110 protein-coding genes and 4 pseudogenes (2 of these 114 only partly in view) are annotated in these 114,742 nt (G+C 56.6%); 43 read left to right on the forward strand and 71 right to left on the reverse strand.

What is annotated here, in order from left to right; translation table 11 throughout:
• Positions 1-156: the beginning of a transporter substrate-binding domain-containing protein gene (locus PSES9_RS0116500; protein WP_010488789.1), read on the reverse strand. The gene continues 615 nt to the left of window position 1, outside the view; only the first 156 of its 771 coding nucleotides appear in the window; it begins with the start codon at positions 154-156; the stop codon falls past the left edge of the window.
• A gap of 155 nt (positions 157-311) precedes the next feature.
• Positions 312-932 carry a TetR/AcrR family transcriptional regulator gene (locus PSES9_RS0116505; RefSeq protein ID WP_010488791.1) on the reverse strand — a complete coding sequence of 207 codons (621 nt, stop codon included), beginning with the start codon at positions 930-932 and terminating at the stop codon, positions 312-314.
• 230 nt (positions 933-1,162) lie between these two features.
• Here PSES9_RS0116505 and PSES9_RS0116510 point away from each other — a divergent pair, with 230 nt between their 5' ends.
• The 9 genes and pseudogenes from PSES9_RS0116510 (at position 1,163) to PSES9_RS0116545 (ending at position 12,368) form a co-directional block, all read left to right on the forward strand.
• Positions 1,163-2,947 carry an acyclic terpene utilization AtuA family protein gene (locus PSES9_RS0116510; protein WP_010488794.1) on the forward strand — a complete coding sequence of 595 codons (1,785 nt, stop codon included), beginning with the start codon at positions 1,163-1,165 and terminating at the stop codon, positions 2,945-2,947.
• A gap of 43 nt (positions 2,948-2,990) precedes the next feature.
• Positions 2,991-3,863, forward strand: a complete 873-nt coding sequence (locus PSES9_RS0116515; protein WP_010488795.1) for an SDR family oxidoreductase — start codon at positions 2,991-2,993, stop codon at positions 3,861-3,863.
• Positions 3,864-3,866: 3 nt separating this feature from the next.
• Positions 3,867-5,483 carry a geranyl-CoA carboxylase subunit beta gene (atuC, locus tag PSES9_RS0116520; protein WP_010488797.1) on the forward strand — a complete coding sequence of 539 codons (1,617 nt, stop codon included), beginning with the start codon at positions 3,867-3,869 and terminating at the stop codon, positions 5,481-5,483.
• A gap of 42 nt (positions 5,484-5,525) precedes the next feature.
• Complete coding sequence (gene atuD / locus PSES9_RS0116525; RefSeq protein WP_010488799.1) at positions 5,526-6,686, forward strand: citronellyl-CoA dehydrogenase; 1,161 nt, start codon at positions 5,526-5,528, stop codon at positions 6,684-6,686.
• A gap of 39 nt (positions 6,687-6,725) precedes the next feature.
• Positions 6,726-7,520, forward strand: a complete 795-nt coding sequence (locus tag PSES9_RS0116530) for an enoyl-CoA hydratase/isomerase family protein (protein ID WP_010488801.1) — start codon at positions 6,726-6,728, stop codon at positions 7,518-7,520.
• 46 nt (positions 7,521-7,566) lie between these two features.
• Positions 7,567-8,989, forward strand: a pseudogene (locus PSES9_RS0116535) (acetyl-CoA carboxylase biotin carboxylase subunit); the annotation flags it as partial.
• Positions 8,990-9,330: 341 nt separating this feature from the next.
• A pseudogene (locus PSES9_RS25745) lies at positions 9,331-9,570 on the forward strand (acetyl-CoA carboxylase biotin carboxyl carrier protein subunit); the annotation flags it as partial.
• Between the two features lie 14 nt (positions 9,571-9,584).
• On the forward strand, positions 9,585-10,409 hold the full coding sequence (locus PSES9_RS0116540; protein WP_010488806.1) for an SDR family oxidoreductase: 825 nt from the start codon (positions 9,585-9,587) through the stop codon (positions 10,407-10,409).
• Between the two features lie 132 nt (positions 10,410-10,541).
• Positions 10,542-12,368 (forward strand): long-chain-acyl-CoA synthetase, encoded by a 1,827-nt coding sequence (locus PSES9_RS0116545; RefSeq protein ID WP_010488808.1) that lies wholly within the window; start codon positions 10,542-10,544, stop codon positions 12,366-12,368.
• Between the two features lie 67 nt (positions 12,369-12,435).
• On the opposite strand, the gene PSES9_RS24350 is transcribed toward PSES9_RS0116545, so the two are convergent.
• From PSES9_RS24350 to PSES9_RS0116570, 5 genes are all read right to left on the reverse strand, one after another.
• Entirely contained in the window at positions 12,436-13,014 is a 579-nt protein-coding gene (locus tag PSES9_RS24350; protein WP_010488810.1) for a hypothetical protein, read from the reverse strand.
• 117 nt (positions 13,015-13,131) lie between these two features.
• A complete protein-coding gene (locus PSES9_RS0116555) occupies positions 13,132-13,758 on the reverse strand; it encodes a hypothetical protein (RefSeq protein ID WP_010488812.1) in 627 nt (208 codons plus the stop codon).
• Positions 13,755-14,333: an RNA polymerase sigma factor gene (locus PSES9_RS0116560; protein ID WP_010488814.1), complete on the reverse strand. Its 579-nt coding sequence runs from the start codon at positions 14,331-14,333 to the stop codon at positions 13,755-13,757. Before PSES9_RS0116560 ends, PSES9_RS0116555 begins: the two co-directional genes overlap by 4 nt.
• Positions 14,334-14,344: 11 nt before the next feature.
• Complete coding sequence (locus tag PSES9_RS0116565) at positions 14,345-16,042, reverse strand: vWA domain-containing protein (RefSeq protein WP_010488816.1); 1,698 nt, start codon at positions 16,040-16,042, stop codon at positions 14,345-14,347.
• 66 nt (positions 16,043-16,108) lie between these two features.
• Positions 16,109-17,554 carry an aminotransferase-like domain-containing protein gene (locus PSES9_RS0116570; RefSeq protein ID WP_010488818.1) on the reverse strand — a complete coding sequence of 482 codons (1,446 nt, stop codon included), beginning with the start codon at positions 17,552-17,554 and terminating at the stop codon, positions 16,109-16,111.
• Positions 17,555-17,788: 234 nt separating this feature from the next.
• Here PSES9_RS0116570 and PSES9_RS0116575 point away from each other — a divergent pair, with 234 nt between their 5' ends.
• Positions 17,789-19,033: an HD-GYP domain-containing protein gene (locus PSES9_RS0116575; RefSeq protein WP_029529607.1), complete on the forward strand. Its 1,245-nt coding sequence runs from the start codon at positions 17,789-17,791 to the stop codon at positions 19,031-19,033.
• Between the two features lie 30 nt (positions 19,034-19,063).
• Here PSES9_RS0116575 and PSES9_RS0116580 read toward each other — a convergent pair whose 3' ends face one another.
• From PSES9_RS0116580 to PSES9_RS0116590, 3 genes are read right to left on the reverse strand one after another with little or no spacing between them, the layout of a single operon-like run.
• Positions 19,064-19,876 carry an OmpA family protein gene (locus PSES9_RS0116580; RefSeq protein WP_010488822.1) on the reverse strand — a complete coding sequence of 271 codons (813 nt, stop codon included), beginning with the start codon at positions 19,874-19,876 and terminating at the stop codon, positions 19,064-19,066.
• Positions 19,873-20,199: a DUF4398 domain-containing protein gene (locus PSES9_RS0116585; RefSeq protein ID WP_036988307.1), complete on the reverse strand. Its 327-nt coding sequence runs from the start codon at positions 20,197-20,199 to the stop codon at positions 19,873-19,875. The genes PSES9_RS0116580 and PSES9_RS0116585 overlap by 4 nt, the downstream gene beginning before the upstream one ends.
• 23 nt (positions 20,200-20,222) lie before the next feature.
• Positions 20,223-21,053, reverse strand: a complete 831-nt coding sequence (locus PSES9_RS0116590) for a substrate-binding periplasmic protein (protein ID WP_010488824.1) — start codon at positions 21,051-21,053, stop codon at positions 20,223-20,225.
• Positions 21,054-21,164: 111 nt separating this feature from the next.
• Between PSES9_RS0116590 and PSES9_RS0116595 the strand changes: the two genes are divergently transcribed.
• Complete coding sequence (locus PSES9_RS0116595; protein WP_010488825.1) at positions 21,165-22,118, forward strand: alpha/beta fold hydrolase; 954 nt, start codon at positions 21,165-21,167, stop codon at positions 22,116-22,118.
• Positions 22,119-22,181: 63 nt separating this feature from the next.
• Here the strand turns inward: PSES9_RS0116595 and PSES9_RS0116600 are convergent, their stop codons facing one another.
• Genes PSES9_RS0116600 through PSES9_RS0116610 form a run of 3 tightly spaced genes read right to left on the reverse strand, consistent with a single transcriptional unit; the run spans position 22,182 to position 24,145 of the window.
• Complete coding sequence (locus tag PSES9_RS0116600) at positions 22,182-23,111, reverse strand: electron transfer flavoprotein subunit alpha/FixB family protein (protein WP_010488826.1); 930 nt, start codon at positions 23,109-23,111, stop codon at positions 22,182-22,184.
• Positions 23,112-23,861, reverse strand: a complete 750-nt coding sequence (locus PSES9_RS0116605; RefSeq protein ID WP_010488827.1) for an electron transfer flavoprotein subunit beta/FixA family protein — start codon at positions 23,859-23,861, stop codon at positions 23,112-23,114. It lies immediately after the preceding gene.
• Positions 23,858-24,145: a hypothetical protein gene (locus tag PSES9_RS0116610; RefSeq protein WP_010488828.1), complete on the reverse strand. Its 288-nt coding sequence runs from the start codon at positions 24,143-24,145 to the stop codon at positions 23,858-23,860. Before PSES9_RS0116610 ends, PSES9_RS0116605 begins: the two co-directional genes overlap by 4 nt.
• Positions 24,146-24,208: 63 nt before the next feature.
• Here PSES9_RS0116610 and PSES9_RS0116615 point away from each other — a divergent pair, with 63 nt between their 5' ends.
• Positions 24,209-25,864 (forward strand): electron transfer flavoprotein-ubiquinone oxidoreductase, encoded by a 1,656-nt coding sequence (locus PSES9_RS0116615; protein ID WP_010488829.1) that lies wholly within the window; start codon positions 24,209-24,211, stop codon positions 25,862-25,864.
• Between the two features lie 148 nt (positions 25,865-26,012).
• Here PSES9_RS0116615 and PSES9_RS0116620 read toward each other — a convergent pair whose 3' ends face one another.
• Positions 26,013-26,582: a DUF1285 domain-containing protein gene (locus PSES9_RS0116620; protein WP_010488830.1), complete on the reverse strand. Its 570-nt coding sequence runs from the start codon at positions 26,580-26,582 to the stop codon at positions 26,013-26,015.
• Positions 26,583-26,636: 54 nt separating this feature from the next.
• Complete coding sequence (locus tag PSES9_RS0116625; protein WP_036988301.1) at positions 26,637-27,248, reverse strand: DUF4823 domain-containing protein; 612 nt, start codon at positions 27,246-27,248, stop codon at positions 26,637-26,639.
• Between the two features lie 516 nt (positions 27,249-27,764).
• On the opposite strand from PSES9_RS0116625, the gene PSES9_RS0116630 reads away from it, so the two are divergent.
• The 3 genes from PSES9_RS0116630 to PSES9_RS0116640 all read left to right on the forward strand — a co-directional run bounded on the left by PSES9_RS0116630 (position 27,765) and on the right by PSES9_RS0116640 (position 30,371).
• A complete protein-coding gene (locus PSES9_RS0116630) occupies positions 27,765-28,832 on the forward strand; it encodes a DUF4331 family protein (RefSeq protein WP_010488834.1) in 1,068 nt (355 codons plus the stop codon).
• Between the two features lie 87 nt (positions 28,833-28,919).
• Positions 28,920-29,741, forward strand: coding sequence for a DUF4198 domain-containing protein (locus PSES9_RS0116635; protein ID WP_010488836.1), 822 nt, complete (start codon positions 28,920-28,922; stop codon positions 29,739-29,741).
• A gap of 48 nt (positions 29,742-29,789) precedes the next feature.
• Positions 29,790-30,371, forward strand: coding sequence for a HupE/UreJ family protein (locus tag PSES9_RS0116640; protein ID WP_010488837.1), 582 nt, complete (start codon positions 29,790-29,792; stop codon positions 30,369-30,371).
• 48 nt (positions 30,372-30,419) lie between these two features.
• On the opposite strand, the gene nirD is transcribed toward PSES9_RS0116640, so the two are convergent.
• The 7 genes from nirD to PSES9_RS0116675 form a co-directional block, all read right to left on the reverse strand.
• Entirely contained in the window at positions 30,420-30,788 is a 369-nt protein-coding gene (gene nirD / locus PSES9_RS0116645; protein WP_010488840.1) for a nitrite reductase small subunit NirD, read from the reverse strand.
• A complete protein-coding gene (nirB, locus tag PSES9_RS0116650; RefSeq protein WP_010488842.1) occupies positions 30,788-33,349 on the reverse strand; it encodes a nitrite reductase large subunit NirB in 2,562 nt (853 codons plus the stop codon). Before nirB ends, nirD begins: the two co-directional genes overlap by 1 nt.
• A 429-nt stretch (positions 33,350-33,778) precedes the next feature.
• Complete coding sequence (locus PSES9_RS0116655; protein ID WP_010488844.1) at positions 33,779-35,503, reverse strand: bifunctional protein-serine/threonine kinase/phosphatase; 1,725 nt, start codon at positions 35,501-35,503, stop codon at positions 33,779-33,781.
• Positions 35,504-35,554: 51 nt separating this feature from the next.
• Positions 35,555-36,367, reverse strand: a complete 813-nt coding sequence (locus tag PSES9_RS0116660; protein ID WP_010488846.1) for a formate/nitrite transporter family protein — start codon at positions 36,365-36,367, stop codon at positions 35,555-35,557.
• Between the two features lie 416 nt (positions 36,368-36,783).
• Positions 36,784-38,010, reverse strand: a complete 1,227-nt coding sequence (locus tag PSES9_RS0116665; protein WP_010488847.1) for a c-type cytochrome — start codon at positions 38,008-38,010, stop codon at positions 36,784-36,786.
• A gap of 2 nt (positions 38,011-38,012) precedes the next feature.
• Positions 38,013-38,552 carry a (2Fe-2S)-binding protein gene (locus PSES9_RS0116670; RefSeq protein ID WP_010488848.1) on the reverse strand — a complete coding sequence of 180 codons (540 nt, stop codon included), beginning with the start codon at positions 38,550-38,552 and terminating at the stop codon, positions 38,013-38,015.
• On the reverse strand, positions 38,545-41,376 hold the full coding sequence (locus tag PSES9_RS0116675) for a xanthine dehydrogenase family protein molybdopterin-binding subunit (RefSeq protein ID WP_010488849.1): 2,832 nt from the start codon (positions 41,374-41,376) through the stop codon (positions 38,545-38,547). The genes PSES9_RS0116670 and PSES9_RS0116675 overlap by 8 nt, the downstream gene beginning before the upstream one ends.
• A gap of 331 nt (positions 41,377-41,707) precedes the next feature.
• Between PSES9_RS0116675 and PSES9_RS0116680 the strand changes: the two genes are divergently transcribed.
• Positions 41,708-42,964 carry a cation:proton antiporter gene (locus tag PSES9_RS0116680; protein WP_010488850.1) on the forward strand — a complete coding sequence of 419 codons (1,257 nt, stop codon included), beginning with the start codon at positions 41,708-41,710 and terminating at the stop codon, positions 42,962-42,964.
• Between the two features lie 18 nt (positions 42,965-42,982).
• On the opposite strand, the gene PSES9_RS0116685 is transcribed toward PSES9_RS0116680, so the two are convergent.
• From PSES9_RS0116685 to tam, 3 genes are all read right to left on the reverse strand, one after another.
• A complete protein-coding gene (locus PSES9_RS0116685) occupies positions 42,983-43,675 on the reverse strand; it encodes an RES family NAD+ phosphorylase (RefSeq protein ID WP_010488851.1) in 693 nt (230 codons plus the stop codon).
• Positions 43,669-44,073 (reverse strand): antitoxin Xre-like helix-turn-helix domain-containing protein, encoded by a 405-nt coding sequence (locus tag PSES9_RS0116690; protein WP_010488852.1) that lies wholly within the window; start codon positions 44,071-44,073, stop codon positions 43,669-43,671. Before PSES9_RS0116690 ends, PSES9_RS0116685 begins: the two co-directional genes overlap by 7 nt.
• Before the next feature lie 123 nt (positions 44,074-44,196).
• Positions 44,197-44,958 (reverse strand): trans-aconitate 2-methyltransferase, encoded by a 762-nt coding sequence (tam, locus tag PSES9_RS0116695; protein WP_010488854.1) that lies wholly within the window; start codon positions 44,956-44,958, stop codon positions 44,197-44,199.
• Positions 44,959-45,164: 206 nt separating this feature from the next.
• On the opposite strand from tam, the gene PSES9_RS0116700 reads away from it, so the two are divergent.
• From PSES9_RS0116700 to arsH, 3 genes are read left to right on the forward strand one after another with little or no spacing between them, the layout of a single operon-like run.
• Positions 45,165-45,512: a metalloregulator ArsR/SmtB family transcription factor gene (locus tag PSES9_RS0116700; protein WP_010488856.1), complete on the forward strand. Its 348-nt coding sequence runs from the start codon at positions 45,165-45,167 to the stop codon at positions 45,510-45,512.
• Between the two features lie 47 nt (positions 45,513-45,559).
• A complete protein-coding gene (locus tag PSES9_RS0116705; RefSeq protein ID WP_010488858.1) occupies positions 45,560-46,030 on the forward strand; it encodes an arsenate reductase ArsC in 471 nt (156 codons plus the stop codon).
• A 9-nt stretch (positions 46,031-46,039) separates the two neighbouring features.
• A complete protein-coding gene (arsH, locus tag PSES9_RS0116710) occupies positions 46,040-46,738 on the forward strand; it encodes an arsenical resistance protein ArsH (RefSeq protein WP_010488860.1) in 699 nt (232 codons plus the stop codon).
• Positions 46,739-46,793: 55 nt separating this feature from the next.
• On the opposite strand, the gene PSES9_RS23810 is transcribed toward arsH, so the two are convergent.
• From PSES9_RS23810 to PSES9_RS24670, 4 genes are all read right to left on the reverse strand, one after another.
• Entirely contained in the window at positions 46,794-47,183 is a 390-nt protein-coding gene (locus PSES9_RS23810) for an aminoglycoside phosphotransferase family protein (RefSeq protein WP_010488861.1), read from the reverse strand.
• Between the two features lie 175 nt (positions 47,184-47,358).
• A complete protein-coding gene (locus PSES9_RS0116720) occupies positions 47,359-49,476 on the reverse strand; it encodes a TonB-dependent copper receptor (RefSeq protein ID WP_010488863.1) in 2,118 nt (705 codons plus the stop codon).
• A gap of 59 nt (positions 49,477-49,535) precedes the next feature.
• A complete protein-coding gene (locus PSES9_RS0116725) occupies positions 49,536-51,611 on the reverse strand; it encodes a TonB-dependent receptor family protein (protein ID WP_010488865.1) in 2,076 nt (691 codons plus the stop codon).
• A 66-nt stretch (positions 51,612-51,677) separates the two neighbouring features.
• Entirely contained in the window at positions 51,678-52,085 is a 408-nt protein-coding gene (locus tag PSES9_RS24670) for a DUF2946 family protein (RefSeq protein WP_010488867.1), read from the reverse strand.
• A gap of 340 nt (positions 52,086-52,425) precedes the next feature.
• Here PSES9_RS24670 and PSES9_RS25380 point away from each other — a divergent pair.
• The 6 genes and pseudogenes from PSES9_RS25380 to PSES9_RS0116755 form a co-directional block, all read left to right on the forward strand.
• Positions 52,426-52,608, forward strand: a pseudogene (locus PSES9_RS25380) (isochorismate-pyruvate lyase); the annotation flags it as partial.
• Positions 52,609-52,847: 239 nt separating this feature from the next.
• Positions 52,848-53,831, forward strand: a complete 984-nt coding sequence (locus tag PSES9_RS0116735) for a DUF1852 domain-containing protein (RefSeq protein ID WP_010488869.1) — start codon at positions 52,848-52,850, stop codon at positions 53,829-53,831.
• Positions 53,832-53,858: 27 nt separating this feature from the next.
• Positions 53,859-54,893 (forward strand): methionine synthase, encoded by a 1,035-nt coding sequence (locus PSES9_RS0116740; RefSeq protein ID WP_010488871.1) that lies wholly within the window; start codon positions 53,859-53,861, stop codon positions 54,891-54,893.
• A gap of 52 nt (positions 54,894-54,945) precedes the next feature.
• Positions 54,946-55,455, forward strand: coding sequence for a flavin reductase family protein (locus tag PSES9_RS0116745; protein WP_010488873.1), 510 nt, complete (start codon positions 54,946-54,948; stop codon positions 55,453-55,455).
• 136 nt (positions 55,456-55,591) lie between these two features.
• On the forward strand, positions 55,592-56,245 hold the full coding sequence (locus PSES9_RS0116750) for an epoxyqueuosine reductase QueH (protein WP_010488874.1): 654 nt from the start codon (positions 55,592-55,594) through the stop codon (positions 56,243-56,245).
• A 73-nt stretch (positions 56,246-56,318) separates the two neighbouring features.
• Positions 56,319-56,501 (forward strand): hypothetical protein, encoded by a 183-nt coding sequence (locus PSES9_RS0116755; protein WP_010488876.1) that lies wholly within the window; start codon positions 56,319-56,321, stop codon positions 56,499-56,501.
• 596 nt (positions 56,502-57,097) lie between these two features.
• Here the strand turns inward: PSES9_RS0116755 and PSES9_RS0116760 are convergent.
• Positions 57,098-57,829 carry an LEM-3-like GIY-YIG domain-containing protein gene (locus tag PSES9_RS0116760; RefSeq protein WP_010488879.1) on the reverse strand — a complete coding sequence of 244 codons (732 nt, stop codon included), beginning with the start codon at positions 57,827-57,829 and terminating at the stop codon, positions 57,098-57,100.
• A 71-nt stretch (positions 57,830-57,900) separates the two neighbouring features.
• Here PSES9_RS0116760 and PSES9_RS25540 point away from each other — a divergent pair, with 71 nt between their 5' ends.
• The gene (locus PSES9_RS25540) at positions 57,901-58,476 is read left to right on the forward strand and encodes a tyrosine-type recombinase/integrase (RefSeq protein ID WP_274377989.1); all 576 of its coding nucleotides are present in this window, start codon (positions 57,901-57,903) and stop codon (positions 58,474-58,476) included.
• Positions 58,477-58,956: 480 nt separating this feature from the next.
• Positions 58,957-59,637, forward strand: coding sequence for a tetratricopeptide repeat protein (locus tag PSES9_RS23820; RefSeq protein ID WP_010488883.1), 681 nt, complete (start codon positions 58,957-58,959; stop codon positions 59,635-59,637).
• A gap of 68 nt (positions 59,638-59,705) precedes the next feature.
• Here the strand turns inward: PSES9_RS23820 and PSES9_RS0116775 are convergent, their stop codons facing one another.
• The 4 genes from PSES9_RS0116775 to PSES9_RS0116790 form a co-directional block, all read right to left on the reverse strand.
• Positions 59,706-60,395, reverse strand: coding sequence for a GNAT family N-acetyltransferase (locus PSES9_RS0116775; protein WP_010488884.1), 690 nt, complete (start codon positions 60,393-60,395; stop codon positions 59,706-59,708).
• Positions 60,396-60,543: 148 nt separating this feature from the next.
• Positions 60,544-60,975, reverse strand: a complete 432-nt coding sequence (locus PSES9_RS0116780) for a carboxymuconolactone decarboxylase family protein (RefSeq protein ID WP_010488886.1) — start codon at positions 60,973-60,975, stop codon at positions 60,544-60,546.
• A gap of 23 nt (positions 60,976-60,998) precedes the next feature.
• Positions 60,999-61,619 carry an FMN-dependent NADH-azoreductase gene (locus tag PSES9_RS0116785; RefSeq protein WP_010488887.1) on the reverse strand — a complete coding sequence of 207 codons (621 nt, stop codon included), beginning with the start codon at positions 61,617-61,619 and terminating at the stop codon, positions 60,999-61,001.
• Positions 61,616-62,062, reverse strand: a complete 447-nt coding sequence (locus tag PSES9_RS0116790; RefSeq protein ID WP_010488890.1) for a GNAT family N-acetyltransferase — start codon at positions 62,060-62,062, stop codon at positions 61,616-61,618. Before PSES9_RS0116790 ends, PSES9_RS0116785 begins: the two co-directional genes overlap by 4 nt.
• Positions 62,063-62,150: 88 nt before the next feature.
• Here PSES9_RS0116790 and pdxR point away from each other — a divergent pair, with 88 nt between their 5' ends.
• Positions 62,151-63,554 carry a MocR-like pyridoxine biosynthesis transcription factor PdxR gene (gene pdxR / locus PSES9_RS0116795; protein WP_010488894.1) on the forward strand — a complete coding sequence of 468 codons (1,404 nt, stop codon included), beginning with the start codon at positions 62,151-62,153 and terminating at the stop codon, positions 63,552-63,554.
• A gap of 36 nt (positions 63,555-63,590) precedes the next feature.
• Here pdxR and PSES9_RS0116800 read toward each other — a convergent pair whose 3' ends face one another.
• Positions 63,591-64,484, reverse strand: coding sequence for a radical SAM protein (locus PSES9_RS0116800; RefSeq protein ID WP_010488896.1), 894 nt, complete (start codon positions 64,482-64,484; stop codon positions 63,591-63,593).
• Between the two features lie 153 nt (positions 64,485-64,637).
• On the reverse strand, positions 64,638-65,276 hold the full coding sequence (locus PSES9_RS0116805; RefSeq protein ID WP_010488898.1) for a TetR/AcrR family transcriptional regulator: 639 nt from the start codon (positions 65,274-65,276) through the stop codon (positions 64,638-64,640).
• A 74-nt stretch (positions 65,277-65,350) separates the two neighbouring features.
• On the opposite strand from PSES9_RS0116805, the gene PSES9_RS0116810 reads away from it, so the two are divergent.
• Positions 65,351-66,484, forward strand: coding sequence for an aminotransferase class V-fold PLP-dependent enzyme (locus PSES9_RS0116810; protein WP_010488900.1), 1,134 nt, complete (start codon positions 65,351-65,353; stop codon positions 66,482-66,484).
• 231 nt (positions 66,485-66,715) lie between these two features.
• Here PSES9_RS0116810 and PSES9_RS0116815 read toward each other — a convergent pair whose 3' ends face one another.
• The 13 genes from PSES9_RS0116815 to PSES9_RS0116875 form a co-directional block, all read right to left on the reverse strand.
• Complete coding sequence (locus PSES9_RS0116815; RefSeq protein WP_010488902.1) at positions 66,716-67,501, reverse strand: TatD family hydrolase; 786 nt, start codon at positions 67,499-67,501, stop codon at positions 66,716-66,718.
• Positions 67,502-67,591: 90 nt separating this feature from the next.
• A complete protein-coding gene (locus PSES9_RS0116820) occupies positions 67,592-67,948 on the reverse strand; it encodes a PilZ domain-containing protein (RefSeq protein WP_003245164.1) in 357 nt (118 codons plus the stop codon).
• 37 nt (positions 67,949-67,985) lie between these two features.
• Positions 67,986-68,972, reverse strand: a complete 987-nt coding sequence (locus PSES9_RS0116825) for a DNA polymerase III subunit delta' (protein ID WP_010488911.1) — start codon at positions 68,970-68,972, stop codon at positions 67,986-67,988.
• Positions 68,965-69,597, reverse strand: coding sequence for a dTMP kinase (gene tmk, locus PSES9_RS0116830; protein ID WP_010488913.1), 633 nt, complete (start codon positions 69,595-69,597; stop codon positions 68,965-68,967). The genes PSES9_RS0116825 and tmk overlap by 8 nt, the downstream gene beginning before the upstream one ends.
• A complete protein-coding gene (gene mltG / locus PSES9_RS0116835) occupies positions 69,594-70,658 on the reverse strand; it encodes an endolytic transglycosylase MltG (protein ID WP_010488915.1) in 1,065 nt (354 codons plus the stop codon). Before mltG ends, tmk begins: the two co-directional genes overlap by 4 nt.
• 3 nt (positions 70,659-70,661) lie before the next feature.
• On the reverse strand, positions 70,662-71,477 hold the full coding sequence (gene pabC / locus PSES9_RS0116840) for an aminodeoxychorismate lyase (protein WP_010488918.1): 816 nt from the start codon (positions 71,475-71,477) through the stop codon (positions 70,662-70,664).
• Entirely contained in the window at positions 71,477-72,721 is a 1,245-nt protein-coding gene (gene fabF / locus PSES9_RS0116845) for a beta-ketoacyl-ACP synthase II (RefSeq protein WP_010488919.1), read from the reverse strand. Before fabF ends, pabC begins: the two co-directional genes overlap by 1 nt.
• A gap of 466 nt (positions 72,722-73,187) precedes the next feature.
• Complete coding sequence (gene acpP / locus PSES9_RS0116850) at positions 73,188-73,421, reverse strand: acyl carrier protein (RefSeq protein WP_010488922.1); 234 nt, start codon at positions 73,419-73,421, stop codon at positions 73,188-73,190.
• Between the two features lie 195 nt (positions 73,422-73,616).
• Positions 73,617-74,360, reverse strand: coding sequence for a 3-oxoacyl-ACP reductase FabG (gene fabG / locus PSES9_RS0116855; protein WP_010488924.1), 744 nt, complete (start codon positions 74,358-74,360; stop codon positions 73,617-73,619).
• 14 nt (positions 74,361-74,374) lie between these two features.
• Positions 74,375-75,313, reverse strand: coding sequence for an ACP S-malonyltransferase (gene fabD, locus PSES9_RS0116860; protein WP_010488925.1), 939 nt, complete (start codon positions 75,311-75,313; stop codon positions 74,375-74,377).
• Between the two features lie 107 nt (positions 75,314-75,420).
• Positions 75,421-76,431, reverse strand: a complete 1,011-nt coding sequence (plsX, locus tag PSES9_RS0116865; protein WP_029529613.1) for a phosphate acyltransferase PlsX — start codon at positions 76,429-76,431, stop codon at positions 75,421-75,423.
• Between the two features lie 2 nt (positions 76,432-76,433).
• The gene (gene rpmF / locus PSES9_RS0116870) at positions 76,434-76,616 is read right to left on the reverse strand and encodes a 50S ribosomal protein L32 (RefSeq protein WP_010488930.1); all 183 of its coding nucleotides are present in this window, start codon (positions 76,614-76,616) and stop codon (positions 76,434-76,436) included.
• Positions 76,617-76,628: 12 nt separating this feature from the next.
• Positions 76,629-77,156, reverse strand: coding sequence for a YceD family protein (locus PSES9_RS0116875; RefSeq protein WP_010488932.1), 528 nt, complete (start codon positions 77,154-77,156; stop codon positions 76,629-76,631).
• 241 nt (positions 77,157-77,397) lie between these two features.
• On the opposite strand from PSES9_RS0116875, the gene PSES9_RS0116880 reads away from it, so the two are divergent.
• On the forward strand, positions 77,398-77,976 hold the full coding sequence (locus tag PSES9_RS0116880; RefSeq protein ID WP_010488934.1) for a Maf family protein: 579 nt from the start codon (positions 77,398-77,400) through the stop codon (positions 77,974-77,976).
• A 181-nt stretch (positions 77,977-78,157) separates the two neighbouring features.
• On the opposite strand, the gene sppA is transcribed toward PSES9_RS0116880, so the two are convergent.
• From sppA to rluC, 3 genes are read right to left on the reverse strand one after another with little or no spacing between them, the layout of a single operon-like run.
• Positions 78,158-79,153, reverse strand: a complete 996-nt coding sequence (gene sppA / locus PSES9_RS0116885) for a signal peptide peptidase SppA (RefSeq protein ID WP_010488936.1) — start codon at positions 79,151-79,153, stop codon at positions 78,158-78,160.
• Positions 79,143-79,835 (reverse strand): HAD-IA family hydrolase, encoded by a 693-nt coding sequence (locus tag PSES9_RS0116890; RefSeq protein ID WP_010488938.1) that lies wholly within the window; start codon positions 79,833-79,835, stop codon positions 79,143-79,145. The genes sppA and PSES9_RS0116890 overlap by 11 nt, the downstream gene beginning before the upstream one ends.
• On the reverse strand, positions 79,828-80,781 hold the full coding sequence (gene rluC / locus PSES9_RS0116895; RefSeq protein WP_010488940.1) for a 23S rRNA pseudouridine(955/2504/2580) synthase RluC: 954 nt from the start codon (positions 80,779-80,781) through the stop codon (positions 79,828-79,830). Before rluC ends, PSES9_RS0116890 begins: the two co-directional genes overlap by 8 nt.
• 847 nt (positions 80,782-81,628) lie before the next feature.
• Here rluC and rne point away from each other — a divergent pair.
• Positions 81,629-84,673 carry a ribonuclease E gene (gene rne / locus PSES9_RS0116900; protein ID WP_029529614.1) on the forward strand — a complete coding sequence of 1,015 codons (3,045 nt, stop codon included), beginning with the start codon at positions 81,629-81,631 and terminating at the stop codon, positions 84,671-84,673.
• A gap of 431 nt (positions 84,674-85,104) precedes the next feature.
• Here rne and PSES9_RS0116910 read toward each other — a convergent pair whose 3' ends face one another.
• The 4 genes from PSES9_RS0116910 to PSES9_RS0116925 all read right to left on the reverse strand — a co-directional run bounded on the left by PSES9_RS0116910 (position 85,105) and on the right by PSES9_RS0116925 (position 90,204).
• Entirely contained in the window at positions 85,105-86,070 is a 966-nt protein-coding gene (locus PSES9_RS0116910) for a CobW family GTP-binding protein (RefSeq protein ID WP_010488943.1), read from the reverse strand.
• A gap of 52 nt (positions 86,071-86,122) precedes the next feature.
• On the reverse strand, positions 86,123-87,859 hold the full coding sequence (locus tag PSES9_RS0116915; RefSeq protein WP_010488945.1) for an amidohydrolase: 1,737 nt from the start codon (positions 87,857-87,859) through the stop codon (positions 86,123-86,125).
• 132 nt (positions 87,860-87,991) lie between these two features.
• A complete protein-coding gene (locus tag PSES9_RS0116920) occupies positions 87,992-89,380 on the reverse strand; it encodes a YjiH family protein (protein ID WP_029529615.1) in 1,389 nt (462 codons plus the stop codon).
• An 80-nt stretch (positions 89,381-89,460) separates the two neighbouring features.
• Positions 89,461-90,204 (reverse strand): class II aldolase/adducin family protein, encoded by a 744-nt coding sequence (locus PSES9_RS0116925; protein ID WP_010488948.1) that lies wholly within the window; start codon positions 90,202-90,204, stop codon positions 89,461-89,463.
• 173 nt (positions 90,205-90,377) lie between these two features.
• Here PSES9_RS0116925 and PSES9_RS0116930 point away from each other — a divergent pair, with 173 nt between their 5' ends.
• The 4 genes from PSES9_RS0116930 to PSES9_RS0116945 all read left to right on the forward strand — a co-directional run bounded on the left by PSES9_RS0116930 (position 90,378) and on the right by PSES9_RS0116945 (position 94,232).
• A complete protein-coding gene (locus PSES9_RS0116930; RefSeq protein WP_029529616.1) occupies positions 90,378-91,277 on the forward strand; it encodes a LysR substrate-binding domain-containing protein in 900 nt (299 codons plus the stop codon).
• Positions 91,278-91,396: 119 nt separating this feature from the next.
• A complete protein-coding gene (locus PSES9_RS0116935; protein WP_010488952.1) occupies positions 91,397-92,173 on the forward strand; it encodes a (Fe-S)-binding protein in 777 nt (258 codons plus the stop codon).
• Complete coding sequence (locus PSES9_RS0116940) at positions 92,173-93,606, forward strand: lactate utilization protein B (RefSeq protein ID WP_010488955.1); 1,434 nt, start codon at positions 92,173-92,175, stop codon at positions 93,604-93,606. Before PSES9_RS0116935 ends, PSES9_RS0116940 begins: the two co-directional genes overlap by 1 nt.
• Positions 93,603-94,232: a LutC/YkgG family protein gene (locus PSES9_RS0116945; protein WP_010488957.1), complete on the forward strand. Its 630-nt coding sequence runs from the start codon at positions 93,603-93,605 to the stop codon at positions 94,230-94,232. Before PSES9_RS0116940 ends, PSES9_RS0116945 begins: the two co-directional genes overlap by 4 nt.
• Here the strand turns inward: PSES9_RS0116945 and PSES9_RS0116950 are convergent.
• The 10 genes and pseudogenes from PSES9_RS0116950 to PSES9_RS0116995 form a co-directional block, all read right to left on the reverse strand.
• Positions 94,229-95,245 (reverse strand): LacI family DNA-binding transcriptional regulator, encoded by a 1,017-nt coding sequence (locus tag PSES9_RS0116950; protein WP_029529617.1) that lies wholly within the window; start codon positions 95,243-95,245, stop codon positions 94,229-94,231. The two genes, PSES9_RS0116945 and PSES9_RS0116950, sit on opposite strands and share 4 nt — an antisense overlap.
• Positions 95,246-95,357: 112 nt before the next feature.
• Positions 95,358-96,971 carry a 5-guanidino-2-oxopentanoate decarboxylase gene (locus tag PSES9_RS0116955; RefSeq protein WP_010488963.1) on the reverse strand — a complete coding sequence of 538 codons (1,614 nt, stop codon included), beginning with the start codon at positions 96,969-96,971 and terminating at the stop codon, positions 95,358-95,360.
• Positions 96,972-97,126: 155 nt separating this feature from the next.
• Positions 97,127-98,146 carry a UDP-N-acetylmuramate dehydrogenase gene (gene murB / locus PSES9_RS0116960; RefSeq protein WP_010488965.1) on the reverse strand — a complete coding sequence of 340 codons (1,020 nt, stop codon included), beginning with the start codon at positions 98,144-98,146 and terminating at the stop codon, positions 97,127-97,129.
• A complete protein-coding gene (locus PSES9_RS0116965; protein WP_010488966.1) occupies positions 98,143-98,607 on the reverse strand; it encodes a low molecular weight protein-tyrosine-phosphatase in 465 nt (154 codons plus the stop codon). Before PSES9_RS0116965 ends, murB begins: the two co-directional genes overlap by 4 nt.
• Positions 98,607-99,371, reverse strand: a complete 765-nt coding sequence (gene kdsB, locus PSES9_RS0116970) for a 3-deoxy-manno-octulosonate cytidylyltransferase (RefSeq protein WP_010488968.1) — start codon at positions 99,369-99,371, stop codon at positions 98,607-98,609. Before kdsB ends, PSES9_RS0116965 begins: the two co-directional genes overlap by 1 nt.
• Positions 99,368-99,553, reverse strand: a complete 186-nt coding sequence (locus PSES9_RS0116975) for a Trm112 family protein (RefSeq protein ID WP_010488970.1) — start codon at positions 99,551-99,553, stop codon at positions 99,368-99,370. The genes kdsB and PSES9_RS0116975 overlap by 4 nt, the downstream gene beginning before the upstream one ends.
• A gap of 49 nt (positions 99,554-99,602) precedes the next feature.
• A pseudogene (lpxK, locus tag PSES9_RS23825) lies at positions 99,603-100,654 on the reverse strand (tetraacyldisaccharide 4'-kinase).
• Between the two features lie 13 nt (positions 100,655-100,667).
• The gene (locus PSES9_RS0116985) at positions 100,668-101,096 is read right to left on the reverse strand and encodes an ExbD/TolR family protein (RefSeq protein WP_010488973.1); all 429 of its coding nucleotides are present in this window, start codon (positions 101,094-101,096) and stop codon (positions 100,668-100,670) included.
• Complete coding sequence (locus tag PSES9_RS0116990; protein WP_010488974.1) at positions 101,093-101,725, reverse strand: MotA/TolQ/ExbB proton channel family protein; 633 nt, start codon at positions 101,723-101,725, stop codon at positions 101,093-101,095. The genes PSES9_RS0116985 and PSES9_RS0116990 overlap by 4 nt, the downstream gene beginning before the upstream one ends.
• Before the next feature lie 72 nt (positions 101,726-101,797).
• On the reverse strand, positions 101,798-104,020 hold the full coding sequence (locus PSES9_RS0116995) for a DNA internalization-related competence protein ComEC/Rec2 (protein WP_443216059.1): 2,223 nt from the start codon (positions 104,018-104,020) through the stop codon (positions 101,798-101,800).
• A gap of 136 nt (positions 104,021-104,156) precedes the next feature.
• Here PSES9_RS0116995 and PSES9_RS0117000 point away from each other — a divergent pair, with 136 nt between their 5' ends.
• Positions 104,157-104,687 carry a DUF2062 domain-containing protein gene (locus PSES9_RS0117000; RefSeq protein ID WP_010488976.1) on the forward strand — a complete coding sequence of 177 codons (531 nt, stop codon included), beginning with the start codon at positions 104,157-104,159 and terminating at the stop codon, positions 104,685-104,687.
• Between the two features lie 53 nt (positions 104,688-104,740).
• On the opposite strand, the gene PSES9_RS0117005 is transcribed toward PSES9_RS0117000, so the two are convergent.
• From PSES9_RS0117005 to PSES9_RS0117015, 3 genes are read right to left on the reverse strand one after another with little or no spacing between them, the layout of a single operon-like run.
• Positions 104,741-105,985, reverse strand: a complete 1,245-nt coding sequence (locus tag PSES9_RS0117005) for a lipoprotein-releasing ABC transporter permease subunit (RefSeq protein ID WP_010488977.1) — start codon at positions 105,983-105,985, stop codon at positions 104,741-104,743.
• A complete protein-coding gene (lolD, locus tag PSES9_RS0117010; RefSeq protein ID WP_010488978.1) occupies positions 105,985-106,668 on the reverse strand; it encodes a lipoprotein-releasing ABC transporter ATP-binding protein LolD in 684 nt (227 codons plus the stop codon). Before lolD ends, PSES9_RS0117005 begins: the two co-directional genes overlap by 1 nt.
• Positions 106,669-106,690: 22 nt before the next feature.
• The gene (locus PSES9_RS0117015) at positions 106,691-107,941 is read right to left on the reverse strand and encodes a lipoprotein-releasing ABC transporter permease subunit (protein ID WP_010488979.1); all 1,251 of its coding nucleotides are present in this window, start codon (positions 107,939-107,941) and stop codon (positions 106,691-106,693) included.
• A 96-nt stretch (positions 107,942-108,037) separates the two neighbouring features.
• On the opposite strand from PSES9_RS0117015, the gene PSES9_RS0117020 reads away from it, so the two are divergent.
• The 7 genes from PSES9_RS0117020 to PSES9_RS0117050 all read left to right on the forward strand — a co-directional run bounded on the left by PSES9_RS0117020 (position 108,038) and on the right by PSES9_RS0117050 (position 113,430).
• Complete coding sequence (locus PSES9_RS0117020; protein WP_010488980.1) at positions 108,038-108,619, forward strand: PilZ domain-containing protein; 582 nt, start codon at positions 108,038-108,040, stop codon at positions 108,617-108,619.
• A 23-nt stretch (positions 108,620-108,642) separates the two neighbouring features.
• Entirely contained in the window at positions 108,643-108,945 is a 303-nt protein-coding gene (locus PSES9_RS0117025; RefSeq protein ID WP_010488981.1) for a hypothetical protein, read from the forward strand.
• A gap of 87 nt (positions 108,946-109,032) precedes the next feature.
• Entirely contained in the window at positions 109,033-109,770 is a 738-nt protein-coding gene (locus tag PSES9_RS0117030) for a glycerophosphodiester phosphodiesterase (RefSeq protein ID WP_010488982.1), read from the forward strand.
• 203 nt (positions 109,771-109,973) lie between these two features.
• Complete coding sequence (dksA, locus tag PSES9_RS0117035) at positions 109,974-110,378, forward strand: RNA polymerase-binding protein DksA (protein ID WP_010488983.1); 405 nt, start codon at positions 109,974-109,976, stop codon at positions 110,376-110,378.
• 55 nt (positions 110,379-110,433) lie between these two features.
• Positions 110,434-111,339, forward strand: coding sequence for a GTP cyclohydrolase FolE2 (gene folE2, locus PSES9_RS0117040; RefSeq protein WP_010488984.1), 906 nt, complete (start codon positions 110,434-110,436; stop codon positions 111,337-111,339).
• 174 nt (positions 111,340-111,513) lie between these two features.
• Entirely contained in the window at positions 111,514-111,894 is a 381-nt protein-coding gene (locus PSES9_RS0117045; protein WP_010488985.1) for a tautomerase family protein, read from the forward strand.
• Between the two features lie 444 nt (positions 111,895-112,338).
• On the forward strand, positions 112,339-113,430 hold the full coding sequence (locus PSES9_RS0117050) for an SMP-30/gluconolactonase/LRE family protein (RefSeq protein WP_010488986.1): 1,092 nt from the start codon (positions 112,339-112,341) through the stop codon (positions 113,428-113,430).
• Positions 113,431-113,461: 31 nt separating this feature from the next.
• Here PSES9_RS0117050 and PSES9_RS0117055 read toward each other — a convergent pair whose 3' ends face one another.
• Together PSES9_RS0117055 and PSES9_RS0117060 are read right to left on the reverse strand one after the other, a co-directional pair.
• Positions 113,462-114,067: a LysE family translocator gene (locus PSES9_RS0117055; protein ID WP_010488987.1), complete on the reverse strand. Its 606-nt coding sequence runs from the start codon at positions 114,065-114,067 to the stop codon at positions 113,462-113,464.
• 108 nt (positions 114,068-114,175) lie between these two features.
• A protein-coding gene (locus tag PSES9_RS0117060; protein WP_010488988.1) for an AraC family transcriptional regulator crosses the window boundary here: on the reverse strand, positions 114,176-114,742 show its 3' portion. 270 nt of this gene lie beyond the right edge of the window; 567 of the gene's 837 nt are visible here — the last part of the coding sequence; its start codon lies beyond the right edge, outside the window; it ends in the stop codon at positions 114,176-114,178.

Consider the following 114,742-nt stretch of genomic DNA (forward strand, 5'->3'; position numbering starts at 1 on the left):
TGCAGCGATCAACTCCGGCAGCAAGCCACGGCTCGTCACCGCGCTGGCTCCGAATGCATAGGGCGGAAAGTACACGCCACTGACGTTGACAACCTGCCTGGCCAGCGAAGTACTCGAAAAGATTATCAACAAAGCAGCTATCAACGGCTTGAACATAGGCTTGCCTATTACCCGAACATCCATATTTGCAAATAGCCACTAATTGCAAACTCTACCCTAGTTAATGGAGCTGCAAAATGCGCAAAGTGACCACTTGGCTGAAAGTGTCGGTTTTGCGCCAGGTTTTGTCCGTTCCCTGGAAGGCTCGTCTATCAGTCTTTCAACACCAGCGATAATGCCTCTTCGGCGAGTTGATCAAGGCTCATTGGCCCCTCGGAGCGAAACCAGGTTGTGGTCCAGCTCAAAGCCCCGGTCAGGAAGCGCCGGATAATGAATGGATCGGCCTTGAAGTAGCCCTCTGCCTTGGCTTGCGCCAAAACCTCCAGCCAGATCTGCTCATAGGTCTCACGCAGCGCCAGGATGTGGGCACGGCCTTCATCTGACAACGACCTCCACTCATAGACCAGCACTGCCATCGCCTCCCCTGTGCCCCCCATGATCGACTGCAATTCACAACGAATAAGAGCCAGCACTCGTTCGCGCAAGGTGGTTGCCTCATCCAGCGCGGCTTGCATCATGGCGGTGTTGTAGCGAACCGTTTCCTCCATCACCGAGCGCAGAATTTCATCCTTGCTCTTGAAGTGGTGAAAGATGCTGCCTGACTGGATACCAACTGCGCTGGCGAGGTCACGCACCGTGGTGCGCTCATAGCCTTTGCTGCGAAACAGGTGCGCGGCCGTTTGCAGTAATTTTCCACGGGCGCTGTCCGGGTCCGTCACCAAGCCATTGGCAACCAGTTCCTGCATGACAGCCTGGGCCTTCAAATCATCCAAACTTTTTACTCCTGGAATACTTGCCAGCAACTTACCGGAAAACCATCGAACCGCTGCCAAAGAGGCCGACAAGTGCTTGTTGGAATTAACGAAATCTATGCCTACACGGTAAACCAAGCAAGCGCTTGGCACTAGCTCAGCATAGAAATATCACAGCAAAGGCTTTTCAACCAAGCGCTTGCTTGGTAGTGTTGATCGCACCCTATCTGCATGTTGCGGGCCTGACTCTAATGACTAAAACCGTACGTATCGGCTGCGCCAGCGCATTCTGGGGCGACACCTCCACTGCCGCCGCCCAGCTTGTCAACGGGACCCGGCTGGACTACCTGGTATTTGACTACCTGGCCGAAATCACCATGTCGATCATGGCCGGGGCCAAAATGAAAAACCCGGATGCCGGCTATGCCAGCGATTTCGTCGAGACACTGCAGCCACTGCTGAACACCATTGCCACACGCAATATCCGTGTTATCAGCAATGCTGGCGGGGTCAATCCCCAAGCCTGCGCGGCGGCGCTTGCTGCGGCCTGCGAAAAAGCCGGAGTCGAATTGAAAATCGCCGTGGTGCATGGCGACAACCTGCAAGCCAAAGCCAGCGAACTGGCCAAAGCCGGCACACTGGAAATGTTCAGCGGTGCAGCAATGCCGCCCTTCTGCGTATCGGTCAACGCCTACCTGGGTGCCCCGGGGATTGCGGCTGCACTCGAACTGGGTGCGGACATAGTCATTACCGGCCGGGTCGTCGACAGCGCGGTGGTCAGCGGTGCCTTGGTCCATGAATTCGGCTGGTCCTGGAGTGACTACGACAAGCTCGCCCAGGCGGCGCTTGCCGGCCATCTCATCGAGTGCGGCGCGCAATGCACCGGCGGCAACTTCACCGACTGGCAAGAGGTTCCGGATTACGAGCACATTGGCTTTCCAGTGATAGAGGTTGGGGCTGACGCTGGTTTCACTGTCAGCAAGCCAGAAAACACTGGCGGCCTGGTAAGCCGGCTGACCGTCGGCGAACAGCTGCTCTACGAAATTGGTGATCCGCACGCCTACCTGCTGCCTGATGTGACCTGCGATTTCAGCCAGGTCGAACTGCAGCAGTCTGGCCCCAACCGTGTTGCAGTCAGCGGTGCCAAAGGCTCGGCGCCAACCGAGACTTATAAAGTCAGTGCAACCCACCCAGATGGTTTTCGCTGCACAGCCAGTTGCTTGATCAGCGGTATGGATGCAGTGAAAAAGGCGCAACGGGTCAGCCAGGCGATTATTGCCAAGACCGAGGAGATATTCGCTGAACGCGGCTGGGACAAGTATCGCGAGGTGAATATCGAATTGCTTGGCAGCGAAGCCACCTATGGTCCACATGGCCAGCGCCAGGATACCCGTGAAGTGGTGATCAAGCTCGCAGTGCGCCACGCCAGAAAAGAAGCCTTGATAGTCTTCTCGCGGGAGATTGCCCAGGCTGCAACCGGCATGGCGCCGGGCTTGACCGGGATTGTCGGTGGACGGCCAACGGTCTACCCGGTTATCCGCCTGTTCTCCTTCCTGGTCGACAAGTCCGCCTGCGCAGTTGAGGTCGAGATCGACGGCCAGCGCCACGGCGTGGCCCTCCCCTCCCTGGAGCCCGGTCAGCAACATTCCCTGATCACCGCTGCACCGACAGCAAGCGGTCCTACGCCAGCCTGCGTGCCGCTGGTCAAGCTGGCAGTTGCACGCTCCGGCGACAAGGGCAATCACAGCAATATCGGGGTCATGGCCAGAAAGCCCGAATACATGGCATGGATCGCGGCTGCTTTGTCCGAGGCAGCCGTGGCCGAATGGATGGCCCATGTCCTTGAACCAAGGCAGGGCAAGGTCAGCCGCTGGTATTTACCCGGCACCCATAGCTTGAACTTCCTGCTGGAAAACGCCTTGGGCGGTGGCGGTGTCGCCAGCCTGCGCATTGACCCACAAGGCAAGGCCTTTGCCCAACAACTGCTGGAATTTCCGGTGCCAGTCCCTGCTGCCCTGGCGAGCAGCCTGGAGTAGACGATAGACACGCGCCCTGGCCCTCTACAAGACGAGAATAACAATGAGCTATAACTCGATTTTCCGCACTGACCTCTTCGCCGGGCAAACCATCATGGTGACCGGTGGCGGCAGTGGTATTGGCCGCTGCACCGCACATGAGCTGGCAGCGCTTGGCGCACACGTCGTACTGGTTGGCCGTACGATTGAAAAGCTGGAAAAGACCGCAGCAGAAATCAGCCAGGATAACGGCAGCGTCAGTTATTACAGTTGCGATATCCGTGACGAGGCCTCGGTCAAGGCCATGGTCGAAAGCGTCATTGCAGCGCGCGGGCAAATCCATCACCTGGTCAACAACGCCGGCGGACAATACCCGGCGCCACTCGCTTCGATCACCCTTAAAGGTTTCGAGGCGGTGGTCAAAACCAATCTAGTCGGTGGCTTTCTGGTCGCCCGCGAAGTATTCAACCAATCGATGAAGAACAGCGGCGGCAGCATCGTCAATATGCTGGCCGATATGTGGGGCGGCATGCCGGGCATGGGGCACTCAGGCGCGGCGCGGGCCGGGATGGAAAACTTCACCAAGACCGCCGCTGTCGAATGGGGCTATGCGGGGGTACGGGTCAACGCCGTGGCACCCGGCTGGATTGCCTCCAGCGGCATGGATACTTATGAAGGCGCCTTCAAGGCAATAATTCCCGTCCTGCGTGAACATGTACCGTTAAAACGCATCGGCACGGAATCGGAAGTCTCTGCCGCCATTGTTTTCTTGCTCAGCCCAGGTGCCGCATTTATCAGTGGCACCACGCTACGCATTGACGGCGCATCCAGCCAAGGCACTCGCGCCTTTCCCCTGGCCAAGGCCAAAGCTGGGGCGGACCAGGCATTCAACGGCTTCCACCGCGCCTACTTGCCAGACGTGCTTAAAGGGGAATAACCAATGCCGGTGATTCAATCCGAGATTGACGTAAACAGCAGTGAGTTTGCCGATAACCGCCAAGCCATGCTTGAAGCCATTGCCAGCTTTCGCGAGGCCGAACAGAAGGTGCTCGACAAGGCTGCAGCGGCCAAGGCCAAGTTCGACAAACGTGGCCAATTGCTGCCCCGTGAACGCCTTAGTGCCCTGCTCGACCCGGGCGCGCCATTTCTGGAGTTGTCATCTTTGGCGGGCTACAAGCTACACGACGACAAGGATGGCACCCAAGCAGGCGGAGGCATCATCTCGGGCATCGGTTATATCGCCGGTGTGCGCTGCCTGATCAGCGCAAGCAACAGTGCAATCAAGGGCGGCACCATTTCACCGACCGGCCTGAAGAAGACCCTGCGCCTGCAGCAGATTGCAGTCAAAAACAAACTGCCGGTCGTAACCCTCGCGGAAAGCGGCGGCCCCAACCTCAATTATGCCGCTGATATTTTCATTGAGGGCGCGCGTGGCTTTGCCAACCAAGCGCGCATGTCCGCCATGGGGTTGCCGCAAATCACCGTGGTGCATGGTTCCAGTACCGCAGGCGGGGCCTACCAGCCAGGGCTTTCCGATTATGTGGTAGTGGTGCGCGGCAAGGCCAAGATGTTTCTCGCTGGCCCTCCCCTGCTAAAAGCTGCCACTGGCGAAGTGGCAACCGATGAAGAACTTGGCGGCGCAGAAATGCACGCGCAAACCGCAGGCACCGCTGAATACCTGGCCGAGAATGATGCCGATGCCCTGCGCATCGCCCGGGAGATTGTCAGCGTGCTGCCCTGGAACGCGCAATTACCCGCCCGCCAGGCGCCAAGTTATCGCCAACCGCTGTATGAGGCGCAAGAGCTGCTTGGAGTAGTACCTGCAGACCCGAAAAAGCCTTACGACGTGCGTGAAATAATTGCGCGAATCGCTGATGGCTCGGAGTTTCTCGACTTCAAGAGTGAGTTCGACCAGCAAACCGTCTGCGGCCACTTGAGCATTGAAGGCCACCGCTGCGGCTTGATCGGCAACAACGGCCCAATCACTCCGCAAGGGGCGGCCAAGGCTGCGCAATTCATTCAACTGTGCGAACAAAGCAATACGCCGATTCTGTTCCTGCACAACACCACAGGCTTCATGGTCGGTACCGAGTCAGAGCAACTTGGGGTGATCAAGCACGGCTCGAAAATGATTCAGGCAGTGGCCAATGCCAGCGTGCCCAAGCTGACCATAGTGGTCGGCGGTTCCTATGGCGCAGGTAATTACGCCATGTGTGGACGCGGCCTGGACCCGCGCTTCATCTTTGCCTGGCCCAACAGCAGGACGGCAGTCATGGGCGGAGCCCAGGCCGGCAAGGTGTTGCGCATCGTCACCGAAGCCAAGCATGCAAAAGAAGGCCTTGAAGCCGACCCGAAAATGCTCGACATGCTCGAACAGGTCACCGCGCAGAAACTCGACAGCCAGTCGACCGCTCTTTACGGCACGGCCAGCCTTTGGGATGACGGCCTGATCGACCCACGCGATACCCGCAAGCTGCTCGGCTATTTGCTGGATATCTGCACCGAAGCAGCCCTGCGCCCCCTGAAAAACAATCGCTTTGGCGTGGCGCGCTTCTAGCCCTGGCGCCCGACTTAACCTTTCGCTCTGGAGAATAACAAGATGATCTTCACTCAAGAACACCAAGAGCTGCGTCGTACGGTCAAGAACTTCGTCGATAAGGAGATAAACCCCTATGTCGACCAATGGGAAAAGGATGGCCGTTTTCCTATTCACGATGTATTCAAAAAAGCCGGCAATCTGGGTCTGCTGGGCATATCCAAGCCCGAAAAATTCGGCGGCATGGGCCTCGACTACAGCTACTCGATAGTTGCGGCGGAAGAGTTCGGCACCATTCATTGCGGTGGCGTCCCCATGTCACTTGGGGTGCAAACCGACATGTGCACCCCAGCCCTGGCCCGTTTTGGTTCTGATGAACTGCGTGATGAGTTTCTGCGCCCGGCCATCAGCGGCGAAATGGTTGGCTGCATCGGGGTTTCCGAAGTGGGTGCCGGCTCGGACGTCGCAGGCCTCAAGACAACGGCTCGCAAGGACGGCGACGACTATATTATCGACGGCAGCAAGATGTGGATCACCAACTCGCCGAGCGCTGACTTCATCTGCCTGCTGGCAAACACCTCGGACGAAAAACCCCACGTCAACAAGTCCCTGATCATGGTGCCGATGAACACCCCGGGCATCACACTCAGTCCACACCTCGACAAACTCGGGATGCGCAGTTCCGAAACCGCGCAAGTGTTTTTCGATAATGTCCGTGTGCCGCAGCGTAACCGCATCGGCCAGGAAGGCGCCGGGTTCATGATGCAGATGCTGCAGTTCCAGGAAGAACGCCTATTCGGCTCGGCCAACATGATCAAGGGGCTGGAGCATTGCGTCGAGGCCACCATCGAATACTGCAAGGAGCGCAAGACCTTCGGCAACGCGCTGATCGACAATCAGGTGATTCATTTCCGCATGGCCGAGTTGGCGTGTGAAATCGAGGCCTTGCGTGCGCTGGTCTACCAGGCAACCGAAATGTATGTCGCTGGCAAGGATGTCACCAAGCTAGCCTCTATGGCCAAGCTCAAGGCCGGCCGACTGGGCCGCGAAGTGAGCGACAGTTGCCTGCAGTACTGGGGCGGCATGGGCTTTATGTGGGACAACCCGGTGTCCCGGGCCTACCGCGACGTGCGCCTGGTTTCGATTGGTGCCGGCGCCGATGAAATCATGCTCGGCATCATCTGCAAGCTGATGGGCATTCTACCCGGCAAGAAAAAAGCCTGAAGCAGAACGCTACCCAAGCCCTGAGCCAGAGAGAACCCCATGCAACTGCCAGACCTGAAAACACTGCTTGTAAACCTCGAACAGGGTGTCCTGACAGTAACGCTCAACCGCCCCGAATCGCGCAACGCCATGAGCCTGAGCATGGTCGAAGAACTGACCCAGGTTTTCAGCCAGCTCAACCAGGACCGACAGGTCAGGGCTGTTGTCTTGCGCGGCGCGGGCGGGCACTTTTGTGCGGGTGGCGATATCAAGGACATGGCCAATGCACGCGCCGTTGGGATAGACGCCTACCGCGAGTTGAACCGAGCCTTTGGCAGCATGCTTGAGCAAGCCCAGCGCTTGCCGCAAGTGGTGATTGCCCTGCTCGAAGGCGCTGTCCTCGGTGGTGGCTTTGGCCTTGCCTGTGTGTCGGATGTTGCCATCGCCGCCGACGACGCCAAGTTTGGCTTGCCGGAAACAACCCTCGGTATTTTGCCAGCACAAATCGCCCCATTCGTAGCCAAGCGCATTGGCTTGACCCAAGCCCGTCGCCTGGCCTTGACCGCCGCTCGCTTCAGCGGCCAGGAGGCCGCGCGCCTGGGCCTGGTGCACTTCAGTGAAGCCAGTGCAGCGGCAATCGAGCAGCGCCTCGACGAAACCCTGGCGCAGATAAAGCGTTGTGCGCCCCAAGCCAATGCAGCGACCAAGGCTTTGCTACTGGACACCGAACTGCAACCCCTTGGACAGCTGTTGGATGACGCCGCTCAATCCTTTGCCAACGCAGTGCTTAGCCCCGAAGGCATCGAAGGCACCATGGCCTTTGTCCAGAAACGCACGCCAGGCTGGGCCGAATGAACCCGGGCCCAGTGCAACCCCCAGTCACCTGCCAGGAGTAGCCAGCATGCCGGGCTTCAACAAGATACTGATCGCCAATCGTGGTGAAATTGCCTGTCGCATCATAAACACGGCTCACGCCCTGGGTTATCGCACCGTCGCGGTGTACAGCCAGGCCGATGCCCAGGCGCGGCACGTGCAAATGGCGGATGAAGCCATATGCATCGGGCCAGCCCAGGTTGGCCAGTCATACCTGAAGATCGACAACATCATCGCCGCAGCACAAAAGACAGCGGCAGAAGCGATCCACCCCGGCTACGGCTTTCTTTCCGAGAACGCCGACTTTGCCCGCGCCTGCTCCAACGCCGGGATCATCTTCATTGGCCCCAGTATCGAGGCGATTCACCTGATGGGCAGCAAGCGCCTGTCGAAAATCGCCATGCTCGAGGCTGGTGTGCCCTGTATTCCCGGCTACGAAGGCGCGGCGCAGGATCAGGCGACACTGCATGAACAAGCCCAGCGTATCGGCTACCCGCTGATGATCAAGGCCAGCGCTGGCGGTGGTGGGCGTGGCATGCGTCTGGTCCAGGCCCATTCGGAACTTGATGAACAGCTCAATACCGCGCGCTCTGAAGCACTCAACGCCTTTGGTTCCGGCGAGCTGATACTCGAACGCGCGGTGCTAAAGCCTCGCCACGTCGAGATCCAGGTGTTCGGTGACCAGCATGGCAACCTTGTCTACCTCGGCGAGCGCGACTGCTCGGTCCAGCGCAGGCATCAAAAGGTCGTTGAGGAAGCGCCCTGCCCGCTGATGACGGATGCCTTGCGCCAGGCCATGGGTGAAGCGGCGGTGAAGGCCGCGGCATCGGTTAACTATGTCGGGGCAGGCACCGTCGAGTTTCTCCTCGATCAAAACGGCGACTTCTACTTTCTGGAAATGAACACGCGCCTGCAGGTCGAACATCCCGTCACCGAACTGGTCACCGGACAGGACCTGGTCGCTTGGCAAATCAGCGTGGCCCAAGGCGAGCCATTACCGCTGAAACAAGAACAGATACGCCTGAGCGGCCACGCGATAGAAGTACGGTTGTACGCAGAAGACCCGGCCAAGGATTTTCTACCGCAAACCGGCACTATCATGCGCTGGCGCCCGGCCCTGCTCGACGGCATTCGCATTGATCATGGCGTGCTCGAGGGTCAAGCAATCAGCCCCTTTTATGATCCTATGCTGGCAAAAATCATCGCTTACGGGGCTACCCGCGACGAAGCCCGGCGCAAACTCGCCCGCGCGGTTGAAGACTGCGTATTGCTTGGGGTCAAGACCAACCAGAGGTTTCTCGCCAACCTGCTCAGGCATCCGCAATTTGCCTCAGGCGATGCAACCACGGCCTTTATCGGCGAGCACTTCAGCCAAGACCCAAGCCTGGCAGCAGCAACCATTTCCAATAAGGAACTGGCATTGGCAAGCGCACTGTTCTATCACGCCTCGACCATGCACAGCGCCCAGCAGGCAGAACGCAGCGGTTGGAGCAACTCGGCAACTGCCGGACTTGACTATGTGCTTGAGCTGGCTGAAAGCACGGTCAAGGCGACCCTGACCCTGGTGCACGCCGGGCAACAACCCAAACTGCGTATCAGCATTGAACAGCAAAGCTTCGAGTTGCACCTGCTCGATGCAGACGGCGAGAACTGCACAGTCGAAATCGACGGCGTGCGCCAGCGTGTGCCTTATCAGTTGCAACACCAGGGGCTGCACCTGTTTACCCACAGCGGCTCAGTGTGCATCCAGAACGCGACGCACAAGGCCACAGGCAGCGCCGAAGCAACGGGTAGCGGTTTGGTCAAGGCGCCCATGGATGGCGCGATAGTCGAGGTGCTGGTTGAACCGGGCAGCCATGTCAGCAAGGGTCAATTACTGCTCGTGCTGGAAGCCATGAAAATGGAACATCCGCTAAAGGCGAGTATTGATGGAGTGGTCAACCGTATACAGGCAACCCCTGGCGAGCAGGTAAAAAACCGACAACTGCTGGTCGAAATCCAAGCACATGAAGCCGCAGTGTCGGCCAGTTAAACCGGAGAAGATCGATGTCATTGTCAGGCAAAACCCTATTTATTACTGGCGCCAGCCGTGGCATCGGTCGCGAGATCGCACTGTGCGCTGCCCGCGAAGGTGCCAACATCGTAATTGCCGCCAAGAGTGCCGAGCCCCATGCCAAGCTGCCGGGTACCATCCATAGTGTCGCCGAGGAAGTGCTGGCTGTGGGCGGCAAGGCCCTCGCTCTGCAAGTGGATGTGCGCGACGAGAGCGCCGTCAAGCTGGCCATGGAGCAAGCAGCCACGCATTTTTCTGGAATCGATGCGCTGGTAAACAACGCCGGGGCCATCAAGCTGCTCGGTGTTGAACATTTGCCGGCCAAGCGCTTCGACCTGATGTACCAGATCAACACCCGAGCGGTGATGGTTTGCAGCCAGGCTGCGCTGCCCTACCTGAAGAAAAGCAGCAATGGCCACATACTCAACCTGTCGCCGCCGCTCAACCTCGACAGCAAATGGTTTGCCCAGCACGGCCCCTACACTGTGACCAAATATGGCATGAGTATGTTGACCCTGGGCATGAGCGAGGAATTCAAGAAATACGCCATCAGCGTCAATTCACTATGGCCACAAACGATGATCGCAACGGCTGCGATTGAGTTCGAACTGGGCAGTCGCGATGTGTTCAAGCGCGCACGCACCCCGTTGATCATGGCAGAAGCCGCCTGCGCAATCCTGCGTAGCGAGCAGCGCAGCATCAGCGGCCGCTTATTGATCGATGAACAAATCCTCCGCGAACAAGGCCAGACCGAATTCGAACACTACCGCTACGATCCACAGGGCGGGGCTTTGATAGCCGATTTATTCCTCGATTAAAGGCACAAGCAACAAGTTGCACCGGCAATTTGCCAATCTGCCCGACTTAACCGCCCCAAGGCCATAGTCGGGCTAGATCGGGCCCGCATAGAGTGGCTTACAGCCATCTCAACACTGTGGGCCTAGAACCTCATGCGCAATCCAGACCTGATCTCGCCGTTAGATTTCCTCAGTCGTCTGCCCAAGCAACTGCCGAATCTTCCACGCAGGCTCCTAGGGCTTTACTACGCCCGGATAGGTAATCGTGACAAAACCCTGTCGCTGGCCTGGGCGCTACAACGAGCGGCAGATAAATACCCGCAGCGCCCTGCCCTGATCGATGAGCAACGCTCGCTTTCCTACGCAGGATTGAACAGATGGTCCAATCGCATTGCAGCTGCACTGAAAGTCGATGGCGTGCACGCTGGAACAGTAGTCGCGGTGATGCTTGAAAACCGTATTGAGTTACTTGCGGTCCTTGCTGCGGTGAGCAAGCTGGGCGCCATTTCAGCACTGATCAATACCACCCAGCGCGGCAAGGTCCTGGCGCACAGCATAAACCTGGTCAAGCCCGGCTACATGGTTGTTGGCGAAGAACTGGTTTCCAGCATCACGGACGCGGAGCCACTTCTGGAGAAGTCATCCCTCGTGCGTTACTGGATTGCCGACCAAGACTGCTTGCAAGATACTGGCACCGCCCCCCATGGCTGGCTCAACCTATTGCAGCAAGCACAGGGCCAGCCTGAGCACAACCCGCTTGAAAGCTATGGCGTGAAGATGAAAGACCCATGCTTTTTCATCTATACCTCCGGCACCACCGGCATGCCCAAGGCATCGATCATGAGCCACGGCAAATGGATCAAGGCCTACGGCGGCTTCGGCCATTCAGGCCTGGCCCTTAACAGCAGGGATGTGCTGTACCTGACCCTGCCCTGCTACCACAACAATGCCGTGACCGTTTGCTGGGGAGCAGCTATTGCAGGCGGTGCGGCTATTGCACTACGCCGCGGGTTCTCGGCCAGCGCATTCTGGTCCGATGTGCAGCGTTACCAGGCGACCTGCTTTGCTTACATCGGCGAGCTGTGCCGCTACCTGCTCAACCAGCCGGAATGCCCCGAGGAAAAGAACAACAGCCTGCGCAGCATGATCGGCAACGGGTTGCGTCCCGCAATCTGGCAGGCATTCAAGAACCGCTTCGAGATCGAGCAGGTTACCGAGTTCTATGCCTCGAGCGAGGGCAACATTGGCTTCACCAATGTGTTCAACTTTGACAATACCGTAGGCTTTTCACCGGCAACTTTCGCCATCGTCAAATACGACCTGGAAAACGACAGGGTTGTCCGCAATGCCAAGGGTTTTCTGCAAAAAACCAAAAAGGATGTACCCGGCCTGTTGATCAGCGAGATCTCGGACAAGTGGCCATTCGACGGCTACACCGACGCCCCGAAGAGTGAAACGGCCATTTTGCGCAACGTCTTCAAAAAGGGCGACGCCTGGTACAACAGCGGAGACTTGATGCGCGACATCGGCTGCAAGCATGCCCAATTTGTCGACCGTCTCGGCGATACATTCCGCTGGAAAGGTGAAAACGTTTCCACCACCGAAGTTGAGAGCACACTGAGCACATTTCCCGGCATTGAAGATGCGGTGGTCTACGGCGTCGAAATCAATGGCACCAATGGCCGTTGCGGAATGGCGGCTCTGCGGCTCGCCCCCGAGTCGGATTTTGACGGAGAAGCCTTGGCCCGCTACCTGGATGCCGAACTGCCAAGCTATGCAGCTCCCCTGTTCATTCGCTTGCTCGACCAGGTTGAAACAACGGGCACCTTCAAATACAAGAAAACCGACCTGAAGAACGCCGGCTATGACCCCAGGCACGTGCAAGACCCACTATTTGCCCGCTTGCCCGGCAGCAACAGCTTCACCCCTGTTACCCCTGAGCTGTATCAAGCGCTCACTAGCGAGCAATACCGGTTCTAACCGCAGCAGCAAGCCTGCGAAAGCCCCAGCCTGGCCCGCGCCCGACTCCGCCTGAAGCAACAGCAGACTATTGCTTGAATTCGAACTGTAGCTGCGCACCATCAATGGATTCGAATGTCCCCTTGCCATTGGTGTCATCGGTGAGCAGCTTGCCACTTAACTCAAATGGTCTCGGCTGGGTCTCCTTGGGTGCAAACATAGGCGGCAACGGCTTTACCGCATTGTATTCATGGGTATCGGCATCATTAAGCTGCTTAACCAAGTCCTTGGGTAGACTCAGATCAAGCTTGACCTCGGGCACTTTGACCACCGACTTGGCGGCAGGCGCAACTGGCTTTTTAACCTCAGGCTCGGTTTCGATTTCGGGCTCAAACTCTGTCTCAAGCTTGGGCGCTGGCGCCAGATCCAAATCAAGGTCCAGCTTTACGGCTGTCTTAGACACCTCAGCCTTGTTCTCAGGCTTGGGCTTGGTTGTCGTTTCGACTTTTTCAGCGTCAGCGCCTACCCGCGCCTCTGGCACAGCAGCTTCCTTGGGCTGGCTTGCAGCCTCGCTGCTGGCGGGCGACTTGGCAGGCTCTTGATCCGGGCCGCAAGCAGCCAGCAAGGCCAGCAAAACCGATATAACTAAATAACGCGTCAGGCTCATCTTGGCTCTACACAAAACATTGTGTCCGTACAGTTGGATCATCTCTGCGGCCTCCTGCATCATCCTTAATCCGGCAGGCTCAGGCGCTGGCTTGCATCACTGGTTTTTTAGCACCCGCTATTTATCCTGCGCGCGCAGTTCCTGCAATCGCTGTTCAATATCAATCGTCGGATATTGCTCTTGCAGCGCCTTGCCCAGTGCTTCAGCTTGCTGTGTCTGGCCGTCATTGCGCAATTGAATTATCTGTTGCAATTGTGCTTCCAGATCATCGGTATCGGCTAGTGCGCCTGGCGCCATTTTAGCCTGGGACTTGTTCGCTTCATGCGTCTCGACAACAGGCGCCGAGGGCATGGCCGATTCAGCCGATATCGCATCGGCCGACTCATCATGCTGCATGCGCGGCGCGCTTTGCGGCGCAGCCATACGCTCGCGCTTGAGCGCAGGCGCGGCGTATCCCTGCATGGCTGGGGCCGCTGCCGGTTGAGGGTTATCGTAAATGGACGATGACGACTGATAACCATTGAATACCAGGCCAACTGCAAGGCCTACGACCGCAAGGCTACCGAACGCAACCGACCAACGCTTGTGACTTGCCCAGTTATACAAGCGCATCCATACCGACTGCGAGCCTGTCTTTCGAGCCTGGGCATTGGCTGCAGCCAAAATGCTTGCATCCAACGCAGCTGGAGGTTCCTGGCGTTGATTTTGACGATAATGCTCAACTAATTGTTCATCGTTATTCATACATACACCTCTTCCAGCAACCGACGTAACTTTTGCATCGCATAGCGCAGACGACTTTTGACCGTTTCAGCCGGTGTGCGTGTCAGTTCGGCGATTTCGTGCACCTCCAGTTGGCCATGCGCGCGCAATACAAACACCTCCCGCTGCTCGGCCGGCAAGTCATCCAGCGCCAGTTGCAGGCGACGCTGGTCCTGAATCAAGTCGAGCTGTTGCTCAGGCCCCGGTTGTGAGTCCACCTGGGCATGTTGCTGTTCATCGTACTCATCGCATGACGCATCGGCCTTGCCATGCTTGCGCCAGTAATCGATCAGCCGGTTACGGGCTATTTGATAGAGCCAGGTCTTGAATAGAACCGCCTCGCGCTGTAGCGACTCACTGCGTACGATACTCAACCAGGTTTCCTGAAAGATCTCTTCAGCAAGCGTTTGGTCACCGCATAGGCCGCATAAAAATCGAAACAAGCCAAGGCGATGGCGCTGGTACAGCTGCGCAAACGCCTCGGCATCACCTTGTCGATAACGCCGCAATAGGCTGGCGTCATCGACTTCCTTGGATTCAGAAACAGCTGATTTCACTATCACTCAACTCAATGGGTAGCCAGGTCGGGAGTTGAAGTTTGCAAGCTCTGGGCTAATTCCACCAGCTGAATAAATTCAGCGCGTAGTCCAAAGCGGTCATCACCCTTTGCCTTGCGCGCCAGTTCAGCGCTGTCCTTGAAGGTAAATTGCCCGGTGTACTGGCCGCCCTGGAGCTGCTGGGCAAAGGCTGCCACGGCGGTTGCAAAGCGCATGTCTTGTGAAGCGGTGGCGATAGCTGCAACCTGCGCCGGCTTGGCGATGGGCACTTGCAGCAAGCGACTCGTATTTTGCCCGGGTGCCTTGTAACGCAGGCGCAACATGGCCAACTCGTCACTAACAGCCTGCTTGGCGGGTCCTGTTGCCCTCGGCTGATAGCGCAGCGGCTCTAGCCAGCCACGCTTACCTACTGGAACAACCTCATACAAAGCGGTCACGCTGTGACCAGCTCCGACTTCACCGGCATCGACCTTGTCGTTATTGAAGTCTTCGCGCTGCAGCGCCCGGTTTTCATAACCCAGCAGGCGATATTCGCTGACTTGCGCCGGGTTGAACTCTAGCTGGATCTTTACATCCTTGGCGACCACGGCCAGGGTTGAGCTGAGTTGATCAACCAATACTTTCCGCGCCTCACGCAAGTTGTCGATATAGGCATAGTTGCCATCACCGGCATCTGCCAACTGCTCCATCAGGCGTTCGTTGTAATTGCCGGTGCCAAACCCAAGGGTTGTCAGGGATATTCCGGTTTTACGCTTGCTGGCAGCAAGACGCTTGAGCGCATCAAAGTCGCTGATACCCACGTTGAAGTCACCATCGGTCGCCAACAATATGCGATTGATGCCCTGCTTGATAAAGCCTTTCTGCGCTTGTTGATAGGCCAATACAATGCCCGACTCTCCCGCGGTTGATCCACCCGCCCGCAGCCCATCGATGGCAGCTCGGATTGTGGCTTTATCACTGCCTGAAGTCGGTGCCAGGACAACACTTGAGTTACCGGCATAGACCACCAGCGAAACGCGATCTTGCGCCCGTAACTGCTCGACCAGAAGCTTGAGCGTGCTCTGCACCAGGGGTAAGCCTTCGCGCCGGTCCATTGAGCCGGAGACATCGACCAGAAATACCAGGTTTGCAGGTGGCAACTCTGCAACCGAACGGTCTTGTGCCTTGATCGCCACACGTAACAACAGGCTCTGCGGATTCCAGGGTGTTTGCGCCACTTCGGTACTCAGGGCAAAAGGTGACTCCCGGTTTTGGCCAACTATGTCGTAGGGAAAATAATTGACCATTTCCTCCAGGCGCACCGCATCCGGTTGCGGCAGTTGCCCCTGATTGAGCAGGCGTCGAACGTTGGCATAAGCACCGGTATCGACATCAATACTGAAGGTGGACACCGGGTTCTGCGCAGCGGCCATGACCGGATTTGCCGGATAATGCTGATATTGCTCCCTGCCTGTATCGGCATTGAATTGCCCATCGATGGGGGCGGACAAAGCTCTAGCGTGGCTGACCGCATCAGCGTACTCGGCACTGATGTGTTTATTCATCGCAGGTGCTGACGCAAGCCTTGCCCGTTCGTAGGTAACAGGCGGCTTGACTGAAGCAGGTTTAACGGGCTCTGGCACATCGTAGCTGCACGCACTCAACGCGATGAGCAACGAGCTGGCAAAACCGTATAACAGGACATTGGGGCAACGAGTTGGGGTGGGCATGGCTACGCCTCCTTGAATGATTCATTCAAGTAGACGCAGCCGGTTGTGCAGCGGGGTTAAGATGGATCAATTTATCTGTGCGGGCTGGACCTCCTGGCACAACTGGGTCGCAAGCATGCCCAAGGTCATTACCGCACGCTCGGCCTCGCGATTCCACGGCACGCCGCAGTTAATCCGCACACAATGATTGAACTGCTCGGTGTTACTGAAGATCAATCCCGGCGCAATACTGATGCCTTGCTGCAACGCACGGGTATGCAAGTCCTTGGTATTGACCCGGGCAGGCAAACTCACCCACAAGATGAAGCCTCCTTTGGGCCGGGTCATTTGCGTGCCCTCGGGAAAATACTGCTGCACCGCCAGCTGGAAGGCGCTGAGGTTTTTGCGGTACTCCTGACGGATATAGCGCAAGTGCCGGTCATAACCGCCATTCTCAAGGTAGGCAGCTACTGTCATCTGCGTGACACTGCAAGCCGAGTGAGTCGAGAATGTCTGCAGTCGCTGGATTTCATCCTGGTATTTGCCGGCGATAATCCAACCAATGCGCACGCCGGGAGACAGCGTCTTCGAGAAGCTTGAGCAATACACCACCCGCCCCTCACGGTCATTGGACTTCAAGGCCTTGGTCGGACCTTGCTCGAACATCAACTCGCCGTAGATATCATCTTCGATAATCTGGATATCAAAATTCTCGGCCAGTCTGAGCAACTGCTTTTGCCGGTCTTCAGGAATGGTGCCACCCAGCGGATTGCTCAAGCGTGGCGTCAGCACCAAGGCTTTGATCGGCCACTGGCTGGCAGCCAGTTGCAATGCCTCAAGACTCATGCCGGTGGTTGGGTCGCTGGGAATTTCAATCACTTTCAAACCGAGCAGGTCGGCTAACTGCAGCAATCCATAATAGGTTGGCGACTCAGCCGCAATCAGGTCACCTGGCTTTGTCAGGACACGCAAAGACATCTGCAGCGCGTCCACACAACCGTGGGTGATGACCACCTCGGACGGATCAACCACCACGCCAGCGTCGCGCATGCGAATCGCAACCTGGCGGCGCAGCGGTTCATACCCAGGACTGAACATGTAGTTGAAGGCACGCGCACTCTGAAAGCGAGTGACCTTGGCCAATTGTTGATGCAATGCCCGAGCCGGTAGATAGTCGATATGCGGAACAGCAGCGCCCAGCGGAAACACGCCCTCACGACGCGACTCATCCAACACTTGATTAATGATGCTACTGCGAGTCACCAGGCTTGGACGCTCGACCTTCGCCACATCAGGCGTTGGTGCCGTCAGCGCAGGCGTTTGGTGGACGTAATAACCCGACTGCGGACGTGCCCGGATAAGCCCCTGATCCTCAAGATTGGCATAGGCCTGCAGCACAGTGGCGTGACTAACGCTCAGTTGAGTGCTCATCTTGCGCACCGACGGCACGCGCTCTCCAGGCTGGTAAACACCACGCCGAATATCCTCAGCCAGTTGCTGGGCAATGCGTTGATAGAGCAACAGATTAGTCATATGCGCGTTCTCGCCTTACTGAACCGTAACAGTAACCCGAACCTTGAAAATTGCACCGGTACAGATTCTTTTATACTGGACGATACAGTTGAGTTCTGCCAATTCTGTTACGGTCTAAAAAACAATATCAGCAACTGTTTTACACCTATGCCCAAAGCACACACCAATTCTTGGACGCTAGAGACAATCCACACCTAAACTTGAACGCATAACAACATGGAGCGCCAACTTCCAGTGCTCAAAAAAATCGAAATCAGCCAACTGCGGTTGGGAATGTACATCCATGAGTTCGCGGGCTCCTGGATGGATCATCCATTCTGGAAAGGCCGTTTTCTACTTACCCGCCCTGAAGACTTGCGCGCGATACGTAACTCGAACCTGCGTGAACTGTGGATTGACGCCAGCAAGGGCGAAGATCTTGCCCAGACTGAAAACAGCAAAACCGAACAGCAGGTTGCCGCGCAAACCGATGCATTGCTCTGTGCCGCGCTGCAAACCGAGCGGGTTGCCAAGGTTGAGCTCAATGATGAAATCAACCGTGCACTAAAGATCTGTGCCAAATCCAAGGCTGCCGTGGTTGAAATGTTCACCGATGCACGCATGGGCAAGGCTGTCGCAGTTGATCAGGTGTCATCGCTGATCGATGAAATAGCCGTATCGGTACAGCGCCACCCTGGCGCCTTGATCAGCCTTGCACGCCTGAAAACCGCCGACGAGTACACCTACATGCACTCGGTTGCCGTTAGTGCCCTGATGATTGCCTTGGCTCAAGAGCTCGAGCTGCCGGCTGAACTGGTCAAAGAGGCCGGCATCGCTGGCCTGCTGCATGACATCGGGAAAATGGCCATTCCCGATTCGATTCTGAACAAGCCCGGGAGCCTTAGCGAGGCTGAATTCAACAGGGTACGCAGCCATCCCGCTGCAGGGCATGCAATGCTTTTGCATAACCCGCTGATCAGCCCACAGGTGCTGGATGTTTGCCTCAGCCACCACGAGAAAATGGATGGAAGTGGCTACCCGAACAAAACACAAGGGCAAGACATCAGCTTGTTTGCACGCATGGGCGCTGTCTGCGATGTGTATGACGCCATTACCTCGGACCGCCCCTACAAAAAGGGTTGGGACCCTGCCGAATCGATTCGAAAAATGGCTGAATGGCAGGGGCATTTCGATGCGCAAGTATTCCAGGCCTTCGTTAAATGCGTGGGTATTTACCCCTGCGGAGCGCTGGTTCGCCTGGAAAGCGGTCGGCTTGCCGTGGTGATGGAACAAAGCACAAAGTCGTTACTGACACCGGTGGTCAAGGTGTTCTTTTCCGCCCGCTCGAAAGTGCCCATCAAGCAAGAAATTATTGACCTTAGCAAAGTTGCCGGGCGCGACAAAATCATTAGCCGCGAAGACCCGGACAACTGGAATTTCAAGCACCTCGAGGCACTCTGGTCGGGTTTGCAATCGAGCAAGAAATCCTTGTTTGATTAGCCCATGGCGGAAAGCCCCCGACCGCAGGGTTTAGCGGCTTTCGCCCAGGCCGCCCAGCTCATCGGAGAACACAATCTCAACCCGACGGTTCTGCGCACGGCCCTTGAACGAAGCGTTTTCAGCAACAGGAAAACTCTCGCCCAAGCCTTTGACACTGATGCGCTTGCTGTCGACACCCAAGTCCGTCAAGACATCGGCCACCGCTTGTGCCCGAGCGCGTGACAACTCGAGATTCTGTGCATCATCGCCGCTGCTGTCGGTATAGCCTTCAATGCGCACGATACGCCGCGGGTTGAGCTGCAAAAACTGCACAACCTTGAGCACCGTGCGGTTGGCAGAAGCCTTCAAATCGGCATGACCGGCGTCAAACAGCACATCGCCTAGGGTTATGATCAAGCCGCGATCGGTTTGGGTGGTTGCCAGGCTGATCATTTGGTCGCCGAGCATGCTGCCCTGCTCTTGCAGGCTTAACATTTTCGCCTCACGCAGGGCCAGTTGCAGGCGCTGACGCTCAAGCTCCAACTTGGCCTCGCGCTCTTGATTAAGCATCAACTCGCTCTTCTGCACGGCGATAGCACTGTAGCGCTGGCTTAAATAGGCATAATGCTCAACGTCTGCTTCACTGCCCCAGTAGTTCGACAGGCGATCCGCTCGCGCCAGCGACTCCCCGGCCCGAATCACATCCTTGGGCGCACTGCGCAAGACGTTGGAATTCTCCTTAACCGACTGAAAGCTCGCACGAGCGGCCTCCAGCGCAGCATTACTCGCTTGCTGCGAACCTGCGCAACCGCCCAGTCCAAGGCTCAATACGACACTAAGCGCAACCTGATAGCCTTTACTCATAGCTGAGATCCCAACTGCTGGCGCATCCGGTTGATCCGTTTGTTGATTTCCAGCAGTTGCGCTGAACTTTTACTCGCCAATACCCGGGCCTCGGCTTCACGTGCGTCGAGTTCTGCCTGTTCTGCCAGAACGCGCGCCTCTTTGTATTGCTCATCAAGCAGTGCAGCCTGGGCCAGTTGTTGTTTGCTCAGCGCCAGTTGCATGGAAGCATCCGTAGATACGGCACCCACCGCGGTGGCCTGCTCAATAGCCTGATCGGCAAGGCGCATTTGCTCGGTGGGTACCGGGTCGTTGGCACAGCCAGCCAACAGCAGCAAAACCATGCCTGCCGGATAAATTCGATTGATCACTGAGCCACCTTTGGCGCGCTAGCGGGTTCTGATTGTTGCTGTTTCCAAAGCTGCAAGTTCTTCTGGATCAATGATTCAGGCAGCTCGGAGGCAGCTATTTCTGTCATTTTCTTGGCCAACTGCCCACGCAGCCAGGCGTCATTGCACGCCGAATTATGCGACAGCGCCAAGTACATGGGCCGCCCCTCGATTGGCGGCGACAAGGGCAGCAGGTCATCCTGCAAACCCATGGTGGTTGCCCGAGCAAGGCTTGACTCGCGCTCGGCCAACACATAATCGACCTCACCGAGCATCAGCTTCTGAAAGACCTGACTCAAATTTGCGCCCTGCTCGATATCAAGATTGGCCTTGGCGTAGTCAGTGAACGCCGGGCTCAAGGCATCGGCCGCCTTTGCCCCTTTGCGGTCACGCAAGTCAGCCCATTCGATATAGGGAAAGCTCAGTATGTTGCGCACCCAAACCACGGTGTCGTGGCTGTATACCGAGGGGTAGATATAATCCAGGTCATCAAGCGAGGCAGGGGTAAGCTCAACCCCAGACAGCAGGTCAATACGCCCACTGCGCACTTCCTCCTCGGCTTTTTCCCATGAGCGGCTGTACAGCACGTCCAGGCGCACACCAAGGTCCTTGGCGACCTTCTTCAGCATATCGGCCTGGGCACCCATTAACTGCTTGGGGTTTTGCGGGTCTCGCCACATGAACGGCGGGTTATTCGGATTGCCCGTCGCCACCAGGCGCTCGCATGAACCTGCGGCGAACGACAGGCTGGAAACGCTCAAGCAAGAGATGGCCAATACGCAGGACTTTAGCAAGTGACGATCAAGCATTCATAACTCTCAGATTAACCATTGAAGAGGCGCGTACAGCACCTCAACGCCCGGATTGAACTTCGTGCTAGTTTAACGTCAGCGCAGAATAACGGGTTATAAGGACATGCAATGAAAAAACTTTTACTCGCCCTGATCCTGACCATTGCCGCGGCCAGCGCAGTGCTCTATGTATTCCCGGCGACGCTCATGGCCAGCATTCAACTGATCGGCCAGACAGTTGCCGGTCTCTCGAGCAAGCAACTTGAGGTCGCCGATCTTAGCATTCATTACTACGAAGGCGGCCCCAAGGATGGCGAAACCATTTTAATGGTCCATGGTTTTGGCGCAGACAAGGACAACTGGCTGCAATTCGCCCGCTATTTCACCAAGCGCTACCACGTCATAGCGCTTGATCTACCCGGTTTTGGTGAAAGCAGCAAACCGCCAGCCAGCTACGATGTCGGCACCCAGGCCGAACGCGTTGCCGCATTCAGCCAAGCTCTGGGCATCAAGCGCCTGCACATTATCGGCAATTCGATGGGCGGGCACATCGCCGCGCTCTATGGGGCGCGTTACCCGCAGCAAGTCGCCAGTGTTGCCTTGCTGGATAACGCCGGTATCGACGCGCCGCAAAAAAGCGAGTTGTACCAACGAATAGAGCAAGGCAAGCCCAACCCATTGGTGGTCAATAATGCTCAGCAGTTCGAGCAGCTTATCGATTTTGTGTTTTACAAGGCGCCTGTACTGCCGGAACGCCTGAAGCATTACATGGCAGAGCAAGCCATTGCCAACAGCACGCTGAATAAACAGATATTCAGCCAGCTGCGTGAACGCTACATCCCGCTTGAGCCGGAACTGCCCAAGATCGAAGCGCCAACCCTGTTGCTCTGGGGCGATCACGACCGGGTTCTCGATGTGTCGAGCATCAAAGTCATGCAACCGCTACTCAAGCAGCCAAGCGTGGTGGTAATGAAAGACTGCGGTCATGTACCTATGATCGAGCGTCCCGAAGAAACAGCCAGGCACTACCAGGCATTTCTAGACAAGGTTGCCAGGCTTGAGGCTACCAAACCCAGTTCCTGAGGATTGCCAGAGGTACAAAAAACCCGCTCGGTGAGCGGGTTTTTATTGAGCTTGTAAACCGGATTAAACCAGCTTCTCCAGCTCAGGCACTGCTTCAAACAGGTCAGCAACCAGACCGTAGTCTGCAACCTGGAAGATCGGTGCTTCTTCGTCCTTGTTGATAGCGACGATAACCTTCGAGTCTTTCATACCGGCCAGGTGCTGAATCGCACCGCTGATACCTACAGCGATGTACAGCTGTGGCGCAACAATTTTACCGGTCTGACCAACCTGCATGTCGTTCGGTACAAAGCCTGCGTCAACTGCAGCGCGCGAAGCGCCTACGGCAGCGCCCAGCTTGTCGGCAACGGCGTACAGGTGCTTGAAGTTGTCGCCGTTCTGCATGCCACGGCCGCCAGAGATGACGATCTTGGCAGCGGTCAGCTCAGGACGGTCAGACTTGGCCAACTCTTCGCCCACGAATGCCGAAGTACCCGAGTCAGCGCCAGCCGATACGGCCTCAACAGCAGCAGAGCCACCTTCGGCAGCAACTGGGTCAAACCCGGTGGCACGCACGGTGATGACCTTGATCGCAGCAGACGACTGCACGGTGGCAATGGCGTTACCGGCGTAGATCGGACGCTTGAAGGTATCCGGGCTTTCAACCGAGATGATTTCAGAAATCTGATCAACGTCCAGCTGCGCGGCAACGCGTGGCAGGAAGTTTTTGCCGTTGGTGGTCGCGGCAGCCAGGATGTGGCTGTAGCCAGCGCCCAGCTCAGCGATCAGCGGAGCAACGTTTTCAGGCAGCTGGTGGGCAAAGGCTGCGTTATCGGCAACCAGTACTTTGGTGACGCCTGCGATTTTGGCAGCGGCTTCAGCAGCTGCGCTGCAGCCCGAACCGGCAACCAGCACATGAATATCGCCGCCAATGGCTTGCGCCGCAGCAACAGTGTTCAGCGTGGCAGCAGCCAGAGCAGCGTTAGTGTGTTCTGCAACAACTAAGATAGCCATTTAGATTACCTTCGCTTCGTTCTTCAGTTTCTCGACCAATTCAGCAACCGACTTAACCTTGATGCCAGCACTGCGAGTCGCAGGGGCTTCGACCTTGATGGTTTTGACGGTAGAAGCGGTGGAAACACCCAATGCGTCAGGGGTGAGGCTTTCCAGTGGCTTCTTCTTGGCCTTCATGATGTTCGGCAGCGACGCATAGCGAGGCTCGTTAAGGCGCAGGTCGGTGGTCACGATGGCAGGCAGATTCAGTGCAACAGTCTGCAGGCCGCCGTCGATTTCACGGGTGACATTGACCTTGTCGCCAGCCACTTCGACCTTGGAAGCGAAAGTACCTTGCGCGTAACCTGTCAGAGCGCCCAGCATCTGGCCAGTCTGGTTGTTATCGCTATCGATCGCCTGCTTGCCGAGGATAACCAGTTGTGGCTGTTCTTTCTCGACCACTGCCTTGAGCAGCTTGGCCACAGCCAATGAATTCAACTCTTCGCTGGACTCAACCAGGATTGCACGATCAGCGCCCAGAGCCAACGCAGTACGCAGTTGCTCTTGAGCGGTTGTCGGGCCAATAGTCACGACGACGATTTCGCTCGCAACGCCTTTCTCTTTCAAGCGCACCGCTTCTTCAACAGCGATTTCGCAGAAAGGGTTCATCGACATCTTGACGTTCGCAAGATCAACGCCGCTGTTGTCCGCCTTGACGCGAACCTTGACGTTGTAGTCGACCACTCGTTTGACAGCTACAAGAACCTTCATGGATTCCCCGTTACTCTCTGGTGAATAGGAATGTCGCCAAGATGGACCTGGCTAGTGATGCCAATCGGCTTTAACCGACCTTCAGCCCAGACGGCGAGCGCAAAACCGCCCGTATCTTGACTGCAGAGCAGGCCGCCCGTATCTTGACTGCAGAGCAGGGTGTGGTCAATACACCGAACCGGCCAGTCATCTTTCTTGTAGTAATTTTCCAACAGTCCTACAGAAAATTCAAACAAACGTTTGTATTGGCCCGGACGGCGTGTGTAGATATAATGCGCCAGCATGGCTTTGGGCGCGAGCCAGCCACCATTATAAAATATTAAGAGTGCCTGAGTAGGAGATAACCTGTGGAACGCGAATTTATGGAGTTCGACGTCGTCATCGTTGGAGCTGGCCCTGCAGGCCTGTCCGCCGCATGCCGACTGAAACAAAAAGCTGCCGACGCAGGTAAAGAAATTAGCGTCTGCGTGGTCGAGAAAGGTTCCGAAGTCGGCGCCCACATTCTATCCGGTGCGGTATTCGAGCCGCGCGCGCTGAACGAGCTGTTCCCCAACTGGAAAGAGCTTGAAGCCCCGCTCAACACCCCGGTAAAGCGTGACGACATATATATGTTGAAGAGCGCCGAGAGCGCAACCAAAATCCCGGGCATGTTCGTGCCAAAGACCATGCACAACGAAGGCAACTACATCATCTCGTTGGGCAACCTCTGCCGCTGGCTGGCCCAGCAGGCTGAAAACCTCGGTGTAGAAATCTACCCTGGTTTCGCGGCACAAGAAGTCCTGATCAACGAAAATAACGTTGTCACCGGTATTCTCACCGGTGATTTGGGCGTTGATCGCGAGGGCAACCCAAAAGAAGGCGTCTATACGCCAGGTATTGAGTTGCGCGCCAAGTACACCCTGTTTGCCGAAGGCTGCCGTGGCCACCTGGGCAAGCAGCTGATCAAGAAATTCAACCTCGACACCGAAGCCGATGCTCAGCATTACGGCATCGGCCTCAAGGAAATCTGGGACATCGACCCGGCCAAGCACGAACAAGGCCTGGTGGTGCACACTGCTGGCTGGCCGCTGGACGATGAGAACATGGGTGGCTCGTTCCTCTATCACCTGGAAAACAACCAGGTGGTCGTCGGCCTGATCGTTGACCTGTCCTACAGCAACCCGTTCCTGTCGCCATTCGACGAGTTCCAGCGCTACAAGCATCATCCGGTGATTGCCCAGTACCTCGAAGGCGGCAAACGCGTCAGCTACGGCGCGCGCGCGATCTCCAAAGGCGGCCTTAACTCACTGCCGAAAATGGTATTCAACGGCGGCGCACTGATCGGTTGTGACCTCGGCACCCTGAACTTCGCCAAGATCAAGGGCAGCCACACGGCCATGAAATCCGGCATGCTGGCAGCTGAAGCAGTCGCCGACGCGCTTTTTGCCGGCAGCGAAGGTGGTGACCAACTGACTGGTTACGTCGACAGCTTCAAATCGAGCTGGCTCTACGACGAGCTGTTCCGCAGCCGTAACTTCGGCCCGGCCATGCACAAATACGGCGCTCTGCTCGGTGGTGCATTCAACTTTATCGACCAGAACATCTTCGGCGGCAAGATCCCGTTTACCCTGCATGACACCAAGCCGGATTACGCCTGCCTGAAGCTTGCAGCTGACTCCAAGCGCATCGACTACCCGAAACCAGACGGCAAGCTGAGCTTCGACAAACTGTCTTCGGTATTCCTGTCCAGCACCAACCATGAAGAAGAGCAGCCTTGCCACTTGAAACTGGCTGACGCGAGCATTCCAGTTGGGAAGAACTTGCCGATGTACGACGAACCTGCGCAGCGCTACTGCCCTGCCGGGGTTTATGAAATCGTCACCCAGGAAGATGGCGAGAAGCGATTCCAGATAAACGCGCAGAACTGCGTGCACTGCAAGACCTGCGACATCAAGGATCCTGCCCAGAACATCACCTGGGTGGCGCCTGAAGGTGCTGGCGGCCCGAATTACCCGAACATGTAATTACAGCCGCTTAATAAAATGCCCGCTGCCAAAACAGCGGGCATTTTTTATAGCCAAGTTAAAAATTTGCAGCCCCGATGACGCCTTTATCATCCGCTTATTGCCCTGCATTGGCGGACAAGCTTCGTATTACGCCCCACAGAGTGCCTCAATCCGGTTGCGGGGCAATGGGGAAAAACCGGCCACTGCTCCAGACACCAAGCCAGCTCTGGCCATCGATATCGCGCGGCACAGCGAGTTCGACCAATTGATAGAACACATTACGATGGATCAGTGCATCAAGGTTGGTGCGCACCCGTACAAAAGGCGTGGGTTCCTGGGTTTGCGGATCCAGCTCAACACGAATCGGATGCTCGGCACCGGCAACAATTTCATCATCAACATTATTAGTGAAACGCAGTACCTGAGCCTCGCCCTCGCCCTCCACCGCCAGCGCTATTGCCACAAAGGGCGCTACATCGACGCGGATCCCGACTTTTTCGACCGGGGTGACCAGAACGTAGTCATCGCCATCGCGTCGAATAATGGTTGAGAACAACTTGACCATTGGCTTTCGCCCCATCTGCGTGCCCATGTAAAACCAGGTGCCGTCCCGGGCAATACGCATGTCGATATCGCCGCAAAAATCCGGATTCCACAAATGCACCGGTGGCAAGCCTTTGCCTTCCCCTTTCGGTATCTGCGAAAGCAGGTCATTTGCCTTGCCTGAATCAGTCATACCCTCTCCTTTGCTCCCTGCTCAGTATCGCTACAGAGACACGACACTGTGCGATCAATCACTCAAGCCAATCAGACTACGCGCATACTGTTCAAGCGGCGGGCCGATCAGGTCTTCCGGCTTTTCATCATAAAAGGTCAGAAAGCCCCCGCGGCTGCGAATCCGCGCGGTGTCGACCAAGTAGCGCGTATTGGTCTCGATCAACATTAACTGAATCACCCCGCTATCGACACCAATACGGTCCAACGCCTCTTGATCCTCCCATTCTGTGCCCGTGCCGATGCGGTCATCTGCCGTGGCAAAACGCCCATAAAGCAGATAATGCGCACCCGCTGCACGTGCCTCACTCATTGCCTGCTCAAGGCCAAGCGGTGTTCGGGCCCTGCGCACCAGCGGGAAGTACTCGATAAAGCCCTTGAAGGCTTCCTCAGCGACAATATTAGCCTTTGGATTGGCTTCGCCACGCGGGGTGAAGTAGCCCTGAGCGATATAAATAAACGAGTCAGCCTGCAAGCGACGCGAGTTCGCCCGCTGCGTACTGCTATGGTCAAGCACGCCAGCATCACGCAATTGATACTCAGTGCCAGCTGCCATATCACTGACAGTCATGCATCCAGCCATCGGCAAAAACGCCAACAAAGCTAACAACGGAAACAGCCTAGGCATCATTCTTCTCCCGTACCGGTGCCAAAATACCGGCGAATATGCAGGCGATGCAGGTTCCACGCCAAATCCCCCATGAGCTTCTGGCCGCCCGGAATCACGTATCCAGACAAGGCGAGCCCTCATGGATGATTCAGGTCTGGGCTAACTGTTCCTGTATCCAGATTGTCGCCAGTCAGGCGCCCAGTTCTACAAGAAACCAGGAAGGGCTCTGATAATGGGGCCGGAGATGTCTTAAAGGTCGGCGCACCATACAAAACATTCGCAAATAAATGATGAAATACCAGCCCCGTCGTGACTCACTCAAAAAACCATGTAAACCGCCTCCAGACCGCACAGCCCTTTAGGTTGACCCGATTAAAACCGCTCTATACCCTGTGCGGCTTGAGTGCCTGGACAGCTTGCGCCGTGTGATATCTAACGGCCCCTGCCGTACCTGCAACACCTGACAGTCAGGATGATTACGCCACGGACAGAAAAGCGTAACAGTGCTCAAAAACAATCAATAAGGAGATAGATATGTTCAAAAACCTAAGGACACTCAATACTGCAATCGCCTTGACTGCAGCCATAGCAGGCAGCAACCAGGCGCTGGCCAGCCATCATTTTGAATCTACCATCGTTCAGAAAACGCCCACGCTGAATCAACTGGACAACTACGTTTTCGCCTCCGATCGTCCTGATCACACAGTCTTTGTAATGGACGTAAGCGCCGTACCGAAAGCCGGGGTTGATGGCACCTTCTCAACCAAAGGGCTGTACAACATCCACGTAGCCAATGATGACAGCTATAAAACGGGGCATACCTTTAGCTTCCGCTTCCAGGGTGCCGATCATTTCACCCTCTATCAGTCTGATGCGCCCAACGCGGCTGTCGGAACCATCGGCACCAAGATTGGTGAAGGCACCGTTGGCAAGGCCGTCGAACTGAAAAACGGCATTAAAGTCTGGACCGGCGTCGTCAAGGATCCGTTCTACGGCAACTCCACCAGCCTTGGTCTGCTGCGTGCACAGCTCAACAACGGCACACCTTACGACCCGGCAATCTGGGCGCAGGCCAAGGGCAAAAGCATCTTCATTGGCCACAAAGCCGCTGCAATCGTGCTGGATGTACCTAACTCAATGCTTGCCAAGACTATACATGCCTTCATGACTACCGCCGTGGAGAAAGACGGTGCCTGGACGCAGGTTCAGTACTCGGCAAATCCTTTGCTTTCACACACCATGCTCTTCGAAAACGGCACGCTCAAGGCAGTGCTTAATGGCAGCCGTCCGGACACGCAAAAGGCAATCAAACCATTTGTATCTGCTCGCATCACCCGCGCGGTGTTGCTGGCCAAATCACAGAAAGACCCAATCAAGTACGCCGACGAAGTAACCAATACCCTGGTGCCGGATGTGCTTACCTACAAAACGGGCACCGCTGCCAAGTACTCCGCGAGCGAACGCAATGGCCGCTCCCTGGATGATGACGCCATGAGCGCCGTATTGAGCATGATGCTGGGCACCCCTACCGACCAGAAAATCGCTAATCCAAAACTGCATACCCCAACCTTCCCCTACCTGATCCCAACCACTGTCGACTAAACCGTCACAGGCTCACAGGACCCGCGACGAATCAGCTGTGCCGTTGATTTGCCGCGGGTTACTTTTCTCGGAATCAAGGATGAGGCTATGTATTCGCTAATGGATTTTTTAGCAGACGATTTTCCCTATGCCCCCAAGAAACTAAGCTTGCGACTGCGCCAAGCTACGGCAGTGCTGGGCATGTTGATGCTCGCGCCGCTGGCCATGGCCCATGAGTTCTGGCTGGTCCCGCATGACGCACAGACAGGCTTGGAAAAAAAAGTGGTGTTCGAACTTCGGGTCGGACCAACCTGGCCTGGCGTGCAAACGCCTCGCATAGATAACCTGGTCAACTGGTTCAAGGCCAAGGACGCCCAAGGCGAATGGAATGTCGCCGGTCGGGATCGCACGCTCGCGGTGGGCAACTTCACCACCCGATCACCTGGCGCGACCCTGGTCGGTATGCGCACCAACAGCGCCCACCTTGAGCTGTCGGCATCAGAGTTCAACAAGTACCTGAGCGAAGAAGGCTTGACCGAGGTCATCAAAACCCGCGAGCACTTCGGCTTGAGTGACGCACCCGGTCGCGAGAACTTCTCTCGCTGCGCCAAGAGCATCATTCTCGTCGACGGCCAAAGCCAGGGTTATGACCAGCAGATCGGCCTGCCGCTGGAGCTTGTCCTGCAGACTGATCCGCTGGCATTGGACAGCGACATGCCGTTCGGCATTCAACTGCTGTTCAACGGCGAGCCACTGCCGAACACCTTGATCAAGGCTCAGCTAAAGGCCGAGCCATCGATTGAGCTTAGCGCCACCTCCGATAGCCAGGGCCGTGTCACGTTCAAGCTTCCCCAAGAAGGCTTGTGGCTATTCAACGCAGTCCACATGGAACCCAGCGTCGAAGACGATAGCGATTGGGAAAGCCTGTAGGCCTCCCTGACAGTTCAACTATCCAATAACAACAGCGAGTAGGCGCCCATGACCTTTAGCATTCGAAACTACCAGCAACCTCTGTTCTTGCTGCTCATCATGCTCACCAGCACCGCCGCACAGGCGCACACAGGCGCCGAGGCTGGCTGGCTGCACCCGTTATCCGGCGCTGATCACCTGCTGGCCATGATCGCCATTGGCGCCTGGAGCTGCCAGATGGGTGGCCGCGCCATCTGGATCGTCCCTAGCGCCTTTGTCTGCAGCATGTTATTCGGCGGAATACTGGGCTTCGAGCAAGTCGACCTGCCCGGTGTTGAGATTGGTATTGTACTGTCGGTAATTCTGCTAGGGCTTGCAATCGCCTTGGAGAAAACCTTTCCGGTGGTCATTGCCGCCTTTGGCGTGGGCATTTTCGGAATGTTCCATGGCTACGCCCACGGCTACGAAATGCCGGTGATGGACAACAAGCTGGCCTATTCAGCCGGCTTCCTCAGTACCACGGCCGCCCTTCATGTGGTCGGTGCTGTTGGCGCACTCTTGATACTCAAGCTGCCACGCGGCCGAGTCATACTCTGCACACTGGGTACCATTTGTGCCCTATGCGGCGTCTACTTGGCGACTCAGCTCTAACCACAGCACTCCCCTTGGGCAATGCATCACGTGCATTGCCCAAGGTATTCAACCCATCGCAATCTCTACGGTTTCGCCATGCAAGCGCACAGGCCAGGTGCGCAGGCTCTGTTCCGGATACTCCAGGCAGGTGCCATCATCCAGGCGGAAGTGCTGCTTATAAAGCGGTGCGGCAATGACCAAGTTGCCGGATAAACTGCCGACAATGCCGCGGCCAATCACATTGGCACCAGACTTGGGGTCGCGATTATCAACTGCATACAGTTGTTTGTCTCCGGGCTCACCCGGCAGGTAGAACAAGGCCACTTGTATGCCATCGACCCAGGCCACTACCCCCGAGTTTGCGACCAGGTCCTGGCGACTGCACAAGGACTGCCAACCCTGGCCTTGCTGCACTTTTGCTTCTACGCGGCTCATCAGATCACCTCCTCGAATAGCGGAATCAGGGACAACTCGGTGTCACGGACAGGGCGACGTTGCTGGCGCTCCTTGACGAAATGAATATCCGGGTCGCTGCGCTTGTCGTTGACGAAGGTGCGAAAGCGTTTGAGCTTCTCCGGATCATTAAGTGCATTGGCCCACTCACATTCGTAGCGATCAACCACCAGTTGCATCTGCGCCTCCAACTCGCTGGCCAGGCCCAGGCTATCGTCGATGATGACCGCCTTGAGGTAATCCAGACCGCCCTCGAGGGACTCGCGCCATACCGAGGTGCGCTGCAAGCGGTCGGCGGTGCGGATGTAAAACATCAAGAAGCGGTCGATATAGCGGATCAGCGTGGCATCATCCAGGTCAGTCGCGAACAGTTCGGCATGACGGGGGCGCATGCCGCCGTTGCCGCTGACGTAGAGGTTCCAGCCGTTTTCAGTGGCGATGACACCCACATCCTTGCTTTGCGCCTCGGCGCACTCGCGGGTGCATCCGGAAACGGCAAACTTGATCTTGTGAGGTGAGCGCAAGCCTTTGTAACGATCCTCCAGAACCAGCGCCATGCCCACGCTATCCTGCACGCCATAACGGCACCAGTTGCTGCCCACGCAAGACTTCACGGTACGCAACGACTTGCCATAGGCGTGGCCTGTCTCGAACCCGGCGGCAATCAACTCGCTCCAGATATCCGGCAATTGGTGTAGTTGTGCGCCGAACAAATCGATGCGCTGGCCGCCGGTGATCTTGGTGTAGAGGTCGTACTTTTTCGCCACAGCGCCAATTGCGATCAGCCCATCCGGCGTCACTTCACCGCCGGGAATGCGCGGCACCACCGAGTAGGTTCCATTCTTTTGCATGTTGGCCATGAAGGTGTCATTGGTGTCTTGTAATGGCACCAACAAGGGGTCGGTGATAGAGCGATTCCAGCAGGATGCGAGTACCGACCCCACCGCTGGCTTACAGATGTCGCAACCAAGATGGCCCTTGCCATACTTGCTCAACAGTTCGTCAAAACTCTCTATGCCCTCGACGCGCACAATCGAGTACAACTCCTGGCGGGTATAGGCGAAGTGCTCGCACAGGCTCTTGTCGACAACCACGCCACGGGCAGTCAACTCATGCTCGAAAACCTGCTTGAGCAAAGCTGCGCAGCCGCCACAGCCAGTCCCGGCCTTGGTACAGGTCTTGACCCCAGCAAGGTCGGCACAGCCATCATCAATCGCCGCGCACACTGCAGCCTTACTGACGTTATGACAGGAGCAAATAGTGGCCGTGTCCGGCAATGCATCGGCGCCCAATGCAGGCGCACCCTCGCCTTGTGGCAAGATCAAGCAAGCGGGATCAGCTGGTAGCTTGATGCCGTTTTGCACATATTGCAGCAAGGCATCGTAATAACTGTTGTCCCCCACCAGCACGGCGCCAATGGCATGCTTACCATCCGGCGAAACCACAAGGCGGCGATAGCTGGCCGTGGCCTCGTCGATAAAGCGATAGCTGCGCGAGCCGGCAGTAGCGCCATGCGCATCGCCAATCGAACCGACATCGACCCCAAGCAGCTTGAGCTTGGTCGACATGTCTGCTCCCATGAACGGCGAGCTGTCTTCACCGCATAGTTGCGCTGCAACCGCGCGAGCCATTTGATAACCGGGGGCGACCAAGCCAAAGACACTCCCGTTCCAGGCAGCGCATTCACCAATGGCGAATATTTGTGGGTCACTGCTACGGCACTGGCTGTCGATCGCCACGCCACCACGCGGCCCCAGCTCAAGACCACACTGCCTGGCAAGGGCGTCCTGCGGCCGGATACCGGCGGAAAACACGACCAGATCGGTCTCCAGAAACTCATCGCCAGTAAAGTTCATGCGGTAGCGATACTCATCACCAGCACTGATCGACTGCGTGGCGCAGGACAAATGCACACTCACGCCGAGCGCTTCAATTTGCGCCTTGAGCGCCAAGCCACCGTGATCATCCAGCTGCACGGGCATCAAGCGCGGCGCAAACTCAACCACATGCGCTTCCAGCCCCAGGGATTTCAGGGCATTGGCCGCCTCCAACCCCAGCAGGCCGCCACCCACTACCACGCCGCGACGTGCATTCTTGGCCGCAACCTGGATAGTGTCCAGGTCGGCCAGGGTACGATAGACCAAGCGCGACTCGCCCTCGGCGCCTTCGATTGGCGGCACGAATGGATAAGAGCCCGTGGCCAGCACCAGCTTATCGAACGAGAAACAACCATCGGCGGTGATTACCTCTGCTCGCTGGCGATCGATCTCCAGCACCGGCACCCCCAAATGCAAAGTCAGCCCCGGCTGCTGATAGAGCTCAACCCCACTCAACGCCAGTGACTCGGCATCACGGCCGGTAAAGTATTCGGAAAGATGTACCCGGTCGTAGGCCCGCAACGGCTCTTCACTGAACACATGGATCTTGTACTGAGCCAGGGCGCCGCGCTCAACCAACTGCTCGACACAATGATGGCCGACCATGCCATTGCCAATAACGATCAGGGTTTGTGGATTTTTCAAGGTTGCGACACTGGAGTTCATAGAGCACCTATCCAAGCCAATCAGGTTTTCAAAGCAAAAAAAAAGCGCCTGAAACCTTGCGGTTCCAGGCGCCTTTGCCTGTTCGTAAACGCTGGACTACAGGCTGCATGCCTGGCCTAGCGACTATTGCCCATGATCCTTGCAGATAGTTCGATCGCCTTTGATCGCCTGGGCCACCCACTTCTAGCGAGGGTATTGACTTAGTAAAAGCAAGGCTTATGCCACATTTTCAAAAGCGCTGCAGTAGGCGTCCTACACGGCTTTTGGCGGTGCTTATACAGCTCAAAGCAGGACTATCCGGAACTGCAATGGTGCAAATCCCGCTTGCGACGCACCAGACTAATGCCAAGCAGCATTGCCAGATACGCTTGGGGGCTCTGAAAAGCCAGTAAACCGAGGAAGTTACCGCTCTCCCTTTTCAGAGGCTCCTCAACCACCCCGGCTCAACAACCAGATAACCAGCACCGCCAGGAACGCCGACAGCCCTTTCCAAAACAACAAGGGATTACGCTCAAGTAATGGCGGCCGGTGCTTGCCGAGGATTTCCCGACTGGGTTGGCGCAGTTCGAAAATAAATTCAGAAAGTGCGGCGTAGCGCTTGCGCGGGTCAGGTTGCAGCGCTTTGTGCAACACATCATCCAGCCAGGCAGGCAGTTCGAGGTCATGGTCTCGCAACGGTTGGTAGACCAGGCGGTTCTGCGCCGCGCGGTTTTTGCACTTGGCCACCTCGGCACCATAAGGCAACCGGCCGCTAAGCATTTGGTAGATGATGACCGCCAGGGAGTATTGATCGGAACCTGGTGAACCGCGTTCACCGAGAAAATACTCAGGCGCGGTGTACTGCGCCGTGCCCAATAGCTGGTTGCGTTCAATGGGCGAGCTGATCTCCAGCAAACCGGCAACCTGTACCGAGCCAAAGTCGATCAGTTTCACGCCACCGCTGGGATCAATCATGATGTTGTCAGGACGTAGGTCCTGATGCAGCATTTCCAGGCGATGGAGGGCCTGCAAGCCTTTACCGATTTGCTCAGCCATGACCCGCACCAGCTCCAAGTCGGGCCGTGGATGGTCAAGCAGCCACTGGCGCAGCGTCCGGCCCTCGACAAACTCGCTGACGCTATAGAGGTAGTTGCGCTTGCGTGTCTGGGCCGGTGCCTTGAGCACATGCGGGCTGTCGATACGCCGCGCAACCCACTCCTCGCCAAGCAAGCGCTCCAAGTGCGCCAGGTCATGTTGCATATCTACCGAGGGAGCCTTGAGTACCACCTGGGCCTGGCTCTCGATATCTCGTGCCAGGTAAATATGGCTGCGACTGCTGGCGTAGAGTTCACGGATTATCTGATAACCGTCAAACAGCTCGCGTGCCTCCAGTATTGGAGCAAATGGCAGCTCGGTCAGTCGCTGCTGTAACTCGCTGGCGTCCTGCTGTCCCAGACTGTCGAGCCGGACGAGTTGCAGCGTGAGATTGTCATCGCTGCCCTGTTCATAGGCATGTTCGACAATCGCCCGGGCAGCGCTATCCAAATCCCCGGCCTCGGCGATCAACTCAACCACACGCGCAGCGCTGGTGAACTCGTAGACCCCATCGGTTGCCAAGACAAAGTGATCGCCCGGCTCCAACTGAAACCTGCGGTAATCCAGTTCAAGATGCGCGTTGATGCCCATCGCCCGGCTCAAATAGCTCTTGTCCCGGGAGATCCAGAGCCGATGATCCTCTGTCAATTGCTCAAGCTGGCCATCGCGCAGACGGTAGATACGCGTATCACCCGCATGAAAGATATGCGCGGTAGTCGACTTGATGACCATTGCGCTCAGCGTGCACACATAACCCCGGTCGAGGTCATAGCGGTACTGGCTCTGCCGCGTCTGCGCATAGAGCCAGGAGTTCGTCGCCATCAGCACGCGTTGCGCCGATTTCTTCACCGACCATGCATCGGATGTACAGTAATAATCGCCCAGAAAGCTGCCCACCGCAGACTCGCTGGCAATGTGGCTGACAGCGCTGCTGCTGATGCCGTCCGCCAGGGCAATGGCAATGCCTTTGCTTGACAGCTGCGGCTCCTGCGGAATGCAGATACCGTGAAAATCCTGATTGGTCGGCTTGCGTCCCCTGGTCGAGTATTGCCCTACCGAAACCTTGAGCTGGCTTGTCATGCGACTCCCTATACGCCCCGCCAGCACCTGGCTCGGGGCGTTATGGCGCAATTAACTGAAAGAGCGCTTAGGAGCCGTCCGCACATGGGTGGTGTACAGGGTCAGGCCGGTAAAAGCCAGGCCGCCAACCAGGTTACCCAGTGCAGTCGGGATTTCATTCCAGAGCATGTAATCCATTACCGAGAAATTACCGCCCATGATCATCGCTGACGGGAACAGGAACATGTTCACCACCGAATGCTCAAAACCCATGTAGAAAAACAGCATGATCGGCATCCACATGGCGATGGTCTTGCCACTGACGGTGGTCGAGATCATCGCTCCCACAACCCCCATCGAAACCATCCAGTTGCACAGCATGCCACGCAGGAAAATGGTCAGCCAGCCCGCGAGACCGTACTCGGCATAACCCAGGGTACGCGCTTCGCCAATGTGCGAAATTTTTTCGCCGATGACACCGGGGCTGGTAGAAAAACCGTAGGTAAAGACAAATGCCATCATGACTGCCACGGTTAATGCACCAGCGAAGTTGCCGGTAAATACCAACCCCCAATTGCGCAGTACGCCACCCAGGGTCACACCAGGACGCCTGTCGAGCAGCGCCAATGGCGTGAGTACGAACACCCCGGTGAGCAAGTCGAACCCCATCAGGTAAAGCATTACGAAACCAACCGGGAACAACATGGCACCAATCAACGGCATGCCAGTTTGTACGGTTATGGTGATTGCAAACACAGCCGCCAAAGCCAGGATCGCACCCGCCATAAAAGCACGAATAAGGGTGTCACGGGTGGACATGAACACCTTGGACTCACCGGCATCCACCATTTTGCTGACAAACTCTGCAGGAGCTAGATAGGACATAGTATTTCTCTGGATATGAGTTTCGAAATGCAAAAAAAAGGCGCCTAGAGCCTTTCGACTCCAGGCGCCTTTGCCTGTTAATTCATGGGCTCATTGCCCTATGTGATACAACCGCCCGTGATACTTGATGCCGCCTGATCGCCGTTGATCATGAAGCCATCACTGGTACGCTCGTGAATTGGATTACCAACACCAGCCCCATCACAGCAAGTTGCGCGCCAAACTTCCTCAACCGGCGTTGCAGAGCCTCCGCCCAGGTTTATCGAACCAACAACAAGGCATCCTGGAACCAAAACAGAGCATTGCCCGGGGAAAACGCCCCATTGTGTGACCGGATATCCAAGCCATAAAAAACCCGCTACCAACAGACTTGATGGCAGCGGGTTGCTTGTCCTTCGAGCTTACATGCAGTGCAGTTAATGCTCGGCGGAAGGTGCTTGCGCCTGCAAAGCCTGGATATCGCTGACCGCCAGGTCACCGGGCTTGCCACCCCAGCTCTGGCGTAGGTAATTGAGCAGGTCGGTAAGCTGCTGATCACTCAACTTGTCGGCAAAACCCGGCATCGGTTGCATCCGCTCGAAACCAGTGAACTGCTGCTCAGCAATGCCATCCTCAATCACCCGTAGCAGGTTGCGCGGATCATCCAGGCGCAATGTGGTGTTGCCGCGCATGGCGACCGCGATATGTGGCTTGCCCTCGCCTTGTGCAGCGTGACAACCAGCACATACATTCAGGTATTGCTGGCGACCCTTTTGCGCACTTGGGCTGAGCTTGTCGAATGCCACTTCATCCAGCGCTTTAGCCTCTGGCGGTTGATCGCCGAGCAAGAATGTCGCCATGGCTGCCAGATCAGCATCAGTCAGGTGCTGGGTGCTGTTATGGAACACCGGGTACATCTCGTTGAACATGGTGCCCTGCGCACTCATGCCATGCTTGAGGAATGATGCAAGGTCCTGGTGATTCCAGCCGCGAGCGGCCAGGTCATCACTCAACAGCGATGGTGCCAGGTACCCATTGAGCACACCGCCAGCCATGCGTTTATCCAGTTCCATGGCACCGGTTTCACCCCGTGGCGTGTGGCATTCGCCGCAATGGCCAAGCACATCGACCATGTACTGGCCACGCTTCCATGGCGCGCTTTTGCCTTCAGCCGATTGCAGTTGCAAATCTTCGGCGTAAATCATGTTCCAGCCGATCAAGCCCAGCCGAATATTGAACGGAAAGCTCAGGCTGGTCTGCGGTGCGTCGCGCTCGACTGGCTCGATGGTCTTGAGGTAGGCGTGAATCGCATCCGAGTCCTGACGTGGCATCAGGTGGTACGAAGTGTAGGGCATTGCAGGATACAGGTTGGCACCATCGCGACGCTTGCCCTGGGTAAGCGCGGCGAAGAACTCCTCATCGCTATACAAGCCGATGCCGTGTTCTTTGCTTGGGGTGATATTGGTGCCATAGATGGTGCCGAAGGGCGAGACAATCGGCAGGCCACCGGCATAGGGCGCGCCACCGGGTTTGGTATGGCAGGCCATGCAGTCGGCGGCACGGGCGAGATAGGCGCCGCGCTCGACCTGGCCATCGGCATGCGCCGACAGCAACGGGGCGGCCAGGCCAAGTGCCAGGCTCAGGCGCAGAAATAAATGCTTCATGCTTAGCCCTCCCTGACCAGGCCGAGATCGGTCAGCACATTGCGCGTGGCGCTAAAGTAACGAACATAGCCAGTGCAACGGCAAATGTGATGACCAAGACTGTCTTCAATGACCTGCTCCAGCTGGCTGTTGACGACCGGCTTGCGCTGAAGTTTCTCGACCAACAAGGTCGCAGCATTGACGAAGCCTGGAGCGCAATAGCTGCACTGGAAGGCAAACTCATCGACAAAGCGCTGCTGGATCGGGTTCAGCTCGGTAACCTTGCCCTGCTCATCACGGCTGGCGTGGCCTTCGATTGTGCGAACCTTTTTCCCTGCAAAATAATGCGCACCGGTGATACAGGTGCGTACCTCTTCACTGGTACCGTCGGGATTGTCGACTATCACCACGCAGGCATGGCAGATACCCTGGCCGCAGCCCAGGCGCGAGCCAGTGAGGTTTTCGTATTCGTGCAGGTAATCGATCATCGGCAGATCATCGGGGATGTCCGCCGAGTCCACGGCTTTACCGTTGAGGGTCAGTTGCAGCGGACGATTAGCCATTGAGGGCCTCCTTGATTCGCGCAGAAGTGATAGGCAAGTCGCGAATGCGTTTACCAATGGCGTGGGCAACGGCATTGCCGATGGCGCCGACAACCGGAATCATCACCACTTCGGCAATGCCCTTCGATGGATCGCTCGCCGACAGCGGCGGCAGGATTTCTGCGCTCTGCTTCCAGACCGCAACGTGGCGCGACATGGGTAAACGGTAGCGGTTGAAGTTCCAGTCACCCTCTCCCGGCCCGCCTTCATAGAGCGGCATTTCTTCCATCAGCGCATGACCGATGCCCATGGCGATGCCGCCTTCGAGCTGGCCCTTGACCAGCTCTTCAACCAACACCCGGCCACATTCGACCCAGGAATGATGATTGAGTACCTGCACCTCATGGGTGCCCTTGTTCACCTTCAACTCCACCAGGGTTGCTACCGGGCTGTAGTAAGTCACCGCAGCGTTATTGAGCTGGGTGTCCGGGTAATGCACATTCTGGCGACCGAGCAAATGAAAGCCGGCGCTGCTCATTTGCGCCTTTTTAACCTGCGCAGCCCCGTCACCATACTTCACTGCAAGGCCGTCGAGGGGCAAACGCTCGCGAACGCCATCAATGCTGAACTCGGCCTCGGCCCAGCTCCAGCGGTTAAAAGCGTGCACGGTCGCACCTGTGACCAGGCCGCGCTCATGGGCGTGCTTGGCCAGCTCGGCAAAGCTCAGTGGTTGCATGCCGTTGGCGGTGAGCTTGCCATCGACCCAATGCGCATCCTCGCGGCGCACCACATAGGGGTTGGCCTGACCGCCATATGGGCCCTGGCGCCATATCTGCAAGGCCGCTGGCCACAGTCCATGATTGAACAGCACCCGCGCAGCCTCACGCGTGGCGTGGCTAAAGTAGTAGGCTGAATTGGTTGCCGAAGAGGCAGAGGCCAACTTGCCGACCCAACGCGGATTACGCAGGAAGCTGTCCTGCTCTGCCTGGCTCATGGTGTAGGGATTACCGCCACTGGTGAGCTGCAGTTCCTTCCACTCGGTCTCGCCGGTTTTTACTTCAGTGGCTGGCATGCCGAGGAAATCCGCAACGACCAGCGCCTGGGACGTCGACATGCCTGTGCCGATTTCGATGCCGATGTGACGCAGGCTAATGTGCCCATCGGCCGTGAATTCGATACTGGCCATCGGCGCCTCAGAGCCAGTACCGAAGTCTTTCTGGCAAATGGCGAAACCAACGCCATGCCAGTGATCCGGATCCTGCGCCTCGCGTTGCTGCTTGAGCGCATCGCGATTTTTCCAGACCTCATGCACAGCTGCCTTGTCGAGGATTTCATGCAGGCGCAACGCACCGGCCGGCACCGCGCCCTGGGTATTTTTCATACCCGAAACCATGGCGTTCTTCTTGCGCAGGTCGATAGCATCAATGCCCAGACGCCCGGCAATTTCGTCGACCATCATCTCGGTGGACGCCATGCTCTGCAGCGTCCCGTAACCGCGCATTGACCCAGCCTCGACCGCACGCGAGTGATAGGCAGTCACCTGCAAGTCGTTCTGCGGCATGTAGTAGATCGACTGTGCAGCGGTGGCTCCGACTGCCGCCACAGAAGGGCTGTAGTTGGCCCGCCCACCGCCATCGACTGTCATTTCAGCGCGGAAAATCTTGAAACTATGATCGTTCTTGTCGACCGCCAGTTGGTAACGGATATCGAATGGATGACGCTTGATTCCACTCTGGAACTGCTCATAGCGATCATTGGCCAGACGTACCGGCACACCTGCGCCATACAGGGCTGCAAGTGCCGCGTAGTAGACAAAGATATTGTGATCCTTGGAGCCGTAGCCAACTGTGTAGCCAGGGTGCATGTTCAGCTTGGCCAGGCCGAAACGCGAAGGTGCGATCATCTTCGCCGTTTCCGTTGCGGCCTCATGCGGGCACTGGGTTGCCACCACGAAATGCAGGGTTTTGCTTACAGGATCGAACCAGCCATTGCCGTTGTCGGGCTCCATTGCGGCAGGCTCGATCGAAGGGGTCTTGTAGCGCTCGTCGAACACCAGCCAATCATCTGATGGATTGTCGATCTGTTGCTTCATGCGCTCGGCATAGAAAAGCCCGCGCTCGGTCAGGTTGCCGTGCAGGTCCGGCTGCGAATTCCATACCGGACGGCGGTTGCGCAGCATCGGGAACAGGATCGAATCCTTGAGGCTGGCGAACTCGTCTTCATCTGCGGATGTGGCACCACCGACCCGCACATAGCGGAAGCTGCCGTAAGGGTCTGCCTGGTACAGCGGCGCCTTGTCACCGTAGCGAATCGCCTTGTCATTGAACTTGAGCTTGAGCTTGGCCTGACGAAAACGCTCGAAATCATTCCAGATCAGAATCGCCACCGGATGACCAATAAACATTGGCACCTTGCCAACAGGCAACAGTGGATCGGGCGCATGCTCCTCGGGGAAAACAATGCCATCGTTGAGCAAATCTTCGGCGGTAACGATTCGGTCTGGCTGCAACTCGGCGCCGAGCCACGACAGATCCATGCCAGCGTATATGCGATCGGCCTTGATGGTTTTCAGCAGCATGGCATGCCCCTGCTGCGCGGGCCAACCCGGCATGTCCTTGGCCCGAATATCACGGGCAAAGACCTTGCTGCCGCACACCTTGGACAATGCATCATTACGCGAGCGCGCCTTGCCGTTGTTGCCTAGCCACTGCTCGGACGGCACGGTCACGCTGTCTTCCATCAAGGCCGCCATGGCCTTGCTGCCAAGTGGCATAAGCGTCACGCTCACGCCTGCCACCAGCCCGCCCTGAAGAAAGGAACGCCTGGATATATCACGGTTGGACATAAATCATCCTCTGGGCAGTTATCGACCTGCCCTTTTGCTTATGTATTGCACTTCAGCAATGCGATTGCTGAAAAAGAGAGCCTTTGCATGCCAGTCAAATCCTGACTTACTGGTTAGGTTATTGGGTTTCAGCATCTGCCGCAAACAATCCGTTACAAAAACCTAAAAAATCCGAGGACACCGCTTTGCTGACAACCAGTCGAAACCGCGTCGCCGACCGCAACGGGGGTTTGCTGATTGGGCAAGGTGTATGCTCTATGCCTTGGAAGTCAGTCGCTGGCAGCCCCAGCTCAACAAAGGGGCGCTAGCTGAGTAAGGAAATCCCCGCACCATGCTCGACATCATTGCGCTATTTCTCTGCATCACGGCGGCGCTCGCCTACCTTAATCGTCGTTATATAGGCTTGCCGCCTGCGATCGGCGTAATGGGGATTGCCCTGGCGCTGTCGTTGCTCAACATGTCACTCGATGCACTGGGCTTTCACACCCTGCACAGCCTTGAGCAATCGCTGGTCAAGTCCATCGACTTCTCCGAGTTGCTGATGCAGGGCATTTTGTCGTTGCTCCTGTTCGCCGGCGCACTCCATGTTGACTTGTCGCACCTGCGCGCTTACAGGTGGCAAGTTGCCTCGCTGGCCGTCGTGGGCACAACCCTTTCAACGCTCCTCATCGGCTTTGTTCTCTGGCAGTTGCTGACCTTGACTGACTTGCAACTGCCACTCTCCTATTGCCTGGTTTTCGGTGCTCTGATCTCGCCGACCGACCCTATCGCGGTAATGGGCATCCTCAAGTCAGCGGGTGCGCCCAAGAGCGTTGAACTGGTGATCTCGGGAGAGTCGTTGTTTAACGACGGGGTCAGCGTCGTCTTGTTTTCACTCATCGTGGCGATGATTGCCAGCGGTGAAGCGCCCTCGGTATCAGGAGCCTCGCAACTGCTGCTCAAGGAAACCGGCGGCGGCATACTATTGGGCGCAGTAGTCGGCTATGTCACTTACCGAATGCTCAAGAGCATAGACAGCTACCAGGAAGAAGTACTTATCACCCTGGCAGCGGTGCTGGGCGCCTATGCCATCGCAGCACACCTGCATATTTCCGGCCCGCTGGCGATGGTGGTCATGGGCCTGATCGTCGGCAACCAGGGACGCTCCCATGCAATGTCTGAACAGACCGAGAAGAACGTCGACATGTTTTGGGAGCTGATCGATGAAATCCTCAATGCCGTGCTCTTCGTACTGATCGGCCTGGAAGTGATCCTGATCCAGTTCTCCAATTCGCTTGTGGTCACCGGCCTGATGATTATCGTGCTGACGCTGCTCGCACGACTGTTGACTGCCGGGGTGCCGATTGCCCTGCTCGGCCAACGCTTCCGGCTACCCAAAGGTGCCTGGAGTGTTGTCACCTGGGGCGGCTTGCGCGGCGGTATCTCGGTAGCACTGGCATTGTCGCTGCCGCCAGGCGAGGCGCGTGACCTGGTGGTGTCCCTCACCTACCTGGTGGTGGTTTTTTCCATCCTGGTTCAGGGCATGACCATCGGCAAGCTGGTCAAGCGAGTGATTCCCTGCAACCACGAGGCAAAGCCAAATGAGTGAGGCCTGAGCCGGCTCTGCTCAGAGCGTGCTGATCCGACTGACGCTGATGATGTGCCCATTCCAGACCATCTCATAATGGGCCGCCTGGATGATTGAAGCCACAGGTCTTGGCGTCAGCAGCGCCCAACAGATACCGCCAGGCGAACGCACCGAGTTGTAGCGCAAGCCCGGGCAATGGTTCTGTTTGGCTTGCTGACCAAGCTGACGAGCCTGGGTGTAATCATCAGGGGCATATATGGGGTCCGACAGCGGCACCTTGGTTGCATCAAGCATGCCCGCATCGGAGATAGTGCAGGTCAGCCCCCGGAAGACAAAACGCTCGTAGTTCAACCCTTCGACGTTCGCCCAATACAACCCCTGGTGATGACGCACCTCGGCAATGGCTACATCCATCTTGTCCGCCATGTACAGGACCCCAAAACTGCCGTCGCTAAAGCGTGAGCCAGCCGGATTAACATGGGTAAACGGCGCCGTTGCGTAGGAACAGCCGGTGATCCCAAATGGAATCTCACTGCGCGCGATCAACTCCAGCCGACCGACCTGGTTGAGCAATCTTGGATTGGTCAGGGCCTGTAGCTGATAAATGGTTTCGAAATCAGCCGCATCGGCAACGTCATCGAACAAGTCGATGGGCGGAAACTTGGAATTGACCAAGCGATGCAGCTGTAAAACCTCGCCGCCCAAGACCTCAAGGCTGTCCAGCCTTACCACTGGGCACCGCGCAACGCATCAATGCGCCGGAACGTCTCGTACAGCGAAATCATGTCGCCCTGGGCGATGATCTCCAGTGGCGTACGGCCATTGAAGAACTCGTTGCGGTTGGCCATCGAGACAAAGCCATAGACGTTTTCAGGGTTGTCGAACACCAGGCGCAGCGCGGCATGGATATTCAGCACAAAGCTAATGCGTTGCATCTGGTCAGCGTCGAGGCCGACTGTCCACTCCGCGTCGTTTTGCCTTGCCCTGGTGTAGGTGCTGCGTGAAATGCGCAGCACCCGGCAGGCTTGTTCGGCCGATGCCTGCCACTTGTCGAGTATATTCAGCGCCGCCCGCAGCCCTGCCACGCACTGGCTCTTGGAAAAATCCTGAGTCTGGATAACTGCGGTCATATATACCACCCCGCCAATAATCTACAGAATCAAAACTAGCAGAAATGGATCTGCAGAACAACAAGCAGATCAATTCACGGAGTCAATGCAAGCAACCGGATTACAGTCGGCAGAGCCAAAAGGCTAACGCTGGGCGACAACAAAAAGCCGTGGAAACGGCAGCAGCACGGTGCCATCAGCCAGTGCCGGGTAAGCCTGGCTGATTCGAGCCAGATAATCATCGAGAAATACGCCCTGCTCTGCCGACGTCAACTTGGCTAAAAACGGACGCAGAGCCGTGCCCTTGAACCATTCCACTACAGCCTGATGCCCCTCGGCCAATGGGTGGTAATAGGTCGTATGCCAGACATCGACCACACTGCAATGCGGGCTGAGCAACTCGTAATAGAAGTCCGCCGAGTGACGCGGGTTATGCTTGACGTCACCGATCTTGTCGGCCCACGGCCCCTGCACTGCAATCTCACGAGCGAGCACATGTGCAGGCTCAGCGAGGTTGTCTGGCATCTGCACCGCCAAGCTTCCACCCGGCGCCAACTGGGCGACCAGATGCGGGTACAGATCAGCATGATCCGGCACCCATTGCAGCGATGCATTGGCCAGGATCAGGTCGAAGCGTCGAGTGGGCTGCCATGCGGCAATGTCCGCCAGTTCGAAATCAAGCTGCGGCAAACGCTGGCGAGCGCTCTGCAGCATATCCTCGGAACTGTCGATGCCCATCACAACAGCATTTGGATAGCGCTGCGTCAACACCTCGGTCGAGTTGCCTGGCCCGCACCCCAAATCGACAGCAAGCCGCACATCGCTCGCAACTGCGGCGACAAGGTCGCGAACAGGCCGAGTTCGTTGTTGCTCAAACTTCGAATACTGTTGTGCAGACCAACTCATCACTCTTTCCTCATCCAACAATGCGAGGCACACAGAGTAGTTGCTCATCACCCGGCAAACAATTATCTCGCCTGGCTTCAACACTCCGAGCACAGTCCTCCCGACATTGAGCCTTACCCACAGTCAGACCCGCTCCGGCTTTATGTCTTGCATCTTATATATGAAAATACGTATATTCGAATATCCATATATCAAGAGCGCTTCACATGATCCAGCCTCCCGAGGTGTTCAAGAGTTTGGCCGACGAAACCCGCACCCGAGCCATGCTGCTTATATCTGAACAAGGCGAGCTTTGCGTTTGTGAGTTGATGTGCGCGCTCAACGAGAGCCAACCGAAAATCAGCCGCCACCTTGCACTATTGCGCAGTAATGGCCTGTTGCTTGATCGGCGCCAGGGCCAGTGGGTCTATTACCGCCTCAACCCCGACCTGCCGGATTGGGTTCTACAGATGCTGCAACTGACCTCCAGCGCCAACGCCCATTGGCTCCAGGACAACGTCACACGCCTGCAAAGCATGGATGGTCGCCCCGTCCGCGAAACGGCCTGTTGCTAGCCCCGAGCCGAGTCAAACGCCTGAACCTCTGACATCAGGAGTAACCCATGCAAATCCTGTTCATGTGCACAGCCAACAGCTGTCGCAGTATCCTCTCGGAAGCCATGTTCAATCACCTGGCACCGCAGGGATTCGAGGCGGTGAGTTCCGGCAGCTTCCCCAAGGGCCAAGTGCTGCCCCGCAGCCTGTCCACTTTGCAGCAGGCCGGGATCTCGATTGAAAACTTGTACAGCAAAGGCAACGACGCCTTTGAAGATAACCCGCCAGATATCGTGATCACCGTCTGTGACAAAGCCGCTGGCGAAAGCTGCCCGGTGTATTTTGGCCCGGCGCTCAAGGCCCATTGGGGGCTTGCCGACCCATCAGAGGTGACAGGTGACGAAACCTCGATTGACACCGCCTTCCGCTCCACCCTCGCCCACATAGAGCGACGTTGCAAAGCCTTTCTCGCACTGCCCTTCAACCGCTTAAGCCGTGATGAGCTCAAAACCGAGCTTGATCGAATCGGCAGGCTCTAAGGAGAATTTATGTCTGAACACCTGCCCAACCTGGATCAAACCCTGTTAGAGGGCGTGCAAAATCCGACACAGGCTTCGCACAAACCACGCATCTTGTTGCTCTACGGATCAACCCGCGAGCGTTCATTCAGCCGTTTGCTGGTGGAGGAAGCCGCGCGCCTGCTTGAGCACCTGGGCGCTGAACCACGCATCTTCAACCCCTCCGGTTTGCCATTGCCTGACGACGCGCCGGTCGAACATCCCAAGGTTCGTGAGTTGCGTGAACTGGTGCTGTGGTCCGAAGGCCAGGTCTGGTGTTCACCTGAGCGCCACGGCGCAATGTCAGCGGTATTCAAGGCACAGATCGACTGGATACCTTTGGAACTCGGCGCGGTTCGCCCCACTCAAGGCAAAACCCTGGCGGTGATGCAGGTCTGTGGCGGCTCGCAATCATTTAACGCAGTCAATCAACTGCGCGTGCTGGGTCGCTGGATGCGCATGTTCACCATCCCCAACCAATCCTCGGTGCCCAAGGCCTACATGGAGTTTGACGAGGCCGGGCGAATGAAACCCTCCCCCTTCTACGACCGGGTTGTAGACGTAATGGAAGAACTGATGAAATTCACGGTGCTGCTGCGCGACCGGCAGGAATTTCTGGTGGATCGCTATTCGGAACGCAAGGAGTCGGCAGAGCAACTGATGGCGCGCGTAAACCAGCGGGCAATCTGAGCGGCACCCTTTGTTTGAGTGGTAGAAGATGTAGCAGGCAGGCATCAATCAAGCGCTAAAGCTGCAAGCCTCGCTCAAACTTTTGCTCCAGAGGAATTAATGCAGGGATCGGCTTTGCACGTGGAGCGTGAAGACGGTCGACCACAGCGCAGAGAATGCGGCTAACCTCGTCGTCTTGGCCACACCTGACCATCTGCGTGAGTGAGCCCGAGCCAACAGCTCGCTCCATAAGCAAAGCCTCGCCATCGCACGCCAGCACGGGGGCAGCCCCCTTACCGCCCCACCAAGCCATGAGTGTGTTGCCGGCTTGCTCTTCTGGCCCTTGCGAGACTTTGAGCATTGCAGGCATACCGCGCTGGCGAACGGGGATCAAATGGCCATTGAGTGAGACGAAAGCGTCCCCGTCTATGCTCAATTTCCATCGTTTCAGGTATTGATCGAACATCACCCCATCAGCTCCTCGCTGCTATCCGAACGGCATTATGAATGATTGCCTCCTATGGCTAAGGGCCAATAATGGAAGGCTCATCGGTTTGCCAAGCCAGGGCTTAAACAGGGTGTGCCCCGACTAATGCTGGCCAGTGGAATCCAAGGCCATAAATGGCCTTGGATTCACTCGATCAAAAATCAAGGTCAACCTTGGCCCAGAGTGTGCGCCCCGGCTCGTTAATCGCTTCAGGCTCTGCGGGATAACCAAAACCGGCATTGCCTGCCAGGTTGAGATGTTCGGCGTACGCCTTGTCGAACAGATTATCCAGACCAGCACTTAGCTTGATATTCTTGCTGACCCGATAGGCGCCATTGAGCGAGAAGACACCAAAGCCTGCGCTCTTGCCAAAATCCTGGCCCACCACATTGCCCTTCCCTTCATCCACTCGATTCTGCTGGGCGACTACGCGCCAAAGCGCGCCTGCACTCCATGCTTGTTGCTCATAGGTGAGACCAAGTCGCGCGTCCAGCGGCGGCATCTGCGGCAATGCCGTGCCGTCAGAGCTGTTTTTACCCCAGGCATAAGCCAAGGTCGCGTCGGTTTTCCAGTTGTCGTTGAGGTCGTAGGCAAGGCCCAGTTCGCCGCCCATGATGCGAGCATCAATATTATCGGCGCGGCTGGTGCTCATACCCATCATGCTATTGCTGTAGTCAAACAGAATGTAATCACGCACCTGTCCGACGTAGCCGGACGCCCAAGCCTGCAAGTCATCCTGTGCATACTGAAGACCAAAATCGATCTGTGTGGTTTTCTCCGGCTTGATTCCATCAAAAGCATTGACCGCGTCAGCCGGTCCGCTACCGCCCGAGAACAGCTCCCAGTAATCGGGAAAGCGTTGCACATGACCGATCCCGGCATACAAGGTGGTCGGTGAGTCGGCCAGGTCATGCTCATAGCGGGCAAAGCCGCTCGGCAGGGTATCGGCACGGGTATCGCCTGCAGTGGGATTGGGTGAGCTCATCATCATGCCACTGATGTCTTTTCGGTAATCCTTGGCCGACGCGCGATCCAATCGAGCACCTGTCACTACACGGCTGCGATCTGCAACCTTCCATGTCAATTCACCGAAGGCACCGTAGTTATGCATGACCGCATCCTTGCTCCAGGCAAACTGATCTGTATCGGTGTAGGTATCGGTCATCATGTCGTACTTGGAATTACGCTCGCGATGCTCGCTGCGCATGGCATCCAGACCCGCGACAAGTTCAACATCTGTCCACTCGAATGTGGCGGCGAATCGGCCCCCCAAAGTGCGTCGATCAACCTGTGAAGCCATTGGTCCAGCCATCATGCTGGTAGGGTCTGGTTCACGTAGCCTGAAGTTATCCATGACATGGTCGGCATAATTGTAATAAACCTGCGCCTCAAGCTTGTCCAGAATCCCGCCAAGGTTGCTCTTCTCGAAACGCAGGCCCAGGCTTTCACGCTCGAACTGCGAACCATCCATTCCGCGACCGGCATAGCGGGCCTCGCCATCACCTTTACCTGCCGTGAGCTCGATCAACGTGTCGTCATCGGGGGTCCAGCCGGTGGCCATATCACCGTTCCACTTGTCCCAGCGCGAAGGCACAGTATCGCCATTACCGTCTTGGTAATCGTCCGATTGCGCCTTGTTGCCAGAGAAACGCACATACCCTTGCTCGCCCCCCACGGCGCCATCAAACACCTTGTCGATACGGCCATTGGAGCTGGTTAGAAGACTTGCGTGCAGGCGACTGCCCAACTGAGCGAAGTTCTCAGGCTCACGATCAAACAGCACTGTGCCCGCCGAAGCGCCAGGGCCCCAAATGACAGTTTGCGGCCCCTTGATAACTGTCAGTTTGTCGAAGGTTTCAGGGGAAATATACGAGCTTGGTGCATCCATTCGGAATGGACAGGCCCCAATCATCAGGCCGCCATTGGTACGCAGGTTTAAACGTGAGCCGAACATCCCGCGTAAAACTGTATCGCCATTGGTGCCGCCACTGCGTATCGCAGAAAAACCAGGGATGGTCTTCAGGTAGTCTGTGGCGTCACTTGCCGGGACAGGTTGGCGCGCGTCTTTAGGGTTGGCGATGATGGTTAACGGAGAGCTTTGTTGTACCGCGGTTATAACCTTCGGCGGCAGCACAATTTCAGTGCCACTGGTGGATAAGGTGTTGCTGTCGGCAGCAGTAGCGAGAGCCGACAAGGTACTCAAAAAAACAGCAAAGGCAGTTTTCCAGCGAAGGGAGGCTTGGGACAGTGAACTCAGGTGCGACGCAGACATGGTGTCAATTCCAATGGGTGTTTTCTGGATAGGCGCAGTAGTTTTAGATATGTTGTCGGCTACCAATTGAGGCGTACTCCTGCATATAGCGCCCGGCCAACACCGGGGTTGTACAGCGCCGAGTCTTCGGTTGCAGTCCCGGCAATTGCAGTGCTTGAGATGTAGCGGGTATCAAAGATGTTGCGTCCCTCCAGATAGCCTGACCAACCCGATGCCAGATCGTCATAGCCAATCTTGAGATTCCACAGCGTGTACGGATCCACCTTTTCCTGGTTGTCGTTATCGGCGTAATAGGATTTCGGCACCCACTCAGTGTTGGGCCCCAGGTAAAAACCGCTCGGGTGTTTGTAGAGCACTTCGGCGCGCAGGTAGTGTTGAGGCACACCGGGCAATTCGTTATCGCCGTAACGTGAGTCGTTATCGAAAAAGAAGTCGTTGTAGGTATAGGCCGCGTTAAACCAAACACTGTCCCCCGAAGCCACAGCCGACTTGAGAAAAGCCGCTCCAAACCCTGCCTCTACACCTTGATGAACAGTCTTATCAGCATTCACCACAGAGCACGGGCTCCAGGGAGCTGTAGTCAGGCATTGCAGCTCATTCTTGATTTGCGCTCGGTATAAGGCCAGGTCCCAGTTAGTGTCCTCGCGCTGGCCTCGGGTACCGATCTCATATGTTGTTGCCGTCTGAGCATCGAGGTCTGAGCTGGACGCCGAGGTAAATGTATTGGCGTCATAGCTAGGCACTTCAGCACTGCGCGAAATGTTGGAAAACACCTGCCATGTGGGGTCTACATCCCATAACACGCCAACCTTCGGACTGAAGTTGTCATACGAACGTCGACCCGATTGATCACCATCGGACTGAAAGCGATCCTGACGGTCGCGTACCGAGTGCTGAAATTGCATACCTGCGATCAATGCAATGTTCGGTCGAATGTAGAAAGAGTTCTGCGCATACGCCGAAGCATTTTTTGACTCATCAATGTTCGAAGCAAGCAGCTCGCCTTTCACTGCATTGGTCTGGTTCTCGTATTGCTTGTTGTCGATTTTGCCGTTGTGAAGATTGATCCCGGTGATCAATTGATTGCGGTAATCACCAATCTTCAATTCGTCAGTCGCGCGAACAAAACCGCCGTAGTCGTTAACGTCGTAGTCAAGCCATTGGTAAATCGGGTGCTTTACTTGGCGATGTACACCAAAGACACCGAATTCAAGCGTGGTTGAGTCGAAGCGCAATGTGGTTTTGTTGGCCACCCGCACTGAATCAATGTTGCGTTGCTGGTCGAGCCGCTCGAACTCGGAGTCAGCCGTCCTGGGTGAGTGCAATGCTGAATATTTAGTGACTTCACCAGGCAAGCGCTGCTTGATCTTATTGGCATTGACGTAAAAGCGCGTCTCAACATCCTCGGAGAATTGATAGCCGAAATTACTGCTTAGACGTTGCTGCTTGCCATCGCTGTGGTCGCGATAGCCATCGAAGCTCTGCGCCGAGCCAGTAATAAAGTAATCGAATTGACCTTGCGCCCCACCCGTACTCGCCTGTGAGCGCAGATAACCGAAACTGCCTGCGTCGATACGACCATCAAACAGCGACGCATCACGTCCTGTAGGCGTGACGAAATTGATCGCACCACCCAACGAATTACCGCCGTAGCGCAATGCATTGGCACCCTTGAAAACCTCGACATAGCGATAAGCGGTTGGGTCGACTTCGAATAGGTCGACAAGACCATCCGATGTATTAATCGACACGCCGTCCATATAGACGTTAATGCCACGGTTACCATAATTGCGTGACAAGCCGGAACCACGAATCGAAACCCGAGCATCGTCCCCGAACCGAGGTTGCGCAAAGACGCCGGGGACCCAGCCCAGTACATCTTTAATGGTCTGCGACGGACCGTCTTTGAATGCAGTGTCAGCCACTACTTCAACAGCGCCAGGTATGCGCTGGATATTGGCGATAGCTCGCGCTGTACTGGGAACTGTCAACGAAGCTTGCTCCGCGTAAACAGTAGTGTCAGGTAGAGCCAGCTCTCTAGAACTGCGTTCCTGTGCTTCAGGCTTTTCATCCGCCCAGGCCATATTGCAGGCGCCAATCAGTAGCACCAATGAGGTGTTCTTTTTATTTATCATGAGTAAATTCCACGCGTGGAAAAGCAGGCTTAACGAGCCGCTGCTACAAAACGCAAGCAGAGCCCGTCAAGCTATTGAGTTGACCGCGAGGAATATGGAAGGCGAAGCGCGAGGGTTTAGCGAAAAGCGCAAATAGCGAGGTGGTGGCTGAGCCCAGCTCCGGACCACAATGGGCGCGACGGCGCTGGCGGGGTGATAATCCAGGCCCAGTTGAAAAGAACTCAATGCAGCAGATGCAGAACATGAATGACACAGCGGGCAGGTTAACTGAGCCATAGAATGCGCTTGACTTGAATCACTGCCATCGAGCCGTGAGTCTTTTTTATCAGCAGTCGAACAGAAAGCAGTGTCAAGACCACTGAGTTTAAAGCCACTCATTTGCCCGTGATGCAATCCGCAAGCGAACAGCCCTATCAGGATGCTGATAGTCAGCATCCCGGCAACCAGCAAGCGATCACAATAGGCCATTTTCATGGCGCTAACTTTAGCATTTCCGGCAAAAACGAAAATAGCTCCATCATGCGTTCAGTTGACGCACTTTGCATAGATTACAGCTGTCACCGATGCAGCATCTTGTCGTCTACACCGAGCTGCTCTAGGTCGAAACCAGTCTTAACCGACTGACAATTCCTGGCGACTTAGTGCCCATCTCCAAGTAACAGGTTTAGGCCAGGATTTTGTGAAGTTTCGATTTGAATGTGGTCTATCTCCTATTCCGCTAATAGCATGCTGCACCCCTATTATTTTTAATAAGTACTATCTGCGCAGAGCCAATTTGCACCTACCGCTTCTATCTACAAAAGCAATTATCTACATGGATGTTATAAACCGGATTCCTCCCGCCGAGCGCACAGGTATGAAGGATATCCGGCGCGAGATCGACACCCTGGATCAAGCGATTGTCCAGTTACCAGGAAGGTGTTTTCAATACGTAGTTGCTGCTTCTAAATTCAAGACCTCTGCGGCCTCGGTACGGGCTTCGGATCGATTCTCGGCCAGAAGTTGACGCTGATGACGGACAGAAATGCGCCATCAGCTTGAAATTATTCCATAAACAGAATCAGGGCAATCTAGATCCAGAAGCCTACAGGCTTCATCCGAGACAGATCATGAGACGAACTAACGTTTCAGTGAAATCAATTCATTTTCACTCAATCAAAGACCCGCCCTAAAATGCGTATTAATTAAAGATCATATGAACTCATATGCATCCCGACATCAGGGCATCCGTTTCCAATGAGCAACGCATTCACTTTCAAGATCAAGAATATTCGCTTCGACGAGCATTATCAGCCGTCCGAAAATACGCGAATCACCACTAACTTCGCCAACTTGGCCCGGGGTGAAAGCCGTCAGGCAAACCTGCGCAATACCTTAACGATGATAGACAATCGTTTTAATACCCTGGCGCACTGGGATAATCCCAAAGGGGATCGTTACAGGGTTGAACTTGAAATCATTTCCGCCGAAATGAATCTGGATGCCGAAAATACCAGTCATGCCATTCCATTGATTGAGATATTGAAAACCACCGTGGTGGACCTGCATACCCACGAACGTATCGACGGTATTGTCGGCAATAATTTCTCCTCTTATGTACGCGACTATGACTTCAGCGTGCTGTTGTTGGGGTACAACAAAGGGCAGGCCGAGTTCAGCACGCCCAGCGATTTTGGCGACTTGCACGCCAAGCTGTTCAAGTGCTTTGTGAACTCGGACACCTACAAAGAGAACTTCAAAAAACCGCCGGTCATCTGCCTGAGTGTGTCGAGCAGCAAAACCTATGAACGTACTGAAAACCAGCACCCTGTCCTGGGAACCGAGTACCTGCAGGATGAATACTCGCTGACCGATGAGTACTTCAGGAAAATGGGGTTGAAAGTTCGCTACTTCATGCCTCCCAACAGTGTTGCGCCGCTGGCTTTTTACTTCTGCGGCGACTTGCTCGGCGACTACACCAATCTGGAACTGATCAGCACCATCAGCACCATGGATACTTTCCAGAAAATCTACAGGCCAGAGATTTACAACGCGAACTCGGCCGCCGGAAAGTCCTACCGGCCCAGCCTCAATAACCAGGACTATTCGCTGACCCGCATTGTGTACGACCGGGAAGAGCGCAGCCGCCTGGCAATCGAACAGGGCAAGTTTGTTGAAGAGCACTTTATCAAACCTTACCAAGCTGTTCTTGAGCAGTGGTCTGCTCACTACGCTCTTTGACTTACTCCACCTACAAGGTCATCCCTCATGAAAAAACTGCTACCTACTTCAACGGCTGGCAGCCTGCCCAAACCTGCCTGGCTGGCCCAACCTGAAACCCTGTGGTCGCCCTGGAAGCTGCAAGACGCGGAGCTCGTCGAAGGCAAACAGGACGCCTTGCGCCTGTCACTGCAAGAACAACAACAGGCCGGTATCGATATCGTCAGTGACGGTGAGCAAACTCGCCAGCACTTCGTCACCACCTTTATCGAACATCTCAGCGGTGTTGACTTTGAAAAACGTGAAACCGTGCGTATTCGTGACCGCTATGACGCCAGCGTCCCCACGGTAGTTGGCGAGGTAACCCGTCAAAGACCGGTGTTCATTGAGGATGCCAAGTTCTTGCGCCAGCAAACCGATCAACCCATCAAATGGGCGCTGCCTGGCCCAATGACGATGATCGATACGCTCCACGACAACCACTATAAAAGCCGCGAAAAACTCGCTTGGGAATTTGCCAAGATCCTCAACGAGGAGGCCCGCGAGTTGGAAGCGGCGGGCGTTGATATCATCCAGTTTGATGAGCCGGCTTTTAACGTCTTCTTTGATGAAGTCAACGAGTGGGGCGTTGCCACCCTGGAAAGAGCAATCGAAGGCCTTAAGTGCGAAACGGCTGTGCACATTTGCTACGGCTACGGGATCAAGGCCAATACCGATTGGAAAAAGACCCTGGGATCGGAATGGCGGCAATATGAAGAGGCCTTCCCCAAACTGCAAAAATCCAGCATCGATATCGTCTCGCTGGAATGCCACAACTCCCATGTCCCCATGGACCTGATTGAGCTGATTCGTGGCAAAAAAGTGATGGTCGGGGCCATTGATGTGGCCAACCATGCCATTGAAACACCCGAGGAAGTGGCCAACACCCTGCGCAAGGCCCTCCAGTTTGTGGACGCCGACAAGCTCTTGCCGTGCACCAACTGCGGCATGGCTCCCCTGCCCCGTCAGGTGGCCAGGGGCAAGTTGAATGCATTGAGCGCCGGTGCAGACATCGTTCGACGCGAACTCTCACTATCACGCTGATGATGCAGCGGTACGCGGGCTTTGCGGCCCGCTCCCGTTTTCAGGAATTGCCATGCCACCGTCTACAACAACCATCGAACCCTTGATCTTTCGTGAAGCACTCGGGCACTACGCCTCCGGCATCACGGTGATCACTTCACACTTCGAAAACGAGCCGGTCGGCTTCACATGCCAGTCGTTCTACAGTGTGTCGATGAACCCGCCGCTGGTGTCATTCAGCGTCATGTGCAGCTCGGCCAGCTATCCCCGGATTCGCCAGGCCGGAAGATTCGCCGTGAACATCTTGTCGGATGAACAGGCTGGCATTTCCAACCAGTTCGCCCGCAAAGGCACTCAAAAATGGCAGGGCATTGACTGGCAGACCTCCCCTCTCGGTAATCCGGTCATTTCTGGCTGCCTTCACTGGCTGGACTGCGAAATACACGCAGAACACGCCGCCGGCGATCACATGATCGTGATTGGTGAAGTCAAAGCCCTGAACCTGCAAGAAGCTGTAGCGACTCAGCCCTTGCTGTATTTCAAAGGCCAGTATTGCAACCTTGAGGTACATGAGGGTGCTTGAGTATCTACTCCTTTCGTGAATACCTCGGGCACTGATCCGACCTTCAAAACCTCACGGCCAGCTCTGCCAACGGGTCATCGGAGCCCTTCACGCGTGCCGGTGCTCATATGAACCGATAGACCCAGGACACACCGCCATGACAGACCTCAAAAGGCCCCAACTCAGCCTTCCCGAAGGTGCGGACAAGCTGTTGCTTCACTCGTGTTGCGCGCCGTGCTCGGGCGAAGTGATGGAAGCAATCACGGCGTCAGGCATCGACTACACCATCTTTTTCTACAACCCGAACATTCACCCCGAACGTGAATACCTGTTGCGCAAGGACGAGAACATCCGCTTTGCGGAAGATAACAACGTGCCGTTTATCGATGCCGACTACGACACAGACAACTGGTTCGAACGCGCCAAAGGCATGGAGCACGAACCTGAACGCGGCGTGCGCTGCACCATGTGTTTCGATATGCGCTTCGAGCGTACCGCCCTTTACGCTTATGAAAACGGCTTCCGTGTGATTTCCAGCTCCCTCGGCATCTCGCGCTGGAAAGACATGCAGCAAATCACCGACAGCGGTATCCGCAGTGCACAAAAATACCCGGGCGTGACCTATTGGGACTACAACTGGCGCAAGGGTGGCGGTTCGGCGCGGATGATCGAAATCAGTAAACGCGAACGTTTTTATCAGCAGGAATACTGCGGTTGCATCTACTCGCTGCGCGACACCAACCATCACCGTAAAGACCAGGGTCGGGACATCATCCGCATTGGAGTCAAATATTACGGAAACGACAAGTGATCGTTTTACATCCTATCCTGGGCATGGCTCATACGCTGCGTTGTACTGCAGGATCACCAAGCACTCTTGCCCCATGAGTACTCAGAAGAAGGCGTTGAACGATCGGCTCTTCACTTGTGTCGTGGAGCTTGTTCCCACGCACTCCTCGAAACGTTTTGCTTCATCTGAAAAACTCATGCAGCGAATGCAGTTGGCTGCGATGGCCGACCGGGCCTCTGGGGATTTTGACATTGCACCGCTGAAAGAGGAGCGCTGACAAGTGATCAATGACTGTTTTGGCCTAGAGCGGTTATCAAGTGCTACGGCACCAAAGGAGATTCACGCTTCACCATGCCATTTAACGCCGCAATAAAAGGCGAACGTTAGCGAGCCCAGCCCACGCTTTTTGTGGGCGATCTTTAATTGCTTTGTTAAATGTTGCCATCTGTCTTTACCGAAATTAAATCAAACGCCAGTTGATAGCTAACTGCCTTTAAGTTTTGTTCTAGTTCTTGGAAGCTAAATTTTTAGTGCTTATTTTTTGATAACCTTTAAGTGCCACCACACCCAGTTTGAAACAACACCTTCCGATGCTTATTTAGAGGCAAGGTTTGAATCATCAAAGCCAAATTCGAAACCACAAGAATACATTTGAAAAAAGCAGAGTCATTTCCATCATATGGCGGATCATTGAACTCGCGCTGTCACAAATAGGGCATAGGTATGTGCCTTCATCATCTTGCAAGATAACAAAGTGTTCGCCTAGTTGAGTTACACACTAATGTTCTTTCATATCCATTTATATATAACGGCATGCTCAGCGGAAAATCGACCGCAGGGAGATTTTATCCGATGCAGCACCTTGTTATATTTTTACCAAGTGTACTTTATGGGATTAGACGCACCTCTCTTACGAAATTCATCTGGCGTGCGTTTGCCAATATATAACTTTTGTAGCTCAATTGGTGCTTCGTGACCCACAAAGCCATAACGGCCTTCAACTGCTTCTTTACCTGGAAAGTTTTCTGGTACAGCTTCTAGCCACTTTTCTGCAATGAAAGCACCTACAATTAAACCTTGAACTGTGGCCAAAACAACTTCAGCCTGACTCGCTTTCTGCTGGCTCAAACGCCAAGCATAGCGAGTAGCTTCATAAAGTGAGCCTTCTAGAGCGCTACGGTTAACGTTGACAAGTAAAACTTTGTGTTTGAAATTTGCGGCCTCTGCGGAATACCTCTTTATAATTTCGGAGGAGTGCATGGCTCCAAAGTCACTATTTCCATGCCCGTCCATAATATTAGTTAATCCCGGATAAGCATCTATCAAAGCTGCCTCAACCTCAAAAGCTGATTTTTCAGATAAACCATGCCGATGAATAACATGGGCAACGTCAAATCCAGCGATATGGATCGATCGTATTCTAGTCATTTTCTCAGACAACGAGTCACTCTCAATATCACCACGAGCATGAGCAAAAACACGATTACCTTGACCCTTTCCAATATAAAAGGTTTCCCCGTTTCTAGGGTCAATTAATCGGTAAACGTAGAACTGAAGTTTCTCAGCCACTTCTGGAGAAAATGAATCGATCTTTGGGTCAGACATTGGCTCTCCTTTATGTATATCTTTCGCATAACAGACACGTCTCAGCGTGTCCTAGTTGATGCACCTGTTGAATCGCCCCGGGTTTTCTAGACACTCTCCAGACCTACTGGTACTGGATACGCTATTTCCTGCGCTTCCACCAGATGCGTCACCCTCTGGAGATGGGGCCAGCGGAAGTTAGCAAGTTTCTTACCTGGTTGGCCGTCAGTCGGCATGTGGCCGCTGCCACGCAGAATCAGGCGCGTATCCAAAGTGCTTGGCGCGAGCAAGATGCGTTTTACCAATGCGGTGTCAGCCTGCCCTATGCGCTGCGCGGCAAATATCCTAACGCGACGCGGTCGTTGGCGTGGCGGTGGTTGCTTCCCTCTCAGGGTTTGTGTGCAGACGATGAGGGCAATATCGTGCGGCACCATCTGCACGTCAGCGCAGTGCAAAAGGCGGTAAGGAGAGCTGTGCGAGCGGCGGCGGTTGGCAAGCCAGCGGGTTGCCATACCTTCAGACATACTTTTGCTACCGAGTTGCTGCGCCGCGGTAGTGACATCCGCACAGTGCAGACCTTGCTTGGGCATGCCGATGTGCATACTACGCAGATTTATACCCATGTCCTTGGTAATGCCTTTGCCGGAGTGCAAAGTCCGCTCGGCTGAGCTTTGGCTACGCTGAGCTTTCCCTTTTGTACTTCAAGACTATTCTAGGGTGCAAAGCGCGTCTATCCCTCTACATCCAACAATCCCACGGGAGGCCTGGTTTGTTGTTTATGTCACTGTCGTTTGAGCGATGACGCTGCGGATTTGCGTAATATTCTCATCCAGATACCGTCTTCACCCGTTTCATCCTGGAACTGGGAGCTCTTGAGTAGTGCCTTGCTTCCAAACGGCTTCAAGTCATCCGTAAACGTCCGCTCCTGGCCGACTCCTACCGGTCGCAACCTGCAAAATTGCGGGCTGATGGCTTGAGCCAGAGGTGGCCGCCAAGACTGCAGAAGCTCCGCGAGAGGCGTGAGTACAGCAATATCGAGGGATAGGGCAAGATTAAACCTTAGTAGCCTAAACCGGGGTCTGCTCCTGGCTGTCATTACGTGTTAAACATAGGTCAACGGTCTTCACCAGCGAACAAGAGACTTTCAGATGAAAGCAATGAACCGAATACTTCCTTCCACTACAGCCCTGGCGCTCGTGGCGATTTTCAGCTTCACGAGTGGATCGGCGCAAGCCGGCTTGGAGGAAGGTGTTACGGCCTATCAAGCCGGTGACCTGCCGCAGGCATTCAAGGAGTTCAGCACCTCCGCGGAAGCAGGCAACCCCTATGGCCAGTTCAATTTGGCTCTGATGTACGAACAAGGCATCGGGGTCACCAAGGACGAAACACAGGCAGTTAGCTGGTACGAGAAATCCGCGCAGCAAGGCAACTCCAACGCGCAATACAATCTCGGCGTGCTCTATGAAAACGGCCGTGGCACTCCCGTGGACTTTGCGCAGGCCAATCAGTGGTATCGCAAGGCAGCAGCGCAAGGCGATGCCCTTGCCGTCGGCAATCTGGGCATGCTCTATATGCGTGGCGATGGCGTGAAGGTGGACAAAAATCTCGGCCTGGCCCTGCTTATACAGTCGGCAACCATGGACAGTTCGCCCACAAACAACGCCAAAAAGAACATTGCAGCGACCAGGGGCTTGACCACCGACATGATCACAACAGCCCAGGCACTTTCGAATGAACTGGGCCAAGCCCAAAACCTGCTGATACCGCTGGATCAATACTTGAAAACCGGGACGACTGCCGCTGGCGGCGAATCGCAAGTAGCCAATTAGCCGCCGCCAATAAGGGACAGGCCAGGTTTTTGTAAAATTGATTTAAACGTGGCCTGTCCCCTACTCCATCAGTGAATTGTCGGGAATCGCTCTTTCAGTAATGCCTGGGCTTGATAGGCCATCTGGTCGAGCAGGCGGTCGCGCTTGTTTTCGGCATCACTCATGGCCTTGTTTCCATTCTGTTGCACAAGGTAGGTGTGGATCTGCCGCACTTCCTTGGATTGGAAAATCGGTGCCAAGTCCTGGACCGCAACCATTCCGGCCGAGCGGTAAGCCCGGCTACTGAGCACCACATGCGGCCCCTGCGCTGCCACTACTTGCAAACCCATGGATTCAAAGATCGGCACCTTGCTCGCCGCACAGGCCAATTCGAGGTGTGGGCGATGCTCGATCACCTGCTGCAACAGTGCCTTGGCGATGCCACGTCGGCGGTGACTGGCTTGAACGGCCAGATAAGCAAGCGTGCAGGCTTCGGCGTCATCCGGGCTCGGCAGATACAGGGCAAAGCCCAGCACCAGGGCAGGATCGTCATCATCCAGGGCCAAAACCAATTTCGGCGAACCGCCCTGAGCGCCGCTGATGGCCTGCAGGTACATGTGCACCTCGTAGCCAATCACATATTGGTAGAGCTGATAGAGCGGATTGCTGGGCGTCAGCGGCACCGGACTGATGTCGCTAAAGTAGTCCACCACCATTTGCAGAACCTGAGCTTCCAGGGCCTCCGGTGGTGAGCTATCCAGGTGTACAAGGGTGAACATCGAGACGCTGGCTCCAGCTGTGCCCGATCAGGGTAATCGGTGCTGATGCCATTGTAACGCCCACCGCCATGGCTTGCATGGCTCACCCAATCAACCGTATGGCTGTGCGCCTTATGTCGCTGGCGCACAGCCTAGGCTAAACGCTGGGCTAAAGCTTCATGCCCACGGCCAGGCGGTTAAAGGCGTTCATCAGTGAAATTGCCAGGGTCAAGTCGGAAATCTCGACATCGGAAAAGTGGCTTTGCAGCGGTTCGTACAGGGCATCCGGCGCGCCTTTCTCGCTGACAAAAGTGAGTGTTTCGGCCCACGCCAAGGCAGCACGCTCACGCTCGTCAAACAGCTCGCTGATTTTCCAGCCGGCAAGGCAATCCAGTTTTGCCTGCGCCACTTCGCACTGGCGCAGGCTCGCTGAATGCTTGCCCAGGCAGTAAGCACAGCCGTTGATCTGGGAGATACGCAAATACACAAGCTCAAGCAGTGGCAAGCCGAGCGAGCTTGAAGCCAGTGCGGTGTTGGTTGCATGCAAGCCTTGGTATGCCGCAGGCGAAAGCGTGGAAAAAGGCAGTCTGAGTTGGCTCATGATGAAACTCCTTAATAAATTGCTCAGTTACAAACAAGGTTGCTAAACAAGGGGGTGAGTGAAAGTTCGCGTCGCGCCTGCTCAATTGCGGCCTGGACAACCTCTTGACCCAGGACCAGGCCCTGCAAGTAGGTGAACTGCAAATCGAAAAGTCCGATGGTGTTCAGCGCGTAACGTAGATAGACCGTCAGGAAGTCAGGCTGGCGTGCGCGCTCACCCCTGTGGAAGCCACCGGAGCCAACCACGACATGGACTGGACGATCCTCCAGCAAGCCGACTTTGCCTTTGGCGGTTGATTTGAATGTGCGCTGTATGCGCAAGACATAATCGATCCAAAGCTTGAGTGCGGCCGGCACCGTGAAGTTATGCATTGGCGTGGCAATCAGCAGGACATCGCTGCGTTCCAGCTCGGCAATCATTGCCTCCGAAACCTCGAAGACCGGTGAATCGAATGGCGTGTTCGAGGTCAGCGCCCGGGCATAGTCGGTACCCAATGGCGGTAGCGGATACGCGCCCAGGTCACGCTCGATCAACTCCATGCCCTGGTGCTGCTGTTGCAACACCGCCACCAATTCCAGGGCCAACTGATGCGCATGGGAGTCATCCCCATGGGGGCTGGCATTAATCAACAGGACAGTTTTCATACCGACTTAACCTCGCGCAGGCTCTGGGTGAAGTGCATGCCACGTGCCAGCAGGCCGTGGCGAAAGTAAAAGCGCTGGGCAAGCGGCATATGCAAGCCGGTGTCCAGCACAAAGTGATCGCATTGTTGCCGCACGGCTTCATTACGAACGGCGTCCAGCAGGCGACCACCCAGGCCGCTGCGCTGCAAGGCCGGGCTCACGACCAGATCATCAAGGTAAATAAAGCGTCCATAGAGCAGGTTTTCCATCTCACGGTAACCGGCCAGACCGACAATTTGCTCACCGTCCAGGGCCGCTAGCAGGCGGTAGCCTTGCTGGGCTTGTCGAACCAACTGCTCCACGTAATCCGCGCAATTGACAAGGTGGGGGCGCAAGACGCGCATAAGCTCGAAACTGGTCCGTAAGGCCTGCTCGTTATCGAGGTGCTCCAGGGTAAATGACATATCAGCCAGCCTGCTCAAGAGTGATGCCTTACTTTAGAGTCAGGATGGCTTAACCTATAGATCCAAAAAATGCATAAATGACTAGACCATGATTGCTCAATTCAAGCTCGACCGCAGTCAATCGGCGCCGATCTACCGCCAGCTTTACCAGCGCTTTCGCGAGTCAATCGCAGACGGGCGTCTGCGCCCGGGAGATCGGGTGCCTGCGGTTCGTGCCCTGGCCGCGGAATTGAATTTGGCTCGTGGCACTGTGGATGCGGCTTATCAACTGCTTATTGGCGAGGGTTATCTGACTGCACGCGGGGCGGCCGGGACTGTTGTGACCCCTCACTTGACCCCGACCACTGCCCCGCCTCGTACAAGGGTTGCATCCCTGGACTTCCACGGCACGCATTCGGGAAAGTTGCCGATGGCACTGCAAATGGGCCTTCCTGCACTGGATGCATTTCCACGCAAGCTCTGGACAAGGCTTGCGGGTCGTCAGTTACGCCAATCAGGGATTGATACGCTGGTCTACCCGGATTCACGCGGCCATGCACCACTGCGGGGGGCAATTGCTTCCTATCTTGGGATTTCGCGAGGCATTGCCTGTCATCCAGATCAAATACTGGTGTGCGCGGGCTATCGCGCCTGCCTCGACCTGATTAGTCACACATTGATGCGCCCAGGCGATAAATGCTGGCTGGAAGAGCCCGGTTACTTCATGGCCAGGAATGCCTTGCAAGAGGCCGGCGCAGAACTGGTACCGATCAATGTGGATGATCAGGGGCTTGAGATCGAGCAAGGCATTGCTCGCTGCCCTGATGCTCGCTTTGCGGTAGTCACCCCGACCCACCAGAGTCCGCTAGGGATATCGCTGTCACTGACCAGGCGCCTGGCGCTATTGGCCTGGGCCAATCGCCAGGGCAGCTGGATCATCGAGGATGATTACGACAGTGAGTACCGCTATCAAGGTAAACCCCTTCCAGCCCTGAAGAGCCTCGATCAGCAAGGTCGGGTGCTGTATACCGGAACCTTCAGCAAAGTCCTGTTTCCAAGCCTGCGCCTGGCCTATCTGGTGGTCCCGCTTGAGCAGAGCCAAGCATTCGCCAAAATGGCGGATCGCCTGCACAGCCACTGCCCGCACCTGCTACAGGCTACCGTTGCGGCCTTTCTCAACGAGGGTCACTTCGCCCGGCATCTAAAGAAAATGCGCAGCCTTTATGCACGGCGCAGGCAATGGCTGGTCGATGCCTTGAACCTGCATTTGGACGGATATTTACAGATCAACCCCCAGGCCGGAGGTATGCACTTGGTCGCCTATATGCATAAGGGCGATGATTGCGCGCTTGCCCGGCGAGCCAGAACCCTGGGTATTGCAGTAGAACCATTGTCGCAGTGGTACCTGCAGGACACCCCAAAAAAGGGGCTGGTCATGGGCTTCACCAACATAACAAGTGCCGAGCATGCAGAAACTGTGGCGTCGAGCCTGGCCCAGATCATTCAGGAGTAGCGAGGACGGGCACGACCTAGAGCGGGCAGGCCTAGCCTACAGGCCGCGTTGCCACTCCTGGCGCAGCTGCGCCTGTTGTGGACGTTCAATAGCCTCGCGAACCTGTGCCAGCAAACGTTGCTTATCAGCCCCCAGGTTGCCTTTAAGCACCAGGTAATTCGAGGCGTGATCACTGCGAAACACCGTATCTTGCAATTCAAGCCCCTGCAGCAGCCGCTCTATCTCAACAAAAAGTTGCGCCTGGCTAAGCGGCTCGAAATCAGCGAAGCCGCGACGCAACCTCGCTTCGCCTTGGGGAAAGCTCACCACCAAGGTCGAGAGAAACTCAGGCTGCGCAGCATTCATCAGGCGCGCTGAATTATCGGCATGCTGCTCGCTCAGCACGCTGCCGCCAAGACCATTGAGAATCATCACCGAGCGCGTGATGCCCGCGTCGCCCAGCTTCTCAAGCGCACTAAGGCTCGACTCATAGGTTTCGCCCTTGTTGATGCGCGCCAACACCTCATCATCGCCTGACTCACAACCCACATAGGCCATCCCCAGGCCCGCATCTGCAAGTTCCTTCAGCTCAGCGACTGACTTTTTGCGCAGGTTACGCGGCAGGCAGTAGCTCGATACCCGATTCACCTCGGGCATATGCTCGCGGATTGCAGTGAGGATATTCAACAAACGCCGTGTTGGCAGCACCAAGGCATCGCCATCAGCCAGAAACACCCGCTGCACGATCAATTGCTCGCCGGCCTTGCGGATTTCTTCGAGCACCTGCACTTCATCACGGGCGCGAAACTTCTTCTGTTCCTGGGTATACATTTCACAGAAGGTGCAATTGTTCCACGAGCAGCCGTTGGTGACCGGCAGGATCAACGAGTGCGCCTCGCTGGGCGGGCGGAAGACGGGTTCGATGTAGTCGATAGGAAATGCGGCAGCCACGGCAAATCACTCTGCAGGATCAGTAATCTTGCTTGCGCAACTCAAGCCACTAAGCTCAATAAGCGCAAGTACGGCTGAGTGCGTTCAATATACAGGACGTATGTGCTGGCCTCGGACTTATGCCCAAGACCAGCAAAATAACAGCTAAGGCGCTTAGCTGTTCGGGGTATCGCCATCGCGCTTGCGCTTGTTGCCCATGCGCACGCCGATGTCCATCAGGAACTGGAAAAAGCCCTCCTGATCTTCCAGAACATTGCTCCAGAATGGCGAGTGGTACAGCGCCACAGCGCCGTGTACCAAAGCCCATGCAGCGCAATAATGGAAGTAAGGCGGCACATCTTCGAGCTTGCCTTCGGCGATCCGCCCCTTGATCAGCAGGGTCAGGCGCTCGAAGTTTGAAGCACGGATCTTGTGCAACTGCTCGACCATTTCCGGGACTTGGTTACCCTTGACCACCTTTTCCTCAAGGCGATCAAACAGACGATAACGCTGCGGGTCGCGCATGCGGAACTCAAAGTAGGCGCGCGACAGGGCTTCCTGGTCACGGTCGACATCGGCCGAATGCAGCAACTCGTTCAAATCGCGCTCATAGTCGAGCATCAGGCGCAGGTAGATCTCGGCCTTGGATTTGAAGTGTTTGTAGATGGTGCCTTTACCTATGCCTACTGCGTCGGCGATCATCTCGACAGTCACGCTGTCTTCGCCTTGCTCAAGGAATAGTTTTAGCGAAGTGTCGAGAATTTCCTGCTCACGGCGACGAAACTCACGGACCTTACGGGGTTCTTTCTGCATAAAGGGACTAAGTGGTCAAAAATCGAGCCGACTATTATGCCTCAATAGCGCCAAATTGCACGGATCATCGAACCATGAACGCACTTCGTTACGAGTTTGAGCAGCTTTCTGCGATCAATTACCTCAATCATGCCGCCATTTCGCCATGGCCGCAGCGCACTGTTGATGCGGTAAATCGCTTCTCAAACGAGAACGCCAGGCTCGGTGCGCGTAACTATTCTGACTGGCTGGCAACCGAGCATTTATTGCGTGAACGCCTGGCCCGCCTGGTCAACGCACCATCGAGCGACGATATCGCCCTGGTCAAGAACACCTCGCAGGCGTTGTCCTATGTTGCCTTTGGACTGGATTGGCAACCGGGTGACCAAGTGGTTATCAGCGACGAAGAGTTCCCTTCAAATAAAATTGTCTGGCAGGCGTTAAATGCACAGGGTGTCGAGGTCAAACAGGTCAATCTAGCCAACAGTGACCCTGAAACCGCCCTGCTCGACGCTTGTGGCCCTCGAACACGCCTGCTTTCAATAAGCGCTGTGCAGTTTGCCAGTGGCTTGCGCCTCAACCTGCAACGCCTCGGCCACGGTTGCAGGGAGAAAGGCGTGCTGTTTTGCGTCGATGCCATCCAGCAAATCGGCGCCCTGCCCTTTGATGTTCAAGCCTGTGAGTGCGATTTCGCCATGGCCGACGGCCACAAATGGATGCTCGGCCCGGAAGGCCTTGGTCTGTTTTATTGCCGCAGCGAATTACGCGAGCAACTCAAGCTCCATGAATACGGCTGGCACATGCTCGAACATGCCGGTGATTACTCACGCACCGACTGGCAACCGGCAAAAAGCGCAGTGCGCTTTGAATCAGGCAGCCCAAACATGCTTGGCACCATGGCCCTGGAAGCCAGCCTGTCGCTGCTTGAGGAAGTGGGAATGGTAGCCGTGGGCCAAGCGCTGGAAGAGCGCGTGCTAGAGCTGACCACCGGGCTGGGGCGAATTTCGGGGGTTAACCTGCACAGCCCGCTGAACCCAGAACGCCGGGCCGGCATTATCAATTTCAGCCTCGACGGTTGGGACACCCGGGCGCTGTTTGAAAAACTCAAGCAAGACAACCTGATATGCGCGCAGCGTGGCAAGGGCATCCGCCTCTCGCCGCACTTCTACACCAAACCCGAGGTGATTGAGTCAACGCTGCGCCTGATACGCCAGGCCAGTGGCCGCTGAGAACTGAGCGGTAGCTCGGGTATTCCAAATCCGTTTAAGAACCCGCCAAATTGGGCTGGACGATCGGAAAAGTTGACCAATACTCATAAGTACTGGCGGGGCATCTCCCCCCAAGTGACTCGCCAGCCAAGGTACCGTGGACCGCGTACCTTGATTACTCCTAATGGTCTTAACCCGGATTCATCCCCCAGAACCCGGGTTTTTTTTGCGTTGTGCCCCAGGCTGGTTGCGCTATCCGCCGACACGGGCCAGCGGAAACAAACGCTTGAAGTTGTTGCTGGTCTGCTCGGCCAGTTGTTCGTAGCTGACGCCGCGCAGCACCGCCAGATATTCAGCCACGTCTCGCACATACTCCGGCAAGTTGGGTTTGCCGCGATGCGGCACCGGTGCCAGATACGGCGAGTCTGTCTCGACCAGCAGGCGATCAACCGGAACCTGGCGAGCGACTTCACGCAGCGCATCGGCATTGCGGAAAGTGACGATACCCGACAGCGAAATATAAAAGCCCAAATCCAGCGCAGCCTTGGCCATGTCCCAGTCTTCGGTGAAACAGTGCAGCACACCGGCTTGCGGTAATGCCGCCTCGCGCAGGAGCTGCAAGGTATCGGCACGAGCGCCACGGGTGTGCACTATGACCGGCTTGGCGGTGGCCTGGGCCGCTTGCAGGTGCAGGCGGAACGAAGCCTGTTGCAGTTCGGCGGCCTCAGGCTCGTAGTGATAGTCAAGGCCGGTTTCACCGATGGCCACCACGCGCGGGTGCTCAAGCTCACTGAGCAACCAGTCCATGGCCGGCGTTGCGCCTGGCTCCAGATCCAGCGGATGCACGCCGACCGAGCAATCGACATCTTCATAGCGATCAGCCAGGCCTTTGACCGCAGCGGCATTATCCGCGCTCACCCCGATACACAGGAAATGGCCAACCCCACGTGCCCGCGCGGCATCAAGTGCGGCATCAAGCGACCCATTGTGAGCGCCAAGATCCAGTCGGTCGAGATGGCAGTGCGAGTCAATCAACATAAAAAACCACTAATGTTAAGCAAAGAGAATGAATGCAAAAGGCCGCAATCAATGCGGCCTTTTGCCTTAGAGCATGTACCGACAACCCGGCTACATGGTGTGCGTCGGACGGTCCGACTTCAGCGCACCGGCCAGATAGGTCTCGATCTTGTTACGGGCGGTGTTGTCACCGTCATTGAACTGTACGCCAACGCCTGCTGCACGGTTGCCCTGGGCGCCTTTTGGCGTAATCCAGACCACTTTGCCCGCAACCGGAATTTTTTCAGGCTCATCCATCAAGTTGAGCAACATGAACACTTCATCACCTAGCTTGTAGCTTTTGTTGGTGGGGATAAACAACCCGCCATTTTTGATGAAAGGCATGTAAGCGGCATAGAGCACGGACTTGTCTTTGATGGTTAGAGACAAGATTCCATTACGCGGACCCAGGTTAGGTGGCAAGCTCATGCGGCATTCCTGATTTTTTAATACTTAGTGGGCGATTCTAGCCCGGTCCGGGCAAGCTTGCCCACTGTACCAACAAGGCTTCGAGAAGCAGAACACGGTTAAGGTTAGCTTTGGCAATGACTTTTTGTCGTTGCAGCAATATCCAGTCCTGCATTTTTATGACCTTGGCCTGGCTGGTCTTGCCTGCCATGTACTGCACAACCTTGCGCATATCCGCCTGGCCAAGGCCCTGTTCATCTTGTGTCAGCTGGTAACGCAACATCAATTGCGACCAGTCATAAAACCAGTCGAACAACAGCTGCAAGGATACCGAGTTCCAGCTTTCAGCCAGCGGGCTGACGGCAATCTGCTGCTTGAGCAGTTTTTTTACGCCATCAACCACCTGAGCACGTTGTTCGCGCACGCCCTGCTCCTGCATGCGCACCGCCACCAGTGGCGATCCGGCAGCCAAACACAGCAGCTCAGCACGTTCTTCGGCACTGCTATCCGGCAATGCACTAGCCAGCCATTGCAGGCTCATGGTTTCGCTGGGCAACGGACAGGCCTGCTGCACGCAACGGCTCTTGACGGTCGGCAGCAAACGGCTTGGCTGATGACTGATCATCAAGATAACCGTATCGCCAGAAGGCTCTTCAAGACTTTTGAGCAAGGCATTGGCGGCATTGAGGTTCATCGACTCGGCCGGTTCGACCACCACAACCTTGCGGCCAGCCAACTGGGCCGTCTGAACCAGGAAGTTAACCAGGCTACGCACCTGGTCCACCTTGATCGGCTTATCAAACTCTTCAGGCTCAAGCACCGCCGAATCAGGATGAGTGCCAGCGGCCAACAGGTGACACGACTTGCACTCGCCGCAGGCATCAAGACCCTGTGGTTGCTGGCAGAGCAAGCGTGCTCGCAAGCGCTCGGCCAGCGCCCTTTTGCCAATGCCAGGTGCGCCGTGCAACAGGTAGGCATGGGCATGCTGAGTGCGCCCGGCCAATTGCTGCCACAGCGAGTCTTGCCAAGGATAGGCCTCAGCCACGGCTCAACTCCAGGATAGTGGGCAACAATGCATCCAGTGCGACTTGTACCTGCTCCAGGGGTTGCGCGGCATCGACAATGCGATACCGCTCAGGTGCCGCCTGGGCGCGCTTGAGGTAGGTCTGGCGTACCGCGTTGAAGAAGTTCGAACCTTCCTGCTCGAAGCGGTCCAGCCGGCCACGCGCGGCGGCCCGCGATAGACCTACCTCGATCGGCAGGTCAAAAACCAGGGTCAGGTCTGGGCGTAAATCACCCTGGACAAAGTCTTCCAACTGACTGATGCGTGCTTCTGACAACCCACGGCCACCACCCTGGTAGGCATAGGTCGCATCGGTGAAACGGTCACACAGCACCACGCAACCACGGGCCAGTGCTGGCGCAATCACCTGGGCGATATGCTGAGCGCGCGCCGCGAATACCAACAGCAACTCGGTGTCGGCAGCCATCGGCTCGGCATTGGGTGTCAACAGCAACTCGCGTACACGCTCGGCCAGCGGTGTGCCACCAGGTTCACGGCTTAATACGACCTCCAGGCCTTGCGCTTCGAGCTTACGGGCCAAGTAGTCGCGATTAGTGCTCTTGCCTGCACCTTCCGGGCCTTCAAGGGTGATAAACAAACCGCTCACTGACTGTCCTTTTGATCAGGGGTTGAAACCGGCGCAGGGCTCGAGCGGTAATCCGCCCGACGCTTGAGCTGATACTCGCGTACCGCCCGGTTATGCGCCTCAAGGGAATTGGAGAATATATGGCTGCCGTCGCCACGAGCGACGAAATACAAGCTCTTACCAGGTGCCGGATGCAGCGCCGCATGAATGGCTTCACGCCCCACCAGGGAAATCGGCGTCGGCGGCATGCCGGTAATAATATAGGTGTTGTAGGGCGTTGGCTCGCGCAGGTCCGCGCGGGTGATGCGCCCGGTGTAACGCTCGCCCATGCCATAGATAACCGTCGGGTCGGTTTGCAGGCGCATGCCCAACGCCAGCCGGCGGATAAACACCCCGGCAATCTGGTCACGCTCGTGCGGCACACCAGTTTCCTTTTCGATCATCGAGGCCATGATCAGCGCGTCATAGGGTTCCTTGTAGGGCAAGTCATCAGCGCGTGCCTGCCACTCCTCCTCGAGCACTTGCTGCAAACGTGCGTGGGCCTGCTTGAGCAACTCGTAATCACTCATGCCACGCACATAGCGATAGGTATCGGGGAAGAAGCGCCCCTCGGGGTTCATGCCCGGCTCGCCCAGACGCTCCATCAACTGCGCATCAGAAACATCCTCCAGGGTCTTCTGCAAGGCATCCTGGCGCGCCAGTGCCTGACGAACCTGGCGAAAATTCCAGCCCTCGACCAAGGTCAGGCTGTACTGCACCACTTCGCCCCGGCGCCACAGCCCAAGCATGTCACGCACGGTCTGCCCGGGCATTAGCCGGTACTCGCCGCTGTGCAAGGGTTCGCCGCGCAGGTTGAAGCGCCAATACAGGCGCAACCAAAAGGCCTTGTCGATGACCCCTTCGCGCTCCAGCTGATTGAGCACACCGCCCGGTGTAGCACCTCTTGGCACTTCAAGCAGGCGCTCCTGGCTTAACTGCAAGGGCTGCTGCAACGCGGTGTGTTGCTGCCAGGCAGCCACGGCAAACGTCAGGCCTGCCAGCACCACACAGACTTCAAGAAACAGCAGTATTTTGCGTATCACGAATTAACTATCCAATAAATCACGAGCAATTGCCTGCAGTCTACGGGTCATGGGCCCGGCCAGCCAGCGGCAATCAAGCAGCTCAAGCACCGGCCAAACGCCATAGACGCTATTACAAACAAAGACCTCGTCGGCACTGCGCAGTTCGTCGGGGCTGATATCCGTCACCGAGCATGGGATGGACAACTGCGCGGCCTGATCCAGCAGTTCCGCCCGCATCACCCCCGCCACACCGCAACGGCTCAAGTCAGGCGTGGACAACCGCCCATCCCTGACCATGAAAATATTGCTGTAGACACCCTCGATTACACGACCGCCAACATCGCACATCAGGCCTTCAGCGTAAGCGGGATCATCCCACTCGGCACGCGCCAGCACCTGTTCAAGGCGGTTGAGGTGTTTCATCCCGGCAAGCAGGGGTTGCTCAGCCAGTCTTGTCTTGCAGGCAAACAGACGCACGCCCTCTCGAGCATTTTCAGGTGCGTAGCTGGCCGCTGGCGAACCTTGCAGGATACGACGCGACTGGGCCGCCACAGGCGGCGCATAACCGCGCAGACCATCGCCACGGGTGATAATCAGCTTGGCGATGCCATTACCCAGCGCGGCACAAAAAGCTTGCAGTTCATTGCGCAGCAGGGATTGATCGAGCGTAATGTTCAGCCGCGCACAGCCCTGGGCCATGCGGCTCAGGTGACGCTCCAGCAACACTGGGCGGCCGGCTGTCACGGCGATGGTCTCAAATAGCCCATCACCGTAAGCCAGGCCGCGATCCTTGATCGACAGCAACTCTTCAGGGCGACCGTCGACCCAGCTCAACATCAATCGTTAAACCGACGGAACACCAGCGAGCCATTTGTGCCGCCAAAACCGAAGGAGTTGGACAGCACCACGTCGATCGGTTTTTCTTTGGCAGTGTGCGGCACCAGGTCAAGATCACAACCCTCATCAGGCTGATCGAGATTGATGGTCGGCGGCGCCACCTGATCCCGCAGCGCAAGGACGCTGAAGATGGCTTCGACAGCGCCGGCAGCACCCAGCAAGTGCCCGGTCATCGACTTGGTCGAGCTGACGCTGAGCTTGTAGGCGTGATCGGCGAACACCGACTTGATCGCAGCGATCTCGGCCTTGTCGCCGGCCATTGTCGAAGTACCATGGGCATTGATGTACTGCACCTGGTCAGGATTCAAGCCGGCATCACGCAAGGCATTGACCATGCAACGGGCAGCCCCTTCACCGTCTTCTGGCGGCGAGGTCATATGAAAGGCGTCGCCGCTCATGCCGAAACCAATCAGTTCGGCATAGATATGCGCACCACGGGCCTTGGCATGCTCCAACTCCTCGAGCACCAGGGTGCCAGCACCGTCGGACAAGACAAAGCCATCACGGTCCACATCCCATGGACGGCTGGCCTTGGTTGGCTCATCGTTACGCGTAGACAGTGCCCGCGCCGCAGCAAAGCCGCCCATGCCCAAGCCGCACGCGGCCATTGCCGCGCCGCCTGCCATCATGACATCAGCTTCGCCGTAGGCAATGTTACGCGCAGCCATGCCAATACAATGGGTGCCCGTAGTGCAAGCCGTTGCAATGGCATAGTTCGGCCCCTGTAAACCCAGGTGGATCGACAGGAAGCCTGAAATCATATTGATTATCGAACCCGGCACGAAGAATGGCGATATGCGCCGCGGACCTTGCTCTTGAAGCGCCTTGCAACTGTTCTCGATATTGGTCAGGCCACCAATACCCGAGCCAAGCGCCACACCTATGCGTTCACGATTGGCATCCGTGACTTCCAGGCCGGAATCACGCATGGCCTGAAAGCTGGCCGCCAAGCCGTATTGAATGAATAAATCGAGCTTGCGCGCCTCTTTGGCAGACAAGTACTGCTCGACGTCAAAGCCTTTGATCGAGCCACCAAAACGAGTGGTGTAAGCAGAAAGATCAATATGCTCGATCGGGCCGATACCGCTTTTTCCGGCCAAAATGCCCTGCCAACTGCTCGGCACATCGTTACCCAGCGCCGACAACATGCCCATACCGGTAACTACGACGCGTCTACGCGACACAGCAATCTCCTTTACTCTGTTTTATAAAGCACGGTTGCAGTCCACGCGAGAGCAACAAGCGCTCAATCACGTTGCTGTTGAACAGTGCCGTGAAGGCTTCGCGTATTACCAGGCAGGTTAAGCCGAGCTTTTGCGCGCTGCAATCCAAAAGAACAGGCCATTTACAGCCAGTTAAGAAATCACTAAAAAACTACTGCGCTAGATATTACCGGGGCAGCCCGTGCCGCGTTAAAAAACTGCTCAGAATGCTCATGCGAGCCACTAGAGTCGAGCACGATCCCGGCCGCTTTCCGCAGTGTTTTACTCGCTGCGCTCGTCCTTCGGGCCAGCCTTGAGCTGATACTCCCGTTGGTCGTTGCGCCTTGTACTATCTTCGCTCGCTACCTTTTCAGATGATCCTTAAAGAAAAGCCGCACGGACATAAAGACCGTACGGCTTTTTCTAATCGGGTAACCGACGATAAACGTTAGGCGTTAGCGGTAACGTAATCGATAGCTTCCTGAACAGAGGTGATCTTTTCAGCTTGCTCGTCCGGGATCTCGGTTTCGAACTCTTCTTCCAGAGCCATCACCAGCTCAACGGTGTCAAGAGAGTCGGCACCCAGGTCTTCAACGAAGGAAGCGCTGTTGGTTACTTCTTCTTCTTTCACGCCCAGTTGCTCAGCAACGATTTTCTTGACGCGTTCTTCGATGGTGCTCATACCGTATTTTCACTCCTAGTTGGACAAATCCAGGCAGCTTGTCTGTGCGGCCAGTATATAAAGGGTTTTTAGCATTTCAAGCTGAATGCGGGGTGGCCCCAAAAACACTTCAACGATCTGTCTATAAACCTGTTGCAGCTTTATAACGGATTTTAGACAAAACCTATGACAGTTTTCTGAAGACCGCCGTCACATTTAGCTCATGTACATCCCGCCATTCACAGGGATAGTAGCCCCTGTGACATATGCTGCGCCATCAGAAGCGAGGAAAGAGACAACATTTGCGATCTCTTGTGCCTGCCCCAGACGACCCAGCGGAATCTGTGTCAACAACGCCTCTCGCTGTGCTTCCGGCAACTCACGGGTCATATCGGTATCGATAAAGCCCGGTGCCACCGCGTTCACTGTAATCGAACGCGACCCTACTTCACGTGCCAGTGCGCGACCGAAACCTTCGAGTCCCGCCTTGGCGGCAGCGTAGTTTACCTGTCCGCCGTTGCCCATGGCACCCACTACCGAACCAATATTGATAATACGACCAAAACGCGCCTTGGTCATACCCCGCAAAACAGCTTTCGACAGGCGATACAGGCTGTTGAGGTTGGTATCGATGACATCAAACCATTCATCGTCTTTCATCCGCAACATTAAATTGTCACGGGTAATGCCGGCATTGTTGACCAAAACCAGCGGCTGGCCGAACTGTTTCTGAATGTTTTCCAGCACTGCAGTGACTGATTCGTCACTGCAGACATCGAGCATCATGCCAACGCCTTCGATGCCGTTGGACTTGAGCGTTTCAGTGATACGACCAGCGCCCGACTCGGAAGTCGCAGTACCAATCACAACCGCGCCCTGACGCCCCAACTCAAGGGCAATAGCCTGGCCAATACCACGGCTGGCGCCGGTTACCAGTGCAACTTTACCTTGCAAACTCATACTTGCTTCCTCAATCAGGCCAACGCCGCACGTGCAGCAGCGAAAGCGTCTGGGGTTTCCAGATTGTGGGTGTTGATGCCTTTGACACAACGCTTGTTCAGACCCGAAAGCACCTTGCCAGGGCCACACTCAACCAGGTCGGTAACACCTTGTTCGGACAGGCAGACGATAGATTCAACCCAACGAACCGGGCTATACAGCTGCGCCAGGAGATCAGCCTTGAGCACATCAAGGTCAGCTACCACCGCAGCACTGACGTTTTGCACCAGCGGAATCTGCGGCGCTTGCCAGTCGATAGCCGATACCGCCGCGGCAAAATGCTCAGCCGCCGGACGCATCAAGGCACAATGCGAGGGCACGCTAACTGGCAATGCCATGGCCCGCTTGGCACCACGCGCCTTGCAGACTTCGATGGCGCGGGCCACAGCAGCAGCACTACCGGCAATAACCACCTGGCCTGGGGCATTGAAGTTCACGGCACTTACCACTTCACCCTGCGCAGCTTCATCACAAGCGGCCAGCACATCAGCGTCTTCAAGACCGAGAATCGCCGCCATGCCGCCTTGGCCAGCAGGTACGGCCTGCTGCATTAATTGACCACGGTGCTCAACCAGTTTCACCGCATCAGCCAGCGTAACGCTGCCAGCGGCGACCAGGGCTGAATACTCACCCAGACTGTGGCCCGCAACAAAGGCCGGCTTGGCGCCGCCCTCAGTCAACCACAAACGCCAAAGAGCGATAGACGCGGTGAGAATCGCAGGCTGGGTCTTGTCGGTTTGATTAAGTTGCTCTTCCGGACCTTGCTGGGTCAGTGCCCAGAGATCGTAACCGAGCACGGTGGAAGCCTCGGCAAAGGTGTCGGTAATGATTGTGTGCTGGGCGCCAAGGTCGGCCAGCATGGCCAAGGACTGCGAGCCTTGGCCAGGAAAGACGAATGCAAATGATGCAGACATTAAACAGATCCCTAGTGTTGTTTTAACCTCGGGTAAGTCGGCGCAGGAGCTAACCTGCGCGCAACACGCTGTCGCTTGGATGTCCGAGCATCCAGTGCAGTCACATTCTAGCGCAACAGATCGTCAAGGCGACCCTGCAATCGTTGCGGTAAATTTTCTTCGATTTCCGCCAAAGCTCGGCGAATTGCACTCTGAAAGCCTGTTTGATCAGCCGCGCCATGACTTTTGACAACAATACCCTGCAATCCCAGCAGGCTTGCACCATTATGCTGTGCTGGCGCCAATTCGCCCTGCAGGCGCTTTAACAGAGGCAAAACCATTAGCCCCAAGGCACGGGTCAACAGGTTAGCCTTGAACAGGTCCGCCAAGCGCCCAGAGATCATGCTGGCCAAGCCTTCGCTGGACTTGAGAACGATATTTCCGACAAAACCATCGCACACAACCACATCGGCAACGCCACGATAGAGGCCGTCACCTTCAACGAAGCCGACATAATTGAGCCCGCTGTTTTGTTGCAGCAACGCAGCCGCCGCCCTCACCTGCTGATTACCCTTGATCAACTCAGTGCCAACATTAAGCAAGGCAACACGCGGAGCGCGGATACCTTGCGCCTCGGCGGCAACAGCGCCCATTACGGCAAACTGCGACAGGTTCTCAGCCGAACAATCAACATTGGCCCCCAGGTCAAGCAGGTAACACACGCCCTGCTGTGTCGGCACCGCAGTAATCATCGCAGGTCGATCAATGCCAGGCAGTGTCTTGAGCACATAGCGCGACAGCGCCATCAACGCACCAGTATTGCCTGCACTGACACAGGCATCCGCCTGGCCTGAACCAACCAGATCCAGGGCAACGCGCATGGAGGCATCCGTCTTGTTGCGCAAGGCATGCGCAGGCGACTCATCCATCGCAATGGTTTCGCTGGCATGAACAATTTTCAGGCGCGAGCGATCAATGCCAGGATGCTGGTCAATCAGACGTTGGATAACAGGGGATTGGCCGACGAGGACCAGATGCAGCGAAGGGTATTTCTGCAGGCAAGCGATACTTGCCGGAACAATGCAGTGAGGACCGAAGTCCCCACCCATTGCATCAATCGCGATGATTGGAGCGGACAAGATTACTCGTCAGCGCCCTTATCAATCACTTTGCGACCTTTGTATACGCCTTCTGGCGATACGTGGTGACGCAGGTGAACTTCACCGGTGCTCTTCTCTACGGACAGAGCGTTGCCTTCGAGGGCGTCGTGGGAACGGCGCATATCGCGGGCGGAACGAGATTTTTTGTTCTGCTGAACAGCCATACTAATTAACTCCTAAACGTTTGGGTCACGCTTTAACTGTGCTAATACACTGAACGGGTTGGACCGCGTTACCTCGTCCTCGCTCGGTTCAGGCTCATCGAGCCCACCGGGCTGCTGGCAATCATCGGGGTCATGAGCTGGGACAATGGGCAAGGCAAGCAAGAGCTCATCCTCAACCAGCGCAAGCAGATCCAAAGGATCTTCACCCAACTCCAGCACGTCATAGCCTTGCGGCACAGACTGGGTATTCGCACCTTCTTTCACCACAGCGTAATCACATGCGCTTTGGATCGGCAGAGCGACCAGTTCCAGACAACGCTGGCAAACCATTTTGACATCAACCTCAAGTTCGCTATGGAAAACCACAGCATTGCGCTCGTCGCGCTCGAAGAAAAACTTCGCGCGCACCTTGCCGTCGTTAGCGGCAAGCGGGCTGCAGAGCCTTTGTAAATCGGCAAGCGCAATCTCACCCTCAAGGGTGGCAGTGCGATCTGCTAACTTACGCGGATCAACGTGAGGTGGAATCGGTCCATTCGACATAGGCGCCGCATTCTAGGGATGAGACCCGTACCTGTCAAAGGAAATTAGGCTTATCTACGGCACAAACGACCACCGACCCTCGGCAAAGTCAGTTTGGTGCCAATATTTGCCGGTTTTATCGCCATGACCACAGCAACTCAAAGCCTTCTATATAAAGCAGCAAGGTCTTTATATAGAATTTTCGGCATTATATGAGCATCGACTTATTTATAGCTGTTTTCACAAGACAAACAGGCCCCGCATGCTGCCACTGATTCTTGCCTCAAGCTCACCCTACCGCCGCGAACTGTTGAGCCGACTCAACCTTGCATTCAGCTGCAGTTCGCCAGATATCGATGAAAGCCGGCTCGATGATGAAACACCCAGCGACATGGTCAAGCGCCTGGCCCTGGAAAAAGCCCGCGCCCTGAGCAATACCTACGCACATCACCTCATCATTGGCTCCGACCAGGTAGCTGTGCTGGATCACCAGGTCCTTGGCAAGCCACACACCATGGAGCGGGCCTTTAGCCAACTGAGTGCCGCCAGCGGCAAGAGCGTGAGCTTCCTGACCGGCCTGGCATTGCTCAATAGCGCAACCGGCCAATACCAGGTCGATTGCGTACCCTTTACCGTGCACTTCCGCAACCTCGCCCCAGAACAGATCCAGCGCTACCTGGAAGCCGAGCAGCCACTCGACTGCGCTGGCAGCTTCAAGGCTGAAGGCTTGGGCGTGAGCCTGTTTCGCAGCACCGAAGGCAGCGACGCCAACAGCCTGATCGGCTTACCGCTGATTCGCCTGGTCGACATGCTGCATGCGCAAGGCTGGCAAATCCCTTGACCCGCCAGGGCCTGACAATGCAAAGCCAGCCCATCAAAGCGCCATCCAATACAGGCGCAGACATTGCCAATGGCGGATAAAGAAGCGTTATCCACCCGACGAAACCAACCTGCCGAACATCGCACCCAGACAGCAAAAAACCCGGAAAACCGGGCTTTTTTGCTGAATCCAAGCGATGCGACTAGCGCAAGGCCGGCCCCTGAAAGCCCATCCATAGCGCAATATTTTCCGCCACGCTTGCGCCCAGTTTCTTGGCAAAGCGATCCAGCGGCGAGTCCTGCACAGTAAAATCGACCAGTTCTTTCTGCCCAATCACATCACGGGCCACATAGCTGGTGCTGCCCAGGCCATCAATCAAGCCAAGCTTCAGCGCCTGCTCACCAGACCAGACCAAGCCTGAAAACAACTCCGGATTTTCAGCAACCTTGAGACGGTCGCCACGCCCCTTCTTCACACTATCGATAAATTGCTGGTGAGTGGTATCAAGCACGCCCTGCCAAAACTCTGTTTCTTCAGCCTTGGGCGGCTGGAACGGATCAAGGAAGGCCTTGTGCTCACCCGAGGTGTACACACGACGATCCACGCCCAGCTTGTCCATCAGGCCAACAAAGCCAAAACTGGCCGCAGTCACGCCAATGGAACCCACAAGACTGGCCTTGTCGGCGTAGATTTGATCTGCGGCGCTGGCGATGTAATAGGCACCCGAAGCGCCAATATCGCTGATAACGGCATACAGCTTGATATCCGGATGCTCGCCGCGCAGGCGCTTGATCTCGTCATAGATATAGCCCGACTGCACCGGACTCCCGCCCGGGCTGTTGATACGCAGGATCACACCCTTGGTGTTTTCATCCTCAAAAGCCGCGCGCAGGCTGCCAACAATATTGTCGGCACTGGCAGCTTCCTTGTCGGCGATAACGCCACGCACCTCGATCAGCGCTGTATGGGCACCGCCTACCTCCCCCGCCTTACCGAGCTTGAGCATGGGCGAGAACAGCACCAAAGCCCCAAACAGATAAATAAAGGTCAGCAACTTGAAGAAAATCCCCCAGCGCCGCGAACGACGCTGCTCTTGCACGCCCGCCAACAAGGTCTTTTCCAGCAGCTTCCAGCTTTTCGCATCTTCCCTGGATTCTTTTGCTTGGCCTGACTCAGGCAAATTCCACTCATCCGACATAACTGCTTACCTCAACTCGTTGACTATCTACACGCCCTTGCAGCCAGGCGCGCAGCTCAATGAACTCTTCAATCGCCAGCGTCGGAGAGCAGCCGCGCAAAACGTCCAGAGGCTGCGCGCCATACCCAACAGCCACGCAATCCATTCCAGCATTGTGCGCCATCTGCAAATCAAACGAAGAATCACCCACCATCAGCGCCTGACTCGCCTGCAGGCCGAACTCAGCCAGCAACTGCTCAAGCATCAATGGCTGCGGCTTGCTCGCCGTTTCATCGGCGCAGCGCGTGGCATCAAAATATTCGCTCCAGCCTCGCCCCTGAAGCACACGCTGCAAGCCATGGCGCCCCTTGCCGGTTGCCACGGCAAGTAAATAACCTTGCTCGCGAAAGGCCTCAAGCGATTCCTCAACCCCGGCGAACAAGGGTGAAGGCTCGGCTTCGAGCGCCAGGTACTGCGTACTGTAGACACCACGAAAGGTCTCGATGGCAGCAGTATCCAGCTGTGCATAGAGGGTCGCGATGGCTTCCGGCAAACCCAGGCCGATTATGCCCCGGACCTGATCATCAGTGCAGCGAACCAGGCCACAGGCATCAGAAGCCCGGTGCATGGCCTCGACGATACGACCAATCGAATCAACCAGAGTGCCGTCCCAATCAAAGATCAACAACCGATAATCAGACACTCAAGCGCTCCACGGTCCGCGCCCACATGTCATCAACCGGGGCCGAGAGCTTAAGCTCGCCACCATCCAGCAGCGGCACGACCAACTCATAAGCGTGCAGAAACAGACGTTTGCCGCCTAAATCGCGAATTTCGCGACTGAAATCATCATCACCGTACTTGGTATCGCCAGCGATACAATGCCCGGCGTACTGGGCATGCACGCGAATCTGATGGGTACGCCCCGTCACCGGCTTGGCCTCGACTATGGTGGCGAACTCACCAAAGCGACGCAGCACACGAAAGCGCGTCAACGCCTCCTTGCCCTCGTCACTGACCTCAACCATGCGCTCGCCTGAACGCAGGTTGCTCTTTTGCAGCGGCGCGTTAACCGACTTCTTTGCGGTGGGCCAGTTGCCGCGGACCAAGGCCATGTAGCGCTTGTCGACGCCATCGCCGCGCAGGGCTTCGTGCAGATGACGCAACATGCTGCGTTTTTTCGCAATCATCAACAAACCGGAGGTATCGCGGTCAAGGCGGTGCACCAGCTCAAGCTCCTTGGCATCAGGACGTAGCTGGCGGAACGCCTCGATCACCCCATAATTGAGGCCACTACCACCATGCACGGCAATGCCTGCCGGCTTGTTGATCACCAGCAGCGCTTTATCCTCATAGACGATGGACGCCTCAAGGCGCTCCAGCAAACCCAAGGCCAGGGGCGCCGGCTCATCTCGTTCGGGCAGGCGCAATGGCGGGACGCGGACGATATCGCCCACCTGTATTTTGTATTCAGGCTTGATCCGACCTTTATTCACACGCACCTCGCCTTTACGCAAGATGCGGTAAATCAATGTCTTTGGCACACCCTTTAATTGGGTGCGCAGGAAGTTATCAATGCGCTGGCCGGCAAGTTCCGGCGCAACCTCTATCAGCTGTACGCCGGAGGTTGGAGGGGAAGGATTTGTCATCAAGGGTCTGTTCTCGTTTCGTTCACGGCCGCGCCGGAGCCTGCTTTAGCGCGAGACAAGGCACGAGACACGAAGTTTGGTTGTTCCAAATAAGTGTCGAAAAACGCAGTATCGCACTAAAACAGGCCCGTCTCTTCGGGTTGCGCGTAAAATCTCGCCATGCGGTGTTGGAGAACTTGGCAAGGGAACAACCATTACCAGCGTCCTCAGCCTAGCCTCGCGAGATTTTACACTGCAACGCGGCTCGCAATGAAACGGGAGCAGACCCTGTACCGATAATAACAATTTTTATGGATTTGAAGCACTTAATCATTGCTGTTATAGTCGCGAATGCCGCCAAAAGCGGTCTGGTTCGGAGATGTTCGCTAAATTGCCATCCCAACCAACGCAACCCATTTGGGACGCAAGGCCGTCCGACGGGTTCTTCAGAGCTAGCAAGGCCACATGGGCCCTCGAAGAATTCGGAAATAAAGCCTCGAACATAATGATGCGCAACTCTCCCCTTTGGTGAGTTGCGGTAATAGCCAACCCGCTACGGATTTTGCGAGCGGCACAGGATTTTCAGCGATACGTGTAAGGTGGAGATGTACAGCAACTGGCTTGCGTAGCAATAAGCTTTATCAAGACGCCTTATCTCGTCCGCTACCAGTTGCTGATTCCTCCTCCTGACTTAGTGCTTACTGTCACATACAGCAAGCAGGAGACGTCCGTCGCGGCCCAGCACAATTGGCTGACCGTCGCTCGACAATGAAACGCCTTACAACCGTTTCTGACGCGCCTAACACCGACTCTGAACGTCGTGTTTGCCGAACGCCGCTTCCGATGCAACGGAAACCGACGGTACTACATGAAAAGAATGCTGATTAACGCAACTCAACCTGAAGAGTTGCGTGTTGCTCTGGTCGATGGCCAACGCCTCTATGACCTGGACATTGAATCCGGTGCTCGCGAACAGAAAAAGGCCAACATCTACAAAGGCCGCATTACCCGCGTTGAACCTAGCCTGGAAGCCGCTTTTGTCGACTTCGGCTCAGAGCGTCATGGCTTTCTCCCCCTCAAAGAAATCTCCCGCGAGTACTTCAAGAAAGCCCCCGATGGCCGCGTCAACATCAAAGATGTGTTGAGTGAAGGCCAGGAAGTTATCGTTCAAGTCGAAAAAGAAGAACGCGGCAACAAGGGCGCTGCCCTGACCACCTTTATCAGCCTGGCTGGCCGCTACCTGGTACTGATGCCAAACAACCCTCGCGCTGGTGGTATCTCGCGCCGCATCGAAGGCGAGGAGCGTAACGAATTGCGCGAAGCCCTCAACGGCCTCAATGCTCCAGTGGACATGGGCCTGATCGTTCGCACCGCTGGCCTGGGCCGTAGCAGCGAAGAAATGCAGTGGGACCTCGACTACCTCCTGCAACTGTGGAGCGCAATCAAAGAAGCCTCCCAGGACCGCGCCGCGCCGTTCCTGATCTACCAGGAAAGCAATGTCATCATCCGCGCCATCCGCGACTACCTGCGCCAGGACATCGGCGAAGTACTGGTCGACAGCGTTGAAGCGCAGGAAGAAGCCCTGAGCTTCATCCGCCAGGTGATGCCGCAGTACGCCAGCAAGATCAAGCTGTACGAAGACAGCGTTCCCCTGTTCAACCGCTTCCAGATCGAAAGCCAGATCGAAACCGCCTTCCAGCGTGAAGTGAAATTGCCTTCCGGCGGCTCGATCTTCATCGACCCGACAGAAGCGCTGGTGTCGATCGACATCAACTCGGCGCGCGCCACCAAAGGCAGCGACATCGAAGAAACCGCACTGCAGACCAACCTTGAAGCAGCCGAAGAAATCGCGCGTCAATTGCGCCTGCGTGACATCGGCGGCCTGATCGTTATCGACTTCATCGACATGACTCCGGCGAAAAACCAGCGTGCCGTCGAAGAAAAGGTCCGCGAAGCACTTGAAGCCGACCGCGCCCGTGTCCAGGTTGGACGCATCTCGCGCTTTGGCCTGCTGGAAATGTCACGTCAGCGCCTGCGTCCATCGCTCGGCGAGACCAGCGGCATCGTCTGCCCGCGTTGCAACGGCCAAGGCATCATCCGTGATGTTGAGTCGCTGTCGCTGGCAATCCTGCGCCTGATCGAAGAAGAAGCCCTGAAAGACCGCACCGCTGAAGTTCGCGCCCAGGTGCCGATTCCGGTTGCGGCCTTCCTGCTTAACGAAAAACGCAACTCGATCACCAAGATCGAACTGCGCACCCGTGCACGCATTGTCATCCTGCCGAACGATCACCTTGAAACGCCGCACTTTGAAGTCCAGCGCCTGCGTGACGACAGCATGGAAGCGCAAACGACCCAGTCCAGCTATGAAATGGCTACCGCTGAAGTCGAAGAAGAAAAGCAAGCTACCGGCACCCGCACCCTGGTGCGCCAGGAAGCAGCGATCAAGGCAGCCCCGCCTCGCTCGGCACCAACCCCTGCAGAAGTGCCTGCTGCTGCCGCTGCAACCGAGCCAAGCCTGTTCAAGGGCCTGGTCAAGTCGCTGGTCAGCCTGTTTGCGACCAAGGAAGAAGAACAGCCTGTTGTCGTGATCGAGAAGAAGTCGGAGCGCCCTGGGCGCAATGACGAGCGTCGCAATGGTCGCCAGCAAAACCGCAACCGCGGTGGTCGTCGTGATGGCCGCGACGAAGAGCGCAAGCCACGCGAAGAACGCGCACCCCGTGAAGAACGCCAACCGCGCCAGCCGCGCGAAGAGCGTGCGCCACGTGAAGAGCGCCAGACACGCGATGCCGTAGAAGTTCGTGAGCCACAGGAAAACCGTCAGTCACGCCCTCCTCGCGAGCGCAAGCCGCGTGAAGAGCGTCAGGTACGTGAACTGCGTGAGCCGCTGGACGCACCAGGCAACAACGCCACTGAAGAAGCTGGCAATGAGCGCCCACAACGCGAACCTCGCCAGCCGCGTCAACCGCGCGAAGAGCGCCAGCCACGCAAAGAACAGACTGCAGCAGCGACTGAAGACGAAGAACTGAACAGCAACGAAAATGCCCAGGACGACGATCAGGACAGCAGCGAGAACGAACGCCCACGTCGCCGTTCACGCGGTCAGCGTCGTCGCAGCAATCGTCGTGAGCGTCAGCGTGATGCCAACGGCAATGTGATCGAGAATGCCGAGGAAAACAGCGAAGCCAAGGATGCCGCCAGTGCCGTAGCTGCTAGCGCAGTTGCAACTGCTGCCGCGACACAAGCCGATCAACCGGCTGCTGCAACTGAGGCCACTGCCACTGACGAGGCTCAAGCGCCAGCTGAAGCCCCGCAGCGTCAGAGCCGCAAGCCAGAAGCCGAGCAAGCACCTGCAGTTGAAACCGAAGCCGCTCCGGCCGAGGCCAAAACTGAAGAAGCACCGGCACCTGCCGAATCGGTTATCGTGCTCCCTGCCACTGAAGAAGTCGCAGCACCAGAAGCGCCAAAAGCAGAGCCAGCAGCTGAAGCTGATGCACCAAGTGCGCCTGTCACTGCCGAGCCAGTGGTTGAGGCAAAAGCCGAAGAGACTGTTGAACCAGTCGCTGAAGTTAAAGCACCTGAACCAGCAGCGCCTGTTGCTGAGCCGGTCGCCGAACCTGCGGTAGCAGCACCTGCCCCAGCGCCAGTGGTCATTCCAAGCAACGGTCGCGCACCAAACGACCCACGCGAGGTTCGTCGCCGCAAGCGCGAAGAAGAACGCCTGGCGCGTGAAGCCGCCCAGGCCGCCGAAGCAGCTCCAGCTGAAGCTCCCGCTCCTGTACAAGCGCCTGTTGAAGCCGCACCTGAACAGGTAAAAGCTCCAGAGACGACTGAAACAGCAGCTGAGCCAGAAGCAAAAGAAGCTGAGAACGCTCAAGAGCAACAGACCGAAGACGCGCCTAAACCGCAAGCCTGAGGTTACTCAGTAAAATAAAAAGGGACGCTTCGGCGTCCCTTTTTTATAGCCATTGTCCCGTCCTGAATTAGGTTTACCCCCCTTCCGAGCTGGATGGAATAAGGTGTAGAGCCTACACAGCGAGATTATTCACTGCCTTTTTGAATTGGCGGTGGTTGATCAGCTTTGGTTACATACAAGCTCAGGAGCGCCATGGCAACAGAAGGCTGCAATCCCCTGCCAATGCGAAACTTGCCGGCCGAGCAATTGGATGCGCTGCAAATGGTGCAAGGATGACGCCTCTTCCACGCTACTGATCAGCGTGACAACACGATGCTTGCCCAGCGCAGATCCAGCAAGCAGAGAGTCAATTGAAAGTTAAGCAACCGGTTATTCGCACTGGCAGATCATGACTCAAAAGCATCACCACGCCCTGCCAGTCAAGCAAATGCCTATGCAATGCACTTTTCAAATGCAGCTTGCAGGTTCGCCGGATTGATCGCGTCGTGCGTGCCAATAACAATCAATTGGCTATAAGGCTTGGCGTCATGCCAGTCTTCGGCCAGCTTGATCTCGCTTCGACTGCCAACCAAATGCAGCACGCTACGTTGCCGTGGCGCCTCAGCGATATTGCAGATGCCTTTGGCCCGGTAGATGTTCGCTGGCAAGGCTGCCAGCGCCTGGCGCAGTGCTTTGAGCGAGAGCGGCTGCTCACACCGCCAGCTCCAGGTCGCAAAAACCGAGGAATGATCAGGCTCGGGTACGGCCCCCAGCACGCGGGCCGTGGTCACCGGCTTGAGCTTAGGCCCTGCACTCAAACGCCCGACACCCAGGATCAACTCAAGCGGCACCTCGCAATGCTGCGCCTGCAACAAGCGGACATTGGGATACAGCCAGCGCGCACGCAAAGCTGAAACCTGCTCATCGCTGACCTGATCGATCTTGTTAAGCACGATAATGTCAGCTGCATCGAGCTGATCCATGGCCAGTTGCGCCATTTCTCCCTTGAGCCCATCGAACTGAGCGGCATCGACCACAGTAACAATGCTGTCGATGTTCAAGGCATTGCGAAACTGCGGATAGCGCAGGGTATTGGCGATTTTCTGCGGATTCGATACACCGCTGGCTTCGATCACAATGTACTCGGGGCGGTTTTCCCGACTATCGAGCATGCGGCTCAACTGCTCGATCAAGTCGCTTTCTACCGTGCAGCAAATGCAGCCATTGGTGAGGCTGACAGTGGTTTGGGTCTGGCTGACAATAAGCTGGCTATCGATATTGATCGCACCGAAGTCATTGACCATCACCGCCATGCGCAGTCCATGATCGCTATTGAGGATGCGATTGAGCAGCGTGGTTTTACCGGCCCCTAAAAAGCCGGAAACGATGGTGACTGGGATGCTTTGTCTTCTGTTCATAAGCCTGAACCTCAACAGGTTTCAGCAGGGTCAAGTGCCCTGCTGACATGGATCAAAAGTTGGGCAACTCGCCCTGCCAGATGGCCGCATGGTCGGTATCTACGAACTCGCCCTGGCGATCCCACATCACCTCACCTTCAAGCAAGGTCAACTGCACCTGGGTGTTATGGATGTTGCCCTTGGGGCTCTGGGCGAACAGGTCACGATCAAGGACGATCAAATCAGCCGACTTGCCCACCTCGATTGAGCCAGCCTTGTCATCAATACCCATGCACCAGGCGCCATTGATGGTCATGACACGAATGGCCTGCTCCAAGGTGATCGGATTGCCATAGAAGCACCCTTCTACATCCCCGAATGGGTTCTCGCGGGTAATCATCGCTTCGAAGCCGATCCAGGGGTTGATGCTGGAAACCGGCCAGTCGGTGCCCATTACCGCCACACCACCTGCCTCCAGCACACCCTTGAAGTTGTAGGCACGCTGCATGCGGTCTTCGCCAAATACCGCCCGGGCGTTGGCAAAGGAAGACGGGAACCAGCCTACAGGGGAAAATTCTGCGGTTACCTGCAACTCGGCGAAGCGCGGCAGGTTGGCGTCGAGCAAGGTGGTGCTGTGCGCACACTGGTGACGCACACCGCTGTCGCCATTGCGCCGACGTGCTTCGGCCACGGCATCGAGGAACAAGTCGGATGCGCCGTCGCCGGTGCAATGGGCAATCACCCGCACGCCCTTGCGATCCATATCCACAACCATGTCGCTGATATGTTCAGGCGTCAGGTTGAGGTGGCCGCGCCAGCTGCTCTCGCCAGGCCAGGCGCTCGACAGGTAAGACGAACGTGACTCATGTGTGCCGTCAAAGTGGAACTTCACTGCATTGGCATTGAGCCGGGCACTGCGGTAGAAATGCCGCTCACCAGCCAGCAACTCCCAACGCCGCTTGACCGGGAAGATATCGTCCTGCCAGCTAATTGCAGCCTCGACACGCACGGTCAGTTCACCGGCTTGATCAATCGACTTCAGTGCATTGAGACGGTGCTCGCAAACATGCACATACTTGGTGCCGACCACGCCATGGCCACTCTGGAACTGGACCCCTTCGCGATAGGCGCGCTTCAGTGCATGTTGCGGGGTTGGTGGCATGGCGGCGTGAATCAGTGCATAGGCACCGTCAACCAATATCCCGGTTGGCTCGCCGGTAATACTGTCGCGCTCGATATAACCGTGGCGCGGGTCCATGGTGTCGGCATCTATACCAGCCAGCTCCAGCGCCTTGGAGTTGACCATCATGCAACCCCAGGAGCGATCCAGAATCGCCACCGGACGATCTGGCATAAAGCTATCGAGCCACTCGCGATCCGCGACCAGGCCAGCTTGCTTGAATGTATAGCGCACAAAATATTGGCCGTAGACCCAGCCATTACCTGGGTTCGCAGCAGCATAATCAAGCACCGACTGCTTGACCTGTTCTGGTGTCGGATCATTCAAGCCGATCGCCAGATCCCCCGAATAGCCCGGCGCCAAGGCCAGGTCTGGGTGGGTATGCATGTCGTACAGGCCGGGCATGGCGAAACGCCCCTTGAGATCCAGCACCCGGGTCTGCTCGCCAATGAAGGGCGCCACACTGTTGTAATCGCCAACCGCTACGAAACGACCATGCTTGATCGCGACGGCTTCAGCCCAGGGCTGCTGGTCGTCGACGGTATAAATTCGGCCGTTGATCAGCACCAGTTCAGCGGCACCGATTGCACCGCGAATATTGGAGGAAAGGTAGTTATCGGACTTCGCCATAGCATTCGCCTCGAAGCAATTTGCTCCGCGGCTCAGCCAAGCCAAATCGGAGCAGGCAGATTGTTGTCAAAGAAATAAAAAGGCGCTCCAGCGTGCGGGACAAACTGCTGGAGCACCAAAAACAAGCCTGGTTTACAGCACCAAGTGAGCCATCAATGACAGCACCGGCAGGGAGATCAGCACCCGTAGCAGATAGATCATGAACAGGTCGCGCAAACGCAAACCGAAGTTGGCCCGGACCAGGATGATCGCCGCCTCGGTGAAGAAAATGATCTGGGTGACCGCAACGCCGACCAGTACAAAGCGGGTGATTTCACTTTCGATCCCCGAAGCCAGGATCGACGGCATGATGCTGTCGACAATCCCTGCCAGCAGCGCAGGCGCCGCTTCAGCGGCCTGTGGAATTTGCAGCAATTCCAGGTAAGGCACGAGCGGCATCGAAAGTACGTGGAACACCGTGGTGTACTTGATCAATGACAGGCCAACGCAGCCGATCAACATCATGGCCGGGTAGACCGAAATCGCAATGTCGGCACTGATGTGCACGCCCTGCTTGATCAACTCAAGCGGGCCATTGGCTTTTTCAGCGCGCTGGATTGCACGGCTCAGGCCCAGGGCAAACAAGCCTTGGCTCTTGTCGTCATCAGTTGCCAGCTGCTTGCCAACACTGGGTTCATAGTTGTCGAGCTTGCCACGCAGCGGCGGCAGCTTAGGCACGATAAGGGCACAGATAACCCCGGTAACCGCGACCGACAGATACCACTGGATAAACACATGCTCCATGCCGATCAGCTTGAGCAGCAGGTAGGCGTAGGCAATGGATACGATCGAGAAGTTGGTCGAGATTACGCAGGCTTCACGACTGGTGTAGAAGCCACCCCGGTATTGCTGGGTTGTCAGCATAATGCCCACGCTCGATGCCGACAGCCAGGATGCCGCACAATCGACTGCGGCGCGCCCAGGCAAGCCAAACAGTTTCTCGAATACGCGACTGACCAAGGTGCCGATAAACTCCATCAGGCCAAAGTCTGTAAGCAGCGGCAGCAAAATAGCCGAAAGCAGATAAATTGCCAGTACCACCGGGCCAACGTCATAGAGCATTACCCCGCCCGTATCACGGCTCCAGACCCACTCAGGCCCAATCTTGAAGAACACCATGATCATCAGCACCGCGCCAATTACCCGGACCGCAGTCCAGGCCAGGCTTGGGTTGAACAGCTGAACAAAACGGTTGGGATTGTTTCTCAGCGGGCTAAAGCGCACCAACAAGGTAATCAGGCTGGGAATAGTCGCCACGGCAACGGTGGCCGGCACCAACATGGGTTTGAGCACATCGTTTACATAGTCGATGATGAACGCAATCATCACCGTGATACGCCCATCGACACTAACTGGCGTCAGAAACAGCAACACGCCAAACAGGGTTGGGATGATAAAACGCAGCAATTGCTTGGTGGTATAGGGCCCCAAGGGTGCTCCATCTTGACTTGATGAGGGTTGTGTCTCGGTTGATTCCAGCATGTTGTCACCTTTTTATAGTTGTGGTGCTGCTTGGTTGGCACGCAGTTCTAATATTTGAAGCCGGTGGGTTGTACTGGTGTTCAGTCTCTAAATGAGCGGTCAAGACGATCCAGGCGGCGCAACTCTGCCTGCCAGACAAGTTCAAAACTTTCCCGGTGGTATGCCGGGTGCTCGAATTGACGCGCGGTCATTTCACAATCTTCGTCCGAGGGAATAATCAGGGGGCGCCCGGCCTTCATCGCTTCAAGCTGGATTTCACAAGCCTTGTTCAGGTAGAACATCAGGAAATAGGCTTCAGCAACGCTGCGGCCTACAGTGAGCAAGCCGTGGTTACGCATGATTGCGCAGTTCTTGTCACCCAAGGCAGCTACGATGCGCTCGCGGACTTCCAGGTCGAGCGGGATACCTTCGTAATCGTAATAAGCCACACGGTTATAGAAGGCCATGTTGGTCTGGTTGAGCGGCAGCAGCCCCTCTTCCAGCGCAGCAACACCCATGCCTGCCAGTGTGTGGGTGTGCATGACGCAGACCGCATCGTGACGCTGCATGTGAATGGCACTGTGCACGGTGAAGCCGGCCGGATTGACTTCGGGGCTGCCGGGATCGAGCTTTTTGCCGTTGACATCGATTCCGACCAGGTTGGAGGCGGTAATCTCTTCAGGCAGCAAACCGTACTGATTGATCAGAAAAGCCGGCTCATCCGAGGGCAGCCGCACAGAGATGTGGGTGAACACCTGATCGGCCCAGCCATTGAGTTGCAGCAGCCGATATGCGGCGGCCAAGTCGGTGCGCAGGCTTTGCTCTGTGGTCGAATTATTATTCATGAAAGCTCCTCAGACGATTGGGCAGAGCTGAGAAAACCTGCGACCAGTCATTTGACCGCACGAGGTCTGCTTACAGCTGCGTGCTAATGTAATGCGCCGAGAGTAAGCGGCTTGTGGACCGGCGAATATCGACTTATTCTTATCCAGGTCATTCCATAACGTCATGAACTATTGTGCGCAGACAACTTCCCAGCATGATTTCCCTGAGCTGCTTTTCGGCCTTCGCTCGCCACATGAGCGTGACCAAGGCCGCGGAAGAGCTGAACTTGACGCAAAGTGCGGTCAGCCGGCAGATCAAGAACCTGGAGGAAATGCTCGGTTGCTCGCTGGTCGAACGGGTCAAGCAACGACTGCAACTGACCGACAATGGCCGCCAGTATGTGCAGGAAATCAGCCTCCTGCTGGACCAGATCGAAGCCGCGACCCACCAGGTTCGAAGCAGCCATGCCGGGCATTTGCGGGTCGGTGCCGAACCCTCCTTCACCACCCGCTGGCTGCTGCCTAAACTGCGCGACTACGCACGCCTGCATCCGGAAATCGACCTGGAGATAATGAACGATCTACACCGCCTGTATGACGGCCATGAAGGCTATGACGTAGGCATTCTCTATGGCGACGGCAACTGGCCAGAGTTCGATTCGCAGTTTCTGATGGAAGGTGAGATGGTCGCGGTCTGCACCCCGGAGCTGCTGGAAAAGCATGGCGAGATCATCCAGCGGCGCGACATCCTGCGCTACCCGCTCCTGCACCACGCTGCCCACTCCCCACAATTCAGGTCATCGACCCAGCTGTGGCTGGATGACGCGGGCCTGAGCCAGAAAGAAATTGAAATGCTGCCCGGCCAGCGCCTGGAACACTTCCAGTTTGTCCTTGATGGAGCGCTCCACGGCCTGGGAGCCACAGTATTGCCACGGCTCTTTGTAACCCAGGATGTTGAAGCCGGGCGCCTGGTAATTGCCTGTCAAACGCCACTCAGCTGCGGTAAGTATTACGTTGTGACCCCAAAATCGAACCGTGACGCCAAGGCCAGCCATTTCGCCCAATGGCTGCTGCAATGGCGCGAGCAAGCCTAAACCCTCTCGTTCCAGCAACAGCAAAAAACATCATCAAAATCCACCTGGAGGACAAATTGACAGCTATGTTATCGATAACATAGACTCGTTTGCCTCTATATATCGTCGATATGGCCACCATGACCAGATCCAGCGACAAGCCTTTAGTCGGGCTTCTTCACACGTGCTTGGTTGACTTCTATCGCCCCAACATCGGCTTTGCCAGCGTCCAGTTGCTTGAGCAAGCTGGGTGCGAGGTGCGGGTTCCAGACTTGCAAACCTGTTGTGGTCAACCAGCCTTCAACAGTGGCAATTTTGATCAGGCACGGGCAATGGCCCGTCAGGTTATCAAGGCATTCGCAGGGTTCGATTATGTGGTTGGCCCTTCAGGCTCATGCATGAGCCAGGTCAAAGTGCATTACCCGCAATTATTTGCCGATGAACCTGATTGGCTGGCGCAGGCACAGGAACTGGCTGGACGCAGCTTTGAGCTCGTCAGTTTTCTCAGCGATGTATTAAACAAAACCGATCTGCAATCGAACTATCAGGGCACTGTGACCTACCACGACAGCTGTTCGGGGTTGCGCGAACTGGGCATCAAGCAACAGCCGCGCAAGCAGCTTGAGCAGGTGCAAGGATTAAGCCTCGTGGAGATGGCAGAAGCTGAGACCTGCTGCGGATTTGGCGGCACATTCTGCGTTAAATACCCAGAGATTTCCGCCCGCATGGCCAGCCAGAAAGTCAGTAATATCCAGGCCAGCGGCGCTGACACTCTGGTCGGCGGTGATCTGGGTTGCCTGCTGAACATCAGCGGACGACTCACCCGCGAAGGCAGCCCAGTGCGAGTATTCCATGTGGCCGAAGTGCTGGCGGGCATGACCCAGATCCCGGCCATTGGCGAAGGGGAAATGCACTGATGCAGCTCTCGTCCGCTAATTTCAAATCTGCAGCCCGTGCAGCACTGCATGAGCCAAACCTGCAGGCGGCTATGGCCGAGAACCGCAACTTCGCCGCCCATGTCCGCGTGCAAGTCGACGGGACAGCCAACTTCCAGGGCCTGCGCGCGCAAGCCAAGGCCATCAAGGACCACACCCTGGCCCATCTCGATCATTACCTCGAGCGCTACGAGGCGGCAGCCATTAAGCAAGGCACGCAGGTGCACTGGGCACAAACACCCGAACAGGCTCAGCAGATTGTCGTGGATATCTGCCGCCAGGCCAGTGCCCGCAGCGTAATCAAGGGTAAAACCATGATTGGCGAGGAAATGGGGATCAACGATGCCCTTGCCCGCGCCGGTATCGAACGCTACGAAACCGACCTTGGCGAGTACATCCTGCAACTGGCCGACGAACCGCCAAGCCATATCAATGGCCCTGCAATCCACAAAACCCTGGAACAGGTGCAGGATTTATTCCACGAACACCACAAGGACCTTGGCCGCGAAAGCTTCCTGCACGAGCCTGCCGAGTTGCTTGCCGAAGCCCGACGCTTGTTGCGCAAGCGCTTTTTCGAAGCAGAGGTCGGCATTACCGGGGCCAACTTCCTGATTGCCGAAGACGGCAGCCATGTACTGGTCACCAATGAAGGCAATGGCGACCTGACCAGCCTCTTGCCAAAGGTGCGGATTGTCCTGGCCAGCATCGAAAAAGCCTTGCCCAGCCGCGCAGACGCAGGGGTTCACCTGCAACTGCTCGCGCTCAGCGCCACAGGCCAGCCCCTGACCAGCTACACCAGCCTTTATGGCGGCACTAAAAACGCTGGCGAACTCGATGGCGCGGAGCAATGCCACGTTGTATTGCTGGACAACGGTCGCAGTGAAATGCTTGCCGGGGAGTTTCGACCAATGCTGCGCTGCATCCGCTGCGCGGCTTGCATGGATAACTGCCCGGTGTACAACTGGGTCGGCGGCCATGCCTACGGATGGATTTATCCGGGGCCGATGGGCTCAATCTGGACCCCACAACTGACCAACCTGGAACAAACGGTCGACTTGCCCAACGCCTGCACCCTCAATGGCCGCTGCGCGGAGTTTTGCCCAATGCAAATCCCCCTGCCAGACATGATGCGCGTACTGCGTAGCCAGCACTGGCAACAGCAACTGACCGCGACCACCACACGCTGGGGAATTGGACTCTGGGCCGCCCTGGCCAGCCGTCCACGACTCTATCGCCTGCTGACAGCCATGGCCGCGCGCACCATGGCCTGGGCGGGCAGCAAGCGCGGGCGACTCAGCCGCCTGCCACTTGCACGCGGCTGGACTGAGCAGCGCGATATGCCCGCGCCACAGGGCGCAACCTTTCAGCAACTCTGGCAACAGCGCCAAGCCGACAAGAACGGAAGTGAACAATGAGCAGCTCACGCCAGGCCATTTTGTCCAATGTGCGTAAGGCACTTGGGCGCGAAGCGGACTCGGTCATCGAACCGCACCCATTCAAAGAGCGCATCGCCCTGAACCAAGCCGGCATCGATCCGTATCAACAGTTCCTTGCCCGCCTGGAAGTGACCGGCGTGACCCTCGAAACACTGGCTGATATTTCCCAGGTACCCGAGGCGGTTGCAGCATTTTGCACCCGACATCAACTGCATGGCCCGCTGGCGGTTGCCCCGGCCCTGGCCAGCTTGCCCTGGCAACAAACAGGCCTGCAGACAGACGTCGGCACAGCCCAGGGTCACCACCCTATCGGCGTTGCTCAAGCCTTTGCTGGTATCGCTGCGACAGGCAGCCTGGTGATGCTGGCAAATGCCGATAATCCTGCCGGGCTGAACTTCCTGCCCGAATATCATCTGGTGGTACTGGACAAGTCCCGCCTGCTCGGCCAACTCGACCAGCTCTGGCCATTGCTCAGCCGCTCAGATGAAGGCACAGCCCAGGCGGTACAGCTGATCACCGGTCCATCAAGCACCGCAGACATCGGCGGGCAATTACTCTATGGCGCACATGGTCCAAGGGCCGTGCATATACTGCTGATTGACTAGCGCGCGGTTGACTCACGAGCGATCAATTCACAGCCAACATCAACCTGCCCTACGCTTGCGCCCTCGCCTTTGATCATTTGCGTAAGCAGCTCAACTGTGGCGTTAGCTACCCGCTCGGCCGGCACCCTGACACTGGTCAGTGTCGGCGTCGCAACACGGGCAATGGGCAGGTCGCCAAAGCCGCAGATACCGAGCTCGCCTGGCACATTGATCCCTTGGCGCTGGCAACTGAACAAAGCCCCGATGGCGGGCATGTCGTTGGTAAAGAACGCCCCATCGAACTCAAGCTCACCGCGTGCAAAGCGCTCAATCACATCGACTCCATCATCGATATGCGGAATCGCCGACGTCTTGAAGCGCAACGGCTCGACTGCCAGGCCTTGCATCACCGCATGGCGAAACCCCTGCCAGCGCAAGTCCTCACGGGCATCATCAAAGCCAAAGAATGCGGGCCGCTGATAGCCACACTCAACCAGGTGACGCCCCGCTGCAGCGCCCGCCTGCCAGTTCGAGAACCCAACGACTTGGCCCACTGGCTGGCGCGGATTATCGCCCTCGGGCAAGTCCCACAACTCGACCACCGGAATTCGCGCCGCCGCCAACAGCTCATGGGTTTCTGGCGTGTGATAGCCATAGGCCAAAATCAAGCCATCAAGCTGACGACCAAGAAAGGCGCGGAGCATTTGGGTTTCTTCTTCCGGCGAAAAGCGGGTTTCACCAATCAACATATGCAGGCCAGCCTTGCTCAGGCCCTGCTGCAGGATTTCAATGGTGGTCGCCAGAATTGGATTGGTGATGGTGGTAAACAGCGCGCCGACCACACCGCTGCGCCGAGTCACCAGGGCGCTGGCCGCAAGGTTGGGCACATAACCGAGCTCACGCACTGCAAGATCGATGCGTTCACGCGTGGCTTGCGATACCAGTTCGGGCTTGCTCAACGCCCGCGACACGGTCATGCCGGAGACACCGGCTAACCGCGCGACATCCTGTACGGTGGGTTTATTCTTGGTCACGCATTGGTCCCGTGATATTTACCTGATCCAGCTGCGGCTATTATCCATGCTGGCCAAGCCGCCGACCATTGTAGATTGGCCGCGAATGACTCGCGGCCAGCTCGCCCCAGGGTTAAGCCGTCAGAAAGGCTGCGCTTTCCTGAATCTCGATCACCGTTGGGCGATCAGCCTTGGCCGCGCTCTGCAACAAATCGCGCAGTTGGGCAAAGCTCTCGGCGCGTTCGGCGTTGCAGCCAAAGCCCCTGGCAAGTGCGAGGAAGTCCGGGGTGTAGATATCAACGCCAATGGTCGGGATATTGCGGTTCTGCATATAACGCTTGATCTCACCGTAGCCACTGTTGTTCCACAACAGGACGATAACCGGCGCATTGGCCTCGACCGCCGAAGCCAGCTCAGGCAGGGTGAACTGGATACCACCATCACCGATCAGTGATACCACCGGCCGCTGTGGTGCAGCCAGCTTGGCGCCGATGGCCGCCGGCAAACCATAGCCCAAGGTGCCGTAACCAGTGGACGAGTTGAACCAGGTCCGTGGCGAATTGGCTTCAAACAGGTGGTTGCCGGAGTAGACAATCTGCGTCGAGTCACCGGCAAAAATCATATCGGGCAAGGTTTCCTGCAAGACATCCAGCACCCGTTTCTGCGCATGCCAGGCATCCGGGATCAAGGCTTCGAGCTGCTTGCGAACCTTCGCCGCCAGCTTGCAACCAGGGCTGTCCTCATTGAAAGCTGCGCCCTCGCCCAGCCCTGCCAACAGTGCCTGGATAGCCAGGCGTGAATCGCTGAGAATGGCGATATCGGCCGGATAGTTGCGGTTCAACTGCTCGGCATCGATATCGATCCTGATCAACTGGCTGTCGATGCGGAAATTGCCGTCGAACACAGCGTCATAATCGGTTTCACCCAGTTCGGTACCGATCGCCAATACCACATCGGACTGCAACACCAGCTCACGCACCGGCACCAACGACTGGTTCGAGCCCAGTGCCAGCGGGTGCCCCTTGGGCAGTACGCCCTTGGCATTGACCGTATAGGCAGTCGGCGCATCCAAGGCCTCGACCAGACGCAACGCTTCTGCGCTGGCACTGGCAGTACCGCCGCCAAGCAGCACCAATGGCCGCTGAGCGGATTTGAGCATCTGTACCGCACGCGAGATTGCATCCGGGCATGGCGCCGGGCGGCTGGGTACAGCACCCAGTTTACGCTTGACATGGTCGGCAGGCGCGGTGATCACGTTAATCGGGATCTCGATATGCACCGGACGCGGCCGCGCGCTGTTAAAGACGGCAAACGCACGCGCAAGCACATCCGGCAGTTCATCCGGACGCATCAGGGTATGACTGAACGCAGCCACACCCGAGACCAGGTTGCTTTGCGACGGCAGCTCGTGGAGGCGACCGCCGCCCATGGCCAGTTGCTCGGTGTTGTTGACACTGGAAATCACCAGCATCGGCACCGAATCCGCATAGGCCTGGCCCATGGCCGTGGTGATGTTGGTCATGCCTGGTCCGGTGATGATAAAGCACACGCCCGGCTTGCCGCTGACCCGCGCATAGCCATCGGCCATAAAGCCCGCGCCCTGCTCGTGCCGTGGCGTAATGTGGTTGATCTTGGTCGATGGCAGGCCACGATAAAGCTCTACGGTATGCACACCGGGGATACCAAAGACAGTATCCACACCGCAGTCTTCCAACATCTCAACCAACAATTCTCCACACGTCAGCATGGCCAGCACTCCAAGACAAAAATAACAGTGAGCGCTACTTTAACAGCATAATGTTATCGATAACATAGGCAGTTTTGTTTCAACTTTCCCAGGCAGTTTTAGGTGCAGCCCGGGTCGATCAGTAATCAATCCTGTTATTTGCGTGGCTTGCAGAGTCAAACCACGTTGGGTTCTATCTCAAGCTCAATGGCGAAGCGCTGCTTGATATCAGCCTGGATACGCCGGGCAAGCGCCAGTAACTGCTTGCCGCTGGCATTGCCATAATTGACCAGCACCAAGGCCTGCAGCCGGTGTACGCCGGCATCGCCATCACGAAAGCCCTTCCAGCCTGCCCGCTCGATCAACCAGCCCGCGGCGAGCTTGAACTGGCCATCTTCCTGCGGATATGCCACCAGATCGGCATGCAGCCTGCGCAAATGCTCAACCTGCTCGGCGCAGACCACCGGGTTTTTAAAGAAACTACCGGCATTACCCAGCACTGCCGGGTCTGGCAGCTTCTCGCTGCGAATCGCACAGATCGCACGGCTGACATCCCGGGCGGTCGGCTTGTCGATACCCTCCTCGCTCAAGCGCTGCTTGACCGGGCCATACGCCAGGTTCAAATGCGCAGTACGACTCAGGGCGAAGCGCACACGCAAGATAATCCAGCGCCCCGCTTCCCGCTTGAAAAGGCTGTCGCGGTAACCAAACTGGCAGTCTTGCAGGTTGAACTCACGGACTTCGCCCGTTTGTCGATCAAGGGCCGTGAGACCGACAAACAGGTCTTTGATCTCAACGCCGTAGGCACCGATATTCTGCATCGGCGCAGCGCCCACTGTGCCCGGGATCAGGCTGAGGTTTTCCAGCCCCGCCAGGCCATGGCCGAGCGTCCATTGCACAAATGGATGCCAAGGCTCCCCGGCTTCTGCCTCGACCACCACGCGCTGATCATCTTCACTGAGAATACGAATACCAAGGCCGCTCATGCGCAGCACCAGTGCATCGACATCCGCGGTGAGCAGCAGGTTACTGCCGCCACCGAGCAGCATCAGCGGCAACTGTTGGGTTTCGGCATAGGCAATCGCGGCGCGTACCTGATCATCGTTGTGCGCTTCGGCAAATTGCGCAGCGAGCACATCAATACCGAAACTGTTATAGGGCTTGAGCGAAACTCCGCGCTCGACGTGCAACTTCATAACCGTCCCTTGACTTCGACCAGCAAGGCGTCGCTGGCGCGCTCAATCAGGTCGAGCACATTCTCGAATCCTTGTTCGCCACCGTAATAAGGGTCTGGGACCTCATCGACTTCAAGCTGGTAACGACGCAGGAACAAATCCAGTTCTGCGCCTTGATTGCCCGAGCGCAAACGCTTGAGGTTGTCCAGGTTACTGTGATCCATGGCCAGCACCAGGTCAAAACGCTGAAAATCAGCGGCCTCGACCTGACGACCGCGCAAGGCAGACATATCATAGCCACGCAGTTGCGCGGCGCGTCTGGTGCGGGTGTCCGCAGGCTTGCCCACATGCCAGTCGCCAGTGCCCGCCGAATCGACCTGCACCAAGCCTGCCAGCCCAGCCTGCTCCAGCTTGTGGCGAAACACAGCCTCGGCCGTTGGCGAACGACAGATGTTGCCCAGGCAGACGAATAAAACGCGCATTACTGGCTCAACAACTGACGTACACGGTCGAGATCTTCCTGGGTATCAACGCCCGCAGGCGGCGCTTCAAGTGCATCGGCTACATGAATACGCACGCCGTGCCAGAGCGCACGAAGCTGCTCCAGGCACTCGGTGTTTTCCAGCCAGCATGGACCCCAGGCGACAAAGTCGTGGAGAAACTGGGTGCGATAAGCGTAAATGCCGATGTGACGACGATAAGGCACATCAGCAGGCAAGTGTTCACGGCTGGCAGCAAATGCATCCCGAGCCCATGGCAATGGCGCGCGACTGAAGGTCAGCGCCAGGCCGGTCACATCGGTGGCGACCTTGACCACATTGGGATTGAACAGCGCAGCAACATCTTCGATGGGCTCAGCCAGCGTGGCAATGGCCGCTTGCGGATTGGCCGCCAGGTTGGCCGCGACCTGATCGATGATCAAAGGCGGTATCATCGGCTCGTCGCCCTGCACATTGACCACAATGGCATCGGGCTCCAGGCCCAGCGCAGTTGCGACCTCAGCCAAGCGATCAGTCCCGGAATTGTGATCAACCCGGGTCAGCACCACTTGCGCGCCAAATGCCTTGCAAGCGTCGACAATACGCGCATCATCGGTGGCGACAACCACCCGCTGCGCATTGCTTTTGCAGGCCTGCTCCCAGACGTGCTGGACCATCGGCTTACCGCCGATATCCTGCAAGGGCTTGCCCGGCAGGCGGGTCGAAGCGTAACGCGCAGGAATGACAACGCTGAATGCTTGGCTCATTTATCCAGACGCTCGTCTACATTGAGGGTCCGGGCTTCGGTTTCGAGCATCACCGGAATGCCATCGCGCACTGGAAACGCCAGCGCGTCGGCCTTGCACACCAGTTCGGTTTTATCGCTGGCCAGCTTCAGCGGGCCTTTGCACAGCGGGCAGGCCAAGATATCGAGTAATTTCGGGTCCATGGGTGATCCTTGAGGTAAAACGGCGTGCATACAGCTTGCCAGTATAAAGCTAGCTCGCAGGCAATAAAGTCTTCAATTGTGCATCAAACCAGTCGACGAATGCCTGCGAGGGCTGCGCATCGACTGCCAGATACCACCAATCATCAGCCGCAAAATCGCGGCACTTCACTGCATCTTTCTCGGTCATGACCACCGGCAAGTCTGGGCTGAAATTCAGCAACTCACGACTGTAGGCGGCGTGATCAGCAAAAGCATGCGCATTTACCCGCCAGTGTAGCCCTTCGAGCGTGTTGAAGAAAAAGCATGCGCATTTCCCCGCCAGTGTAGCCCTTCGAGCGTGTTGAAGAAACGCTGCGGATTGCCGATTCCCGCCACGCCGTGTAGCGCCTGACCCGCCGGGAAATGATCGAGCGGACGCGATTCGCCGCTGCGCACGTTGATCAGTTGGGTCGGTTGCAAGGTAAATGCAAAGGCATCTTGTGGATCGCTGGAGACCCCGTTGTACAGTAGCGCATCGACACTTTGCAGACGCTGCATCGGCTCACGCAGTGGCCCCGCCGGCAGGCAGCGCTGGTTGCCGAAGCCTCGCGCGGCATCCACCAGCACCAACTCCAGGTCACGCGCCAGCCGGTAATGCTGCAAGCCGTCATCACTGAGAATCAGGTCTAGCGGCTCAGCCTCGAGCAAGGCTTGCACCGCGCGACTGCGGTCCGGGTCAATCATCAGCGCAACGCCACTGCGCTGGACGATCAACAACGGCTCGTCCCCGGCCACAGCGGCGCTCTGGTCTGCCGCGACCCGCCAGGGGAAGGCCGGCGGTTTAGCGCCATAACCCCGGCTGACAACGCCGACCTTGAGCCCGCGTTGCTGGCATTGCTCGATCAGCCAAAGGATCATCGGGGTCTTGCCGGTGCCGCCGACCGTGATATTACCCACCACGATCACTGGCACCGGAGCACGATAGATATCACCCTCGCCCGCGATAAATCGTGCACGCTTGCGCTGAACCACCTGGCGATACAAGGCCTCCAGCGGCGCGAGAAGCGCCAGAGCCGGATGCCCGGTATACCAGGCATCGACCAGTCGATCAGACAGTGCCATCACGCAATCTCCGTCAAGGCTTTGGCTGCGCCTCGACCGTGGTCATGCGCAAGTGAGCAAAACCCAGCTTGCCAGCTGCATCCATTGCCGTGATGACCGATTGGTGCGGGGTTTTACCGTCGGCGCTGATGGTCAGTGGCTGATTGAAATCGCCAGCAGCCTCTTTTTGCAATGCGGCAATCAAGGTTTCCAGGTCACTTTTCAGCAACGCCTTGCCGTTGATTGAAAAACTGCCGTCTGCTGCAATCAATATCTCCAGCGGCTTGGTTTCAGCATCCGTTAGCGGAGCACCAGTAACCGCCTCGGGCAAATCGACCTTCATCTGGGTTTCACGAGTGAAGGTCGTGGTCACCACGAAAAACAACAGCAGGATAAACACCACGTCAATCAGCGGCGCCAGATTGATCTCGACGTTTTCCCGCGCTTTACGCCGGAACTTCACGCCTTGTCTCCACCCAGATCAACTTCGCGGTCGCCCTGCACCACCTCGACCAGCTTGATTGCCTCCTGCTCCATGCCAACTACCAGCTCATCGACTCGACGCTGCAGGTAACGGTGGAAGAACAGCGCCGGGATTGCCACGATCAGGCCCGCTGCCGTGGTAATCAGGGCTTTGGCAATACCGCCGGCGAGCACCGGCGCATTGGCCATGCCGGCGCCCATGAATGAGCTGAAGATCTCAATCATGCCCAGCACAGTACCAAGCAAGCCGAGTAATGGCGCAATACCGGCGATGGTGCCAAGTGCGTTGAGGTAGCGCTCCATGTCGTGCACAACCCGAGCTGCAGCTTCTTCAATGCACTCTTTCATGATCTCGCGGCCATGCTTGGAGTTAGCCAGGCCTGCAGCCAAAATCTCACCGAGCGGCGAATCCGCGCGCAGCTCCTTGAGCTTCTGGTTATTGAGCTTTTTGTCTTTGATCCATTGCCAGACCTTGCCCAGCAGGTTGGGCGGGGTGACACGGCTTGGCCGTAACGTCCACAGGCGCTCGGCTACTATGGCCGCAGCAACGATAGAACACATGATGATCGGCAGCATGATCCAGCCGCCAGCTTTAACCAATTCCCACACGGTGGCGTATCCCCTCAACAAAATTGGCGTCACTCTAGCATAGGGCCGTGACCTCGCCGACCGTCGCTGTTCTCATTTTTCTCGCCAGAACCGCGGTATTTTTCGCATTCCTTGCGCAGGCAGCAAAGAACCCAGCTCAATAATCACTGCCCCCTGCTCCACGCTGTCGTACAGGGTGGCGCCTGACTGTTGATAGCGGCGCACAACTTCCGGGTGCGGATGGCCATAGGCATTATGTTTTCCCCGGGCTATCAATACCGAGTGCGGGGCAACGGCATCGATAAACAATTGCGATGATGAACTGCGGCTGCCGTGATGGGGCGCCATAAGCCATTGCGCATGCCAATCATGCCAGCTGCGCACCCAGGCCCGCTCGGCCTCGGCATCGATATCACCGGTTAACAGCAAGCGCTCGCCAGCCGCCTCAACCATCAGGACACAGGACAAGGCATTGGACTCAATAGCGTCCGGCCATTGCCAAGTGCTGAAACGCACCTGATTCCATTGCCAAGTGGAAGCCGTGCACGGCTGGGCATCAAGCGCCTCGGGCAAGCCTGCAGGTTGCCCGCTGAAGACCTGTCCCAGGGTCATGCCTTGATGAATCGCCAGGGCGCCACCGCTGTGATCGTTGTCCGCATGGCTTATCAGCATGATATCCAGCTCACTCAACCCCAGCGCTCGCAAAGACGGCAGGACCACGCGCTCACCGATATCAAACCCAGGAGAGCGTGCGCCTGCGTCATACAACAGCGCATGCTCGCGGGTTTGCACCAGCACAGAGGTGCCTTGCCCGACGTCGAACATGATCACCCGCGCCCGCCCTTCAGGTGGCAACGAAGGCTTTGTAAAGAACAATGGCAAGACTAAAAACCACGCCAGGCTACGCCCGGGGATACCTCGTGGGGCCAACAACAGCAAAAGCGCAATGGCTACCAACAACCAGGCCCACAGCGGCAAGCCGGCAGGTAACCAGGCCGGGAACCGCAGAGCGATGGACTCCAGCGTGCGAAAGAACAACTCAAGCAAGCCACCAGCAAGCCCAAGCACTGCCGTGCCGAACCAGGGCAGCGGCAACAACAAGGTGCCCAGCAATGCCAGCGGCACAATCACCAATCCAACCAAGGGCACGGCGAATAAATTAACCAGTGGACCACTGATGCTGACCGGCAAGCCCAACCCCAGCAACAGCGGCAATAAGCCGAGGGTCATAGCCCATTGCGCGCGCCCCAGCGAACGCCAGCCGCTCAACCGGCCCAGGCGCCCACTAAACACCAGCATAAGCAAGCCCGCAGCGCCAAATGACAGCCAAAAACCTGGTTGCAGGCTTGCCAGTGGCTGCCAAAGCAGGATAACCAACATCGCGGACAAGAGCGGAAGCAACACGCCGAGGTGACGAAAACGCCAGCGCCATAACAGCACCATGCCGACCATCACGCAGGCGCGCTGCACCGGCACTTCAAAGCCTGCCAAAGCGCCATAGACAATGGCGCCAGCAAACCCGGACAAGCAGGCACAGGGCAGCCAGGGCAATGCCGCTGGCCAGTAACCAAAGCGTGCGAGCCCTGCAACCAAGCCATAAAGCAACCCAGCCAACAGACCGATGTGCTGGCCAGAGATCACCATTAAATGAATCGTGCCGGTATGCTGCAACGTACGCCAGTCATCGGTACTCAGCCCCGAGCCATCGCCCAGCACCAAAGCTGTCAAGGCACCTTCGCGACCATGGGCCGGGGTGGCTAGAATGCGCTGGCGAATCTGCTGGCGCCAGGTTGCAATACCGCTACCAATACCCAGGCGCTCACCCGCCTTGATGGTGCCGGTGCCGCCAATGCCCTGGGCGAGCAGCCAGAGTTCATAGTCGAACGACTGGGGGTTGACCAATGCATGGGGTCTTTTCAGGCGCACCGCAAGTCGCCAGGTCTCGCCTGCCGCAAGGGGCGGCCCGCCATACCAGGACAAGCGCAGTAGTTTTGGCAGCGCGGCCCGTCGCGAGTGCGCATCCGCCAACTGGAAGCGGATAACCTTGCCGTCTTGCTCGGGCAAGCCAACCACCTTGCCCTGCAGCCACAGGGTTCGACCGTCCAACTCCGGATTGAGCCGATCATCAAGCGCCCATTGCCCGCACACGCAAGCCCAGACAAAACCCAGCAGGAACAAGGCCGCTGGCAATCGCTGACGCCAAACCAGCAGCAACGCCATGAGCAGGCACAGGAGCAAAAACCAAGGCGCGGGTAAATGCGGCAGAAAGCTTAACGTGAGTAGACCCGCAATCAGCGCTATCATCTGTGTCAGCATCATTGCCTGCCTTCAGGATTTCATCCGTGAAATCCGGCTGTGTTCGGTTGTGTAACAGACAGTCTCACAATCTGAGGCGGCACCGCATGATGAATGTGTGCATAATATTGCCGCTCAAGCCTGCCAGAGAACCTTCATGCCGCGTCGTTTATTCAAACGCTACATGCCTAACCCAGATCGAATCAAGGGCAACAAATCCCTGCGTTTTCTGGGGACGCTCATGCATGACCCCAACCTCTGGCACCTCAATCGCCACTCAGTCTCGCGGGCAATGGCCATTGGCCTTTTCTGGGCCATGATTCCAATGCCCATGCAGATGCTGGCGGCCGCACTGACTGCGATTCCCACTCGCGCCAACATGCCGATCTCCATTGGCCTGGTGTGGCTGACAAACCCCCTGACCATGCCGCCGGTGTTTTATTGCAGCTATAAATTCGGCGCCTGGCTAACCGACACACCGACCCTGCACATTCCGGAACATGTCACCCTCGCCTGGGTTGGACAGGTGCTGCAAACCCACTGGCAACCACTGTTTCTAGGTTCCTTCACCCTCGGCGCCATCCTGGCCCTTATCGGTTATTTCGCCACCAACGCTTACTGGCATTGGTGGGTCAGACACAGCTGGCGTAAACGCCAGGAACGTCGTCGTGCCAAGCAGTCGGACTGACACAAAAAAGCCGCTCCAATGAGCGGCTTTTTTATGCCTGCAAAGCCGCCAACCTACTCGTAGCGCAAGGCCTCGGCAGGTTGAATGCGAGATGCTCGCCAGGATGGATACAGCGTCGCCAGGAAGCTCAGGCCAAATGCTGCCGCACAAATCAGCAGCACATCGGTCAGCTGCAGCTGCGAAGGCAGGTTGCTGATGAAATAGACATCGGAACTGAATACATGCTGGCCGCTGACCCGCTCTATCCAGCCCACCAACTGGCTGACATTCAAGGCGGCAACAATGCCAAGCGCGCAGCCGATCAAGGTGCCCACCGTGCCGATCACAGTGCCCTGCACAATGAAAATGCCCATGATCTGCCGAGGCGTAGCGCCAATGGTGCGCAAGATGGCGATATCCGCGCCCTTATCGGCAACCACCATGATCAATGTGGCAATGATATTGAATGCGGCAACGGCCACGATCAGCAGCAACAACAAGCCAATCATGGTCTTTTCCATCTTCATGGCGCTGAACAGGCTGCCTTGGGTCAGCGTCCAGTCACTGGCGCGGTAATCAGCGCCCAGGCTGGCTGCAACCTGCGCCGAAACCTGCGGCGCTGCATAAAGGTCCTTGACCTTCAGGCGCACGCTTTGTACCTGCCCTGGCTTGTAGCGTTGAATGTCTGCGGCATCGGCAACGTTAATCAGTGCCAGCGAGCTGTCCAGCTCAGCGCCTACTTTAAAGATGCCCACCACATTCAGGCGCTTCATGCGCGGGGTGATGCCGCCCGGCACCGAACTGACCTCGGGCACGATCAAGGCCAGCTTGTCACCGATATTCAAGCGGAAACGGCGAGCGGTAATTTCACCAATGACCACGCCGTACTCACCCGGCTTCAGGTCCGGCAGGCGGCCCTTGACCATATGATCGCCGATGATCGACACCTTGGGTTCAAGCTGCGGGTCAATTCCCTGCAACTGAATGGGTTGCATGGCGCCACGGAAGGACAGCATCCCTTCCAGCTCCGCGAAGGGTACGGCGGCAATGACTTCAGGATTCTTTTGTGCAGCATCAGCCACGGTTTTCCAGTCATCCAGCGGTGTGACCGCCGAGATACTGGCGTGCGGCACCATGCCGAGAATCCGCGAGCTCATCTCTTTTTGAAAGCCGTTCATCACCGACAGCACTACAATCATGGCCAGTACGCCAAGCGCCAGGCCAATCATCGAGGTCAGCGAGATAAACGAAATAAAATGGTTGCGGCGCTTGGCCCGCGTGTAGCGGGCACCGATAAAGATACTCAGCGGGCGAAACATCAGTTAGCCACCAACTTGCCGTCTTCGAGGCGCAGGATGCGATCCATCTGCTGGGCCAGTTCCAGATCGTGAGTCACCACCAAGAATGCGGTTTGCGAAGAACTGCTGAGTTCGCGCATCAGTTCCTGGATACCTTCTGCGGTGTGGTGATCAAGGTTACCGGTTGGTTCATCAAGCAATACCAACCCCGGACGATTGACCAGCGCGCGGGCAATTGCCACTCGCTGGCGCTCACCACCGGACAATTCGGCTGGCTTGTGCGACAGGCGATGCCCCAGCCCGACACGGGTCAGCAACTCCGTGGCGCGGCTACGCGCCTCGCTGATTGAGGTGCGGCCAATCAGCAGCGGCATGCAGACGTTCTCCAGCGCGGTGAACTCTGGTAACAAATGATGGAACTGATAAACAAAGCCCAGCGAACGGTTGCGCAACAGGCCCCGCTGCTTTTCATTCAGCGCCGACAGTTCCTCACCCGCCAGCCAGACGCTGCCAGCGCTTGGCGTATCAAGACCGCCAAGCATATTGAGCAAGGTACTTTTACCCGAACCGGAACTGCCGACGATGGCGACGCGCTCACCGGGAAACAACTCAAGCTGCAAGTCATCGAGCACCACAACCGATTGCGGGCCTTCATCGTAACTTTTGCTGAGGTTGCGGCAACTTAGAACAGCCTGATCCTGCATCACGTGCTCACCTTTAATCTGATTACTCATAACGCAACGCCTCTGCAGGCTGGGTGCGTGCGGCACGCCAGGCCGGGTACAAAGTGGCGAGGAAACTCAACACCAATGCCGCAGCACAGACTTGCACCACGTCTGCTGGCAAAAACTGCGACGGCAGATAATCGATGAAATAGACATCGGCATTAAGAAACTTGATGCCCAGCAAATGCTCAAGGCCCGCGATTGCCGCACTGACATTCAGTGCGGCAAAGATACCGAGCACAGCGCCAATCGCGGTGCCAAATACGCCAATCACAGTGCCCTGCACCATAAATATGCGCATGATCTGCCCCGGCGTGGCGCCGAGTGTTCGCAGAATGGCGATATCACCTTTCTTATCGTTGACCACCATGACCAGGGTCGAAATGATATTGAAGGCGGCCACCGCCACAATCAGCAGCAGCAACAGGCCGATCATGGCTTTTTCCATGCGTATGGCCTGGTACAGGTTGCCGTGGGTACGGGTCCAGTCGCGAGCGTAATACTCGCCGTCTCCCAGGCTTTGCGATATCTGCCAGGCCGTACGCGGCGCCTGGAACAGATCCGCAAACTTCAGGCGAATACCCTGCACCTGCCCTGGTTTCCAGCGCTGCAGGCGGGCCAAATCCTCGATATGGGTCATGGCCACGTAACCATCTATCTCACCGGCACCGACATGAAAGATGCCGACCACGGTAAAACGCTTTAGCCGCGGGAACATCCCGGCAGGCGTCACCGTCATTTCAGGTGAGACAAAGGTAATTTTCTGGCCAATGCCGACGCCGAGCTTTTTCGCTGCGTTGTCACCAATGACAATGCCAAACTCGCCCGGTGCCAGGGCCTGCAAGCTGCCTTGCTTGAAGAAGTTGCCAATGATCGAGACCTTGGCTTCCTCTTTTGGGTCGACAGCGTTGATCAGCACCTTTTGCACCTTGCCGTCATGGGTCAGCAGCCCCTGCATCTGGCTAAAGGGAGCAACCGCCAGGACTTGCGGGTTGTTCTCGGCCTTGCCAGCCAGGCTGCGCCAATCATCGATAGGCGTCGGGCTTTCAATTGTGGCGTGGGGCACCATGCCCAGCACGCGCGAACGCATCTCATGGTCAAAGCCGTTCATGACCGACAACACCACGATCATCACCAGCACACCCAGTGCCAGCCCGATCATGGACGTCAGGGAAATAAACGAAACGAAATGATTGCGACGCTTGGCGCGGGTGTATCGCGTACCGATAAATACGAACAGGGGTTTGAACATTTTTGAGGGCTTGTTCGAAGAAAAGAGAAACGTCCATGTGGCGAGGTCGGGTCAGCAGCCTTACACTCAGACAACCACTGCTGCTTCAGGTTCGCCATGTCGACTCAAGATGATCAAGATCGCCGTGAATACTATCGTATCGAAGATACCTTGGCACTGGAATTTAGCTGCCTTTCAAAGACTCAAGCGCAGTCCGCCGAGGCGTTGCATGACAACTCACCGCTGTTCAACCTGCTCAGCGAGTTGCATGTTCTCGACTTTGAATCGCAGCACCTGCTACGCCATATCAGCGAGCGCGACCGCACGCTAGCCAGCTATCTAAAGGTGATCAACAAGCGCATCGACCTGCTCGGGCAAACCGTGGCACAAAGCCTGATGGGCGATATTGGCCCACCCAAGAAGGTGACTATCTCCGAGGGAGGCGTGAGCTTCAACAACCCGCAAGCGGTTGAAGCAGGGACACACCTTGCAATTAAATTGGTGCTGATGCCGCAGGCGCTTGGGCTGTTGCTGCGCGCCAAAGTCATCCATTGCCAGGCCATTGACGAGGGTCAATTTGAAATCGGCACCGAGTTCGAATCGTTGACCGACGCACAGCGTCAATTGCTGGCTCGGCATATCCTTCAACGTCAGGCTCAGGAACGCCGGCAGGCACTTGAGCAACCCGACCCAAGCTGACGATCGACCAGGATATTCTGACTATGCCACGTCTACTGCCTACTCTGCTGGCGTTTAGCTTGATGCTGCCAATAACCGGCAGCTACGCTGAAACCCTGACCATTCCAATTGGCCAACAAGGCGACGCTAGCCAGGTACAGTCACTGCCCAGGCGCGGCGAGTCGCGCAGCTCGGTGCTTGATCGCTTTGGCCTGGCCGATGAAGAACACAAGCCAGTGGGCCAACCGCCGATCACCCGCTGGGACTACCGCGAGTTCAGCGTGTATTTTGAGTATGACCACGTCGTCGATAGCGTGCGCCACATGCCTGTACATCCCGCAAAGTAGCGCACTGCCCGCTTGACCCGCCGTGCAACTGGCTTTATCAATAGAGCATCGCTGACGCCGTGATCAGCCCAAACCCAAGGAGCAACTGTGACGCTGATCTATGGACACCGTGGCGCAAAAGGCGAAGCCCCTGAAAACACCCTGGCCAGCTTTCAGCAATGCCTTGAGCATGGCGTCAATCGTTGCGAGCTGGATTTGCACCTGTCGCGTGACGGCGAGTTGATGGTCATCCACGACCCGACCCTCAAGCGCACCACCGGCCGGCGAGGCAAGGTGGTTGAGCACGACGCCCACGAGCTGGTCACTTACGATGCACGCAAAGGTGGCCCTGGCTGGGTCAAGAGCTGTCCAATTCCCCGCCTGGGTGAATTGTTCGAGCACTGCGCATTCGAGCATTGGCAGCTTGAAGTCAAAAGCGCCTCGAAAGTCCGCGCCGCACGCACGGTCGAAGCCATCGCCGAACTTGCCGAACACCATGGCCTCAGCGATAAAGTCACCGTTACCTCAAGCTCGCGGGAAGTGCTCAGCGCACTCAAACGCCTGACCCCACAGTTATCGCGCGGCCTGGTTGCGGAGTACTCATGGCTCGACCCGATCAAGGTTGCGAAACATTATGAATGCGAATACCTGGCCCTCAACTGGACGATCTGCACCCCGGAGCGTTTGGCCAAAGCACAAAAAGCCGGTTTGCATGTGTCCGTCTGGACAGTGAACGAGCCAGCACTGATGCGTCGACTGGCAGACTTCGGGGTCGACAGCATTATCACCGACTTCCCCGGTGTCGCCGTTAAAAGCCTCAAGGATCTAAACCCGACACGCCCCTGAACCCTGGTTTAACCAGGCGGGTCGATCTCTGCCCAGCGAAATCGACCCGATCAAGCCAAACCACGAGAGAACAAAGACCAATGTTTATTGGGCTTTTGTTCTGTTACGTTATAACTTAACATTAATCGAATATTGGCAACCACAGCGCAACCGGAACATAAATGAGCCCTCCAAACGACCACGGACATGTCACTTCACCTTGCTTGACCGAGGAAGAACTGCTCAAGCAACCAGCCGATGCCTATATGAACCAAGCCCAGCAAGCTTTCTTCAATGCACTGCTAAAGCGTCAACGCCAGGAATTGCAGGCGCGCATTGAAGAGCAAATGCAGGTGCTCAGTGAACAACAGGCCGACAGCGACCCAATGGATATCGGGAGCGCGGAAGAACAGCGTCAATGGCAACTGCGCTTGCTTGAGCGCGAGAACAAACTGCTCGACAAGATTGACCAAGCCCTGCACCGCCTGGCGCGCGATGAATATGGCTGGTGCAGGGAAACGGGCGAGCCTATCGGCCTCAAGCGCCTGCTCTTGCGCCCAACGGCGTCACTCGGCATCGAAGCCAAGGAGCGCCAGGAACAGAAAGAAAAACACCTGAGCAAGGCGTAGTCAGCAGACCGGCCGGGAAAGCCCCCCTTTTAAAATTTACCTTCCAGAGCGCCCAATGAACAGCCAAGCCCGTTATCACCAGACAATGCCCGACATCGCAGCGCAAGCAGCCCCCGCCAGCCAAACGCTGGACTGGGTCGGGATGTGTAATATCGATATGCCCTTGCGTGTCGAAGGGCAAAGCACGACCGGCAAGGTGGATGCAGGCGTCAGCCTGGATGACCAAACCGCGCGCGGCATCCATATGTCGCGCCTGTACCTTGCCCTGCAAAAAATTGCCCAACAACCGCTTTCGCCATCCTTGCTAGAGGAGGTACTAAGCGACTTCCTGGCAAGCCACACCGGCCTATCGCAGCGTGCATCACTGAGCATATGCACGGATCTGCTGCTCCAGCGCCCGGCCCTGACCAGCCATTTATCCGGCTGGAAAGCCTACCCCATCACCATTGATTCAGGTCTCGACAGCAACGGACTGCATCTTGAGCTCGGGGTAACACTGGCCTACTCATCCACCTGCCCCTGCTCGGCAGCATTGGCACGGCAATTGATTCAGCAACGCTTTGCCCGCGACTTCAACTCAGCACCAGTCGATTATCAGCAGGTCCACGCCTGGCTCGGCAGCACTGACGGCATCATCGCCACGCCCCACAGCCAGCGCAGCACTGCACAGATTCAGCTGCGCCTGGATCGCCAAGCCCGCGACTTTGCCATACAAAGCGTGATTGATCGCGCCGAACAAGCACTGGGCACAGCGGTGCAAACTGCTGTCAAGCGTGCGGATGAGCAGGCATTTGCCCTGGCCAACGGGCAAAACCTGATGTTCTGTGAAGATGCCGCGCGGCGCCTTGACCTGACACTGCGCACACAACCGGACATAACCGGCTTCAAGCTCAAAGTTATTCACGCAGAAAGCTTGCACGCCCATGATGCCGTGGCGCAAAGCAGTTGGCATTGGCAATAGCTTTTCAAAGCTGCACGAACAGCTCTGAAATCACTGTAGGCATCTTCCCAGACAATCCACCCCCCTGCACCAAAGAGGAATGGCTCTGTCAAAATTTCCGGTTTATGCCAGTCAGTTGCTGACTCATTAAAACCTCAAACACCCTTAAATTCGACAGACATCCAGACCAAAATCATGCCATTAATTCAAGTAAACCTACTGAGCAAACCACCTCAATTCATTAAAGAACTGGGCGAAAACCTGCACCAGTCGCTCATGGCAACCTGGGGTATTCCTATTGATGACTGCTTCCAGATTTTCCATCAAAAACAAGAACATGAGCTGAATATCAATCCACTTATATTTGGCGGCGGGCGATCAAAGGATGTGATTGCGCTACACATCACATCGACCCCGAGAACTCAAAAAATGAAGTTGGATTTTTACCAGGACCTGGCGACTCGACTTGAGCAAAAAATGAATATCCGCCCACAGGATATCTTTATTTCCATTGTTGAAAACACCCGGGAAGACTGGTCATTCGGTAGTGGCAAGGCGCAATTGCTAACGGATTAAATCACTGCAGACCACTTGCAAAGCGCACACTTCGACAGGCCCTGATAAGAGTGATGTCCCACGCAGCATTTTTCAGGGCCTTCCTGGATCAGCAGCAAATACGCCCTCCCCACATGGGTCAAGACCTTGAAATTAGTCGCGCCCAGAGGGCGACCACAGCCATCTCTTTGTCCCGTGGCACGCCTAACGAGACAGGCAGCTGCCAACATCCACAACACTTGGCAGCGAAACAAATCGCTCATTTTCAAGTATGGGCTGGCGATATTTCACTCCAAAAATAACGATGTCGTCATACAACAAAAATAAATAAATATTGTATATTCATATAGTTACGACTTTCAAATTTACATAACGCGCCACAATTCATAAAGTCATCGTACATCTTGTATCCTTACCCTTGCCTTGTGCAGTTACGCAGATCAACAAAAACAAAAGGGATACCCCATGAACGATAAGCCAGTCATCGGCAACTCTCGCCGTCTGTTTCTCAAGCACTCCCTCGCCTACTCCGCTGCTGCCATTAGTATCGATTCCTTGCTGCCACAACTTGCCCGTGCAGCTGAGCCCCTGAGCGCCCGCTATCCAGATCCCGCTGTTGCAGCCTTGGATGACAGTTTTCTCGACCTGCGCCTGTTCAATGCCAGCGTCGAGAAGCTGGCTACAGGGTTGCGCTGGGCCGAAGGTCCGGTCTGGATGGGTGCAGGCCGCTACCTACTGCTTAGTGATATTCCCAATAACCGTATTGTGCGCTGGGACGAGATCAGCCAATCGCTGGGGGTGTATCGCGAACAATCGAACTTCTCCAACGGCCTGACCTGCGACAACCAGGGTCGCTTGATCACTTGCGAAGGCTCTACCACCCATGAACAAGGCCGGCGCATTACCCGCACTGAGCACGACGGCAGCATCACTGTGCTGGCGGACAATTTCGAGGGTAAACGCTTCAACTCACCGAATGACATCGTAGTGAAGCGTGACGGTTCAGTCTGGTTCACCGACCCACCCTTCCAGTCTGGCAATGAATATGAAGGCCATAAGATCCAGACGGAGTTACCCCATGGGGTTTACCGCATCGACGGTGAAAGCCTGAAAGTGACCCGGGTGATCGATGACCTTGCTGGCCCCAACGGCCTGTGCTTCTCGCCAGACGAAAAGTCGCTCTATATTGTCGAAGGCCGGGCCAAGCCCAACCGACTGGTCTGGGCCTACGCTGTCAATGAAGACGGCACCCTGGGTGCGCGCAAGAAGCACATTGAAGCCACTGCATATGGCGCGCTTGATGGCATCAAGTGCGATGAAGCCGGTAATCTCTGGTGCGGCTGGGGCAGCAACGGCTCGCCGCAGGGCAAGCCCGAAGAGCTTGACGGGGTGCGGGTCTTCAACCCACAGGGCAAAGCAATAGGTCATATCTCGCTGCCCGAGCGCTGCGCAAACCTGTGCTTTGGCGGCCCGCAGGGCAATCGCCTGTTCATGGCCAGCAGTCACTCGATCTACTCGATCTTCGTCAACACTCGCGGCGCTACATTCGCCAAGTAAGCGACTGGCCACGGCCTGGCGGTCGTGGCCCTTACCGGCCCTGGATCAATAGCGGCAACCAGGCCGATATCAGCAGCAATAACGCCAGCACCTGATTCATCCGCTGCAGTGCTCGTGGCGATCTTAAAAGCCGTGCGCTGCCCAATCCGAGCAATGCCCACAACGTCATGCACGGCAAGGAAACCAGCAGGAAAGACAGCGACAACAGCAGCACCTGCGGGGTCCTGTCGCCATCGCCGACAAACAGGCTAATCACAGCCATCGCCATCATCCAGACCTTGGGATTGACCACTTGCAGCGCGGCAATACCGAGCAGGCTGACGCCTTTGCTGCGCGGGCCATCCACTTCGAGTGGCGCGGGTGGGCTATTGAAAATCTGCCACGCCAGCCAACTCAACCACAGCACTGCGCACCAGGTCATAACCTGCTGCACACGGACAAAGCGCAACAATGTTTCACCCACCCCAAGGCCAACGACCAGCACCATGAGCGCCGCCGCCACGCATGCGCCGGCAATAATAGGCAGCGTGGCCCCAAGCCCACGCCTGGAGCTGTGGCTCAGCACCAGGATATTGGTTGGTCCCGGCGTCACCGAGGCAACAAAGGCAAACAACAGAAAAGGCAGCAAGGATTCCATGGTTCAGGCTCCATGCTGGCTTGAAGGATGAGGGAACGCGAGCAGTAACAACGGCATGGAAAGGACTCCTGTTCGATAGGCAAGTCCATGGTTGCAAGCCGGCGCGGATCAGTCTGGAAGTTTTGAGCAACGCTTGCGGTAATCCGCAGGTGTCAGTTGATAGGCTCGGCGGAACCAGCGGCCCAAATGGCTTTGATCGGCAAATCCAAGGCTACTGGCCACCTGGGCAGGCAACTCGCCACGGGCTAACAGTTGCCGGGCCCTGGCCAAGCGCAGCTGGATCAAATAGGCATGCGGCGCCAGGCCGAAGGCAGCCTTGAAGGCCCGCGTCAAACGGAAGCGGTCCACCGCGCAAGCCTGCGCCAGATCATCGAGCCCGATGTCTTCGCAGATATTGGCATGCAGATAGTCACGGGCAACCTGGGCGACCAATGGCAAACGCGGATCTCGAGATTGGCGCTTTCGCCAATCAAGGTGGCCAGTAAGGGCATCCAGCAAGGCATCGATACTACTCTGGCGCACTATGCGTAAATCCCCGGTATGCAGCGCATCGAAGGCCCGGTTGATTGCAGTCGAGAGCCTTGGGTCCTGGCTCAGGATGGAGGCAAACCCCAATTGGCTGTCCGCGGGTGCCTGCTCGAACAGCGCGTGCAGTTCCCGCTCCAGCCAATGCGG

Origin of the sequence: Pseudomonas sp. S9, assembly GCF_000222125.1 — a bacterium.
GTDB lineage: Bacteria > Pseudomonadota > Gammaproteobacteria > Pseudomonadales > Pseudomonadaceae > Aquipseudomonas > Aquipseudomonas segetis.

Bases quoted from the DNA above. Each gene is read 5' to 3' on its own strand.
- PSES9_RS0117005 (WP_010488977.1), bottom strand. From the start codon at position 105,985: ATGTTTCGCCCGCTGAGTATCTTTATCGGTGCCCGCTACACGCGGGCC.
- sppA (WP_010488936.1), bottom strand. From the start codon at position 79,153: ATGTCGGATGAGTGGAATTTGCCTGAGTCAGGCCAAGCAAAAGAATCC.
- PSES9_RS0117000 (WP_010488976.1), top strand. From the start codon at position 104,157: ATGCCGCGTCGTTTATTCAAACGCTACATGCCTAACCCAGATCGAATC.
- PSES9_RS23820 (WP_010488883.1), top strand. From the start codon at position 58,957: ATGAAAGCAATGAACCGAATACTTCCTTCCACTACAGCCCTGGCGCTC.
- PSES9_RS0116805 (WP_010488898.1), bottom strand. From the start codon at position 65,276: ATGCAGAAAGAACCCCGTAAGGTCCGTGAGTTTCGTCGCCGTGAGCAG.
- PSES9_RS0117045 (WP_010488985.1), top strand. From the start codon at position 111,514: ATGCCATTAATTCAAGTAAACCTACTGAGCAAACCACCTCAATTCATT.
- PSES9_RS0116880 (WP_010488934.1), top strand. From the start codon at position 77,398: ATGCTGCCACTGATTCTTGCCTCAAGCTCACCCTACCGCCGCGAACTG.
- kdsB (WP_010488968.1), bottom strand. From the start codon at position 99,371: ATGAGCCAAGCATTCAGCGTTGTCATTCCTGCGCGTTACGCTTCGACC.
- PSES9_RS0116580 (WP_010488822.1), bottom strand. From the start codon at position 19,876: ATGAGTAAAGGCTATCAGGTTGCGCTTAGTGTCGTATTGAGCCTTGGA.
- PSES9_RS0116875 (WP_010488932.1), bottom strand. From the start codon at position 77,156: ATGTCGAATGGACCGATTCCACCTCACGTTGATCCGCGTAAGTTAGCA.
- PSES9_RS0116665 (WP_010488847.1), bottom strand. From the start codon at position 38,010: ATGAAGCATTTATTTCTGCGCCTGAGCCTGGCACTTGGCCTGGCCGCC.
- PSES9_RS0116790 (WP_010488890.1), bottom strand. From the start codon at position 62,062: ATGTCATTTACCCTGGAGCACCTCGATAACGAGCAGGCCTTACGGACC.
- PSES9_RS0117015 (WP_010488979.1), bottom strand. From the start codon at position 107,941: ATGTTCAAACCCCTGTTCGTATTTATCGGTACGCGATACACCCGCGCC.
- PSES9_RS0117050 (WP_010488986.1), top strand. From the start codon at position 112,339: ATGAACGATAAGCCAGTCATCGGCAACTCTCGCCGTCTGTTTCTCAAG.
- PSES9_RS0116595 (WP_010488825.1), top strand. From the start codon at position 21,165: ATGAAAAAACTTTTACTCGCCCTGATCCTGACCATTGCCGCGGCCAGC.
- PSES9_RS0117055 (WP_010488987.1), bottom strand. From the start codon at position 114,067: ATGGAATCCTTGCTGCCTTTTCTGTTGTTTGCCTTTGTTGCCTCGGTG.
- PSES9_RS0116690 (WP_010488852.1), bottom strand. From the start codon at position 44,073: ATGACCGCAGTTATCCAGACTCAGGATTTTTCCAAGAGCCAGTGCGTG.
- PSES9_RS0116670 (WP_010488848.1), bottom strand. From the start codon at position 38,552: ATGGCTAATCGTCCGCTGCAACTGACCCTCAACGGTAAAGCCGTGGAC.
- PSES9_RS0116815 (WP_010488902.1), bottom strand. From the start codon at position 67,501: ATGTTGATTGACTCGCACTGCCATCTCGACCGACTGGATCTTGGCGCT.
- PSES9_RS0116680 (WP_010488850.1), top strand. From the start codon at position 41,708: ATGCTCGACATCATTGCGCTATTTCTCTGCATCACGGCGGCGCTCGCC.
- rpmF (WP_010488930.1), bottom strand. From the start codon at position 76,616: ATGGCTGTTCAGCAGAACAAAAAATCTCGTTCCGCCCGCGATATGCGC.
- PSES9_RS0116720 (WP_010488863.1), bottom strand. From the start codon at position 49,476: ATGTCTGCGTCGCACCTGAGTTCACTGTCCCAAGCCTCCCTTCGCTGG.
- PSES9_RS0116610 (WP_010488828.1), bottom strand. From the start codon at position 24,145: ATGCTGGCGCATTATATCTACACACGCCGTCCGGGCCAATACAAACGT.
- pdxR (WP_010488894.1), top strand. From the start codon at position 62,151: ATGATTGCTCAATTCAAGCTCGACCGCAGTCAATCGGCGCCGATCTAC.
- PSES9_RS0116585 (WP_036988307.1), bottom strand. From the start codon at position 20,199: ATGGTTTTGCTGCTGTTGGCTGGCTGTGCCAACGACCCGGTACCCACC.
- tam (WP_010488854.1), bottom strand. From the start codon at position 44,958: ATGAGTTGGTCTGCACAACAGTATTCGAAGTTTGAGCAACAACGAACT.
- arsH (WP_010488860.1), top strand. From the start codon at position 46,040: ATGTCTGAACACCTGCCCAACCTGGATCAAACCCTGTTAGAGGGCGTG.
- PSES9_RS0116635 (WP_010488836.1), top strand. From the start codon at position 28,920: ATGTATTCGCTAATGGATTTTTTAGCAGACGATTTTCCCTATGCCCCC.
- PSES9_RS0116705 (WP_010488858.1), top strand. From the start codon at position 45,560: ATGCAAATCCTGTTCATGTGCACAGCCAACAGCTGTCGCAGTATCCTC.
- rluC (WP_010488940.1), bottom strand. From the start codon at position 80,781: ATGACAAATCCTTCCCCTCCAACCTCCGGCGTACAGCTGATAGAGGTT.
- PSES9_RS0116605 (WP_010488827.1), bottom strand. From the start codon at position 23,861: ATGAAGGTTCTTGTAGCTGTCAAACGAGTGGTCGACTACAACGTCAAG.
- lolD (WP_010488978.1), bottom strand. From the start codon at position 106,668: ATGCAGGATCAGGCTGTTCTAAGTTGCCGCAACCTCAGCAAAAGTTAC.
- PSES9_RS0116570 (WP_010488818.1), bottom strand. From the start codon at position 17,554: ATGACTAATCTGTTGCTCTATCAACGCATTGCCCAGCAACTGGCTGAG.
- PSES9_RS0116565 (WP_010488816.1), bottom strand. From the start codon at position 16,042: ATGCCCACCCCAACTCGTTGCCCCAATGTCCTGTTATACGGTTTTGCC.
- PSES9_RS0116545 (WP_010488808.1), top strand. From the start codon at position 10,542: ATGCGCAATCCAGACCTGATCTCGCCGTTAGATTTCCTCAGTCGTCTG.
- PSES9_RS0116555 (WP_010488812.1), bottom strand. From the start codon at position 13,758: ATGAATAACGATGAACAATTAGTTGAGCATTATCGTCAAAATCAACGC.
- PSES9_RS0116785 (WP_010488887.1), bottom strand. From the start codon at position 61,619: ATGAAAACTGTCCTGTTGATTAATGCCAGCCCCCATGGGGATGACTCC.
- PSES9_RS0116965 (WP_010488966.1), bottom strand. From the start codon at position 98,607: ATGCGCGTTTTATTCGTCTGCCTGGGCAACATCTGTCGTTCGCCAACG.
- PSES9_RS0116735 (WP_010488869.1), top strand. From the start codon at position 52,848: ATGAGCAACGCATTCACTTTCAAGATCAAGAATATTCGCTTCGACGAG.
- atuD (WP_010488799.1), top strand. From the start codon at position 5,526: ATGATCTTCACTCAAGAACACCAAGAGCTGCGTCGTACGGTCAAGAAC.
- PSES9_RS0116600 (WP_010488826.1), bottom strand. From the start codon at position 23,111: ATGGCTATCTTAGTTGTTGCAGAACACACTAACGCTGCTCTGGCTGCT.
- PSES9_RS0116590 (WP_010488824.1), bottom strand. From the start codon at position 21,053: ATGCTTGATCGTCACTTGCTAAAGTCCTGCGTATTGGCCATCTCTTGC.
- PSES9_RS0116630 (WP_010488834.1), top strand. From the start codon at position 27,765: ATGTTCAAAAACCTAAGGACACTCAATACTGCAATCGCCTTGACTGCA.
- fabG (WP_010488924.1), bottom strand. From the start codon at position 74,360: ATGAGTTTGCAAGGTAAAGTTGCACTGGTAACCGGCGCCAGCCGTGGT.
- PSES9_RS0116745 (WP_010488873.1), top strand. From the start codon at position 54,946: ATGCCACCGTCTACAACAACCATCGAACCCTTGATCTTTCGTGAAGCA.
- PSES9_RS0116780 (WP_010488886.1), bottom strand. From the start codon at position 60,975: ATGAGCCAACTCAGACTGCCTTTTTCCACGCTTTCGCCTGCGGCATAC.
- PSES9_RS0116810 (WP_010488900.1), top strand. From the start codon at position 65,351: ATGAACGCACTTCGTTACGAGTTTGAGCAGCTTTCTGCGATCAATTAC.
- PSES9_RS0116820 (WP_003245164.1), bottom strand. From the start codon at position 67,948: ATGAGCTTGCCACCTAACCTGGGTCCGCGTAATGGAATCTTGTCTCTA.
- PSES9_RS0116775 (WP_010488884.1), bottom strand. From the start codon at position 60,395: ATGTTCACCCTTGTACACCTGGATAGCTCACCACCGGAGGCCCTGGAA.
- folE2 (WP_010488984.1), top strand. From the start codon at position 110,434: ATGAACAGCCAAGCCCGTTATCACCAGACAATGCCCGACATCGCAGCG.
- PSES9_RS0116955 (WP_010488963.1), bottom strand. From the start codon at position 96,971: ATGCTGACGTGTGGAGAATTGTTGGTTGAGATGTTGGAAGACTGCGGT.
- atuC (WP_010488797.1), top strand. From the start codon at position 3,867: ATGCCGGTGATTCAATCCGAGATTGACGTAAACAGCAGTGAGTTTGCC.
- fabD (WP_010488925.1), bottom strand. From the start codon at position 75,313: ATGTCTGCATCATTTGCATTCGTCTTTCCTGGCCAAGGCTCGCAGTCC.
- pabC (WP_010488918.1), bottom strand. From the start codon at position 71,477: ATGTTGAGCTGGGTCGACGGTCGCCCTGAAGAGTTGCTGTCGATCAAG.
- rne (WP_029529614.1), top strand. From the start codon at position 81,629: ATGAAAAGAATGCTGATTAACGCAACTCAACCTGAAGAGTTGCGTGTT.
- PSES9_RS0116655 (WP_010488844.1), bottom strand. From the start codon at position 35,503: ATGACAAGCCAGCTCAAGGTTTCGGTAGGGCAATACTCGACCAGGGGA.
- PSES9_RS0116660 (WP_010488846.1), bottom strand. From the start codon at position 36,367: ATGTCCTATCTAGCTCCTGCAGAGTTTGTCAGCAAAATGGTGGATGCC.
- PSES9_RS0116910 (WP_010488943.1), bottom strand. From the start codon at position 86,070: ATGAACAGAAGACAAAGCATCCCAGTCACCATCGTTTCCGGCTTTTTA.
- PSES9_RS0116675 (WP_010488849.1), bottom strand. From the start codon at position 41,376: ATGTCCAACCGTGATATATCCAGGCGTTCCTTTCTTCAGGGCGGGCTG.
- PSES9_RS0116755 (WP_010488876.1), top strand. From the start codon at position 56,319: ATGAGTACTCAGAAGAAGGCGTTGAACGATCGGCTCTTCACTTGTGTC.
- PSES9_RS0116920 (WP_029529615.1), bottom strand. From the start codon at position 89,380: ATGCTGGAATCAACCGAGACACAACCCTCATCAAGTCAAGATGGAGCA.
- PSES9_RS0116975 (WP_010488970.1), bottom strand. From the start codon at position 99,553: ATGGACCCGAAATTACTCGATATCTTGGCCTGCCCGCTGTGCAAAGGC.
- PSES9_RS24670 (WP_010488867.1), bottom strand. From the start codon at position 52,085: ATGAAAATGGCCTATTGTGATCGCTTGCTGGTTGCCGGGATGCTGACT.
- PSES9_RS0116935 (WP_010488952.1), top strand. From the start codon at position 91,397: ATGACCAGATCCAGCGACAAGCCTTTAGTCGGGCTTCTTCACACGTGC.
- PSES9_RS0116700 (WP_010488856.1), top strand. From the start codon at position 45,165: ATGATCCAGCCTCCCGAGGTGTTCAAGAGTTTGGCCGACGAAACCCGC.
- PSES9_RS0116625 (WP_036988301.1), bottom strand. From the start codon at position 27,248: ATGCCTAGGCTGTTTCCGTTGTTAGCTTTGTTGGCGTTTTTGCCGATG.
- PSES9_RS0116925 (WP_010488948.1), bottom strand. From the start codon at position 90,204: ATGAATAATAATTCGACCACAGAGCAAAGCCTGCGCACCGACTTGGCC.
- PSES9_RS0116945 (WP_010488957.1), top strand. From the start codon at position 93,603: ATGAGCAGCTCACGCCAGGCCATTTTGTCCAATGTGCGTAAGGCACTT.
- PSES9_RS0117025 (WP_010488981.1), top strand. From the start codon at position 108,643: ATGCCACGTCTACTGCCTACTCTGCTGGCGTTTAGCTTGATGCTGCCA.
- PSES9_RS0116540 (WP_010488806.1), top strand. From the start codon at position 9,585: ATGTCATTGTCAGGCAAAACCCTATTTATTACTGGCGCCAGCCGTGGC.
- PSES9_RS0116515 (WP_010488795.1), top strand. From the start codon at position 2,991: ATGAGCTATAACTCGATTTTCCGCACTGACCTCTTCGCCGGGCAAACC.
- murB (WP_010488965.1), bottom strand. From the start codon at position 98,146: ATGAAGTTGCACGTCGAGCGCGGAGTTTCGCTCAAGCCCTATAACAGT.
- PSES9_RS0116640 (WP_010488837.1), top strand. From the start codon at position 29,790: ATGACCTTTAGCATTCGAAACTACCAGCAACCTCTGTTCTTGCTGCTC.
- PSES9_RS0116740 (WP_010488871.1), top strand. From the start codon at position 53,859: ATGAAAAAACTGCTACCTACTTCAACGGCTGGCAGCCTGCCCAAACCT.
- acpP (WP_010488922.1), bottom strand. From the start codon at position 73,421: ATGAGCACCATCGAAGAACGCGTCAAGAAAATCGTTGCTGAGCAACTG.
- PSES9_RS0116995 (WP_443216059.1), bottom strand. From the start codon at position 104,020: ATGCTGACACAGATGATAGCGCTGATTGCGGGTCTACTCACGTTAAGC.
- PSES9_RS0116915 (WP_010488945.1), bottom strand. From the start codon at position 87,859: ATGGCGAAGTCCGATAACTACCTTTCCTCCAATATTCGCGGTGCAATC.
- PSES9_RS0116725 (WP_010488865.1), bottom strand. From the start codon at position 51,611: ATGATAAATAAAAAGAACACCTCATTGGTGCTACTGATTGGCGCCTGC.
- PSES9_RS0116750 (WP_010488874.1), top strand. From the start codon at position 55,592: ATGACAGACCTCAAAAGGCCCCAACTCAGCCTTCCCGAAGGTGCGGAC.
- PSES9_RS23810 (WP_010488861.1), bottom strand. From the start codon at position 47,183: ATGTTCGATCAATACCTGAAACGATGGAAATTGAGCATAGACGGGGAC.
- nirD (WP_010488840.1), bottom strand. From the start codon at position 30,788: ATGAGCCGCGTAGAAGCAAAAGTGCAGCAAGGCCAGGGTTGGCAGTCC.
- PSES9_RS0117020 (WP_010488980.1), top strand. From the start codon at position 108,038: ATGTCGACTCAAGATGATCAAGATCGCCGTGAATACTATCGTATCGAA.
- PSES9_RS0116620 (WP_010488830.1), bottom strand. From the start codon at position 26,582: ATGACTGATTCAGGCAAGGCAAATGACCTGCTTTCGCAGATACCGAAA.
- PSES9_RS0116510 (WP_010488794.1), top strand. From the start codon at position 1,163: ATGACTAAAACCGTACGTATCGGCTGCGCCAGCGCATTCTGGGGCGAC.
- PSES9_RS24350 (WP_010488810.1), bottom strand. From the start codon at position 13,014: ATGAGCCTGACGCGTTATTTAGTTATATCGGTTTTGCTGGCCTTGCTG.
- PSES9_RS0116760 (WP_010488879.1), bottom strand. From the start codon at position 57,829: ATGTCTGACCCAAAGATCGATTCATTTTCTCCAGAAGTGGCTGAGAAA.
- PSES9_RS0116940 (WP_010488955.1), top strand. From the start codon at position 92,173: ATGCAGCTCTCGTCCGCTAATTTCAAATCTGCAGCCCGTGCAGCACTG.
- PSES9_RS0116530 (WP_010488801.1), top strand. From the start codon at position 6,726: ATGCAACTGCCAGACCTGAAAACACTGCTTGTAAACCTCGAACAGGGT.
- nirB (WP_010488842.1), bottom strand. From the start codon at position 33,349: ATGAACTCCAGTGTCGCAACCTTGAAAAATCCACAAACCCTGATCGTT.